This is a genomic window from Polaribacter sp. HA6-7 (genome assembly GCF_055693625.1).
In genome coordinates, this window is sequence record NZ_CM146338.1 from 757,843 (window position 1) to 873,185 (window position 115,343).

109 protein-coding genes and 29 pseudogenes (2 of these 138 only partly in view) are annotated in these 115,343 nt (G+C 29.7%); 83 read left to right on the top strand and 55 right to left on the bottom strand.

The window, feature by feature from the left end:
* Positions 1–1,425: pseudogene (katG, locus tag ACZ1HD_RS04225) on the bottom strand (catalase/peroxidase HPI) (it extends 809 nt beyond the left edge of the window).
* 294 nt (positions 1,426–1,719) lie between these two features.
* Between katG and ACZ1HD_RS04230 the strand changes: the two are divergent.
* The 3 genes and pseudogenes from ACZ1HD_RS04230 (at position 1,720) to ACZ1HD_RS04240 (ending at position 2,994) form a co-directional block, all read left to right on the top strand.
* A pseudogene (locus ACZ1HD_RS04230) lies at positions 1,720–2,360 on the top strand (peroxiredoxin).
* Between the two features lie 65 nt (positions 2,361–2,425).
* A complete protein-coding gene (locus ACZ1HD_RS04235) occupies positions 2,426–2,734 on the top strand; it encodes a thioredoxin family protein (RefSeq protein WP_472688715.1) in 309 nt (102 codons plus the stop codon).
* Between the two features lie 2 nt (positions 2,735–2,736).
* Positions 2,737–2,994, top strand: coding sequence for a DUF6952 family protein (locus ACZ1HD_RS04240; RefSeq protein ID WP_472688716.1), 258 nt, complete (start codon positions 2,737–2,739; stop codon positions 2,992–2,994).
* A 42-nt stretch (positions 2,995–3,036) separates the two neighbouring features.
* Here the strand turns inward: ACZ1HD_RS04240 and ACZ1HD_RS04245 are convergent, their stop codons facing one another.
* From ACZ1HD_RS04245 to ACZ1HD_RS04255, 3 genes are all read right to left on the bottom strand, one after another.
* Positions 3,037–3,321, bottom strand: coding sequence for an SGNH/GDSL hydrolase family protein (locus tag ACZ1HD_RS04245; RefSeq protein WP_472688717.1), 285 nt, complete (start codon positions 3,319–3,321; stop codon positions 3,037–3,039).
* Entirely contained in the window at positions 3,308–3,712 is a 405-nt protein-coding gene (locus tag ACZ1HD_RS04250; RefSeq protein WP_472689278.1) for an SGNH/GDSL hydrolase family protein, read from the bottom strand. The genes ACZ1HD_RS04245 and ACZ1HD_RS04250 overlap by 14 nt, the downstream gene beginning before the upstream one ends.
* 90 nt (positions 3,713–3,802) lie before the next feature.
* Entirely contained in the window at positions 3,803–3,964 is a 162-nt protein-coding gene (locus ACZ1HD_RS04255; RefSeq protein ID WP_340934667.1) for a hypothetical protein, read from the bottom strand.
* Between the two features lie 95 nt (positions 3,965–4,059).
* Between ACZ1HD_RS04255 and ACZ1HD_RS04260 the strand changes: the two are divergent.
* The 5 genes and pseudogenes from ACZ1HD_RS04260 (at position 4,060) to ACZ1HD_RS04280 (ending at position 8,691) form a co-directional block, all read left to right on the top strand.
* Positions 4,060–4,982, top strand: a pseudogene (locus ACZ1HD_RS04260) (polyprenyl-phosphate transporter).
* Positions 4,982–5,986, top strand: a pseudogene (locus ACZ1HD_RS04265) (DUF368 domain-containing protein). The pseudogenes ACZ1HD_RS04260 and ACZ1HD_RS04265 overlap by 1 nt, the downstream one beginning before the upstream one ends.
* Complete coding sequence (locus ACZ1HD_RS04270; RefSeq protein WP_472688718.1) at positions 5,967–6,725, top strand: shikimate dehydrogenase family protein; 759 nt, start codon at positions 5,967–5,969, stop codon at positions 6,723–6,725. The pseudogene ACZ1HD_RS04265 and the gene ACZ1HD_RS04270 overlap by 20 nt, the downstream one beginning before the upstream one ends.
* Before the next feature lie 98 nt (positions 6,726–6,823).
* Positions 6,824–7,867 (top strand): DUF349 domain-containing protein, encoded by a 1,044-nt coding sequence (locus tag ACZ1HD_RS04275; protein ID WP_472688719.1) that lies wholly within the window; start codon positions 6,824–6,826, stop codon positions 7,865–7,867.
* Complete coding sequence (locus tag ACZ1HD_RS04280; RefSeq protein ID WP_472689279.1) at positions 7,864–8,691, top strand: DUF349 domain-containing protein; 828 nt, start codon at positions 7,864–7,866, stop codon at positions 8,689–8,691. Before ACZ1HD_RS04275 ends, ACZ1HD_RS04280 begins: the two co-directional genes overlap by 4 nt.
* An 87-nt stretch (positions 8,692–8,778) precedes the next feature.
* Here the strand turns inward: ACZ1HD_RS04280 and ACZ1HD_RS04285 are convergent.
* Positions 8,779–9,550, bottom strand: a pseudogene (locus tag ACZ1HD_RS04285) (zinc ribbon domain-containing protein).
* 2 nt (positions 9,551–9,552) lie between these two features.
* Entirely contained in the window at positions 9,553–10,647 is a 1,095-nt protein-coding gene (locus ACZ1HD_RS04290; RefSeq protein WP_472688720.1) for a Nif3-like dinuclear metal center hexameric protein, read from the bottom strand.
* Between the two features lie 53 nt (positions 10,648–10,700).
* On the opposite strand from ACZ1HD_RS04290, the gene lpxK reads away from it, so the two are divergent.
* From lpxK to ACZ1HD_RS04310, 4 genes are read left to right on the top strand one after another with little or no spacing between them, the layout of a single operon-like run.
* The gene (gene lpxK, locus ACZ1HD_RS04295) at positions 10,701–11,423 is read left to right on the top strand and encodes a tetraacyldisaccharide 4'-kinase (RefSeq protein ID WP_472688721.1); all 723 of its coding nucleotides are present in this window, start codon (positions 10,701–10,703) and stop codon (positions 11,421–11,423) included.
* Positions 11,369–11,722 (top strand): tetraacyldisaccharide 4'-kinase, encoded by a 354-nt coding sequence (locus ACZ1HD_RS04300; RefSeq protein ID WP_472688722.1) that lies wholly within the window; start codon positions 11,369–11,371, stop codon positions 11,720–11,722. Before lpxK ends, ACZ1HD_RS04300 begins: the two co-directional genes overlap by 55 nt.
* 40 nt (positions 11,723–11,762) lie before the next feature.
* On the top strand, positions 11,763–11,954 hold the full coding sequence (locus ACZ1HD_RS04305) for a hypothetical protein (protein ID WP_472688723.1): 192 nt from the start codon (positions 11,763–11,765) through the stop codon (positions 11,952–11,954).
* Positions 11,954–12,265 (top strand): thioredoxin family protein, encoded by a 312-nt coding sequence (locus ACZ1HD_RS04310; protein WP_472689280.1) that lies wholly within the window; start codon positions 11,954–11,956, stop codon positions 12,263–12,265. Before ACZ1HD_RS04305 ends, ACZ1HD_RS04310 begins: the two co-directional genes overlap by 1 nt.
* Before the next feature lie 515 nt (positions 12,266–12,780).
* On the opposite strand, the gene ACZ1HD_RS04315 is transcribed toward ACZ1HD_RS04310, so the two are convergent.
* The 9 genes and pseudogenes from ACZ1HD_RS04315 to ACZ1HD_RS04355 form a co-directional block, all read right to left on the bottom strand.
* On the bottom strand, positions 12,781–13,299 hold the full coding sequence (locus tag ACZ1HD_RS04315; protein ID WP_472689281.1) for an OmpA family protein: 519 nt from the start codon (positions 13,297–13,299) through the stop codon (positions 12,781–12,783).
* Positions 13,254–13,499: a hypothetical protein gene (locus ACZ1HD_RS04320; RefSeq protein ID WP_472688724.1), complete on the bottom strand. Its 246-nt coding sequence runs from the start codon at positions 13,497–13,499 to the stop codon at positions 13,254–13,256. Before ACZ1HD_RS04320 ends, ACZ1HD_RS04315 begins: the two co-directional genes overlap by 46 nt.
* A gap of 242 nt (positions 13,500–13,741) precedes the next feature.
* The gene (locus tag ACZ1HD_RS04325; RefSeq protein ID WP_472688725.1) at positions 13,742–13,879 is read right to left on the bottom strand and encodes a hypothetical protein; all 138 of its coding nucleotides are present in this window, start codon (positions 13,877–13,879) and stop codon (positions 13,742–13,744) included.
* A gap of 119 nt (positions 13,880–13,998) precedes the next feature.
* Positions 13,999–14,901: a Ppx/GppA phosphatase family protein gene (locus ACZ1HD_RS04330; protein ID WP_079738324.1), complete on the bottom strand. Its 903-nt coding sequence runs from the start codon at positions 14,899–14,901 to the stop codon at positions 13,999–14,001.
* 6 nt (positions 14,902–14,907) lie between these two features.
* Positions 14,908–15,357 (bottom strand): SixA phosphatase family protein, encoded by a 450-nt coding sequence (locus ACZ1HD_RS04335; protein WP_472688726.1) that lies wholly within the window; start codon positions 15,355–15,357, stop codon positions 14,908–14,910.
* A 72-nt stretch (positions 15,358–15,429) separates the two neighbouring features.
* Positions 15,430–16,079: pseudogene (gene pdxH, locus ACZ1HD_RS04340) on the bottom strand (pyridoxamine 5'-phosphate oxidase).
* Positions 16,080–16,351: 272 nt separating this feature from the next.
* The gene (locus ACZ1HD_RS04345; RefSeq protein ID WP_472689282.1) at positions 16,352–16,735 is read right to left on the bottom strand and encodes a hypothetical protein; all 384 of its coding nucleotides are present in this window, start codon (positions 16,733–16,735) and stop codon (positions 16,352–16,354) included.
* A complete protein-coding gene (locus ACZ1HD_RS04350) occupies positions 16,645–17,322 on the bottom strand; it encodes an NAD(P)/FAD-dependent oxidoreductase (protein ID WP_472688727.1) in 678 nt (225 codons plus the stop codon). Before ACZ1HD_RS04350 ends, ACZ1HD_RS04345 begins: the two co-directional genes overlap by 91 nt.
* A 1-nt stretch (position 17,323) precedes the next feature.
* Positions 17,324–18,753 (bottom strand): annotated as a pseudogene (locus ACZ1HD_RS04355) (sodium:solute symporter).
* A gap of 93 nt (positions 18,754–18,846) precedes the next feature.
* Between ACZ1HD_RS04355 and recR the strand changes: the two are divergent.
* Complete coding sequence (gene recR, locus ACZ1HD_RS04360) at positions 18,847–19,464, top strand: recombination mediator RecR (protein ID WP_340934636.1); 618 nt, start codon at positions 18,847–18,849, stop codon at positions 19,462–19,464.
* 1 nt (position 19,465) lies between these two features.
* Here recR and ACZ1HD_RS04365 read toward each other — a convergent pair whose 3' ends face one another.
* Genes ACZ1HD_RS04365 through ACZ1HD_RS04380 form a run of 4 tightly spaced genes read right to left on the bottom strand, consistent with a single transcriptional unit; the run spans position 19,466 to position 22,491 of the window.
* Positions 19,466–20,041, bottom strand: a complete 576-nt coding sequence (locus ACZ1HD_RS04365; RefSeq protein ID WP_472688728.1) for a CopD family protein — start codon at positions 20,039–20,041, stop codon at positions 19,466–19,468.
* Between the two features lie 5 nt (positions 20,042–20,046).
* Positions 20,047–21,063 carry a ferrochelatase gene (hemH, locus tag ACZ1HD_RS04370; RefSeq protein WP_472688729.1) on the bottom strand — a complete coding sequence of 339 codons (1,017 nt, stop codon included), beginning with the start codon at positions 21,061–21,063 and terminating at the stop codon, positions 20,047–20,049.
* A 29-nt stretch (positions 21,064–21,092) separates the two neighbouring features.
* Positions 21,093–21,599, bottom strand: coding sequence for a TrmH family RNA methyltransferase (locus tag ACZ1HD_RS04375; protein ID WP_472688730.1), 507 nt, complete (start codon positions 21,597–21,599; stop codon positions 21,093–21,095).
* A 7-nt stretch (positions 21,600–21,606) separates the two neighbouring features.
* Entirely contained in the window at positions 21,607–22,491 is an 885-nt protein-coding gene (locus ACZ1HD_RS04380; RefSeq protein ID WP_079738330.1) for a helix-turn-helix domain-containing protein, read from the bottom strand.
* Positions 22,492–22,695: 204 nt separating this feature from the next.
* Between ACZ1HD_RS04380 and hemA the strand changes: the two genes are divergently transcribed.
* From hemA to ACZ1HD_RS04455, 15 genes and pseudogenes are all read left to right on the top strand, one after another.
* Positions 22,696–23,931: a glutamyl-tRNA reductase gene (gene hemA / locus ACZ1HD_RS04385; RefSeq protein WP_472688731.1), complete on the top strand. Its 1,236-nt coding sequence runs from the start codon at positions 22,696–22,698 to the stop codon at positions 23,929–23,931.
* Between the two features lie 10 nt (positions 23,932–23,941).
* A complete protein-coding gene (hemC, locus tag ACZ1HD_RS04390) occupies positions 23,942–25,549 on the top strand; it encodes a hydroxymethylbilane synthase (RefSeq protein WP_472688732.1) in 1,608 nt (535 codons plus the stop codon).
* A 69-nt stretch (positions 25,550–25,618) separates the two neighbouring features.
* Positions 25,619–26,587 carry a porphobilinogen synthase gene (gene hemB / locus ACZ1HD_RS04395; RefSeq protein WP_472688733.1) on the top strand — a complete coding sequence of 323 codons (969 nt, stop codon included), beginning with the start codon at positions 25,619–25,621 and terminating at the stop codon, positions 26,585–26,587.
* A gap of 20 nt (positions 26,588–26,607) precedes the next feature.
* A pseudogene (hemL, locus tag ACZ1HD_RS04400) lies at positions 26,608–27,899 on the top strand (glutamate-1-semialdehyde 2,1-aminomutase).
* 90 nt (positions 27,900–27,989) lie between these two features.
* On the top strand, positions 27,990–28,280 hold the full coding sequence (locus tag ACZ1HD_RS04405) for a four helix bundle protein (protein WP_472689283.1): 291 nt from the start codon (positions 27,990–27,992) through the stop codon (positions 28,278–28,280).
* Between the two features lie 110 nt (positions 28,281–28,390).
* Positions 28,391–29,352: pseudogene (gene hemE, locus ACZ1HD_RS04410) on the top strand (uroporphyrinogen decarboxylase).
* A 3-nt stretch (positions 29,353–29,355) separates the two neighbouring features.
* Entirely contained in the window at positions 29,356–29,700 is a 345-nt protein-coding gene (locus ACZ1HD_RS04415; RefSeq protein ID WP_077808698.1) for a 5-carboxymethyl-2-hydroxymuconate Delta-isomerase, read from the top strand.
* A 114-nt stretch (positions 29,701–29,814) separates the two neighbouring features.
* Positions 29,815–30,552 (top strand): EI24 domain-containing protein, encoded by a 738-nt coding sequence (locus tag ACZ1HD_RS04420; RefSeq protein ID WP_472688734.1) that lies wholly within the window; start codon positions 29,815–29,817, stop codon positions 30,550–30,552.
* A gap of 33 nt (positions 30,553–30,585) precedes the next feature.
* Complete coding sequence (locus ACZ1HD_RS04425; RefSeq protein ID WP_472688735.1) at positions 30,586–31,533, top strand: hypothetical protein; 948 nt, start codon at positions 30,586–30,588, stop codon at positions 31,531–31,533.
* A pseudogene (gene hemF, locus ACZ1HD_RS04430) lies at positions 31,533–32,437 on the top strand (oxygen-dependent coproporphyrinogen oxidase). The gene ACZ1HD_RS04425 and the pseudogene hemF overlap by 1 nt, the downstream one beginning before the upstream one ends.
* A 431-nt stretch (positions 32,438–32,868) precedes the next feature.
* Complete coding sequence (locus ACZ1HD_RS04435; protein WP_472688736.1) at positions 32,869–33,114, top strand: hypothetical protein; 246 nt, start codon at positions 32,869–32,871, stop codon at positions 33,112–33,114.
* Between the two features lie 373 nt (positions 33,115–33,487).
* Positions 33,488–34,156 (top strand): S41 family peptidase, encoded by a 669-nt coding sequence (locus tag ACZ1HD_RS04440; RefSeq protein ID WP_472688737.1) that lies wholly within the window; start codon positions 33,488–33,490, stop codon positions 34,154–34,156.
* Between the two features lie 343 nt (positions 34,157–34,499).
* Positions 34,500–35,818: pseudogene (locus ACZ1HD_RS04445) on the top strand (dihydrolipoamide acetyltransferase family protein).
* 106 nt (positions 35,819–35,924) lie between these two features.
* A complete protein-coding gene (locus ACZ1HD_RS04450; protein WP_472688738.1) occupies positions 35,925–36,536 on the top strand; it encodes a hypothetical protein in 612 nt (203 codons plus the stop codon).
* On the top strand, positions 36,518–36,658 hold the full coding sequence (locus ACZ1HD_RS04455) for a hypothetical protein (RefSeq protein ID WP_472688739.1): 141 nt from the start codon (positions 36,518–36,520) through the stop codon (positions 36,656–36,658). The genes ACZ1HD_RS04450 and ACZ1HD_RS04455 overlap by 19 nt, the downstream gene beginning before the upstream one ends.
* A gap of 56 nt (positions 36,659–36,714) precedes the next feature.
* Here ACZ1HD_RS04455 and ACZ1HD_RS04460 read toward each other — a convergent pair whose 3' ends face one another.
* The 11 genes and pseudogenes from ACZ1HD_RS04460 to tsaD form a co-directional block, all read right to left on the bottom strand.
* Positions 36,715–37,401, bottom strand: a complete 687-nt coding sequence (locus tag ACZ1HD_RS04460; protein WP_472688740.1) for a GNAT family N-acetyltransferase — start codon at positions 37,399–37,401, stop codon at positions 36,715–36,717.
* Positions 37,402–37,468: 67 nt separating this feature from the next.
* Positions 37,469–39,128, bottom strand: a pseudogene (locus ACZ1HD_RS04465) (dihydrolipoamide acetyltransferase family protein).
* 3 nt (positions 39,129–39,131) lie between these two features.
* A complete protein-coding gene (gene pdhA / locus ACZ1HD_RS04470; RefSeq protein ID WP_077808707.1) occupies positions 39,132–40,121 on the bottom strand; it encodes a pyruvate dehydrogenase (acetyl-transferring) E1 component subunit alpha in 990 nt (329 codons plus the stop codon).
* A 174-nt stretch (positions 40,122–40,295) separates the two neighbouring features.
* The gene (locus ACZ1HD_RS04475) at positions 40,296–40,490 is read right to left on the bottom strand and encodes a hypothetical protein (protein WP_472688741.1); all 195 of its coding nucleotides are present in this window, start codon (positions 40,488–40,490) and stop codon (positions 40,296–40,298) included.
* 511 nt (positions 40,491–41,001) lie between these two features.
* Positions 41,002–41,670, bottom strand: a complete 669-nt coding sequence (locus ACZ1HD_RS04480; RefSeq protein WP_472688742.1) for a M15 family metallopeptidase — start codon at positions 41,668–41,670, stop codon at positions 41,002–41,004.
* Positions 41,671–41,692: 22 nt separating this feature from the next.
* Positions 41,693–41,905 carry a DUF1206 domain-containing protein gene (locus tag ACZ1HD_RS04485; RefSeq protein WP_472689284.1) on the bottom strand — a complete coding sequence of 71 codons (213 nt, stop codon included), beginning with the start codon at positions 41,903–41,905 and terminating at the stop codon, positions 41,693–41,695.
* Positions 41,824–42,453 carry a DUF1206 domain-containing protein gene (locus ACZ1HD_RS04490; protein ID WP_472688743.1) on the bottom strand — a complete coding sequence of 210 codons (630 nt, stop codon included), beginning with the start codon at positions 42,451–42,453 and terminating at the stop codon, positions 41,824–41,826. Before ACZ1HD_RS04490 ends, ACZ1HD_RS04485 begins: the two co-directional genes overlap by 82 nt.
* Before the next feature lie 69 nt (positions 42,454–42,522).
* Positions 42,523–43,050 (bottom strand): sulfatase-like hydrolase/transferase, encoded by a 528-nt coding sequence (locus ACZ1HD_RS04495; protein WP_472689285.1) that lies wholly within the window; start codon positions 43,048–43,050, stop codon positions 42,523–42,525.
* The gene (locus ACZ1HD_RS04500; protein ID WP_472688744.1) at positions 42,975–43,994 is read right to left on the bottom strand and encodes an LTA synthase family protein; all 1,020 of its coding nucleotides are present in this window, start codon (positions 43,992–43,994) and stop codon (positions 42,975–42,977) included. Before ACZ1HD_RS04500 ends, ACZ1HD_RS04495 begins: the two co-directional genes overlap by 76 nt.
* Positions 43,991–44,377 carry a hypothetical protein gene (locus ACZ1HD_RS04505; protein WP_472688745.1) on the bottom strand — a complete coding sequence of 129 codons (387 nt, stop codon included), beginning with the start codon at positions 44,375–44,377 and terminating at the stop codon, positions 43,991–43,993. The genes ACZ1HD_RS04500 and ACZ1HD_RS04505 overlap by 4 nt, the downstream gene beginning before the upstream one ends.
* Before the next feature lie 4 nt (positions 44,378–44,381).
* Positions 44,382–45,406, bottom strand: a pseudogene (tsaD, locus tag ACZ1HD_RS04510) (tRNA (adenosine(37)-N6)-threonylcarbamoyltransferase complex transferase subunit TsaD).
* A gap of 217 nt (positions 45,407–45,623) precedes the next feature.
* On the opposite strand from tsaD, the gene ACZ1HD_RS04515 reads away from it, so the two are divergent.
* From ACZ1HD_RS04515 to gap, 6 genes are all read left to right on the top strand, one after another.
* The gene (locus ACZ1HD_RS04515; RefSeq protein ID WP_472688746.1) at positions 45,624–47,555 is read left to right on the top strand and encodes an AsmA family protein; all 1,932 of its coding nucleotides are present in this window, start codon (positions 45,624–45,626) and stop codon (positions 47,553–47,555) included.
* A 209-nt stretch (positions 47,556–47,764) separates the two neighbouring features.
* Entirely contained in the window at positions 47,765–48,460 is a 696-nt protein-coding gene (locus ACZ1HD_RS04520; RefSeq protein WP_472688747.1) for a hypothetical protein, read from the top strand.
* Between the two features lie 23 nt (positions 48,461–48,483).
* Positions 48,484–49,080 (top strand): translocation/assembly module TamB domain-containing protein, encoded by a 597-nt coding sequence (locus ACZ1HD_RS04525; RefSeq protein ID WP_472688748.1) that lies wholly within the window; start codon positions 48,484–48,486, stop codon positions 49,078–49,080.
* A gap of 26 nt (positions 49,081–49,106) precedes the next feature.
* Entirely contained in the window at positions 49,107–50,033 is a 927-nt protein-coding gene (locus ACZ1HD_RS04530; RefSeq protein WP_472688749.1) for a translocation/assembly module TamB domain-containing protein, read from the top strand.
* A 229-nt stretch (positions 50,034–50,262) separates the two neighbouring features.
* On the top strand, positions 50,263–51,246 hold the full coding sequence (pfkA, locus tag ACZ1HD_RS04535; protein ID WP_472688750.1) for a 6-phosphofructokinase: 984 nt from the start codon (positions 50,263–50,265) through the stop codon (positions 51,244–51,246).
* A gap of 27 nt (positions 51,247–51,273) precedes the next feature.
* Positions 51,274–52,275 carry a type I glyceraldehyde-3-phosphate dehydrogenase gene (gap, locus tag ACZ1HD_RS04540; RefSeq protein WP_472688751.1) on the top strand — a complete coding sequence of 334 codons (1,002 nt, stop codon included), beginning with the start codon at positions 51,274–51,276 and terminating at the stop codon, positions 52,273–52,275.
* 68 nt (positions 52,276–52,343) lie between these two features.
* Here gap and ACZ1HD_RS04545 read toward each other — a convergent pair.
* Both ACZ1HD_RS04545 and ACZ1HD_RS04550 read right to left on the bottom strand, forming a co-directional pair.
* A pseudogene (locus ACZ1HD_RS04545) lies at positions 52,344–52,723 on the bottom strand (Rid family detoxifying hydrolase).
* Between the two features lie 281 nt (positions 52,724–53,004).
* Positions 53,005–55,560, bottom strand: coding sequence for a putative LPS assembly protein LptD (locus tag ACZ1HD_RS04550; protein WP_472688752.1), 2,556 nt, complete (start codon positions 55,558–55,560; stop codon positions 53,005–53,007).
* Between the two features lie 92 nt (positions 55,561–55,652).
* Between ACZ1HD_RS04550 and ACZ1HD_RS04555 the strand changes: the two are divergent.
* The 15 genes and pseudogenes from ACZ1HD_RS04555 (at position 55,653) to ACZ1HD_RS04625 (ending at position 66,575) form a co-directional block, all read left to right on the top strand.
* A pseudogene (locus tag ACZ1HD_RS04555) lies at positions 55,653–56,736 on the top strand (N-acetylmuramoyl-L-alanine amidase family protein).
* Between the two features lie 54 nt (positions 56,737–56,790).
* Entirely contained in the window at positions 56,791–57,747 is a 957-nt protein-coding gene (locus tag ACZ1HD_RS04560) for an MlaD family protein (RefSeq protein WP_472688753.1), read from the top strand.
* A 17-nt stretch (positions 57,748–57,764) separates the two neighbouring features.
* Positions 57,765–59,082: pseudogene (locus ACZ1HD_RS04565) on the top strand (4Fe-4S dicluster domain-containing protein).
* A gap of 65 nt (positions 59,083–59,147) precedes the next feature.
* Positions 59,148–59,926 (top strand): annotated as a pseudogene (locus ACZ1HD_RS04570) ((Fe-S)-binding protein).
* Between the two features lie 2 nt (positions 59,927–59,928).
* Complete coding sequence (locus tag ACZ1HD_RS04575) at positions 59,929–60,309, top strand: SPOR domain-containing protein (protein ID WP_472688754.1); 381 nt, start codon at positions 59,929–59,931, stop codon at positions 60,307–60,309.
* 4 nt (positions 60,310–60,313) lie between these two features.
* Positions 60,314–60,586: a hypothetical protein gene (locus tag ACZ1HD_RS04580; protein WP_472688755.1), complete on the top strand. Its 273-nt coding sequence runs from the start codon at positions 60,314–60,316 to the stop codon at positions 60,584–60,586.
* A 32-nt stretch (positions 60,587–60,618) separates the two neighbouring features.
* Positions 60,619–60,822, top strand: coding sequence for a PH domain-containing protein (locus tag ACZ1HD_RS04585; RefSeq protein WP_472688756.1), 204 nt, complete (start codon positions 60,619–60,621; stop codon positions 60,820–60,822).
* Positions 60,815–62,098, top strand: coding sequence for a PH domain-containing protein (locus ACZ1HD_RS04590; protein WP_472688757.1), 1,284 nt, complete (start codon positions 60,815–60,817; stop codon positions 62,096–62,098). The genes ACZ1HD_RS04585 and ACZ1HD_RS04590 overlap by 8 nt, the downstream gene beginning before the upstream one ends.
* A complete protein-coding gene (locus ACZ1HD_RS04595; protein ID WP_472688758.1) occupies positions 62,005–62,235 on the top strand; it encodes a PH domain-containing protein in 231 nt (76 codons plus the stop codon). The genes ACZ1HD_RS04590 and ACZ1HD_RS04595 overlap by 94 nt, the downstream gene beginning before the upstream one ends.
* Before the next feature lie 79 nt (positions 62,236–62,314).
* A pseudogene (menA, locus tag ACZ1HD_RS04600) lies at positions 62,315–63,225 on the top strand (1,4-dihydroxy-2-naphthoate octaprenyltransferase).
* Between the two features lie 9 nt (positions 63,226–63,234).
* Positions 63,235–63,456, top strand: a complete 222-nt coding sequence (locus ACZ1HD_RS04605) for a hypothetical protein (protein WP_472688759.1) — start codon at positions 63,235–63,237, stop codon at positions 63,454–63,456.
* A gap of 88 nt (positions 63,457–63,544) precedes the next feature.
* Positions 63,545–63,748: a hypothetical protein gene (locus ACZ1HD_RS04610; protein ID WP_472688760.1), complete on the top strand. Its 204-nt coding sequence runs from the start codon at positions 63,545–63,547 to the stop codon at positions 63,746–63,748.
* 11 nt (positions 63,749–63,759) lie between these two features.
* Positions 63,760–64,792: pseudogene (locus tag ACZ1HD_RS04615) on the top strand (o-succinylbenzoate synthase).
* Between the two features lie 3 nt (positions 64,793–64,795).
* Positions 64,796–65,764 (top strand): CPBP family intramembrane glutamic endopeptidase, encoded by a 969-nt coding sequence (locus ACZ1HD_RS04620; RefSeq protein ID WP_079738358.1) that lies wholly within the window; start codon positions 64,796–64,798, stop codon positions 65,762–65,764.
* On the top strand, positions 65,754–66,575 hold the full coding sequence (locus tag ACZ1HD_RS04625; protein WP_472688761.1) for an AMP-binding protein: 822 nt from the start codon (positions 65,754–65,756) through the stop codon (positions 66,573–66,575). The genes ACZ1HD_RS04620 and ACZ1HD_RS04625 overlap by 11 nt, the downstream gene beginning before the upstream one ends.
* A 263-nt stretch (positions 66,576–66,838) precedes the next feature.
* Here the strand turns inward: ACZ1HD_RS04625 and ACZ1HD_RS04630 are convergent, their stop codons facing one another.
* The 3 genes and pseudogenes from ACZ1HD_RS04630 to ACZ1HD_RS04640 form a co-directional block, all read right to left on the bottom strand.
* A complete protein-coding gene (locus ACZ1HD_RS04630) occupies positions 66,839–67,234 on the bottom strand; it encodes a helix-turn-helix transcriptional regulator (protein ID WP_472688762.1) in 396 nt (131 codons plus the stop codon).
* Between the two features lie 388 nt (positions 67,235–67,622).
* Positions 67,623–68,099 (bottom strand): hypothetical protein, encoded by a 477-nt coding sequence (locus ACZ1HD_RS04635; protein ID WP_472688763.1) that lies wholly within the window; start codon positions 68,097–68,099, stop codon positions 67,623–67,625.
* 242 nt (positions 68,100–68,341) lie between these two features.
* Positions 68,342–69,056: pseudogene (locus tag ACZ1HD_RS04640) on the bottom strand (YebC/PmpR family DNA-binding transcriptional regulator).
* A 160-nt stretch (positions 69,057–69,216) separates the two neighbouring features.
* Between ACZ1HD_RS04640 and ACZ1HD_RS04645 the strand changes: the two are divergent.
* A complete protein-coding gene (locus ACZ1HD_RS04645; RefSeq protein WP_472688764.1) occupies positions 69,217–70,374 on the top strand; it encodes a T9SS type A sorting domain-containing protein in 1,158 nt (385 codons plus the stop codon).
* A gap of 47 nt (positions 70,375–70,421) precedes the next feature.
* Here the strand turns inward: ACZ1HD_RS04645 and ACZ1HD_RS04650 are convergent.
* The 8 genes and pseudogenes from ACZ1HD_RS04650 to ACZ1HD_RS04685 all read right to left on the bottom strand — a co-directional run bounded on the left by ACZ1HD_RS04650 (position 70,422) and on the right by ACZ1HD_RS04685 (position 80,599).
* Positions 70,422–71,610, bottom strand: a pseudogene (locus tag ACZ1HD_RS04650) (acetate/propionate family kinase).
* A gap of 2 nt (positions 71,611–71,612) precedes the next feature.
* Positions 71,613–73,702: pseudogene (gene pta, locus ACZ1HD_RS04655) on the bottom strand (phosphate acetyltransferase).
* Positions 73,703–73,794: 92 nt separating this feature from the next.
* The gene (locus ACZ1HD_RS04660; RefSeq protein WP_472688765.1) at positions 73,795–73,953 is read right to left on the bottom strand and encodes a hypothetical protein; all 159 of its coding nucleotides are present in this window, start codon (positions 73,951–73,953) and stop codon (positions 73,795–73,797) included.
* Entirely contained in the window at positions 73,931–74,365 is a 435-nt protein-coding gene (locus ACZ1HD_RS04665) for a hypothetical protein (RefSeq protein WP_472688766.1), read from the bottom strand. Before ACZ1HD_RS04665 ends, ACZ1HD_RS04660 begins: the two co-directional genes overlap by 23 nt.
* 316 nt (positions 74,366–74,681) lie before the next feature.
* A pseudogene (locus ACZ1HD_RS04670) lies at positions 74,682–76,308 on the bottom strand (acyl-CoA carboxylase subunit beta).
* 116 nt (positions 76,309–76,424) lie between these two features.
* Entirely contained in the window at positions 76,425–76,931 is a 507-nt protein-coding gene (locus tag ACZ1HD_RS04675) for a T9SS type B sorting domain-containing protein (RefSeq protein ID WP_472688767.1), read from the bottom strand.
* The gene (locus ACZ1HD_RS04680) at positions 76,888–78,933 is read right to left on the bottom strand and encodes a hypothetical protein (protein ID WP_472688768.1); all 2,046 of its coding nucleotides are present in this window, start codon (positions 78,931–78,933) and stop codon (positions 76,888–76,890) included. Before ACZ1HD_RS04680 ends, ACZ1HD_RS04675 begins: the two co-directional genes overlap by 44 nt.
* A gap of 34 nt (positions 78,934–78,967) precedes the next feature.
* Entirely contained in the window at positions 78,968–80,599 is a 1,632-nt protein-coding gene (locus tag ACZ1HD_RS04685) for an IgGFc-binding protein (protein WP_472688769.1), read from the bottom strand.
* A 598-nt stretch (positions 80,600–81,197) separates the two neighbouring features.
* On the opposite strand from ACZ1HD_RS04685, the gene ACZ1HD_RS04690 reads away from it, so the two are divergent.
* The 22 genes and pseudogenes from ACZ1HD_RS04690 to ACZ1HD_RS04795 all read left to right on the top strand — a co-directional run bounded on the left by ACZ1HD_RS04690 (position 81,198) and on the right by ACZ1HD_RS04795 (position 95,592).
* Positions 81,198–82,541 (top strand): microtubule-binding protein, encoded by a 1,344-nt coding sequence (locus ACZ1HD_RS04690; protein WP_472688770.1) that lies wholly within the window; start codon positions 81,198–81,200, stop codon positions 82,539–82,541.
* 155 nt (positions 82,542–82,696) lie between these two features.
* Positions 82,697–83,617: a hypothetical protein gene (locus ACZ1HD_RS04695; RefSeq protein WP_472688771.1), complete on the top strand. Its 921-nt coding sequence runs from the start codon at positions 82,697–82,699 to the stop codon at positions 83,615–83,617.
* Positions 83,618–83,795: 178 nt separating this feature from the next.
* Positions 83,796–84,344: a hypothetical protein gene (locus ACZ1HD_RS04700; RefSeq protein WP_472688772.1), complete on the top strand. Its 549-nt coding sequence runs from the start codon at positions 83,796–83,798 to the stop codon at positions 84,342–84,344.
* Positions 84,323–84,589: a hypothetical protein gene (locus tag ACZ1HD_RS04705; RefSeq protein ID WP_472688773.1), complete on the top strand. Its 267-nt coding sequence runs from the start codon at positions 84,323–84,325 to the stop codon at positions 84,587–84,589. Before ACZ1HD_RS04700 ends, ACZ1HD_RS04705 begins: the two co-directional genes overlap by 22 nt.
* Positions 84,552–84,863: a hypothetical protein gene (locus ACZ1HD_RS04710; protein WP_472688774.1), complete on the top strand. Its 312-nt coding sequence runs from the start codon at positions 84,552–84,554 to the stop codon at positions 84,861–84,863. Before ACZ1HD_RS04705 ends, ACZ1HD_RS04710 begins: the two co-directional genes overlap by 38 nt.
* Positions 84,864–84,903: 40 nt before the next feature.
* Positions 84,904–85,308: a hypothetical protein gene (locus tag ACZ1HD_RS04715; protein ID WP_472688775.1), complete on the top strand. Its 405-nt coding sequence runs from the start codon at positions 84,904–84,906 to the stop codon at positions 85,306–85,308.
* Positions 85,292–85,753, top strand: coding sequence for a hypothetical protein (locus ACZ1HD_RS04720; protein ID WP_472688776.1), 462 nt, complete (start codon positions 85,292–85,294; stop codon positions 85,751–85,753). The genes ACZ1HD_RS04715 and ACZ1HD_RS04720 overlap by 17 nt, the downstream gene beginning before the upstream one ends.
* Positions 85,746–86,330, top strand: coding sequence for an NUDIX domain-containing protein (locus ACZ1HD_RS04725; RefSeq protein ID WP_079738368.1), 585 nt, complete (start codon positions 85,746–85,748; stop codon positions 86,328–86,330). Before ACZ1HD_RS04720 ends, ACZ1HD_RS04725 begins: the two co-directional genes overlap by 8 nt.
* Position 86,331: 1 nt before the next feature.
* Positions 86,332–86,526, top strand: a complete 195-nt coding sequence (locus tag ACZ1HD_RS04730; RefSeq protein ID WP_472688777.1) for a hypothetical protein — start codon at positions 86,332–86,334, stop codon at positions 86,524–86,526.
* Positions 86,489–87,340, top strand: a complete 852-nt coding sequence (locus ACZ1HD_RS04735; RefSeq protein ID WP_472689286.1) for a DUF6638 family protein — start codon at positions 86,489–86,491, stop codon at positions 87,338–87,340. Before ACZ1HD_RS04730 ends, ACZ1HD_RS04735 begins: the two co-directional genes overlap by 38 nt.
* 38 nt (positions 87,341–87,378) lie before the next feature.
* Positions 87,379–87,567, top strand: coding sequence for a hypothetical protein (locus ACZ1HD_RS04740; RefSeq protein ID WP_472688778.1), 189 nt, complete (start codon positions 87,379–87,381; stop codon positions 87,565–87,567).
* Between the two features lie 23 nt (positions 87,568–87,590).
* The gene (locus ACZ1HD_RS04745) at positions 87,591–88,112 is read left to right on the top strand and encodes a hypothetical protein (protein WP_340934540.1); all 522 of its coding nucleotides are present in this window, start codon (positions 87,591–87,593) and stop codon (positions 88,110–88,112) included.
* A gap of 81 nt (positions 88,113–88,193) precedes the next feature.
* The gene (locus ACZ1HD_RS04750) at positions 88,194–89,207 is read left to right on the top strand and encodes a hypothetical protein (protein ID WP_472688779.1); all 1,014 of its coding nucleotides are present in this window, start codon (positions 88,194–88,196) and stop codon (positions 89,205–89,207) included.
* 188 nt (positions 89,208–89,395) lie between these two features.
* Positions 89,396–89,833 (top strand): hypothetical protein, encoded by a 438-nt coding sequence (locus ACZ1HD_RS04755; protein WP_472688780.1) that lies wholly within the window; start codon positions 89,396–89,398, stop codon positions 89,831–89,833.
* A 99-nt stretch (positions 89,834–89,932) separates the two neighbouring features.
* Positions 89,933–91,722: pseudogene (locus ACZ1HD_RS04760) on the top strand (sodium:solute symporter family protein).
* A 117-nt stretch (positions 91,723–91,839) separates the two neighbouring features.
* A complete protein-coding gene (locus ACZ1HD_RS04765) occupies positions 91,840–92,187 on the top strand; it encodes a DoxX family protein (protein WP_472688781.1) in 348 nt (115 codons plus the stop codon).
* A 3-nt stretch (positions 92,188–92,190) separates the two neighbouring features.
* Positions 92,191–92,577 carry an OsmC family protein gene (locus tag ACZ1HD_RS04770; RefSeq protein WP_079738374.1) on the top strand — a complete coding sequence of 129 codons (387 nt, stop codon included), beginning with the start codon at positions 92,191–92,193 and terminating at the stop codon, positions 92,575–92,577.
* Between the two features lie 9 nt (positions 92,578–92,586).
* The gene (locus tag ACZ1HD_RS04775) at positions 92,587–93,123 is read left to right on the top strand and encodes an NADPH-dependent FMN reductase (RefSeq protein WP_472688782.1); all 537 of its coding nucleotides are present in this window, start codon (positions 92,587–92,589) and stop codon (positions 93,121–93,123) included.
* Positions 93,113–93,373: a glutaredoxin family protein gene (locus tag ACZ1HD_RS04780; protein ID WP_077808748.1), complete on the top strand. Its 261-nt coding sequence runs from the start codon at positions 93,113–93,115 to the stop codon at positions 93,371–93,373. Before ACZ1HD_RS04775 ends, ACZ1HD_RS04780 begins: the two co-directional genes overlap by 11 nt.
* Positions 93,374–93,402: 29 nt before the next feature.
* Entirely contained in the window at positions 93,403–93,840 is a 438-nt protein-coding gene (locus ACZ1HD_RS04785; RefSeq protein ID WP_079738377.1) for a MarR family winged helix-turn-helix transcriptional regulator, read from the top strand.
* 54 nt (positions 93,841–93,894) lie between these two features.
* Positions 93,895–94,764 carry a pirin family protein gene (locus ACZ1HD_RS04790; protein ID WP_472688783.1) on the top strand — a complete coding sequence of 290 codons (870 nt, stop codon included), beginning with the start codon at positions 93,895–93,897 and terminating at the stop codon, positions 94,762–94,764.
* Between the two features lie 118 nt (positions 94,765–94,882).
* Positions 94,883–95,592, top strand: a pseudogene (locus tag ACZ1HD_RS04795) (pirin family protein).
* Between the two features lie 64 nt (positions 95,593–95,656).
* Here ACZ1HD_RS04795 and ACZ1HD_RS04800 read toward each other — a convergent pair.
* Positions 95,657–97,035, bottom strand: a pseudogene (locus ACZ1HD_RS04800) (NAD-dependent succinate-semialdehyde dehydrogenase).
* A 28-nt stretch (positions 97,036–97,063) separates the two neighbouring features.
* On the bottom strand, positions 97,064–97,804 hold the full coding sequence (locus ACZ1HD_RS04805; RefSeq protein ID WP_472688784.1) for an SDR family oxidoreductase: 741 nt from the start codon (positions 97,802–97,804) through the stop codon (positions 97,064–97,066).
* A gap of 155 nt (positions 97,805–97,959) precedes the next feature.
* Here ACZ1HD_RS04805 and ACZ1HD_RS04810 point away from each other — a divergent pair.
* The 5 genes and pseudogenes from ACZ1HD_RS04810 (at position 97,960) to ACZ1HD_RS04830 (ending at position 102,790) form a co-directional block, all read left to right on the top strand.
* Positions 97,960–99,983 (top strand): annotated as a pseudogene (locus tag ACZ1HD_RS04810) (oxidoreductase).
* A gap of 34 nt (positions 99,984–100,017) precedes the next feature.
* Positions 100,018–100,569: a hypothetical protein gene (locus ACZ1HD_RS04815; RefSeq protein ID WP_472688785.1), complete on the top strand. Its 552-nt coding sequence runs from the start codon at positions 100,018–100,020 to the stop codon at positions 100,567–100,569.
* A 103-nt stretch (positions 100,570–100,672) separates the two neighbouring features.
* Positions 100,673–100,855, top strand: coding sequence for a CAL67264 family membrane protein (locus ACZ1HD_RS04820; protein WP_077808755.1), 183 nt, complete (start codon positions 100,673–100,675; stop codon positions 100,853–100,855).
* Between the two features lie 62 nt (positions 100,856–100,917).
* Positions 100,918–102,607 (top strand): annotated as a pseudogene (gene ettA, locus ACZ1HD_RS04825) (energy-dependent translational throttle protein EttA).
* A 6-nt stretch (positions 102,608–102,613) separates the two neighbouring features.
* Positions 102,614–102,790 (top strand): hypothetical protein, encoded by a 177-nt coding sequence (locus tag ACZ1HD_RS04830; protein ID WP_154066963.1) that lies wholly within the window; start codon positions 102,614–102,616, stop codon positions 102,788–102,790.
* 190 nt (positions 102,791–102,980) lie between these two features.
* On the opposite strand, the gene ACZ1HD_RS04835 is transcribed toward ACZ1HD_RS04830, so the two are convergent.
* Positions 102,981–103,943 (bottom strand): hypothetical protein, encoded by a 963-nt coding sequence (locus ACZ1HD_RS04835; RefSeq protein ID WP_472688786.1) that lies wholly within the window; start codon positions 103,941–103,943, stop codon positions 102,981–102,983.
* Positions 103,944–104,173: 230 nt separating this feature from the next.
* Here ACZ1HD_RS04835 and ACZ1HD_RS04840 point away from each other — a divergent pair, with 230 nt between their 5' ends.
* The 6 genes from ACZ1HD_RS04840 (at position 104,174) to ACZ1HD_RS04865 (ending at position 108,494) form a co-directional block, all read left to right on the top strand.
* Positions 104,174–104,656, top strand: coding sequence for a DinB family protein (locus ACZ1HD_RS04840; protein WP_077808758.1), 483 nt, complete (start codon positions 104,174–104,176; stop codon positions 104,654–104,656).
* Positions 104,657–104,748: 92 nt separating this feature from the next.
* Complete coding sequence (locus ACZ1HD_RS04845; RefSeq protein WP_472688787.1) at positions 104,749–105,306, top strand: serine hydrolase; 558 nt, start codon at positions 104,749–104,751, stop codon at positions 105,304–105,306.
* Entirely contained in the window at positions 105,255–105,671 is a 417-nt protein-coding gene (locus tag ACZ1HD_RS04850) for a serine hydrolase (protein ID WP_472688788.1), read from the top strand. The genes ACZ1HD_RS04845 and ACZ1HD_RS04850 overlap by 52 nt, the downstream gene beginning before the upstream one ends.
* A 3-nt stretch (positions 105,672–105,674) precedes the next feature.
* A complete protein-coding gene (locus tag ACZ1HD_RS04855; RefSeq protein ID WP_472688789.1) occupies positions 105,675–105,950 on the top strand; it encodes a hypothetical protein in 276 nt (91 codons plus the stop codon).
* 58 nt (positions 105,951–106,008) lie between these two features.
* Positions 106,009–106,653: an Npt1/Npt2 family nucleotide transporter gene (locus tag ACZ1HD_RS04860; protein WP_472688790.1), complete on the top strand. Its 645-nt coding sequence runs from the start codon at positions 106,009–106,011 to the stop codon at positions 106,651–106,653.
* A 68-nt stretch (positions 106,654–106,721) separates the two neighbouring features.
* Complete coding sequence (locus ACZ1HD_RS04865; RefSeq protein WP_472688791.1) at positions 106,722–108,494, top strand: hypothetical protein; 1,773 nt, start codon at positions 106,722–106,724, stop codon at positions 108,492–108,494.
* Here the strand turns inward: ACZ1HD_RS04865 and ACZ1HD_RS04870 are convergent.
* The 9 genes and pseudogenes from ACZ1HD_RS04870 to ACZ1HD_RS04910 form a co-directional block, all read right to left on the bottom strand.
* Positions 108,491–108,700 carry a hypothetical protein gene (locus ACZ1HD_RS04870; RefSeq protein WP_472688792.1) on the bottom strand — a complete coding sequence of 70 codons (210 nt, stop codon included), beginning with the start codon at positions 108,698–108,700 and terminating at the stop codon, positions 108,491–108,493. The two genes, ACZ1HD_RS04865 and ACZ1HD_RS04870, sit on opposite strands and share 4 nt — an antisense overlap.
* Positions 108,697–109,515 carry a serine hydrolase gene (locus ACZ1HD_RS04875; RefSeq protein ID WP_472688793.1) on the bottom strand — a complete coding sequence of 273 codons (819 nt, stop codon included), beginning with the start codon at positions 109,513–109,515 and terminating at the stop codon, positions 108,697–108,699. The genes ACZ1HD_RS04870 and ACZ1HD_RS04875 overlap by 4 nt, the downstream gene beginning before the upstream one ends.
* A 71-nt stretch (positions 109,516–109,586) precedes the next feature.
* Positions 109,587–109,808, bottom strand: coding sequence for a hypothetical protein (locus ACZ1HD_RS04880; RefSeq protein WP_472688794.1), 222 nt, complete (start codon positions 109,806–109,808; stop codon positions 109,587–109,589).
* Complete coding sequence (locus ACZ1HD_RS04885; protein ID WP_472688795.1) at positions 109,808–112,714, bottom strand: PEP/pyruvate-binding domain-containing protein; 2,907 nt, start codon at positions 112,712–112,714, stop codon at positions 109,808–109,810. Before ACZ1HD_RS04885 ends, ACZ1HD_RS04880 begins: the two co-directional genes overlap by 1 nt.
* Positions 112,715–112,814: 100 nt before the next feature.
* On the bottom strand, positions 112,815–113,024 hold the full coding sequence (locus ACZ1HD_RS04890) for a DUF6695 family protein (protein WP_472688796.1): 210 nt from the start codon (positions 113,022–113,024) through the stop codon (positions 112,815–112,817).
* On the bottom strand, positions 113,008–113,769 hold the full coding sequence (locus ACZ1HD_RS04895; protein WP_472688797.1) for a DUF6695 family protein: 762 nt from the start codon (positions 113,767–113,769) through the stop codon (positions 113,008–113,010). The genes ACZ1HD_RS04890 and ACZ1HD_RS04895 overlap by 17 nt, the downstream gene beginning before the upstream one ends.
* Before the next feature lie 54 nt (positions 113,770–113,823).
* Positions 113,824–114,069, bottom strand: coding sequence for a DUF6095 family protein (locus ACZ1HD_RS04900; protein WP_077808764.1), 246 nt, complete (start codon positions 114,067–114,069; stop codon positions 113,824–113,826).
* A pseudogene (gene murQ, locus ACZ1HD_RS04905) lies at positions 114,066–114,877 on the bottom strand (N-acetylmuramic acid 6-phosphate etherase). The gene ACZ1HD_RS04900 and the pseudogene murQ overlap by 4 nt, the downstream one beginning before the upstream one ends.
* A 52-nt stretch (positions 114,878–114,929) precedes the next feature.
* Positions 114,930–115,343 carry the 3' end of a DUF4249 family protein gene (locus ACZ1HD_RS04910; RefSeq protein ID WP_472688798.1) on the bottom strand. The gene runs 417 nt beyond the window's last position, so 414 of the gene's 831 nt are visible here — the last part of the coding sequence; the start codon falls outside the window, past its right edge — the gene reads right to left on this strand; it ends in the stop codon at positions 114,930–114,932.

The window sequence follows — 115,343 nt, forward strand, 5'->3', positions numbered from 1 at the left end:
CGCTATCAATTATCATAACCTTTAAATTCGCAATATCAGCATCACTTAATGTATAGTTTACTGCAGGAACTGGATCTTGCCACAACAATTCTTCTTGTGGAACTTCTGGACCTAAGTAACGAGAAGTAGGTCCTAAATCACGATGAGTTAATTTGTACCAAGCACGTGCAAATGCATCTTCGAATGCTTTATGATCTGCATGAAATTTTTTAGAAATTTCTAAATATTTAGGATCTACTTTTAATGCAATATCAGCAGTAGTCATCATTAAATCTTGTCTGCCATTTGCGTCACCAGCTTTTGGTGCCATTTTAGCATTTGAAGCCGCGGTTGGTTTCCATTGATGTGCGCCAGCAGGACTTTTTGTTAATTCCCATTCGTAATTTAATAATACATCAAAATAATCTGCATCCCAACGAGTAGGATTTGGTGTCCAAGCACCTTCAATACCACTTGTAATTGTATCATCTAAAACACCGGTACCAAAACTGTTTTTCCAACCTGTACTCATTTCTTCTATTGAAGCACCATGAGGTTCTTTACCAACATATTTATTAGGATCTGCAGCACCGTGTGCTTTTCCAAAAGTATGTCCACCAGCAACTAAAGCAACAGTTTCTTCATCGTTCATTGCCATTCTACCAAAAGTTTCTCGAACATTTTGAGCAGAACCCATCGGATCTGGATTTCCGTTTGGTCCTTCTGGATTTACATAAATCCAACCCATCATAACTGCCGCTAAAGGATCTTCTAATTCGCCATCATCATATCTTTCCTCATTCGCTCCCCATTCAGTTTCACTTCCCCAATAAATATCTTGCTCAGGTTCCCAAACATCTTCACGACCTCCTGCAAAACCAAAAGTTGGAAATCCCATTGACTCTAAAGCACAGTTTCCTGCTAAAATCATTAAATCTGCCCAAGATATTTTGTTACCATATTTTTGTTTAATTGGCCATAATAACAATCTTGCTTTATCTAAGTTACCATTATCTCGGCCAACTGTTAATTGGTGCAAAACGTTGGTTTCCTGCTCCTGCGCCTCCTCGTCCGTCACCAACTCTATATGTACCAGCACTATGCCACGCCATACGTATCATCAATCCTCCGTAATGTCCATAATCTGCAGGCCACCAATCTTGAGAATCTGTCATAAATTCTTTTAAATCTTTTTTAATGGCATCATAATCTAAACTTTTAAAAGCTTCTGCATAATCAAAATCATCTCCCATTGGGTTCGATTTTGCTGCGTTTTGACGTAAAATATTTAACTTTAATTCGTTTGGCCACCAATCTCGGTTTTTAACACCTTGACCGAGATGTTTGTTTTGTAGTTCCGCTTAAAAAAGGGCAATTAGCTGCACTTTCATTTAAATCGAAATTATCTCCGTGTGGTTGACTATTAGCGTGAGGATTGTTTTTCATTTTTTATAATATTTAATTTGACAATGCAAACCTACAGGTTTTTTATGAATAATTATTATCTATAGTTTTTATTTTAAAATAACTAAAAACTATTTAAAATGTTTTCTCATTAAATTTACAAATTTTTAATTAAAATAATTCGAATAATTTTAGTCTATTTTTTTAATTGATTTTGATAAATTTAATTTATAGTATAATAAAAACTTAACATTAAATTCTAACAAATAATCTATACTCATTTATATCTTTGTGGTCTCAAATAACGAATTAATAATTACTTAAAACTTATAAAAAATGGCAACAGCAGTTGGTAAAAAATTTCCGGATTTAAATGTAGACGCAATGAACGAAATGGGAGATACGTTCAAAATTAATGTTTTAGAAGAAGCAAAAAATAAGAACAAGAAAGTATTATTATTTTGGTATCCTAAAGATTTTACATTTGTTTGTCCTACAGAATTACATGCTTTTCAAGAAGCTTTAGCTGAATTTGAAAAAAGGAATACTATTGTAATTGGTGCGTCTTGTGATACACCGAAGTACATTTTGCATGGTTAAATACTTCTAAAGACAATGGTGGTATCGAAGGGGTAACTTACCCAATTTTAGCAGATAGCAACAGAAACTTATCTTCTATTTTAGGTATTTTAGATATTTCTAATGAAACTTTTGATGAAGCTACTCAAACAATACAAGTAGAAGGAGATAATGTAACTTATAGAGCAACTTATTTAATTGATGAGGAAGGAACAGTTTTTCATGAAGGAATAAACCACATGCCAGTTGGTAGAAATGTAAACGAATTTTTACGTTTAATTGATGCTTACGCTCACGTTCAGAAAAACGGAGAAGTTTGTCCAGCAAACTGGGAAGAAGGTAAAGATGCAATGTCTCCTAATGCAAAAGGAACTGCAGAATATTTAGCTTCTCACTAACAAATAATTGATAATATTCGTGTTTAGAAGTTTTCTAAACACGAATATTTTAAAAAACTACAACTATGTTACAAGAATTAACAGAAGACAATTTACAAGAAATTGTTAATAATAATGATAAGGTAATTGTGCAATATTCTGCTACTTGGTGTGGTAATTGCAGAATAATGAAGCCAAAGTTTAAAAAATTAGCTTCAGAAAATGAAAACGTTGCTTTTGTAATTGCAGATGCAGAAAAATTTCGAGAAAGTAGAAAATTAGCAGATGTTAGTAATTTGCCAACTTTTGCAACTTTTGAAAGTGGAAGTTTTAAAAATCAAGCGCAAACAAATAAGTTTGATGTTTTAAAAGACTTAGCAAGCGAAATTATTTAATTATGAAGTTACCTGTAATTAAACACTTAACAAATTTTATCGAAGAAAACGATCAAGATTATGTTTTAGAAACCATAGAAACTTTAGAAGCTTTAACAGAAGTTCCTTCTTTAAAAGATGAAGAATTAGATGTTATCGGAGAGTTGATTTCTAATATGTACGGAGCTATCGAAGTTGATAAAATGGTAAAAGATGGCGCTCCTAGAAAAGAGGCCTTAAACACTTTTATGAAGCGAGTATTAGGCTCAATAGATAAATAATCTATTTATAAAACAGACCTTAAGTAAAAGCTTGAGGTTTTTTTATGCCTTAAATTTAGAACTTATAAATGTAGCCATTTCTTTAGCCCATATTTTATAAGTTAATTCTGATGGATGAACGCCATCACTAAAATAAAGACTCGAATTTTTATGAGACAAATTGTTTCTTTTACTCCAGTTTTTTAGCGTGATAACTTCATCATAATAAAAAATATTTTCTTTAGATTTAAGGTAATTCTTCAGTTCAGATCCCAAAATCTCAACTAAATTTCCGATTACAAATTTTATTGTTTTTGTAAATGCCGGAAACTCTTTAATAGGTGGCATGTTTGTAAAGTAAATAGGTGTCTCTCGGAAACTTTTTTTGAATAGAATTAATTAAATTTTCAATATCTTTTAACCATTTCTTTGGAGAATTTAAGGTGAAAGCATCATTTCCGCCCATTCCGATAACAATTATATCGACTTTAGTCTCTTCAATTTTAGGTATTATTTTAGTAGTTACTTTTGCTACAGTATATCCGCTTCTTGCATACACACGCCAATGTATATTTTTTTGTAATTTAGTAGAAAGCGTTGTTGCCAAAGCGCCGGTAAATCCGTTTTTATGATAATCTACACCAACACCTGCAATTGTACTTTCTCCGATAGTAAGAATGTGTAAATCCGAAGAGAAATTATTATTTACAAAACCTATAGTTTCTTTTGCTTCGGTAATGTTGGTACATTTTTTCTAATATTTTTTCCTTGAAAATATAGCAAAGGTAAGAGAGGTAAAGAAGTAACTACGCCTAAATTATATTTTAAACTATGCTTCATTATTTTTGGCTTCGTTGGCTTTTTTAATAATTGCTTTTAAACGTTCTTTATGTAACTGTTTTTCTAACTTTACTTTGTTAATTTTTCTATTCATTAACTTAGTATGTTTAGCTTTATTAGCAGTGTTTTTTTCTTTTCCTTTCTTGGCCATTTTTCTATGTCAATAAAAAGTTACAAATAAAATAAAGGTTCTATTTTCTCTTTAAATTCTATTATCTTCGTTTTTTACAAAAATAACAAAATAAAATGGGAAGAGGTATAAAAGACTATTTAGTCATAGCTTTAAAAGGAATGGCAATGGGTGCTGCAGATGTTGTGCCTGGTGTTTTCGGAGGAACAATTGCATTTATTTCGGAATTTATGAAGAGCTTTTAGGCTCTATTGCTAACGTGAATTTAGGCTTGTTAAAAACTTTAAAATCAGACGGAATTAAAGCTGCCTGGAAACAAGTAAACGGCTCTTTTTTATTGGCTCTTTTTATCGGAATTTTTATAAGTATAATTTCTTTAGCCAAAACAATAAAGTGGTTGTTAGAAAATGAACCAGTTTTATTATGGTCTTTTTTCTTCGGATTAGTTTTAGCAAGTATTATTTACATTGGTAAACAAATCACAAAATGGAATTTTATAACCTATACAATTTTAATCGTAGGTGCTTTCGTAGCATATTTTATTACAACCCTTAATCCGTTAGTTACAGAAAGTTCTTCTTTGTTATTTATGTTTTTGGCAGGCGCAATTGCAATTTGCGCAATGATTTTACCAGGTGTTTTCGGTGCGTTTATTTTAGTTTTATTAGGTGCTTATAAACCAATTTTATCTGCCGTAAATGATAGAGATATTAAAACAATAGCGGCAGTTGGTTTGGGTGCAATTGTAGGTTTGTTATCTTTTTCTAAGATTTTAAAATGGATGTTTGCAAATTATAAAAACTACACATTAGCGGTATTAACAGGTTTTATAATTGGTTCTTTAAACAAGATTTGGCCTTGGAAAGAAACTATAACTACACGTATAAATTCTCACGGAATAGAAGTGCCATTAAAACAAGTTAGTATTTCTCCGAATTCTTTTGATGGAGATCCGAAGTTATTAATGGCAGTAGTTTTAGCAATAGTTGGTTTTGTGCTTATTTTATTAATGGAAAAATTAGCGGTTAAAAAAGCATAATGCAGGTCGAAAGAACTTTCTTACAAAAGTTGTATCTTTTTTAAAAGGTTTGGCAATGGGTGCTGCAAATAAAGTACCTGGTGTTTACGGAGGAACAGTTTCTTTTGTGTTTGGGTTTTATGAAGAGTTAATTCAGTCTTTTAGAAAAGTAAACATTACAGCATTTAAATTGTTAATTAGCGGTAGGTTTTCGAGTTTTTATTCATACGTCAACGGTCAGTTTTTATTACTGATAATGGGTGGAAGTATTTTTAGCTACTTTAGTATTTCATTGGTTTTAGATTATTTTTTAGAGCATTACGAGCTTTATGTTTGGAGCTGGTTTTTCGGCATGATAATCGGTTCTATTTATTATATAGGTAAAGACTTTGGAGAATGGAATCGTAAAAATATTATTTCGTTAATAATTGGTGCAAGTATAGGTTTAGGGATAAGTTTTTTAAAACCTGCAGGAGAAAATGACAATTTATGGTTTGTTTTTTTCTGTGGAATTGTTGGTGTTTCGGTATGACTTTACCCGGACTTTCGGGCTCTTTCATCTTAATTTTAATGGGTAATTACGTTTTACTTTTAGTAGATGCTGTTAACGAATTATTTTTTGTAGTCACCAATTTACTAATAGGTAATTTTGATGTTTTATCTGATCCAGAAAAAATAAGATACTTAAAAATAATATCGGTTTTTACTGCAGGTTCTGCTTTTGGATTGGTTTCTATAAGTCATGTTTTAGGATATGTTTTAAAAAGATATAATGCAATAGTTACTGCTGTTATAATAGGTTTTATAACAGGCTCTTTAGGTATTGTTTGGCCGTTTAAAAAAGCTGTTTATTTAGCTGTTGATAATAAGTATTTACTAGATAATAAAGGAAATAGAATCGTAGAAAACTACACTAGATTTATGCCGATTTTTCTTCATCAGAAACATGGTTCGCTATATTTTATATTATTTTAGGTATTGCATTAATTTTAATAATCGATTTTTATGGAAAAACAAAAAAATAAAGTTTTTGGTCTTTTAGGTAAAGATATTTCTTACTCTTTTTCTAGAGGTTATTTTGCTGATAAATTTAAAAAATTAGGTTTGTCTACTTATCATTATAAAAATTTTGATCTTCAAGATATAAAAGAACTGCCAGCAGTTATTAAAAATGAAGAATTTGTAAGTGGTATAAATGTTACAATTCCGTATAAAGAAGAAGTAATTAAATATTTAGATAAGTTAGATAAAACGGCAGAAGAAATAGGGGCAGTTAATACAATTAAATTTACCAAAAGAGGAAATTTAAAAGGTTATAACACAGATGTTGTTGGTTTTGAAAAATCAATTAAGCCTTTTCTTAAAAAGCATCATACCAAAGCTTTAATTTTAGGAACTGGCGGTGCATCAAAAGCAATTGCCTATGCTTTAAAGAAAAATGATATCAAATTTAAATTCGTCTCTAGAAATCCTTCAGGAAAAAAAGAAATTTCTTACAGTGATTTATCCGAAGAAATGATAAAAGATTTTACGGTAATAATTAATTGTACACCACTTGGTACTTCTCCAAATACGCATTTATGTCCAAATATTCCGTATCAATATTTAACTGAAAAACACTTGTTATTCGATTTAATTTATAATCCAGAAATATCTAGTTTTTTAGCAAAAGGAAAAGAGAAAGGTGCTGCAATTAAAAATGGTTATGAAATGCTAGAATTGCAAGCAGAAGAATCTTGGCGCATCCGGAACGAAAACAAATAGTATATTTTAACCGAACATTTTGTATAACTAGTAAGTTGTACTTATATTTATAAACTATAATAATAGTGTATTATTAAACGAACTTAAACATTGTAGATATGTTAGATAACAATAATGATAACGAGGATAAGAAAGTAGAAGTAGTTAATGAGACTTCTAATCTAGAACAAAAAAATACAGAGGCTTCATCAGCAGAAGATGATGCGATTTTAAAAGCTGTAGAAGAAGTAGAGAATTCTGTAGCAGAAAAAGCTGAAGATTCTGAAGAATCTGTAGTTAAAGAAGAAAAAGATTATACGATTCTTTCTTTAGAAGAACTTGTTAAAGAGTTACAAGATACATTATCTAACAATGCTGTAAATAAAATTAAAAACGAAGTTGAAAGTATTAAAACAGCTTTTAATGCAAAATTTGGCGCATTATTAGCAGATAAGAAGAAAGCTTTTTTAGATGAAGGCGGTAATTCTATCGATTTTCAATTTTCGAGTCCTGTAAAAGGAGAGTATAATAGCTTATTGTCTGAATATAAAAAGCAAAGAGACGCACATTATAATGCTTTAGAAAAGCAAATGAATGCTAACTTAGCTAAAAGAGAAGAGGTTATTGAAGGTTTAAAAAATCTTATCGAAAATGCCGACTCTAAAACTATGTATAACGAGTTTAGAGCTTTGCAAGACACTTGGCGTTCTATTGGGCCAGTTTCTAAAAATAGATACAATGATACTTGGAAAACATACCATCATCATGTAGAGCGTTTTTATGATTTATTACATTTAAGTAATGATTTTAGAGATTTAGATTTTAAAAATAATTTAGAAGAAAAATTAAAAATAGTAGCTAAGGCAGAAGAATTAGCTAATTCTAATGATGTTAATACAGCTTTTAAAGAGTTGCAAGAGCTTCATAAAATATGGAAAGAAGACATTGGTCCTGTTGCAAAAGAAGTAAGAGAAGAGGTTTGGCAAAAGTTTAGTGCTGCTACTAAAAAAATTCACGATAAGCGTCATGAATACTTTCGTGATATGAAATCGAAATACCAAGAAATTATTAATCAGAAATTATTAGTAATAGAAAGGTTAGATGCTTATGATACTTCGGTAATAAAACCCATAAAGATTGGCAAAACAGTATTAACGATATAGAAAAGTTAAGACAAGAGTATTTTAATGCTGGTAAATTACCGTATGCTAAGAGTGAAGAAGTTTGGCAAAAGTTTAAAGCAGCTACAAAAAAGTTTAATAGCTCTAAAAATCAATTCTATAAAGAAGAAAAGAAAGAACAACAAGATAATTTAAAGAAAAAATTAGCTTTAATTGAAGTTGCAGAATCTTTAAAAGATAGTGAAGATTGGGCAGTGGCAACAGATACTTTAAAGAAAATTCAGTCTGATTGGAAAAAAATAGGTCATGTGCCTAGAAAGTTTTCTGATGATATTTGGAATAAGTTTAAAACAGCTTGTAACACATATTTTGATAGATTTCATAAGCATAAAAATTCTGTGAGTGAAGAGCAACAAGAGGTTGTAAACGCTAAAAAAGAATTTTTAGAGTCTTTAAAAGAAGACAAAGAACATACTAAAGAAAGTGTTTTAGAGGCCATACAAGCTTGGAAAGATTTAGGTGCTTTGCCAAGAAATGTAAGACATTTAGAAGGTAAGTTTAACAAGCAAATAGATAAATTATTAGAGAGTTTATCTTTAGATAAAAAAGAAGTAGCTATGTTAAAATTTACAAATGTTGTAGATGGTTTTATGGCTAATAATGATTTTAGAAAATTAGATTCTGAACAGTTGTTTGTTAGAAAAAAGATTGATGAAGTAGTAAGAGAAATGCAGCAATTAGAAAATAATTTAGGATTCTTTTCGAATGCGAAAGATGATAATCCTTTAGTAATAAATGTAAAAAATAGAATCGAAGAGTTTAAAGAAGACTTGGCTATCTCGGAAAGAAAAATTAAATTACATTAAAAAGCTAGATTACTAGTACAATGTATTCTGTAAAATAAAAAAACTCGAAGCTTAGCTTCGAGTTTTTTTATGATATTAATTTGATGATTAAGAAAATAATTTATCCATTTTCTCTTTTTCTTCGTTTGCTAATGCAGCATCAACTAAGATACGTCCACTATGCTCATCAATTGTAATTTTCTTTCTGTTTGCAATTTCTAATTGCACTTGTGGTGGTATTGTAAAGTAAGAACCTCCGAAGCACCTCTTTCGATAGCTACAACTGCTAAACCATTTTTTACTTTATTTCTAATTCTTGTGTATGCAGAAAATAAGTGCGCATCTAAAGATTTAGAAAACTCTTCAGATTTTTCACCTAAAAGTTTTTCTTCTTTCTCAGTTTCTTTTAAGATAGCATCTAATTCTGCCTTTTTATGGCTTAAGTGCTTTTCTTGTTTTGCTAACTTTTCTTTGGTAGCGTCGATTACTTCATTTTTCTGAGCAATTTTAGCTTTGTACTCGTTAATTCTTTTTCTGCTAATTGAATTTCTAAATCTTGAAACTCAATTTCTTTAGATAAAGAATCAAACTCTCTGTTATTTCTAACATTTTTTTGCTGCTCTTCATATTTAGACATCAATGCTTTAGAATCTTCTATAGCTTGTTTCTTGTTATTGATTTCTGTTTCTAAATTAGAAGCATCTTCTGCTAAGTTAGAAATACGCTTATTCAATCCGGCAACTTCATCTTCTAAATCTTCAACTTCTAAAGGCAATTCACCTCTTACGTTTCTAATTTCGTCAATTCTAGAGTCTATTAATTGTAAGTCATACAATGCTCTTAATTTTTGCTCTACTGAAATTTCTTTCTTCTTTGCCATGTTTATATGTAATAAATTGGATTTGTACTTTTTTCTGATAAAACGATTGCAAAATTACTAAATTTTTTCGTAAGATAGTCAACCAAAAGGTTTTTTGTAAACTGTTCGCTCTCATAATGACCAATATCTGCCAATAAAATGCTTTTTTCAGCTTTAAAAAACTCATGATATTTAAAATCTGCACTTACATAAGCATCTGCACCAGCTCTTTTGGCATTAGAAATAGCAAAACTACCCGATCCGCCTAGTACTGCAACTGTTTTTATTTTTTTATGAATCAATTCAGAATGTCTAACACATGCTGTTTTCATTTTATCCTTTAAATATACTAAAAATTCTTTTTCATCCATAGCGCTTGGTAATTCGCCAATCATTCCCATTCCTATGTTTTGATGTGTATTCTCTAAAGTAATTATTTCATAAGCAACTTCTTCATATGGGTGCTTATTTTTTAAAGTATTTAAAACAGCATATTCATTTTTACTTTCAAAAAGAATACTTATTTGAGTTTCGTTTTCAGAATGTCTTTTACCTTTTTCTCCAAGAACAGGATTTGAGTTTTCATTGCCCATAAAAGTTCCGATGCCGTTTACGCTAAAAGAACATTCACTATAATTACCAATATTTCCAGCGCCGGCATCAAAAAGGTGTTTTTGCAATTCTTTTGCATCTTTAACAGGTACAAAAGTTGTTAGTTTTTTTATAATTCCTTTTTTCGGAATTAATATTTTCTGATTTTTTAATCCTAATACTTCGCACATTTTTGCAGACACTCCGTTATTAGAATTGTCTAAAGCTGTATGAGTTGCATAAATTGCGATATCATTCTTTATCGCTTTTAAAACAACCTTTTCTACATAAGAATTCCCGTTAAGTTTTTTTAAGCCACCAAAAATTATAGGATGAAAACTAATAATTAAATTACAGTTCTTAGCAATTGCTTCGTCTACAGTATCTTCTAAAGTGTCTAAGGTAACTAAAACACCGCTTACTTCTGTATTGTAATTGCCAACAAGTAAGCCAACATTATCAAAATCTTCAGCATAATTTAAAGGAGCCAATTCTTCTAAATAATTTGTTACTTCTTTTATCTTCATTTGGTGTTTTTTTCTAAAATCAAAGTTAACATTTTTAATGTATTTTTACCACAATGAAAGTACTTAGATTTTTTCTATTTCCGTTTGCTATTTTGTACGATTTTGTAACAAAAATTCGAAATTTATTTTTTGATGTTGGCGTGTTTAAAGAAACAAGTTTTAAAACGCCAATAATTGTTGTTGGTAATTTAAGTGTTGGTGGTACAGGTAAAACTCCGCAGATAGAATATCTTATTAGATTACTCCAAAATCGATACAAAACAGCGGTTTTAAGTAGAGGTTACAAAAGATTAACTAAAGGTTTTGTGTTGGTAAGAGATAATCATAAAGCGATTGATGTTGGTGATGAACCGTTGCAATACTTCAAAAAGTTTAAAGCTATTTCGGTTGCTGTTGATGCAAATAGAGTAGCGGGAGTTGCAAAATTGATAAACGAACAAAATGCAGAAGTTGTTCTGTTAGATGATGCTTTTCAGCATAGAAAAGTAAAAGGAAGTTTTAATATTTTGCTTACAAAGTTTAACGATTTGTTTGTAGATGATTTTTTGCTACCTACAGGAAATTTGCGTGAAAGCAAAACAGGAGCAAACAGAGCAGATGTAATACTGGTTACAAAATGCCCAAACGATTTAGATCAAGCATCAAAAGCGAAAGTTTTAAAAAAACTTAAAAAGTTTGATAAAGAAGTTTTTTTACTAGAATTTCTTACGGAAATAAAGTTTTGGGTTCTAAAGAAATTTCTACTACTGATATTGCAAATTATGAAGTTTTACTGATAACCGGAATTGCAAACCCGAAACCTTTTTTAGAATTTTTATCAAATTTAAATGTCAATTTTAAACATTTAGAGTTTGCAGATCATCATCATTTTAGTGAAAAAGAAATTAATGATATTAAAACTAATTTTGATGGCTTAACAAGTAATAAACTTCTTTTAACTACCGAAAAAGATTACGTGCGATTGCATGATAAATTAAGTGATTTATGTTATTTACCTATTGAAACATTGTTTTTAAATGATTCTAAAAATAAGTTTGATACCTTAATAAACAGTCATTTAAAAGAAAAAGTATAAATTTGGTATTATAATTGATATTTTAAATTAAAACCTTAGAATGAAAAAAATATTTTTATTACCGTTTGTAATATTATTTACAACGATTTTATTTGCTCAAGAAGATATAGACGATTTACCTTTAGAAGATGTTGTAGAAAGTAAAATAGAACAACCATTGCCAACTGCAACTTGGGAGTCTTCTTATAAAGAGGCTTTAAATAAATCTAAAAAAGAAAAAAACCTGTTTTAATTTATTTCACAGGTTCAGATTGGTGTGGACCATGTAAAGTTTTAGATAAAAAATTATTTCATTCAGAAAAATTTAAAAATATAGCTGACAAAGAGCTGATATTATATGAAGCTGATAATCCTAGGAATAAAGATTTGGTGGAAGCAAAAAGATTAAAAGAGACATATGATTTAATCCGTAAATATCACGTTAAATCATATCCTACGTTGGTTTTTGTAAATCACAGAGGTAGAATGATTGGTTATAAAAAAGGTTTAATTCTTACCGAATATTATTATCCTTTTATCAATTCTGTGATAGAGAACTACTAACGTATCTTAAGTAACTTCTTATGAATTTTGCGATTTTGAATTTATAATGATTTCCTTTTTAAAGAATTTAAATAGTAAACCAAGGACTCTATTTATCATTGATGGTTTAGGCGCTTTAGTTTCCGCATTCTTTATAGGTTTTGTATTGGTAAAGTTTCAACCTTTTATAGGTTTATCTAAATCTACTTTATATTTTTTAGCTGTTTTTCCAATAATTTTAATCGTTTATAACGTTTACTGTTATTTTAGAAACCCTATTAAAGTTCTTGTTTGTTTGAAGATAATAGCATTTTTAAATTTATTTTATTGCTTCTTATCAATTGCAATAATTCTTTATAATTACAATTCAATTACGAAGTTAGGTTTGCTTTATTTTGGACTAGAAATACTGGTGTTATTATTGTTAATACGTTTAGAGTCTTCTGTTGTCCATAAAATAAGTAATTAAAAAACGTATAATAACAAAAAAACCGAAGCATATTGCTTCGGTTTTAACATAGTACTAATACTATTAATTATTTTTGATTTACAACTCTAAAAGTTGTTCTTCTGTTTGCTCTGTGTTCTGCTTCTGTACAAGAAACTCCATCAGCACATCTGTTAGTTAATTTAGATTCACCAAGACCGTTACCAGTTAATTGGCTAGGATTAACACCTTTAGATATTAAGTAGTTTGTAACTGCTTGTGCTCTTCTTTCAGATAAGTTTTGGTTGTTAGCTTTAGTTCCTCTAGAATCTGTATGAGACTCAATTGCAACAGCTACACCGTCTTTTAAGATAGGTAATAATCTTGCGTCGATAATTCTTTTAGCTGCACTAGTTAAAGTAGCACTTCCTAAATTCCAGTTAATTGGTAATGGAGTGTTGTTTACTAATTCACATTCAACTTCTTTCCAAGTAGTTAAACCACCTTTGTTAACTAAAACTTCTTTAGTTACAGTCTTGTATTTAGCAGGAACAGTTACTTCTTCTTGGTAAGCGTCTTTTACTAAAACAATTTTCTTGATAGAACCATAAACAGCAGGTACATCGATAGTTTTAGTTGTAGGACCGAAACCATTACTTTTTTAGTATACGTTTTTTCGTAACCAGGTACAACAGTTTTAGTTGTAGAAGCATCTGATTTTAATACAGTTTGAGATACAGTAACAAACTTTGCAGGAATTGGCTTATAACACCAGTATCTACAATCGTTAGGGTCACTAGATTCACAATCTGGTGCTTTTTCGCTCATTTCCCAAACAGCAGAAGCAGCTTTAGTTTCAATTACTTGAGAATCTGGACTAAAAGTAGCTTTTACAACTCTTAAGCTGTTTGCATCTTCTTTACCTGTATAAGTTACTGTTTTAGTTTCCCAAACACTTGGTACAACAACTAAACGTTGATCTGCTTCTTTAATTAAAACTCTTTCTGTAACAGTTTTGTATGTTGCAGGATAAGTAACTATCTTTTTGTAAGCAGGTGCTACCTCAATTGTTACATCTTCGTTTTTCCAAACTTCTGAGTTTTACAACGTACATAACATTTTCCTGGTTCTGGGTTTGTTGGTAAATCTTGACCGAAAGCTACAGCTCCAATCATTAAGAAAAAACCACTAAGTAATACTTTTTTCATTGTAATTGTTTTAATATTAATGTTCTTTAGTTAAGACTCGTTATTTCTATAAAAGTCACAATAAAGATACAAAATATTAACAATTGTTAAAGAAAAGTTAAAGAAAAGTTAATGTTTTTTTAGGTTAAGGTGTTGTTGTGTAGGCTCTTAATTATTCCGTCTGATAGACCTATTTTTGGTACATAAATTTTTCTTGCACCACTCCATTTCATGGCCGATAAATAAATTTTTGTAGCAGGTATAATAACATCAGCTCTATCTGGATTTAAACTAAGCTCAGAAATTCTTTCATCATAACTCATGTTTTTCAAAAACTGATACTGAGCATTTAAGTAGATAAAAGAAATTGGTTTTCCTTCTGTTCTACCGGACATTTTAAATAGTTTGTTGATGTTTCCTCCAGAACCTATTAAAGAAATTCTTTTTAAATCTTTTGTGTTTTTCTTAATCCATTTTTCTACGTTGGCAAACATTTCTTTGTTTACAGATTTTTTATTATTTAATAAACGAACTGTACCCATTTTAAAAGATTTAGAATTTATAATTTTTCCTTTAGAAAAAACTGTAAATTCGGTACTTCCACCACCAACATCTACATATAAATAAGAATTATCTCCTTCGATTAACTCATTTAAATCTGTAGAAGAAATAATTGCGGCTTCTTCTTTACCGCCAATAATGTCAATTTTTACTCCGGTTTTGTTAAAAATTTCTTTCACAACAACTTCTCCGTTAGAAGCTTCTCTCATGGCAGAAGTAGCACAAGCTTTGTACTTTTCTACACCATGAATATTCATCAGTAATTTAAAAGCCTCCATAGCATTAATCATTCTGCTAATATTTGCATCACTAATAATGCCTTCATTAACAAATACATCTGCACCCAATCGAATTGGAACACGTACCAGAGATGATTTTTTAAACTGAGGTTCTTTGTCATCAGAAATTATTACGTTCGAAATTAATAATCTAATTGCGTTGGAACCAATATCTATAGCTGCGAATTTTTTTATTTCTAACAAAGTACTTTATTTAAGATTTTTAGGAAATTCTACTAAAATTGTTTTACCTCTTCTAATATTTTTCCAGTGTTTTTCTTCAAATTGAATACCTATAACACCACATGTTGTTACATGTGCAATAGGTCTATTTCCAAATTCATTAACAAAAGTATTTATACCATGATCGTGGCTAAATATAATTGCAGAATTAAAACCATCGTCTAGTGCGTTAACAGTTTTTACTAAATAACCATCGCTAAAACTGTAAAGTTGTCTTTTTATTTGAAGATTTGCATGCGGAAAACCAAAGTTTTCGCAAAAAATTACAGCAGTGTGTAATGCTCTGTTAGCACTACTTGTAATAAAAGCATCAGGTTTTTCAATTTTTTTCGTTAAAAATTTAGACATTAAATGAGCGTCTTTAATACCACGCTTTTTTAAGGGCCTATCAATATCTTCAATACCGAGTATTCCCAAGAAGATTTTGCGTGTCTTACTATATAAAGTGTTTTCATTTAAATTTTAGTTGGTTATGGTAAATATAAAAATTTATGGAGCTAATCGTTCAATTTTCCAAGAAAAATCTTTTTCTAGACTATATCTTATTCTATCGTGAAGCCTATTTGGTCTACCTTGCCAAAATTCTATAGAGATTGGTTTTACCAAATATCCGCCCCAATGTTTTGGTCTATTTATTTCTTTACCTTCAAATTTCTTTTCAAAAGATTTTAAATTATCTTCTAATGTTTTTCTAGAGTTAACAACACTACTTTGGTTAGATGCCCATGCACCAAGCTTACTGCCGTCTCGGTCTTGATTCGAAATAACCATCAGATAAGTTTTCGATTTGTTTTTCTGCAACTCCTTTAATTATAATTTGTTGTTCTAATGCTGGCCAAAAAAACGATAAACAAATGTTATTATTAGCTTCTATTGCTTTTCCTTTTTCTGATGTGTAATTTGTATAAAAAACAAAACCTTCCCAAGTAAATTTCTTTAATAAGACAATTCTGTTTTTAGGAAAACCATCTTTACCAATCGTAGAAACATTCATGGCATTGGTTTCTTCTACAGTATTTGATTCATCTGCATTTTTAAACCAAGTTTGAAATAATTCCATTGGATTTTCACGGGCAATTATTTTCTAATAACTCTTCCTTTTCGTAGGATTTTCTGTAATTTGATAAGTCTTTAGACATTTAAAAAAAGTTTAATTATGTAAAAATACTGAATAATTTAAGTACAATGTTAAATTAAGAGCTCAATTTATTTAAGTAATTAGCTAAAGAAACTCCATTGCTAACACAACCTTGAATTAAATAACCGCCTGTTGGTGCATCCCAATTTAGCATTTCGCCGATACAAAATTGATTTTTTAAGACGTTTAATTCTCCGTGTTTATTAATAGCGGTTAAACAAATGCCACCAACAGAAGAAATGGCTTTGTCTAAAGAGTTTGTAGCTACTATTTCTAATGGGAATTTTTTAATTTTTTTGAAAGAACATCAGAGTTTAAATAGTCTTCTTTACTTAGGTTGTTTTTTAATAAATCGATTACTGCGCTGTTTAATTTTAATTCTTTTTTTAAAATTTGAGTAGTGTTTTTAGAAAGAGCATTTTTAATTTTAAAGCTTACTTTTTCTAGATCAAAAATCGGTTTAAAATCAATATAAATTATTGCTTTATGGTTAGCGTTTAATTGGTTTCTAATTTGCGGACTTAAGCCATAGATTCCATTTCCTTCTAAGCCAAATTTTGTAATTACTACTTCACCCTTTTGTTTTTTTGAATCACAATAAATCTCAATATTTTTAAGTGGTTTTCCTTCATTTTTTTCAAAAACTCTGATTCCCAGTTAATTTTAAAAGCACAATTTGAAGCTTCAAACGGTACTGTTTTAATTCCTTTGGATTGAAATACATCAAGCCAATTTCCATCCGATCCTGTAACCTTCCAACTCGCGCCACCTAGAGCAAAAACGGTAAAGTCAGATTTTATTTGTTTATCATTAATTATGATGTTGTTTTCAATATCCCAAGTCGAAAAACAATGACTGAACTTCAATTGAACTCCTTTGTTTTCTAAATATTTTAAAATAGTATTTAGAACTTCTATCGGTTTAATACCTTCTTTTGGATACACTCTTTTACTACTTCCAATATAAGTTGGAATTCCTATTTTTAATAAACAATCTCTAAAGTTTTGATTTGTAAAATTTGTAATTGATTCTTTTAGAAAATTGGTTGGTGTATATTTTTCTGTAAATTTTTCTAAGGATTCTGAATGTGTTAAGTTAAAACCGCCTTTACCAGCAACTAAAAACTTTCTGCCAGCTGTTTTATTTTTTTCGTAAATAGTAACATCGTATTTTTCAAGATCTAAAAAAGCAGCTAAAAATATAGCTGATGGTCCGCTACCAATTATCGAAATGGACTTTTTCATGTTATTTTTTCTTAAAAAAGTACAATCCTAAGAAAGTTATAAATCCGTTTAAGATTAATAGAGAAAAATCAAAATCAAAATTAAAATATTCTAAGGATAAATAATTAACCAAATAGGTTAGAAAAGGAGAGGCTAAACAAATAAGTGGCACCATTTTATCTTTTACTTTAATGCTTGTAAAAAGACCAAAGGCATATAAGCCTAATAATGGGCCATAAGTATAGTTTGCAAACGTAAATATTTTAGCAATAACACTTGCATCAGCAATAAAATATTTAAAAACTAAAATGGTTGCTATTAAAATTAAAGAAAAAGTATGTGTATTTTTTTCTGGTTTTTTCTTGTTTTGCTTTGTCTTTTTCTTTGTCAATTTCTAAAATATCAATGCTAAAAGAAGTTGTTAAAGATGTTAGAGCAGAATCTGCGCTAGAGTATGCCGCGGCAATTAAACCTAAAAGGAAAAAGATTGCAGTTGCTAAACCTAAAGAACCTTTAGTTGCAATTATAGGAAAAAGCTCGTCTTTGTGTGCGTCAATTCCGTTAGATTTTGCATAATCTGTAAGTAAAACACCCAATGCTAAAAAGAAAAAGTTAACGATAACAAGTACAATTGTAAACCAAAACATGTTTTTTTGAGCATCTTTTAGGTTTCTGCAGGTTAAGTTTTTTTGCATCATATCTTGGTCTAAACCTGTCATAACTATAGAGATAAATGCACCTGCTAAAAATCGTTTCAGAAATAATTACCTGCATTTACATCTTCAAAAAAGAACGTTTTAGAAAGTTCGTTGTCTGCTACATATGCAAAAAGATTACCAATTTCCATTTCATCAGAAATCGTATAAATACAAACACCAACAGCAATTAACATAAATAAAGTTTGTAATGTATCTGTCCATACAATTGTTTTTATACCTCCTTTAAAGGTGTACAACCATATTAAAAGTATGGTGATTGAAACTGTAACCCAAAACGGAACGCCATAACTATCAAACAACAACAATTGTAAAACATTAGCAACTAAAAAAAGTCTAAAAGCGGCACCAATAGTTCTAGATAACAAAAAAAACTAGCACCGGTTTTGTATGAGCTTTTACCAAATCGATCTTCTAAATAAGTGTAAATAGAGGTTAGGTTTAACTTGTAGTACAATGGTAATAAAACCAAACCAATAACAGCATAACCAACAATATAGCCCAAAACCATTTGAAAATAACTCATGTTTTGACCTTCTACCCAACCCGGAACAGAAATAAATGTAACACCAGAAAGTGATGCGCCTATCATACCAAAAGCGACCAAATACCAAGGTGATGAATTATTTGCTTTAAAAAAGGTTTTATTGTCTGCAGATTTACCTGTGATGTAAGAAATAAGAATTAAAACAGTAAAATATGCAACAATTAATAAGATGATATATTCGGGTTTCATTTTAGTTTTTATTTGATTACGAATATATGTTTTTTAGCAGTCTTTTTTCTTTTTTATTGATTCTTTTCTATTGAAAGAGTTAAATTTGCAGTTATGGATTTTTCTTCGAAATTACTAGAGAATGCGGTAAATGAAGTTTCTAGATTACCAGGAATTGGTAAAAGAACTGCATTGCGTTTAGTGTTACATTTATTAAAGCAACCATCAGAAAATACAAAATATTTATCTGAAGCTCTTTTGCATCTTAGAAATGATGTAAAAACTTGTGAAAAATGCCATAATATTTCTGATACTGTTTTGTGTGATATTTGCCAAAATCCGAAGAGAAACCCGGAGATTGTTTGTGTAGTAGAGGATATAAGAGATGTAATGGCTATTGAAAGTACAGCTCAGTTTAAAGGATTGTACCATGTTTTAGGCGGTAAAATATCTCCTATCGAAGGCATTGGGCCGCAGAATTTACAAATAGAATCTTTAATAAATAAAGTGAGTAGCGGAGAAATTAAAGAATTAATTTTTGCACTAAGTTCTACAATGGAAGGTGATACAACTAACTTTTATATTTTTAAGCAAATAGAACAGTTTGAAATTACAACAAGTACTATTGCACGTGGAATTTCTGTTGGTGACGAATTAGAATATGCAGATGAGGTTACATTAGGAAGATCTATTTTAAATAGAATTCCGTTCGAGCAAAGTATAAGAGGTTAAGTTAATCTTTGTCTAAAACCTCTTTTTCTGCTCTTTCCCAAGATTTTTTCTCTCTAATTTTTTTGTATAATTTAATACCAAGCATCATTAAAATTCCGAAAAGAATAATTCCTATAACTCCCCAAATCCAATTTATTGCACTTTTAACGGTTACTAAAAATACGACTGCAAATAAAATTATAGTTGATATTTCGTTAAATATTCGCAATCTGAAAGCAGAATATTTTACAATATCTTTTTGAAGTTTTTTAAATATTGAATGACAAAAACCATGGTAAAAATACAAAGCAAGAACAAATGCTAGTTTAACCAACATCCAAGGTTCGGATAAATAAGTAGGATTTTCTATAAGCATCCAAAAAGCAAAAGTACTTGCTAAAATTGCAGAAGGCCATGTGATTATATACCACAACCTTTTGGTCATTAATTTGTACTGAGTTTGCAAAATAGATTTTGCAGGTTCTAATTTATTTTCTGCTTCTGTTTGATAAATAAACAATCTCGGAATATAAAATAAACCTGCAAACCAAGTTACTACAAAAATGATATGTAATGCTTTAACGTAAAGAAAATCCATATAAATTATTTGTTTTTCCAATCATTTATCCAAGAAACCATAACATCTACCCAATCATCATTGTCGTTCATACAAGGTATGTGTTTGTAATCTGTACCGCCAGCTTCTAAAAATTCTTCTTTACCTTCCATGGCAATTTCTTCTAAAGTTTCTAAACAATCAGCAACAAAAGCGGGTGTAATTACAGCAAGTTTCTTTTTACCAATTGTTGGAAATTTTTCTAATTCGAAATCTGTGTAAGGTTTTAACCAAGGATCTTTTAATAATCGAGATTGAAATGAATTGCTATGATTTGTTTCGTCCAAACCTAATTCTTTAGCAATTGCTTTTGTAGTTTCAAAACATTGATGTCTATAACAAGTATGATGCGCTACAGAATTTCGTTCGCAACAAGAACCATCTATTTTACAATGACTGTTTGTTGGGTCAGATTTTTTGATGTGACGTTCTCGAATTCCGTGGTACGAAAATAAAACATGATCATAATCGAAACCTTTTAAATGATTTGCAATATTATTGCTCATTGCTTTTATATAATCTGGTTTGTTGTAAAACGGTGGTAAAGTATCTAATTTTACCTGCGGATATTTCTCTGCAATAATTTCTTCTGCTAAAACAACAACAGTTTCGTAAGAAGACATTGCGTAATGCGGATATAAAGGAACCAACATAATTTCTGTTACACCTTTATCAACCAGGTTTTTAATCCCTTTTTCCATAGACATAGAACCATAGCGCATTGCTAATTCTACAGGAATATCTACTTTTTTGGCAACTTTTTTAGTAAACCTTTCAGAAATTACAACTAATGGAGAACCTTCTTTCCACCAAATTTTTTTGTAAGCTGCACCTGATTTTTTTGGTCTAATTTTTAAGATAATTCCTTTAATAAGAATCCAGCGTTTCCAAAAAGGAATATCAATTACACGCTCGTCCATTAAAAATTCTCCTAAATATTTTTTTACATCTTTTGTATCCGTAGAATCTGGTGACCCTAAATTGTTTAATAAAATACCTTTCATTTATATATGCTTCAAAAGTGGTTGTTTACTTATTTTTTTGATATTTGATTGGTAACTTCATATAAAGTTATCGCTAAACTATGTATTACATTCATGCTAGAGTTTCTGCCAAACATTGGTATTGCAACAGTTTTATCTACTAAGTTTATATTTTCGATACCGTTTCTTTCGCTACCCAAAAGTAATACGATTTTTTCGTGATTTTTAAAATTAAAATCTTGAATATCGATACTTTTATCAGTAATTTCTATACCAATAATTGTGTTACCAGCTGCTTTTAATTCAGAAATTAATGTTTCGAAATTTGTGTAAGCTTCGTGTTGTATTTGGTTAAGAGTATTTCTAGCAGTTTTTTTTACGATTCTATTTTCTGTAGTTGGTGAGTTTTCATGAAAATATATTTTCTCTACACCAAAACTTTCAGAAATACGAAAACACATTCCAATATTTTCTCGAGTTCTAATGGCATCACATACAATTGTTATAGGAAATTGTTGTTGCTTGTTCTCGATGTCGTAATGTGTAAGTTGTTCCAAATTATAATTATTTATTTAAACTCATTACATATTTTTTTGGTGTTGTACCAAATTTCTTTTTAAAAGCGGCAATAAAATGGCTTGCGGTACTGTAACCAACCTGCGAGCCAACTTCATTTACATTATACTTATTAGATTCTAATAATTTTCTTGCGTGTTCCATTTTATAGTCGAATAAAAAACTATACACTGTATCGCCATAAATTTGTTTAAAGCCTTCTTTTAATTTTTTTAAATTCAAACCAATTTCAGTTGCTAGTTCTTGCAAGCTTGGTGGTTCAGACATTCTAGAAATTATAATATCTTTTGCTTTTCTAATTTTAATAACATTTTGTTCGTCAACTAAAAACGGGCAATATTCTGCATCTGTACTTTCTTCTTTTTGAAAATGAAGACTTAGTAACTCGTAAATTTTTCCTTTTACGTATAATTGCCTAATAGAACTATTTATGTTCGAGTTGATGATTTGTTGCAAAACAATAGAAACTGTTGGTTTGATTTCTGTATCGTCGTAAAATTTTCGATTGCTGTTTTCGTCACTTAAAAAAGGAATATAACCTGATTCTTTAGAGAATAAAGAGTGAAATTTTTCAATAGAAATTAATAAAGAAACCAATGTTGTTTTTGGTTGAATTTCTAAATTAATAGGTAGTGTTCTCTGCGGATTGTATAAAAGTATAGATCGATTGTCTAAAACATCAAAAGTATAATCGCCAGAATTAAATAGAAATTTAGAATTACCGCGTAAACAGAAGTGCATTTGTATAAATGTACTATCAATATCTCTTTCAAAATTGATTGCATTTTTGCTTTCGTTCTGAAAATGAAGAACATAAAACCCTTTTTCTAGGTTTATTTCATCAAAAGAACTTTCTCCGACATTTTTAAACATAATTTTCTTAAATATTGAAACTCCTTTTATTTAGAATCATTCTATATAAAAAATGTTTAATTACTTGTTAACACTACAAAAATAAGGATTTTAGAATGTTTTTTAATAATAAAAGCATTAAAAAACACAGAACGTTATTAAAAGTTCTTTAAGCGATACTTTTTTTGATTGCTCTTTTTATTTTTGCATCATCTTTTACAATTTATGAAGGAATTAGGACAAGTACATTTTTACAATATTGGTGTAAGTTATAAAAAGGCAGATGCAGAAATGCGTGGTAAATTTTCTGTATCCAAAGAAAATCAAGCCGCACTTTTAAATGCAGCTAAAGAAAGAGGTATAAAATCTATCTTTATAATTTCTACATGCAATAGAACAGAAATTTTTGGTTTTGCCAATAGACCTTGTCTTCTTATAGAATTGCTTTGTGATTTTTCTGAAGGTACTGTTAAAGAATTTAATGCTATTTGTAATATCAATAAAGATCAAGAGGCAATTAGCCACTTATTTAGGATTGGTACAGGTTTAGAAAGTCAGATTTTAGGAGATTATGAAATTGTTGGTCAATTAAGACAATCTTTTAAATTGGCAAAACAATTAAAAACTACAGATGCTTATATAGAGAGACTTGTAAATTCTGTTTTGCAAGCAAGTAAACGTGTAAAAAACGATACAAAGTTAAGTTCCGGTACAACATCAGTTTCTTATGCTGCAGTGCAATACATTATTAAGAATTTACCAGATTACAATTCTAAAAATATTTTAGTTTTCGGTTTGGGTAAAATGGGAAAACATACTTGTAAAAACTTAGCAGAATATACGCAGAATAAACAGGTTAGTTTAATTAATAGAACCGAAGAAAAAACAGATGCTTTTGTAAAAGAGCATGCTTCTATTCGTAAATCTATTATCGAAAACTTAACAGAAGAGGTTGCAAATGCAGATGTAATTATTGTATCTACAGGTGCAGATAAGCCAACAATTACAAAAGAACATATTGTAAATAAAAAAGAAACTTTAATCTTAGATTTATCGATGCCAGAAAATGTGGCAAAAGATGTTTTAGAGGTTAAAGGTGTTTCTTTAGTGAATGTAGATGAACTTTCTAAAATTACTGATGAAACTTTAGCTGTTCGTCAACAAGAAATTCCGTTTGCAAAAGAAATTATAGAAACTCACAAGGCAGAATTTAATAGTTGGTTAAACCATAGAAGGTTTACCCCAGCAATTGCTGCGTTAAAAGAATCTTTAGAAGTTATTAAGAAAGATGAAATTAATTTTCAGAAAAAGAAAATTATAAATTTTGATGAAAATCAGGCAGAAATCTTAACTTCGAGATTTATACAAAAAATTACTACACAGTTTGTTAAGCATTTAAAAGATGAAGAAACTTCTGTTTCAGAAAGTATAGAAGTTATTCAAAAAGTGTTTCAATCATAATTAAAACTCCATGCAAAAAATAATAAGAATAGGTACTCGCGATAGCCAATTAGCGCTTTGGCAAGCAAATAAAGTACGCAAAGAATTAGAGGAATTAGGTTATGAAGCTGTTTTGGTTCCAATAAAATCTACAGGAGATATTGTTTTAGATAAGCCTCTGTACGAATTGGGAATTACAGGTATTTTTACTAAAAATTTAGATATTGCTATGTTAAATGGCGATATTGATATTGCAGTACATTCTTTAAAAGATGTACCTACAGCATTGCCAGAAGGTATTGTGCAAGCCGCAGTTTTAAAGCGTGCAAACTATACAGATATTTTGGTTTTAAAAGATACTGAAGAGTTTTTTGGTCAACCAAACGGAGTAATTGCAACTGGAAGTTTACGTAGAAAAGCACAATGGTTAAATCGTTACCCTACACATTCGGTAGAAGATTTAAGAGGAAATGTAAATACGCGTTTAGAAAAACTTAGAACTAGCGAGACTTGGAACGGAGCTGTTTTTGCAGCTGCTGGTTTAGAGCGATTAGGTTTAAGAGATAAAGGTGCAATACCATTAACTTGGATGATTCCTGCACCAGCTCAAGGTGCAATTATGATTGCTGCTTTAGAAAACGATACATATGTAATAGATGCTTGCGAGCAACTAAATCATCATGAAACTAAGGTTTGTGTTGGTATAGAGCGTGAGTTTTTAAGATTGCTAGAAGGTGGTTGTACAGCGCCAATAGGTGCTTTAGCGTATGTTGATGATAAAACGGGCGAAATTAATTTTAAAGGAATTTTATTAAAAAGAGACGGTTCTAAAAAAATTACAGTAACCAAAACTGCAAAAATTGGAAGTCATAAATTTTTAGCAAAAGATTGCGCCGATTATGTAATAAATAGAGGTGGTAAAGAATTAATGCAAGAAGATGAAGGTAAAGACGATTCGATTGCGAAAGTTTATTCAACTAAAAAATTATCGGAATTACAAAAAGAAAATCTTTCTTCTGCGATAGGTATAGAAGATAGTGATTTCATAAAAATAAGATTTAATAGAATTTCACCAAAAGTAGTTAAGCATTCGCATGAAAACGTTGCAATTACTAGTCAAAATGGTGTAGAAGCTATTTTAAACTCTTTTACCAAAGAAGAATTAGATTTTAAAAATATCTATTGTGTTGGTAGAAGAACAAAGAAGTTAATAGAAAAAAGAATAGGAAAAGTAACGCACGTTGCTAAAAATGCTTTAAAACTTGCAGAATATATCTCTAAAGAAACAGAGGTAAAAGAAATTACTTATTTCTGTAGCGACGTAAGATTAGATGTTTTTCCTACCTATTTGCAAGCACATGAAATTGTTGTGAACGAAGTAGAAGCTTACAAGACAATGTTAAGTCCGGTTAAGATTTCTGATGAATTTTCTGGGGTTTTGTTTTATAGTCCTTCAGGAATAAACAGTTATTTAGAAGTAAATTCTAAAGACAAAACAGCATTTTGTATTGGAGAAACTACTGCAGTAGAAGCTAGAAAGCATTTCGAAAATGTACAAGTTGCTAATTTGCCAAGTGTAGATAGCGTTTTAGAATTGGTAAATAGCCATTATGCCGGAGAAGAAACTTCTTCAAATTAATTAATGACAAATAGCATTCAATAATAATTATTTCGTCAGTTTTCTTCGAAATAACTAAAGTTAGTATACATGTTTAGAACGAGAAGATTAAGAAAAACAGAAGGTATTAGAAGATTAGTTAGAGAAACTAAACTCTCTGTAGACGATTTTATTTATCCACTTTTTATAGAAGAAGGAGAAAACATAGAAACAGAAATTGTTTCTATGCCCGGAATCAAGCGTTTTTCTTTAGATAGAATTTCAAAAGAATTAGATGAGGTAGTTTCTTTAAATATACCTGCGGTTCTTTTGTTTGGAATTCCATCAGAAAAAGATGATGAAGGTACAGAAACATGGAATGATGACGGAATTATGCAAAAAGCAATTCGTTTTATCAAGAAAAATTACCCAAGTTTATATGTAATTACAGATGTTTGTTTTTGTGAATATACTTCTCATGGTCACTGCGGAATTATACATGACAATGATGTAGATAATGATGCAACTTTGGTAAACCTTGCTAAACAAGTAATTTCTCATGCAAAAGCAGGTGTAGATATGGTTGCGCCTTCCGGTATGATGGATGGAACAATAGATATGATTCGACAGTCTTTAGATAATGCCGGTTTTACTAATTTACCAATTATGGGATATTCTGTAAAATATGCGTCAGCTTTTTATGGTCCTTTTAGAGATGCGGCAGATTCTGCACCTACATTTGGTGATAGAAGAACGTATCAAATGGATCCTTCTAACAGAGATGAAGGAATGCGAGAAGCTACTTTTGATGATCAAGAAGGAGCCGATATTTTAATGGTAAAACCCGCACTTTCTTATTTAGATATTATTAGAGATTTAAAAAACAATTTCGATAGACCAATTGCATGTTATAATGTAAGCGGAGAATATGCAATGGTTAAAGCTGCTGCAGAAAAAGGTTGGATTGACGGAGAAAAAGTGATGATGGAAAGTCTGTTGTCTATGAAAAGGGCAGGTGCAGATATAATTATTACTTATTTTGCTAAAGAAGCGGCAAGAATATTAAAGACTAACAACTAAAGACTAATAACTGGTAAAGTATGAGCTTTAAAAAATCACAAAAATTATATAAAAAGGGTTTAAAAAACCTTGTAGGTGCAGTAAATTCTCCTGTAAGAGCATTTTCTTCTGTTGGCGGAAATCCGTTGTTTATTAAAAAAGCAAAAGGAACTAGAATTACAGATGTTGACGGAAATGAATATGTAGATTTAGTACTTTCTTACGGGCCAATGATATTAGGTCACAGACATAAAAAAGTGCAAAAAGGTGTTGATAAAGCTTTAAAGAACGGTTATTCTTTTGGTGCATCAACAGAGGCAGAAATAAAATTAGCAAAAATTGTTTGTGATGCTTTTCCGGAAATGGACAAAGTTCGTTTTGTAAACTCCGGTACAGAAGCTGTTTTAAGCGGAATTCGTTTAGCAAGAGCATTTACAGGAAAAGATAAAATTATTAAGTTTTCTGGTTGTTATCATGGGCATCAAGATGCATTATTAGTTGCAGCAGGTTCTGGTTTGGCAACGTTAAGTTTACCAGGTTCTAAAGGTGTGCCGAAGGTGCGGTAAAAAATACATTAATAGCAGAATATAATAATTTAGAAAGTGTAAAAAAACACTTTGAAGAGCACGATGATATTGCCGGTGTAATCATAGAACCAATCGGTGGTAATATGGGAGTTGTAATTCCGCAAAATAATTTCTTAAAAGAATTAAAAGAATTTTTAGAAACCAAAGGAGCGTTGCTAATTGCTGATGAAGTAATGACCGGTTTTCGTTCTAAATTTGGTGGCGCACAAGAATTATTAGGTGTTACAGCAGATATTACGTGTTTAGGTAAAGTAATTGGCGGAGGTTTTCCTGTTGGTGCTTATGGTGCAAGAAACGAAATCATGGAAAATGTTGCGCCGTTAGGAGGAATGTATCAAGCAGGTACTTTATCCGGAAATCCGATAGCTATGGCTGGTGGAATAGCAACTTTAACAGAGTTGAAAAAACAAAATCCGTATGAAAAGTTCGAAGAAGTTGGTGCGATAATAGAAGTGATTTTATTGGAAACAGCTAAGAAATACAACGTAGATTTAACTGTAAATAGATTTGGTTCTATGTTAAATCCGTTCTTTACAAAAACGAAAGTTACAAATTTTGAAGAAGCTCAAACTTCTGATACAGAAAAGTTTGGTGTTTTCTTTTGGGAAATGATAAAAAATGGAGTGTTTTTACCTCCAAGTCAATTTGAAGCTTGGTTTTTATCATCAGCATTAAAAGACAAGGATATAAAAATAATAGCAAATGCAACTGACAAGGCTATGAAAAAAGTAGCCGATAGCTTTTAGCTATTTGCTTTTAGTAGAGAATTTATGAGAAATTTTAGAAAATTAAAGATTTAGGAACAAGGAATTGTTATTGTCAAAGAAATTTATAAAATAGCTCAAAAATTACCTTCTGATGAAAAGTTTGGATTGAAAAGTCAAATTACAAGGGCTGCCGTTTCAATTCCATCAAATATAGCCGAAGGATCTAGTAGAAATAGTGTAGTTGAATTTAAACGATTTTTAGAAATTGCGATAGGTTCGCTTTTTGAGGTTGAAACTCAACTTATAATAATTCAAGAATTAGAATTAATAGAATCAGAAGAATTAAAGATCATTTTTGAACTTATAGAAAAAGAAGGCAAGATGATTAACGGATTAATAAATACAATAAAGAATAGCTAAAAGCCAAAGCCAAAAGCTAAAAGCTAATAGCCAAAAGCTATAAAATGATAAAAAACGATTTATTTTTAAGAGCATTAAAAGGAGAAACTGTAGATAGACCACCAGTTTGGATGATGCGTCAAGCAGGAAGATATTTGCCAGAGTTTATGGAAATTAAACACAAATACGATTTCTTTACACGTTGTCAAACTCCGAATTAGCATCAGAAATTACTGTACAACCAATCCGTAGATACGGTATGGATGCTGCAATTTTATTTTCTGATATTTTGGTAATTCCACAAGCAATGAACATTCATGTAGAGATGAAACCAAATTTTGGACCTTATTTACCAAATCCTATTCGTACTCAAAAAGATTTAGACGCTGTTATTATTCCAGATATTCAAGATTCTTTAGGTTATGTAATGGATGCAATTAAAGCAACTAAAGAAAAGTTGAATGATGAAATTCCGTTAATAGGTTTTGCAGGTTCGCCTTGGACAATTCTTTGCTATTGTGTACAAGGTCAAGGTTCTAAAAACTTTGATAAAGCAAAAGAATTATGTTTTACAAACCCAGTTGTAGCACATTCTTTATTACAAAAAATTACAGATACAACTATTGCGTATTTAAAGGCAAAAGTAGAGGCTGGTGTAGATGCTGTTCAAGTATTTGATTCTTGGGGTGGAATGTTATCACCAGTAGATTATCAAGAGTTTTCATGGCAATATATGCAGCAAATAATCGATGCTTTAAAAGATATTACTCCGGTAATTGCATTTGGTAAAGGTTGTTGGTTTGCGTTAAACGAAATGTCTAAATCTGGTGCTTCTGCATTAGGTGTAGATTGGACTTGTTCTGCAAGAAATGCACGATATTTATCTGGTGGAAATATTACTTTACAAGGTAATTTCGATCCAACAAGATTGTTCTCTCCACCATCAGAAATTAAGAAAATGGTTACTCAAATGATTAACGAGTTTGGTAAAGACAAGTATATCGTGAATTTAGGACACGGTATTTTACCAAACATTCCGTTAGATCATGCAAAAGCATTTGTAGATGCAGTTAAAGAATATAAAGCAAATTAAAAAATGCCTCATTTTATTTTAGACTGTTCAGAAAATATTTTAAAGCTTCAAGAACCTAGAAAGGTGCTTGAAGCTGTTTTTGAAACAGCATTTTCTACCGGATTATTTGATAGAGATGATATAAAAGTACGTTTAAATCCATTTAAACATTCTTTAGTGCAAAGTGCCGAAGCAGATTTTATACATGTTTTTGGTAACATTATGGAAGGAAGAACAGAAGAACAAAAATCTGATCTTTCTTATGCTATTGTAGCTACACTAACAACGCTTTTTCCTAATGTGCCTATCATTTCTATGAATATTAGAAATTTTGAACAAGCTACTTATTGTAATAAATCTATGATTTAAATAAGTAATTTGGGCGTTACTTTGTTAAAAAAACAAAGTCGCGCTTTCCATTATATCTTTTTGCAGAAAAAGCAAAAAGGATGCCATTTCAATCGCTAACGCAAACCAAGGTTAATGATAAAAAATATACTTTCTGCAATAAAAGCATATTTAGGAGCTGTCAATTTAATTTCAAAATTAAAACTTTGGAAATATTTTATAATTCCTATAATTATTAGCATTGTTACTGCAACTATTATTGGTTTTACAGCTTACGGATTGTCAGATAATGTAGGTCAATTTTTATCAAAAATTTGGATTTGGGATTGGGGAAAACAAGCCTTTTCATCTTTTGCTTCTTTTGTTGGCGGAATTTTTGTGCTGGTAATGGGTTTAATTTTATACAAACATATTGTTTTAGCTTTTTCCGCTCCGTTTATGAGTCCGGTTTCAGAAAAAATAGAAATCTATATCAACGGAAGTTTAAAACATCAATATAGAAAAACAAGTTTTAACGAACAATTAATTAGAGGAATTCGAATTAATATCAGAAATTTATCAAAAGAATTGTTAATTACAATTCCTATTTTATTATTAAAATTTATTCCTGTAGTTAATATTTTTTCGACAATTTTACTGTTTTTAGTACAGTCTTATTATGCAGGTTTTGGTAATATAGATTACACATTAGAGCGTCATTTTAATTATAAAGAAAGCATTTATTTTGTTCGTAAAAACAAAGGTATAGCTATAGGAAACGGAATTGTGTTTATGCTTTGTCTGTTAATTCCCTTTATAGGAATTATTATTGTTTTGCCTTTATCTGTAACTGCTGCAACTACAAAAACAGTAGGTTTACTAAAAGACCAATAAGTATTTATTTATAAACGCTATTTGAAAATAAAAATGAAAGCAAGAAATCTATTCTTTATTTTGAGTTTATTAGCTTTTTTAACTTCATGCTCTAAGAGAGAATCTTATTGGATTGATTTTAATTGGGTTTCAATTGATATGAGCGGGCAAAAATTTGAAAAAGCTGCAATTTTTCTCAATTTTAAAATAGACAGTTTTCCAAACCGTTTTTCTGCACAATTTGATACAGGAGCAGAAAGTTTTTTTAAAGAAAAGACTATTTCCTCTTTTTTAGAAAATAATACAAAACTGTCAAAAAAACTTGATAGTTTACCATCTAACAAAAACTTAAATAATTTACCGGTAAAATTAGCTCTAACTAATTTAAATTTAAAATTTAAGGACACTGTAGTACTTCAAAAAAGAGTATTTTTTTATCCAAACACGGGAAAAGCATTTACTGAAGAAGAGTTTGATTCCAGTAGAATTCATTTAGGAACTTTAGGGGTAGATTTATTAAAAAATAAAATTCTTATCGTAGATTATCCTTCAGAAAAATTGGCTTTTTTAGAAAAAATTCCATCTAGTTTTAGAGTTGTTCAAAGCATACCTTTTGTTTTAGATGATATAAATAGAGTTCATATACCTATTAAAATAAAAGAGCGTTCTTTTTATGTTATGTTAGACACAGGTTCAAGTATGTTTTCTTTAATCACAAGCGATAGAGATGTATGGAATAAAATAAGAAAAAGTGATAATATTGATACTTTAAGTGTTTCTTCTTTTGGTAAATATTATGATGTTTTTGGCTCTAAAATTGAAGAAGATATCTATCTTATGGATATGAATTTAAAAAAGCATAAAATACATTACAGCACAAGACCTATGGATGATACTTGTCTTAATGGAACAAAAGTTATTGGTACAACTGGAAATAAATTATTTTTAGATAAAGTAATCGCTATAAATTATAAAAATAACACGTTGAATATTTTAGAATAATGAAAGATCAGTTTTATAAATACATAGAAAATTTACAAGACACAATTACTTCTAAATTAGAAGAAATTGATGGAGGAACTAAGTTTAAAGAAGACATTTGGGAAAGGCCGAAGGCGGAGGAGGAAGAACACGTGTTATAGAAAATGGAAATGTTTTTGAAAAAGGAGGCGTAAATATATCTGCTGTTCACGGTGATTTGCCAGAGGTTTTAAGAAATCAATTTAAAGTAAAAGAAGGTAATTTTTTTGCTTGCGGCTTAAGTTTGGTTTTGCATCCTATAAATCCTTTTGTGCCAACGGTTCATGCTAATTGGCGCTATTTTGAAATGTACGATGATGCTGGTAATATAGTAACGCAATGGTTTGGTGGCGGACAAGATTTAACGCCTTATTATTTGTTTGAAGAAGATGCAATACACTTTCATTCTGTTTGCAAAACTGCTTGCGATGCTCATAATTCAGAGTTTTATCCGAAGTTTAAAAAAGTATGTGATGAGTATTTTTGGAATGCTCACAGAAACGAAGCCCGCGGAATTGGTGGTTTGTTTTTTGATTACTTAAAAGAAACAGAAGCATTCTCTATAAAAGATCGATTTGATTTTGTTACTCAAGTAGGAGATAGTTTTCTAGAAAGTTATGTACCTATCGTAAATAGAAGAAAAGAGGTTGAATTTGATAAAAGTCATAAAGATTGGCAAGAAGTAAGGCGTGGACGTTACGTAGAGTTTAATTTAGTACACGACAGAGGAACTTTATTTGGACTAAAAACAAACGGAAGAATTGAAAGTATTCTAATGAGTTTGCCGCCAATTGTTCAATGGAAATATAATCATCAACCGGAAGAAAATTCCAACGAAGCAAAATTGCTAGACGTTTTAGCTAAACCTAGAAATTGGGTCGAATAAGATTAAGCTTTATTGTAATATATCTTTTAAAGGGTTTTGTTTTTTTGCTAAAAAAATAAAACCTTTTTTTATGACTAATTTGTAAATTGTTAATAACCTTGGTCTTCAGGAGGTTTTAGTGAATGATGTATTGGTTCTTTATTCGTTATTAACTTTTAAAATAGTTTCTGTTTTTCTTAAGGAGAATGGTTTTTAATGTATTGATATTCAGTTGTTAATATGTTAATTAGTTTTGCGGGTTTTTCTCTTCTTCTTGAGGTTGTATTTTGTTTTTTAGTTATTAACATCAATTAGTCAAACTTATTAACATTTTGTTAATAAGTTTGATGCTGCTTTGCTTTTTGTAGAGATGAAAATTTTAACTTTAAAAAAGTAGATTCGCGTTTATAGTGATTTTTACGAGTTATGATAATTCGCACAAAAAAGAAAAAATGAAAAATTTGCTATCCCTTTTATTATTAATAACTTTTCAATTAACTTTTTCTCAAAAAAATAATTATGTTGATAATTATGAAATTAGTCAAGATTTTGGAAAGATTATTCAAGATTTGTCTAACGATTACATTTATTTAAAAGATAAAAAAACTGATTTTAGTTGTGTTAAAGAAAAATACGCTGAAATTGTATCAAAAGTAAAGACAAATCAAGAAAAAATACTTTTTTTGAATATTTATTAAATGAGTTTTATGACAGTAACTTACAATTAAACGCTAAAACTAAATCTTCTTTTCGTTTACATTCGCCCCTACACATTGTTCTTAAAGAAGATAAGTTTTACGTTCAAAACATTTGGTTTTCACAAATTAAAGATTTTGGAAAAAATATTATTGGGGCAGAAGTTTTAAATTTTAATAGCAAAGAATTTAATAAAGTTATAGATGATTTTCCTGTACAATGCGTTAATAAAAAGATACTGAAGTAAGAGAGTGGATTGCAAATAAAATTATTTCAGGTAGATTAAATGAGTCTAGGGTTTTAACTTTAAAATTAGTTGATGATAGAAAAATAAGTTTAAACGTAGATAATATTAAAATTAGAGAAGAAAGAAAATTGCTTTCTGTTCTTAAAAAAGATGATTTTACTGTTATTAAAATTAATAATTCGCTAAATCACGCAAACTTTATCAGATATTTCGATAATCAGTTAAATGCAAATATAAATGCTAAAGGTTTAATTTTAGATTTAAGAAATACCACAGACGGTAAAAATTCATACGTTGCAAATGCAATTTTAAGCAGGTTTATAGATTCTGAAGTACCTTTTAAAAAGAATGTTACAAAAGATAAATTTGGAAACAATCCTGCTATTATAAAAAGTAGGTTAGAATTTGTTAATCCTAGAGGAATTCAATTTAAACAACCAGTTATTGTTTTGGTTGGAAAATGGACAGGTAGTGTTGGGCAAGATGTAGCCATTGGTTTAGATGGTATAAATAGAGGAAAAATTTTGGGTACTAAAATGATGAAATTGGCTGGAGAAACCAAAGATTATTCTTTTACTAAAGATAAATACGGTTATAGAATTCCTACAGATAAAGTTTATACTGCCAATGGTGTTATAAGAGAAAATTTTATACCCAAATATCACATTTTACAACAAAGTACGTTAAAAGATGATGTTCTTAATAAAGCCTATAGTTTGCTAGAAGCTGAAGCTAATGATAGTTTTGCATCAAAAATTAAAAACAAAAGTAATATAGTTGCTAAAAATGATAAATAATTATTTTATCGATTAGTTTTTCAATTTTTTTAAAAGAATAAAATAACTGCATACATAATTTTTCAATCTACTAATAATTAATATGCGAGATAAAGAGTGATTTTTTTACTTTGTCAATAAACGTGTACAATTAAAATGATGATTGAATTAAGTAGATTTATTTATTGTGATATATTTAAAATTTAGGCTAAAAAATAAAAATTATATAAAATTATTGGCTTTATTATTTTAAAATTATGAATAATGTAAATGAGACTTCGTTGTAAAATTAATTTTGGACTAATTTTTTTGATGTAAAATGAATGAAATTTAGTACTTTTGCAATCTCTAAAATCAGATAGAAATGGCAAGATTTGAATTGAAATTACCTAAAATGGGGGAAAGTGTTGCAGAAGCAACAATAACTTCTTGGTTAAAAGAAGTAGGAGATACAGTAGAATTAGACGAAGCAGTTGTAGAAATTGCTACGGATAAAGTAGATTCTGAAGTACCTAGTGAAGTTGAAGGAACTTTAATCGAAATTTTATTTCAAAAAGATGACGTAGTTGCTGTAGGTGATGTTATTGCTGTTATAGAAACAGAAGGTGAAGATGCAAGAGAAGTAAAAACAGAAGCAATTAAAGAAGTTTCTGAAGAAAAAACGACCGAAGTAGCTGCTGTTGAGCAAACAATAGAGAAGGCTGCAGAAATTAAGGCTACACCTATTTCTAAAAATTCAGAATCTGGTAAATTTTATTCTCCGTTAGTTAGAAATATTGCTCAGAAAGAAAATGTTTCTATGGAAGAATTAGAAAGTATTTCCGGTTCGGAAAAGATGGACGAGTTACCAAAGAGGACATTTTATCGTTTTTAGAAAACAGAAGCAATTCACCTAAAACAACAAGTAAAGCTGTTCAGCCTGCTAAGAATGTTGAAAAAACTGTTGCAAAAGCAGCACCAGTTTCTGTAAACGGAGAAGATGAGGTGATAGAGATGAGCAGAATGGGTAAATTGATTGCTAAACATATGGTAGATTCTGTACAGACATCTGCACACGTGCAATCTTTTATCGAAATCGATGTTACAAATATTGTAAAATGGAGATCTAAAGTTAAAGATGCCTTCTTTAAACGTGAAGGAGAAAAGTTAACTTTTACCCCTATTTTGATGCATGCTGTAGCTTCTACAATAAAAAAATATCCTTTAATAAATATTGCTTTAAACGGCGATACTATCATCAAAAAGAAAAATATTAATTTAGGTATGGCTGCTGCTTTACCAGATGGTAATTTAATTGTTCCTGTTATTAAAAATGCAGATCAACTAAATTTAGTTGGTATGACAAAGTCGGTAAACGATTTAGCTGTTAGAGCAAGAAATAATCAATTAAAACCAGACGAAATTCAGGGCGGAACTTATACAGTTACTAATGTTGGTAGTTTTGGTTCTGTTATGGGGACTCCAATTATCAATCAGCCACAAGTTGCAATTTTAGCTTTAGGTGCTATTAGAAAAGTGCCTGCAGTAATAGAAACTCCAGAAGGTGATTTTATTGGAATCAGACAAAAAATGTTTGTTTCTCATTCTTATGATCACAGAGTAGTAAATGGTGCTTTAGGAGGAATGTTTATTAAAACTTTAAAAGAAACATTAGAAGCTTGGGATGTAAATCAAGATGTTTAAGCTACTTATATATTTAATTTAAAAAACGTTCGAAATTTTCGAGCGTTTTTTTATTTTAAAACAGTATTTTCGTGACAATATAAAACTAAAATTTAAAAAGATAAAAATGAAAAAATTGTTATTATTATTTGTGTTGTCTATTGCTTTTAATTCAGTTGCTCAAGAATCTGTGTTGTTAAGAGCTAATTATAAAAAAGGAGATACTTATTTAGTAAATTTAGACCAGTCTCAAAGTATGGGCGCTCAAGGTGGTGTTGATATGAAAATGACCATGTCTATGGAAGTTACAGAGGCTTCTGATGAAAAAATTACAACTTCATCTAACATTAAGTCTATTAACATGAATATGTTACAAGGTGGTAATGTGATGACTTATGATTCTTCTACAAAAGAAGAAGATTTAGATGAAATGGGTAAGATGATGAGTCAACAGTTTAAGCCAATGATGCAGGCAAAAATTATCTCTACTTTAACATTAAGAGGTAAAATTTTAGAAACAAAAGTTGATCCTTCTAATCCTATGATGGATCAGTTTACAAAACAAACTAAAGGAGTTACTTATCCGGAAGAAAAAGTATCTGTGGGTTCTTCTTGGGAAGATGAAGTAAACGAACAAGGAATGACTGTAAAAACTGTTTATAAAGTATCTAAAATCGCTGCAGGCAAGGTTTATATTGATGTTTCGGAACCGTTTCTGGTATGGGTACTGGAGATGTAAAGGGAAATTTAATTGTAAATGCTGATTCTGGTGTTCAAGAAACTTTAGACTTAATTATGAACATGAATGCAGGCGGAATGGAAATGAAAATTACAACAAAAAGTACTACAACAAAACAATAAGCTTATAAATACTAAATTTAAAGAGCCCTAAGATATATCTTAGGGCTCTTTTTGTGCTATAGCTTTTTGTAAAGCCACCAATTCATATCTCTAGTATATTTAAAACCTAGCTTTTCATATAAGGGTATTGCCGCATTGCCTTTGTTTGTATGCAAAATAGGGAGTTTTTTATCGTTTAAAATATCTTTGGTTGTGTGGTAAATTAATTGTTTTGCTAAACCACGTCTTGTAAAATCTGGATGTGTTACAACAGAACTAATTTCTATAAAATCATTAGTTTGCATTCTTTGGCCAGTAATTGCTACTAATTTTCCTTCCTTAAAAATTCCGAAAAATTTACCCATTTCAAAACCTCTCTTTTGGTAAAAACCAGGCATCACTAACCATATAAGGTCATATACTTCTTCTATGTGTTTTTCGGTTAAAGGTGTAATCTCATCAATAAGATCAACTTCTATTAATTGATCTAAAATCATTTGACAACCATTAATTTTTTTCTTTAGTTTAATTTTATCAGTATGAACAGCGGGAGTATCTTTTTCGGAAACGAAGAAAAAAGTATCTGTTATTTTAGAATATTTGTCTGCTGCATCTAATGTTTTATTTGCTTGAAAAAAAGAACCAAAATTATTTATTTCAGGATTGTAAAATTGAACGCCATCGTATTCTATAAGAAATTTATTGTGTGTTTCTTGTAATGCGTACCAAACAGGGTTTTTTAATCTATCTTCTAGTGTAGTCATAAATGCATTAAAAAATAAAAAAGCCCGCTTAAAAGCGGGCTTTTCAAATTAAAAATTTTTCAAAAACCTAAGCTAACATTGTAACAGGGTTTTCTATATATGTTTTTAAAGTTTGTAAAAACTGAGCACCAACAGCACCATCGACAGTTCTGTGGTCACAAGTTAACGTTAATTTCATTGTGTTACCAACTACTATTTGTCCGTCTTTTACAACTGGTTTTTCAACAATTGCACCAACAGATAAAATTGCAGAGTTTGGTTGGTTAATTATTGATGTAAAATTATCAATACCAAACATACCTAAGTTAGAAACAGTAAAAGTACTTCCTTGCATTTCTGCAGGAGTAATCTTTTTATTTCTTGCTTTACCTGCTAAATCTCTAACACCAGCACCAATTTGAGTTAAACTTAATTGATCTGTGTGTTTGATTACAGGTACAAGTAATCCGTCTGCAACAGCAACTGCAACACCAACATGAATATGATCGTGATAAATTGTATTTGCATCTGACCAAGATGTATTTACTTGTGGATGTTTCTTTAATGCCATTGCACAAGCTTTAACAACCATGTCATTAAAAGATACTTTTGTATCTGGTATTGCATTAATTGTTTTTCTTGAAGCCATTGCATTATCCATGCTTACTTCAATATTTAGACTAAAGTCCGGAGAAGTAAATTTAGAATTACCTAAAGACTTAGCAATTGCTTTTCTCATTTGAGAGTTTTTAACTTCTCTAGAGTTTTCTACACCTGCTGCAACTGTAGTTTCTGCTTGTGTATTAGTTGCAGATGCTTTTTCTTCAGTTTTAGCAGAAGGTGTGTAATTTTCAACATCCTTTTTTATAATTCTACCATTTTCACCAGTACCTTTTACGTCTACTAAATTGATGCCCTTATCAGAAGCTATTTTTTTAGCCAATGGTGAAGCAAAAATTCTACCACCATTAGAGTTTGTAGAATTGTTATTAGTTGTTTCTGTAGATTTAGAATCTTCAGGTTTACTTTCTTCTTTGCTAGTCTCTTTTTTAGCTTCTGGCTTTTTAGTTTCTGCATCATTTGAATTAGAAACAGCACCTCCGTTTTCTACAATTGCAGAAACATCTGTACCTTCTCGGTCCAATAATAGTTAACAAACTATCAACTGGTGCAGTTTCACCTTCTTGCACACCAATGTAAAGAATAGTTCCTTCGTAGAAACATTCAAATTCCATTGTTGCTTTGTCGGTTTCAATTTCTGCAAGCATATCACCCTCTTCAACTGCGTCACCAACGTTTTTTAACCAAGTTGCTACAGTACCATCTGTCATTGTATCACTTAAACGAGGCATAGTAATTATCTGCACTCCTTCAGGAATAGTAACAGAACTACTAGAAGTATTTTCTTCAGATTTTTCTGTTTTTGGTTCTTCGGATTTTTCTTCTTTATTAGATTCAGAAGCTTTATCGTTAGAAGAATTTCCATTTAAAATATCAGAAATATCTTCACCCTCTTCACCGATAACAGCTAACAATACATCAACTGGAGAGGTTTCACCTTCCTGAATACCAATATGTAATAATGTTCCTTCATAAAACGACTCAAACTCCATTGTAGCTTTGTCTGTTTCAATTTCGGCTAAAATGTCTCCTTCTTCAATTTTATCTCCAACATTTTTTAACCATTTTGCCACAACACCTTCTTCCATGGTGTCACTTAATCGGGGCATGTTTATTACTGTAGCCATATTTTATTTTATAAAAGGATAATCTTCTTGTTCATAAACCATGTCGAACATTTGCTGAGTTTCTGGATAAGGAGAATCTTCTGCAAATTGTTCACATTCTTTTACTTTAGCCTTCACTTCTTTGTCTATTGCAGCAATTTCTTCTGCAGTAGCATATTCTTTTTCTTTAATTACATCTAAAATTTGAGTAATAGGATCAATTTTTTTGTACTCCTCAACTTCGTCTTTAGTTCTATAATGTTGTGCATCAGACATAGAGTGACCTCTGTATCTGTAAGTTTTCATTTCTAAAAATGTTGGTCCGTCTCCTCGTCTTGCTCTTTGAATAGCTTCATCTACAGCTTCAGCAACTTTAATAGGATTCATTGCATCTACAGGTCCACAAGGCATTTCATATCCTAAACCTAATTTCCAAATATCAGTATGATTTGCTGTTCTTTCTACAGAAGTACCCATTGCGTATCCATTGTTTTCAACAATAAATATTACTGGTAATTTCCATAACATTGCCATGTTAAAAGCTTCGTGTAAAGAACCTTGTCTTGCAGCACCGTCTCCAAAACATGTTAAAGTTACAGCATCGCTACCTTTATATTTATCACCAAATGCGATACCAGCACCTAAAGGAATTTGACCACCAACAATACCATGACCACCGTAAAAACCAAATTCTTTAGAAAAAATATGCATAGAACCACCCATACCTTTAGAAGTACCAGTTGCTTTACCATATAATTCTGCCATCACTTTTTTAGGATCTTCTCCCATACCAATTGGCTGTACGTGATTTCTGTATGCAGTAATCATTTTATCTTTAGACAAGTCCATTGCGTGTAATGCTCCTGCTAAAATTGCTTCTTGTCCATTATATAAATGCAAGAAACCTCTAACTTTTTGTTGAATGTAAACTGAAGCTAGTTTGTCTTCGAACTTACGCCAAAAAAGCATGTCTTTGTACCAGTCTAAATACGTTTGTTTAGTGATTTTTTTCATTCTAGTGATAAATTGTTTGTTGTGAGATTATTTTATTAAATATGAATAATCGAAATACAAAAATAACTGTTTTAAATAGAATAAAAAAACTTGATTTTATACATTTAACTACAACGATTTCGTTGGGTATTTATTTGTCTTTTGCGATCACTAACGTTGCTTTGGCATCTGTTGCTAAATTCCATTCATTAGAAGAAAGTAAATCACCTGCATCGTTATAAACTTTAAAAGCTGCTGTGTTTGGTCCGAAGTACCTTGATTTAATGCAACAAAAGAAATCTTATTAATACCAACTTCTAGCGGTATTGTAAAGCTTTGATATCTTTGTTTTAAAGTAATGTTTGTAACTACAGGAATGTTGTTAACCATTATGGTAACTCGGTCACCGTCTCGGATATTGAAAATCTCTACAAATTATATTTACACTATTAGAGTTGGTTCTAAAGCTACCGAGATCTTGATCTATAACAGGATAAATGTATTGACCGTTAATTTTTTTGAATGCTTTTAAAAATCGAGCTTCATTAATCCTTTTTTGAGAAATGACGCCTTTATTATTGATTTTATCTTCCTCTTGTTTTTTCTTTAATTTTTTTTGCTCATTATCATACGCTTGTTTAAAACCATTATTGCCTTTTAACTCAATAGATTTAGGTTTTTTTAATGTTTTTGCGTTATTTAAAACTACAGCTTTAATTTTGCTTTTATTGCTAGCTCCATTGCTTTTATCTAATTGAGCAACAGCGTTTGATATCGATAAAATACAGGTGAATAAAGTAAATAAAATAAGTTTTTTTTCATGTAGAATAATTTTCTAACCGTGTATATACAAATATAATGCCTAAATAAATTGAACTTGTTTAGTTTTTGTTAAACTTAATTAGTTTACTTCAAAATTAAAATAAGTTTTAGGAAAAGGTTCGTTTCTTATTGTAAAATGCCACCATTCATTTTTATACGGATTAAAGCCGTGTTTTATCATAATATTACGTAGTAACATTCTGTTTTCTTGTTGGTCTTTTGTGATACCAGTATAAGATGGATGTGATTCTGAACCGAAAAAATCATAAATACTACCCATGTCTAATTTTTTGTTTGTCTCTAAATTCACAATTGTTAGATCAACAGAACTTCCTCTAGAATGACCAGAGCGAGAGGCGATATAACCTTGCTTAAAAAGCTTAGATTTTTTAACTTTTGGATAATATGTTTGCTTCATTAAAGTATCATCTAAAATTTTAGCCCATTTTACAAAATGATTTACTGCTTTTTGTGGTCTGTAAGCATCAAAGATTTTAAGACCTAAGTTTTTATCCGCTAGTTCTTCTTGAACCTTTTTTAATGCTTTTGCGGTTGTTGTAGTTGTGATGATACAATTACTTCGGTAACCATCAATTGGTTTACCTATAAAGTTATTATTCGAAAAATATCTTAACTCAACTTTTACTGTCGGAATTATATTATCAAGATAAACAAAGCCTTTAGGCAATTCTTGTGCTTTTAAACTTATCGAAAAAAGAAAAACCAATAAAAAAGAAATACTTTTCATAAACAATGTGTTTTTTTAGATTTTAAGAATTACTATATCTTCCATAAAAATATTGAAAAACCCCGTAGCACACAAAACCTAGTGCCATTACGCCCATTAAAATATTACCAAAAGTTAAAGAATTTAGAAAGCGAAACATTTCTTGAGTACCTTTTATTTTTTCTGGATTATTATTAAAACCTGCAGAAAAAATAAACCAAGAAAAAATGAGAAAAGAAATTCCTCTAGCAAAGATTCCAAATGCTCCAGTTTTTTTAAAACATTAAATGAAGTAATATTTTCATTTTTTTCAATATCCTCTAAATAACTATTAGTTATTACTTTGTAAAATTGATAGATTGCAGATCCTGAGAAAATAATACCAATAAGAATTAAAATTACATTACCATTTTCTATTTGTAAGATTCTTGAAACTAAAGTTTCTTTAGTAACATCGTTTGATGTTTGATTAAAAATTTTTAAAAATATTGAAATAGCAAAAGTCCCATAAAAAAAGGTTCTAAAAAGGTAACTTATAGCATTAAAATATTTTTTATTTGAATCTTCGTTTTTAAGAACATCGTAAAACTTATATGCTCTCCACAAAGCAAAAGACATTAAGCCTAAACTAACAATTAATAAGAGTACTTTACCAAAAATCTGATTTTCTAAAAATGAAATCACACCATTTTTGTCAGAAATTTTACCGCCAATATTTAAGGCGGTTAAAAAGGTTAAAATACCAATAATAATGTAAACGAATCCTTTTGTAAGAAAACCAAACTTTCTAAGTTTTAAAATCACAAATAAATATTTTTAGCTAAGTTACTCTTATTCTTTTAACTTATAATTATTTGAATAGTTGAAGTTAAATTATTTTCTTTCTAAAAAATCTTGATAAGAGTCTTGCGTTAATGCTTTACCTAAAGAATCTAAATTAGCGCTTGTTTTACCATATTTGGTAATAGGTTTTTTGCTTACATAATCAAAAAGATAAAAACCATCTTTATTTATTGTACCAAAACCTTTGTTAAACACATAATGCGCATATTGCTTGTCTGAATTGTTGAATAGATTTTTACCAAACTTAAATTCAGAATTATTTCCTTTTAATAAATCTAAAAGCGTGTAAGAAAAATCTACTTGACTTGTTATATTATCAATATTTATTCCTTTTTGGTGCAGCGCGCCACCTAACCAAAGCATGGGAATTTGAAATTTTTTTGGTGAAAAGTATTCACCTTCATGTTTAGGAGAACTATGCCCGTGATCTGCCATAATAACAATTAGTGTTTCTTTATACCAATCTTGTTTTTTTGCAAAATCTATAAATTTACCAATGTATTTATCTGTGTAAGCATGAGAGCTTCTAAATAAATCATCTTGATTTTTTTGCCAAATTTATAAGTGTCGTTTAATTCAAAAGGTTCGTGACTAGTAGATGTTAAGGCAATAGCAAAGAATGGTTTTTCTTGTTTTTTAACTAAATCGTTACCAAAACGTTCTAAAAATACGTTATCGAAAGCTCCCCATTTAGAGTTCCAATCTTTCTTATCAAACTCGCTACCATCAACAATTTTATCTATTTCTGCAATTCTTAAATAGGTGTTTAAGTTCCCGAAGTTTAAATCGCCACCATAATAAAAAGACGTATTGTAACCCAAAGCACTCATTTCTTTAGGCAACATTGGTAAACTTCTAGATTTGTTGGGCATTCTCATTATTTTTTTAATCGGCTGCGGATAATAGCCGCTTAAAATTGCAGGAATTCCTTTGTCAGTTCTATCTCCATTTCCGTAGAAATTTGTAAACCAAATACCTTCTTTAGATAACCTGTTTAAGTTTTCGGTAACAGTAGGTTCGCCATTTAATGCGCCAACAACTTTAGCGGTTAAACTCTCCCAAATAATTAAAATAACATTTGGTTTTTTTATGTTTAAAATTGAATCTCTATCGCTTTTTAAAAGTTGGTTTTTAGTTTTATTGATGATGTTTACAGTTACTTTTTCATCAAACTGTTTATAAATATTGATGTTACTGGTTTTATGAGTTACTGTGTTAGAAAAGTTCCAAATAAAATTGATGGCAGCATGATTTGCAAACATTTTTTTAGAAAAGTAAACATTACTTTGATTTACAGGAATCTCTTGTAAACCGCCTCTTAAAGGTATAATTAAAGAAGCTGTAAGTAAAAGAAATAAAGGTATTTGTATTCGATTTTCGGTATTAAAAGTTTTAAAAGTTTTGTTTATTGTTTTCTGAAAAAGTTTAATAAAAGCAAAAGAAATTAAGAACCATAAAATTAATCCGGAAATAATTTGAAAATTAGACGCAGAAGCAATCATGACTTCAGGGTATTAAGGTAACTTAAAAAAGTTGTGTCTAAACGAACGCCCCAAGCAGCATAAAGGCTTGCATCAATAATTAAAAATAAAGTTATAATTGTAATAGTGAAATAAGAATACAATTTAATAATATTTCTGATTTGTAAAGGACTTGTTAAAATAGAAATTACGACAAGAAAAAACGGGATAATGCTTAAATATGAAGTAAAAGAAGCGTCTAGTCGTAAACCATAACCAAAGGTTTTTAAGACGGTAATGAAATCTAGTTTTGAAGTTTCAGAAACATAAAAAAGTAAAAAGAATAAACGAGCAAAGACAAAATATGCAATCCAAATTAAAAAATAGGATATTAGAAATGAAAGTCTATATGCAAGGTTTTTCATAATGTTAATCTGTTACTTTTAAGCGAGCCTTTGCGGTAACAGAAACATCAGAATATGCATTGTTTAAATATTTTAAATAACCTGTTATCGCAATCATTGCAGCGTTGTCTGTAGTAAACTCGAATTTTGGAATGTAAGTTGTCCAACCAAAATGTTTTTCTGCTAATTCTAATCGGTTTCTAATTTCTGAATTAGCAGATACACCACCGGCAATTGCTATGTGTTTTATGTTTGTTTGTTTAACCGCATTTTTTAATTTGGTCATTAAAATTTCTACAATTGTATATTGTATAGAAGCACAGATATCGTTAAGATTTTCTTCAATAAAATTAGGATTTATTCTTTGTTGCTTCTGAATAAAATATAAAATTCCGGTTTTTAAACCACTAAAGCTAAAATCTAAATCGCCTACTTTTGGTTTTGTAAAAGGATATGCTTTCGGATTTCCTAATCTCGCATATTTATCTATTAAAGGTCCACCAGGATAAGGCAATCCTAAAATTTTTGCAGATTTATCAAAAGCTTCTCCAACAGCATCATCAATTGTTTCGCCTAAAACTTCCATTTTAAAATGATCCGAAACTTTTACAATTTGGGTGTGACCACCACTAATTGTTAAGCAAATAAAAGGAAATGGTGGAATTTTACTGTCTTCATCTTCTATAAAATGAGCTAAAATATGAGCTTGCATATGATTTACATCAATTAAAGGAATTTGTAAACCAAGTGCCAAAGATTTAGCAAAAGAAGTACCAACCAAAAGTGAGCCCATTAAACCAGGACCGCGTGTAAATGCAATTGCAGATAATTTTTCTTTATCAATATTAGCTTGTTCTAGGGCTTGTTGCACAACGGGTACAATGTTTTGTTGATGCGCTCTAGAAGCTAATTCAGCACAACACCACCATATTTAGAATGTACTTCTTGGTTTGCAACGACATTGCTTAGTACTTTACCGTTACAAATTACAGATGCACTTGTATCATCACAAGAAGATTCTATACCTAAAATATAAATGGGTGTTTTCATAAAAAATTAAAAAGCTATATAAATTGCAAAATTAAGTATAATTTTAAGTTGATTTTCCTTTTTTAATAATAGAAATTTAATTCTTTGTTAAATTTGCACGTTCTTTGTAATACGTGGCAATATTTTTGATTACTTTTCTTTAAATATTCTATAAAAACTAAAACACACTATCATTAAAAACTTTAGTAAAAAAATATTAAAATGGTTAGGGTACTTTGTGCTCTTTCTGCTATTAATAAGCATCTTACTTTCTACATCTTTTGTACAAACAAAGTTAGGAGTATATGCAACTAAAAAAATTAATGAAAGTTACAATACAAATTTAAGCATTGGCAAGGTAAATCTTTCTTTTTTAGGAAGTGTGGCTTTTAAAGATGTGGAAATTAGAGATCATCATAAAGATACTTTAATTTTTGTTTCAGCATTAAACACTTCGTTATTAAGTGCTAAAAAAGTTTTAAATAATCAATTGTTATTCGGCGATATTACATTACAAGATGCGCATTATTACATGAAAACTTATAAAGGAGAAACAGAAGATAATATGGCTGTTTTTCTAAACTCATTTAATAGCAATAAGAAAAAAGATTCCTTAGCTCCAAAATTTATTTTAAAAGCTGCCAACGTATATGTGCAAAACTTAGATTTTAAATTAATAAATGAAAACAATAAAAAACCGCTAAGCTTTGCAGCTTATAAGATTGGCGGAAATGTGCAAGACTTATCTATTGAAGGAGCCAATGTGTCTATAAATGCAAGAGGATTACATTTTGAAACGAATCAAGGTTTAGAAATTACCAATTTTACAACAGATTATAAGTTTACTAAAACGGATATGAAGTTTTACGACACACAATTACAAACGGAAAATTCGAATGTTTTTGGTGATATCGATTTTACATACAAGCGAGAAGATTTAAAAGAGTTTAATGATAAAGTAGATATAAGGGCAAAATTTGATAAAAGCAGTATTAAAATTCAGGATTTAAAAAAGTTTTACAAAGAATTAAACGGAAATGACGTAGTTAGTTTTTCTGGAGATATGAATGGGAAACTAAACGATTTTAAATTAACCAACTTAAATTTATCATCAGAAAAAGGAATTAAGTTAAAAGGAAATTTAGCTTTTAAAAATGTGGTTAATACAGAAAGAGGCTTTGTTTTTAATGGAGATTTAAATAATTTAACTGCAACTTATAACGATCTAAAAAGTATTCTACCTAATTTGTTAGGTAAAAATTTACCTACAGAATTTAACAAGTTAGGTTTATTTAGAATAGCCGGAAATGTAAATGTAACACCAACTAGAATGAGAGCTTCTTTAAAGATGAATTCTCAAATTGGTAGTGTGGTTTCAGATTTAGAAATTGATAATATAGATGAAATTGATACGGCTTCTTATGTTGGTGATATCGAGTTAATCAATTTTAATATTGGTACTTTTTTTAATGATCCTTTGTTTGGTACCGTTTCTTTAATTGGTGATGTTAATGGTAGCGGATTTAAATTAGAAAACATCAATACAAAGTTTGTTGGTAATATTTCTGAATTAAATTTTAACCAATATTCGTACAAAAATATTGTGGCAAATGGCCAGTATCAAAATAATAAATTCGATGGAGATTTAGTTATTGATGATGCGAATTTTAAAATGAAGTTTAATGGATTGGCAGATTTATCAGCAAAAATTCATAAGTTCGATTTTAAGTCTGATATCGAATACTTAAATCTAAAAGAAACTAATTTATTTGTTAGAGATTCTACGGCAGTTGTAAAAGGAAATATAGAATTAGATATAGAAGGAAATACTTTTGATGATATTCTTGGGAAAGCAGTTTTTAAAAATGTATTGTATACTAATCAGAAAAAAGAATACACATTTAAAGAATTTGCAGTTACATCATCAATAAAAGATAGTGTTAAAACCATAGATGTTGCATCTAAAGATATTGCGCAAGGGTATATTACAGGTAAGTTTTCGTTTTCTGAGTTGCCAAAAGTTGCGCAAAATGCGTTAGGAAGTATTTATACCAATTACAACCCATATGATGTTGCTCCAAATCAGTTTTTAGATTTTAATTTTACTGTTTACAATCAAATTGTAAATGTTTTTTTCCTGAAATTTCAATTGATGATAAAACTAAAATAAAAGGAAGAATAATTTCTGATGAAAATTTCTTTAGGCTTACATTTAATTCGCCCAAAATAGATGCTTATGGCACAGAGGTTAAAACAATTTCTTTAAGAACCGATAATAAGAATCCACTTTATAATACTTCTTTAACTGCAGAAGAAATTAATACAGATTATTATAATATTTCTAAGTTAAACTTATTAAACAGAACAGAGAACGATACGTTGTATTTTAAATCTGTTTTTAAAGGAGGAAAAAAGAAAAATGAAGATTTTAATTTAGATTTCTTTTACACTTTTAATCCGGAAGGAAAATCTGTTTTAGGTTTCGAGAAATCGTCTTTTGTTTTTAAAGAAAACACATGGAATATTAATCCTGATAAAAAAAATACAGATAAAATAACATTCGATTTAAATACAAACGAATTTAATTTTAGTCAATTTAAATTTGTTTCCGGAGAACAAAAAATAGAATTTACAGGTAATTTAAAAGGTACTGAACAAAAAATACTTTTGGCAGATTTTACCAAAGTTAAATTGCAAAGTTTTTTACCCAAAATAGATAGTTTAGATTTAAAAGGTGTGTTGTCCGGGCATTTAGATTTTGTTCAAAGCGAAGGTAACTATACGCCAGAAGGTTCTTTAACGGTAAAAGATTTTCAAGTAAACGATTTTAAACAAGGTAATTTGTTTGTAAATGTTAAAGGAGAGAATTCTTATAAAAAATACCGCGTAGATTTATCCATAGAAAATAAAGACGTTAAAAGTATTGCAGCAACAGGTGCTTTAGATTTTTCTGCACAAAGACCAATAATAGATTTAAATGTTTTTTTAGAAGAATTTAAATTAGATGCATTTAGTCCGTTAGGGCAAGATGTATTATCCTCTTTAAGAGGAACAGCTTCGGAGATTTTACGTTAAGAGGATTTTTAAGTAATCCGGATATGGAAGGAACTTTACGTCTTAAAAATGCAGGATTAAAATTTCCTTATTTAAATGTAGATTATGATTTTGAAGGCGAATCTGAAATTACTTTATTGCAGCAATCATTTATTCTAGAAGACTTTAAATTATTAGACACAAAAAATAAAACTAGAGGTATTCTAAAAGGAGATATCTCTCATTTTAATTTTAAACAATGGTTTTTAAGATTAAAAATTGAAAGTGATAATTTAATGGTTTTAGATACCGAAAATGAAGAAGAAGCTTTGTATTATGGTACAGCATATATTGATGGTTCTGCAGATATTTTTGGGTTAACAGATAGATTAACGATAGATGTAAATGCTAAAACAATGCCCGGAACAATTTTTGTAGTTCCGTTAAAAGATGTAGAAACCGTAGATAGTTTTAGCTTAATTCATTTTAAGTCCGATGAAACAGTTGTAAAAGAAAGGCAAAACGAAATTGCTTTAGAAGCATTAAAAGGTTTGACTTTAAACATCGATTTAGAAGTAACAAAAGATGCAATAGCACAAGTTGTTATTGATGAGGTTTACGGAAGTCAGTTATCCAGTAAAGGTTACGTAATCTTCAAATAGAAATTAACACACGTGGTAAGTTTAATATGTTTGGCGATTATGTAGTAGATAGCGGAGTGTACGATTTTAAGTATGGTGGTTTTGTAAATAAGCCATTTGTAATTCAAAAAGGAGGAACTGTTTCTTGGAACGGGAATCCGGCAAACGCAAATTTAGATGTAACTGCGGTTTATAAGGCAAAAGCAAATCCCGGAGTTTTATTAGAAAACTTTAATTCGAACAGAAATATAGAAGTAGATTTAGTAACAAGAATTACTGGCGGTTTGTTTAATTCGAAGCAAGAATTAGATATTCAGCTTACCAACGTAGACCCAACAATTGCAAACGAATTAGAATTTATATTAAATGATAATAATGTAAACGAAAAAACTACACAGTTTATATCATTATTAGCGTTTGGTAATTTTGTAAATCCTGATAAAGTAAATTTTGATGCCAATGCAACTATTACAAGTACGGCTTCTAGTGCAATAGCAGCAGCTTTTTCTAGTTTATTTAATAGTCCGGATAGTAAATTTCAGTTGGGTGTAGATTATCAGCAAGGACAAAGCAATAACGATCTAGATCGATTAAATACAGATAATCAAGTAGATTTGTCTGTTAGTACGCAAGTAAGTGAAAGAGTTATTATAAACGGTAAAGTTGGGGTTCCTATTGGTACTCAAACACAATCTAGTGTTGTTGGTGAAGTTAAAGTAGAGGTTCTTTTAAATAAAGAAGGTAACTTTAGAGGTGTTATTTTTAATAGGCAAAACGAAATTCAATACACAATAGAAGACCAAGGTTATACGCAGGGTGTAGGTTTGTCTTATCAAGTTAATTTTAATACACTTTTCGGGCTCTTAAAAAAGTTAGGTTTTAAGAAAAAAACCAAATTAGAAAAGAGTAAACTACAAAATAAAGACACCACAAAAACAAAGGTAGTTTTACCTGACAATTTTGAAGGAAATTAATCCGAAGTATTAATTAATATAATTTTTAAATTAAAATTTTAACGATTTTAGTTTGATAACTTATAGTTTAAATAGACTTCAAAATTATTTATTATTTTTACTAAAAACATTAAGTTTTAATCATTTTTTAAATTAAGATTCCTTTATAATAAAGGGGAAATAGGCTAAAACGATTTCGTAGATTTATTTATTTAAGTGCTTAAAAAGCAGTAATTTTACAATATAGAATATGAAGAAAATTAAAAAAATAGCAGTCATGACTTCTGGAGGAGATTCTCCAGGAATGAATGCAGCAATAAGATCTGTAGTTAGAGCATGTGCATATTACAGAGTTAGTTGTGTGGGTATATATAGAGGTTATGAAGGACTTATTGAAGGTGACTTTATAGAGCTTACAGCTAGAAGCGTAAATAACATCATTAATAAAGGTGGTACCGTTTTAAAATCTGCAAGATCGCAAGAATTTAGAACTAAAGAAGGAAGAGCAAAAGCTTTTGAACACTTACAAGAAAATGAAATTGAAGCCATGGTTGTAATTGGTGGAGATGGTTCTTTTACCGGAGCTGTAATTTTTAATGAAGAATACAACTTTCCGATTATAGGAATTCCTGGTACTATAGATAACGATATTTTTGGTACATCACATACATTAGGATATGATACCGCTTTAAATACAGCAGTAGAAGCAATTGATAAAATTAGAGATACCGCATCTTCTCATAACAGATTATTCTTTGTAGAGGTAATGGGTAGAGATGCTGGTTTTATAGCTTTAAATGCAGGTGTTGGTGCAGGAGCAGAAGAAATTTTAATTCGAGAAGAAGATTTAGGATTAGATAGAATGTTAGAGTCTCTTAAAAAGAGTAGAAGAACAGGTAAATCTTCTAGTATTGTTGTAGTTGCAGAAGGTGATAAATCGGGTAAAAACGTGTACGAATTAGCGCAATATGTAGAAGAAAACTTACCAGAATATGATGTAAGAGTATCTGTTCTTGGGCATATGCAAAGAGGTGGTTCTCCTTCTTGTTTTGATAGAGTTTTAGCAAGTAGACTAGGTGTTAAGTCTGTAGAATTGTTATTAGACGGACAAACAAACCTTATGGTAGGTTTAAAAGACAACGAAGTAATAAGTACAAGTATTGCAGAAGCAATAAAAGGTGGTCATTCTATAAATCAAGAACTTTTAAGAGTTTCTGATATAATGACAACATAATATTAACTAGTAATTAAAGTAAAAAAAATGATAAAAGTAGGAATTAACGGATTTGGAAGAATTGGAAGATTAGCATTCAGATCTACAGTAGAAAGAGATAATGTACAAGTAGTAGCAATTAATGATTTATTAGATGTAGATTATTTAGCTTACATGTTAAAATACGATTCTGTTCATGGTGCTTTTGATGGTACTGTTGATGTTAAAGATGGTAAGTTAGTTGTTAACGGTAACGAAATTAGAATTACTGCCGAAAGAGATCCTGCAAATTTAAAGTGGAACGAAGTTGATGTAGATTACGTAATAGAATCTACAGGATTTTTCTTAACAGAAGAAACTGCTGGTAAACACTTAGAAGCTGGTGCTAAAAAAGTAGTATTATCTGCACCTTCTAAAGATCATACGCCTATGTTTGTAATGGGTGTTAATAACACAGAATTAAAAGCAGACCAAAAAATATTTTCTAACGCATCTTGTACAACTAACTGTTTAGCGCCAATTACAAAAGTTTTAAACGATAACTTTGGTATTGTAGAAGGTTTAATGACAACTGTACACGCTGCAACAGCAACACAAAAAACTGTTGATGGTCCTTCTATGAAAGACTGGAGAGGTGGACGTTCTGCAATTGGTAACGTAATTCCTTCTTCTACAGGAGCTGCAAAAGCAGTAGGAAAAGTAATTCCTGCAATGAACGGAAAATTAACTGGTATGGCATTTAGAATTCCTACAATGGATGTTTCTGTAGTTGATTTAACTGTTAAATTAGAAAAATCTGCTTCTTATGATGATATTTGTGCTGCAATGAAAGCTGCATCAGAAAGCGGACCAATGAAAGGTATTTTAGGTTATACTGAAGATATGGTTGTTTCTCAAGATTTCGTAGGAGATACTAGAACTTCTATTTTTGACGCCAAAGCAGGTATTGCTTTAAACGATAACTTTGTAAAAGTTGTTTCTTGGTATGATAATGAAATAGGATATTCTACTAAAATTGTAGATTTAATTGAATATGCTGCAACTTTGTAGTCTATAAAATAAGTTTAAAAAAATCCTGATAGAAAATTCTATCAGGATTTTTTTGATTTTTCTACTCTTTATTTAACAGCAATCATGCTAATTTCTACATTCACAAATTTAGGCAAGTTTGCAACTTCTACAGTTTCTCTAGCAGGTGCCGTTTCTTCATTAAAATAAGTGCCATAAACCGCGTTTATTTCAGAGAAGTTATGCATATCAGAAATAAAAATTGATGATTTAATTACGTTTTCAAAAGTCATTTCTGCAGCTAATAAAACTTGCTTCATATTCTCCATTACTTGTTTTGTTTCATTTGTAATAGAATCTAAAACCAATTCTCCGGTTTGTGGATTAATAGCAATTTGCCCGAAGTGTATAATGTGTTACCTGTTAAAACAGCTTGATTGTATGGCCCAATAGGTGCAGGTGCATTTTTAGTTGTAATTATTTTTTTCATCGTAGTAAGTTGTTTAGAAAGTTAAATATAGTATCAATTTCACCATTATAATTATATGCCGCACAAAAAATGAGTACCAAGCCAATAATTAATTAAAAATAAAATCCAAAAGCTGTTAAACTTAAAAAGGATATTATATTCATTTTAAAAAAGTCTTCTATCTGGTGGTTTATTTTTATCCCATTTTAAATCTGATAATACAGAAGATTTTACACCGATAAAAAATGTGTAAGAAGAGTTGGTTCCAAAAGGAACCCAATTAAAGTTAAAATTCCAGCTATCTAAATCTCTTGTAAAATTAAATCTAGAAAATGTAAATGCACCATTCTTAAAGTCATATCCGAAGAATATCCTAATTTCCATTTAGGTGACAATTCTACATTTCCGTTAAAAATAACGCTATGAATACCAATATTTCCTCCGTCGATTCCGTTATTTACATAACTTGTAGAATACGCCAAACTTAAAGTCCATGGTATGTCTGCGTGGTATAGTTTTGCTGATTTGTTTTTATCTTCTTCTGTGTTATTTACTGCATTGTTAACTTGTCCGAATCTATTTGTCGGATCAATATTTGCGCCTATAACATCTGGTGTATTATTGGGGTCTCTGTTGTTGTCTTTTTTGCCTTCTTTATCTTTTTTTAAGTCAGAACTAGAAATAGAGTAATTTGCAGTTAAACTGGCGTTAGACAATCTTCCTAAAAAGTTAGAGTTAAATTCATTAATTCTAATTGGCGATCCAGATTCTGAAGCCACTACTTTATAAGGATCTATAGAACCACTAAAGTTTATTGATAATTTGTCTTTTAAAAGCCTAGTACCTGCAGAAAAATTAACATTAGACCAACGCAAACTATCTGCAGCAATATTATAAGAACTACTAAAATTTAAATTATTTAAAATTGATATTTTTTCATCTTCGGCATCACTGTCTGGATCTTTAGGTGCAACTTTAGCTTCTAAAACGTTGTTTAAGGTAATTCCGATTGAATTACTAATTCCGGAAGAAGGAGAGCCATAAATTCCCTGATCAAAAATTGTAAATTCTTCTAAGTCATTAGGATCTGTACTTGCTTGCACCTTACGGATGTATTGTTCTTCGAAATCCGGTCTGTAAGAATAAGAGATCGACGGTCTAATTGTATGTCTTATAGCTTTTAATCGTCCTCTGTTTATATTAAAAGTACCATAAATATTAGTAGATAAACTTAAACCGGCATTATATTCTCTAAATGTTTTAAATCCGCTAATTGTATCTGTAACAACAGTTTCATTAACAGCATCGTATTTTTTATCAATATAATCGAATTGCCAAGTTTCTGTATAATTTACACTTGGTGAAACCGTAAAATATTTAAATGCTTTAAAATTGGTATTTGTTCCAGTTCTGTGTTGCATACCAGCTCTTGCAGTTTCAAACATTTTAGCCGTTAAAAAATCATCATCTGTAGTATTAATAAGGTATTTACTATCTAAAATATAGTTAAAACCCATTTTTTGAATTGCGTTCTTTTTTACGCCGTTTTTACCTGCAAAAGGATAAATTCTGCTCATATTTAATGTTAAAGCAGGCAACGTCATGGTAATTTTTTCTGTATTTGTATTTTGTTGATGTTGCGCAGTAACATTTAAATTAAAAGGTGTGCCAACAAATGTTTTGCTATAATTTATAGAAGAATTAAACGTGTTAGTTTGTGTTTGTGCAATGTTAAATTGATTTTGAGATTCTCTAAAAAACTTACTACTTCCTAAGTTAACAGAAGCTGTAAATCGAGAATTAGGGCTCGCTTTTGTGTCTTGATTATGCGACCATCTTAAATTAAAATTGTTACTCTTGCTAAAATCATCAAAACCTCTAATACCATTTATATTGTTTTCGAAACTAAAATTAAAAGATCCGTTAAAGCGATAACGAACTTTATAGTTAGAGTTTGCTCTAAATCCCCAACTACCGTTAGAATAAGCATCACCCGTAATACCAAGATCTACATAATCATTAATAGCAAAGTAATAACCTCCATTTTGAAATCCGATTCCTCGATCGCTACTTCCAGTATCAAAAGCCGGAATTAAAAAACCGGAAATACTATTTTGTGTGATAGGAAAATATGCAAAAGGTAAGTAAATTGGTGTTGGAATATCTGCAATGTATAATTGACTACCACCAACAATAATCTTTTTACCAGGAATAATTTTAGCTTTATTGGTACCAATAAAATAATCTAATTTTTCTGAAGTTGTAAACTTTATATCTCTAACATAAATTGTTGAATCGTTTACACGTTTTGTCTTATTACCAAACGTAAACATTTCGCCTTGTTTGGTTTTTAAACCGTAAATTATTGCCTTTTTAGATTTAAAATTATAGATTATAGAATCTTGTTCTGATTCTTCGTTACCTTGTTTAAAAATAGGTCTTTGTGTGTAGCCTGTACTGTCTATAATTCCTTTTGCAAAAAGAGTGTTTTTAGTATAATCAATTTTTATAATACCTGCTTTTAAATCGATATCTGTATACGTAATATTAGCTTCGTTATATAAGGTTACAGATTTGTCTTTGGCATTTTGAATAGTATAATCTTTGGCAATGTGGGTAATAAGATCTTCTATAGTTTCTTTAGGTTTTATAGAATCTATAGAAACAGAATCTTTTTGTTTGATAGCTAAAGAGTCTTTTTTTATTGAAAAAATACTATCTCTTTTTGTATTCGGAATAGTATCTTTCTTTTTTATTGGAACTACTATTTTTTTAGTAGGTTTAATATCTTGAGAAAAACCTAACTTTGTAAAAAAGAAGCAGCAAAATAAAAGTATATATGATAGGTTTGTTTGCAATGCTTTTAATACTATTTTTGTAAATGAATAAAAATATGGCGTAATATTTGAAACACCAAATTTAAGAATTCAAAATTAGTTAAATTTTATTGATGCAATCCCAACAAAAACACAAAAATATCATTAAAAGTAAAATTCTTTTTCTACTACTCTTCATATTTGTAGGAAACAGTATTGCAATACATGCTCAAAAAGAGTACGTAGTGGTTTTAGATGCTGGTCACGGAGGAAAAGATCCTGGTAATTTAGGTAACGGATACAAAGAGAAAAATATTGCTTTAAAAGTAGCATTAAAAGTAGGTGCTAACTTAAAGAAATATAAAGATGTTAAAGTTATTTTTACTAGGAAGTCTGATGTTTTTATAGATTTATGGAAAAGAGGTGATATCGCAAATCATGCGAAGGCAGATTTATTTGTATCAATACATTGCGATTCGCACACATCAAATGCATACGGAGCAGGAACTTTTGTTTTAGGTTTAAGAGGAAATAAAAAAACTTAGAAATTGCAAAAAGAGAAAATGCTGCAATTTTATTAGAAGATAATTATCAAAACAGATATGAAGGTTTCGATTCTAATTCTGCAGAATCTGTAATTGGATTGTCTTTATTGCAAGAAGAAAACTTAGATAAAAGTTTAGCCATTGCAAGCCTTATTCAAAATAATTTTACATTCAAATTAAAGAGGAATAATAGAAAGGTTAAGCAAGATAACTTTCAGGTTTTAAGAGAAACGATTATGCCAAGTGTTTTGGTAGAGTTGGGCTTTTTAACGAATAAAAAAGAAGGTAGGTTTTTAAACTCTAGTAGCGGTCAAACAAAAATGGCAAATGAAATTGCAGATGCTATTTATAATTACATTAAAAATCAAAAATTAAACACGGTTTTAGAAGATGTAACTAGTAAAAATTATTTTGATGAAGTAGAATTTAAAGTGCAAGTAGCTTCGGTAAAAATAAAATTGCTACAAAATCTTATAATTTTAAAGGTTTAAAAAATATAGAGCGCATTAAAGTAGGTGGTTATTATAAGTATTATTACGGTAACTCAACTTCATATAATTTAGTAAAAAAGGCTTTATCTCTTGCAAAATCAAAAGGTTACAAAAGTGCATTTATTGTTGCGGTTAAAAACGGAGAGAAAATTTCTGTTAAAGAAGCTTTAAAAATGCAGTAAAATAAACAGATTCTAACAAAAATTATCACTAATTTTGTTGTAAAACGTCTATACATGTCTAAAGAATTAAAAACAGGAATAATTGCATTAATCATTATTGTAATATTTGTTTGGGGATTTAATTTCCTAAAAGGACAAAATATATTAGATCCTGGGTCACGTGTTTTTAAAGTAGAATACGCAAAAATTGGAGGGCTTTCTAGATCTAGTGCAGTAACAATAAATGGTTTAAAAGTAGGTAAGGTAGATAAGATAGAGTTTGATACGAGTGTAGAAAAAAGAGGACATTTAATTGTTACTTTTATTGTAGATAATGATTTTCAGTTTTCTAAAAAAAGTATTGTAAAAATTTATTCACCCAATCCTTTAAGTGGTTCTAATTTAGCAATTGTGCCCAATTACGAAGGTGAAATGGCTGTTTCTGGAGATATTTTAGAAGGTGAAATGGAAGAAAGTCTTTTTACGTCTATTGGAGAAAGATTAAATCCGTTACAACAAAAAATAGAAAGAGTAATTGTTAGAGCAGATACATTATTTAGTGGTGTTAATAAGATTTTAAATGACAAAACAATTAACGGTATAAATAGTTCTGTTTCTAATTTATCCGGAACCATACAAGATATTAGAAGCACAATACAAGCAGTAAATGCCATGGTTGTAGATAATCAAGAGAACTTAAAAGTTACTTTTGAAAACACTAAAAATATTACTGAAAACTTTAGTAAAGTTTCTGATAGTTTAAACACTGTAGACTTTAATAAAATTATTAGAAAAGCAGAAGAAGCAGTTAGTAATTTTAATGCAATGTCTAAAAAAATAAATTCAGGAGACGGTACAATAGGTAAACTAATTAACGACAAAAGAATGTACGATAATTTAGAAGCAGCCACAAAAGAATTAGAAGAATTGCTAAGAGATATTAAACTTAATCCAAAAAGATATATACATTTTTCTATCTTTGGTAAAAGTCCGGAACCTTACGACGAAGAAATAAAACCTAATTTTAACTAATAATTAGCCCCATTTACATGCAGTACTTACCAAATATCCTTTTTGCCATCGCATTAATTGCTGGTATCAGCTTTTTTGTGATGAATATCCGTAAATTATATAGAAATATTAATTTAGGTAAAAAAATAGATAGAACAGACAACAAGCAAGAACGTTGGAAAAATATGATAAAGATTGCTTTAGGGCAATCTAAAATGGTGAAAAGACCAATTTACGGATTTCTACACATTGTTGTATATGTTGGTTTTATCATTATAAATATAGAAGTTTTAGAAATTATTATTGATGGTCTTTTCGGAACCCATAGAATCTTTCTAGGTTTCTTAGGAGAAGCTTTCTACGGATTTTTAATAGGAACATTCGAAATTTTAGCATTCTTAGTATTTGTAGCAGTAATTATTTTACTGGACAAGAAGAAACGTTGCCAATATTAAACGTTTTTTAAGTTCTGAAATGAAAGGTTGGCCAAAAGCAGATGGAAATATGATTCTATATTTCGAAATGGTTTTAATGACACTTTTTATAGTGATGAATGCAACAGATACAAGTTTTCAGCAAGCCGGAATTGGAAACCCGATAAGTCAATTTGTTGCGCCATTATTTGATGGTTTTACAGCAGAAACTTTACACCTTATTGAAAGAGCATCTTGGTGGATACATATTTTAGGAATCTTAGTATTCTTAAATTATTTATACTATTCAAAACATTTACATATTTTATTAGCTTTTCCGAATACATTCTTTGCAAACTTAAATCCGAAAGGACAATTTACAAACTTAGAATCTGTAACTAATGAAGTAAAATTGATGATGGATCCGGATGCAGATCCTTATGCTGCACCTGCCGAAGGAGCAGAAGAAGAGGTTCCAGAAAAGTTTGGAGCATCAGATGTTTTAGATCTTAATAAAGTACAGCTTTTAAACGCTTACACGTGTACAGAATGTGGTAGATGTACTTCTTCTTGTCCTGCTAATTTAACAGGTAAAAAGTTGTCTCCGCGTAAAATTATGATGGATACAAGAGATCGTTTAGAAGAAGTTGGTAGAAATATAGATGCCAACGGTGGTGCTTTTAAAGAAGACGGCAAACAATTATTAAACGATTATATTACTCCGGAAGAATTATGGGCATGTACAAGTTGTAATGCTTGTGTAGAAGAATGTCCTGTAAATATCGATCCACTTTCTATTATTATGGATATGAGAAGATATTTAGTTATGGAAGAAAGTGCTGCGCCACAAGAATTAAATTCTATGATGACAAACATAGAAAACAACGGTGCACCTTGGCCATACAACCAACAAGATAGATTAAATTGGGCTAACGAAGAATAGAATTAATTTTTTTGATTTTAATTTTCTTGTATAGAAATTAAAATGAAACACTAAAATCTTAAAAGATGAACGTACCAACAATGGCAGATATGATGGCTCAAGGAAAACAACCGAAGTGTTGTTTTGGGTTGGAGCAGCAGGAAGTTATGACGATAGAGCTAAAAAAATATCTAGAGCTTTTGTAAAAATTTTACACAAAGCAAATGTAGATTTTGCAATTTTAGGAACTGAAGAATCTTCTACAGGAGATGCAGCAAAAAGAGCAGGAAACGAGTTTCTTTTTCAAATGCAAGCAATGATGAATATTGAAGTTTTAAACGGATATGAAGTAAAGAAAATTGTTACTTGCGATCCGCATTCATTTAATACACTTAAAAATGAATATCCCAATTTAGGTGGTAAATATGAAGTACTTCATCATACACAATTCATACAAAACCTTATATCAGAAGGTCGCTTAAATATTGATGAAACCACTTTACAAGGAAAAAAAGTAACTTTTCATGATCCTTGCTATTTAGGTAGAGCAAACGAGGTTTATGAATCTCCAAGAGATTTAATTAGAAGATTAGGTGTTAATTTAACAGAAATGAAACGTAACAAATCTACAGCTTTATGTTGTGGTGCTGGTGGTGCGCAAATGTTTAAAGATGCCGAAAAAGGAGATAAAGAAATTAATATTCTAAGAACAGAAGATGCTTTAGAAACAAAACCGGATATTATAGCAACAGGATGTCCTTACTGTAACACTATGATGACAGATGGTATAAAATTTAAAGAAAAAGAAGCCGAAGTTGTTGTAAAAGATATTGCAGAGTTAATTGCTGAAGCCAATAATTTATAAAGATGAAAAAAGTATTTTTTTTATGTTTTACTTTCCTTTTTCTTTTTTGTACTAAAACAGAAAAGAAACAAGAATCTCCTGTTGAAGTAATTCAGCAAATTGATACGGTAGCTCCTGTATCAGACGTAGAAGTACAAGAAGATACTTTAATATTTACTGTACAAATTGCAGCTTTAAAAAATACAAATGAATCTTTAGAAAACTTAGAAGGAGTTTCGCTATACTATGAAAATTCATTAACAAAATATAGATTAGGTTCATTTAGTACGTATCTAGAAGCAAAAGAATTTTGCAGATCTCTAAGAAACAAGTATCAAGATGCTTTTGTACAAGCTCTGTTAAATGATAAGGCCATAGCGATTTCAGAAGCATTACAAAATTAATTTAATGACAGATTCTTTTCAAAATACTGAGGTTTTTTCTTTTCCGGAAATAGAAAGTATAGATTTTAAAAAGATAGAAAAGAATTATTTTAAAGTTATATTATTTAACGTTCTTATACTATTCTTAATCTTGTTTATTGGTGCATCTTTTATAGTCTATAAAGATTGGTTAGAATTAGGACAACATTATATATGGATATTTTCTGCGCTTATATTACTTTTAATTGTTACAGTTGTTTTCGAAATTTTAGGTTTTAAAAAAGAAAATATGCAGTAAGAGAAAAAGATATCTCTTACAAAAAAGGACTTTTGTACAAGAGTTTAACTACGGTTCCTTTCAACAGAATACAGCATGTAGAAATAGATCAGGGACCAATTTCTCGTTTTTTCGGATTAGCAACTTTAAGTGTTTTTACAGCAGGTGATAGTAGCGACGATTTAAAAATTAAAGGCCTTTTAAAAGAGCAATCTTTACATATTAAAGAATTCATCACTAATAAAATAGATGGATAAAATAAACGATTTTAGCCAATTTAGAAGACAATCTAAAAAAGGAATTATTGTAATTTATCTTAACTTAATTTACAAGTTTTTAAAAGCTTTTTGGATTTTACTTTTTTTATTTATTCAAAAGTTTTCTAAAATTACTCAAGAAACGCTTTTATATATTTATTTAGGCGTTGCAGTTCTATTGATCTTCTTGTTAGTTCGTGCTTATTTAATTTTTAAAAACTTTAAGTTTAAAGTAGAAAACAAACATTTTGTTCTACAAAAAGGAATTATAAAAAAAACAAATACCTCTATTCCTTTTGATAGAATTCAGAATATAAATTTCAAGCAGAATATTATTCAGCAAATTATAAATGTACATGAAGTTAATGTAGAAACTGCAGGGTCTAGTAAAGCAGAAATTTCTATAAAAGCACTTTCTTTTAAAGATGCAAAAGACTTAAAAAATATTGTTACGGTAGTTAGTGATAAGGAAAGTTTAAAAGTAGAACAGGTAGAAAAAGAACAAGATAAACCACTTTTAAAAATAGGTTTCTTATCGTTGTTAAAAGTCAGTCTTACAGAGAATCATTTGCAAAGTTTATTGTTGTTGTTTGCCCTTTTAGTTGGTTTTTTTCAACAAGTAGACGATTTATTTAAAGGTTTAGGAAAAAAAGAAGAATTAAGTAATTTTATATCAAACAATGCTTCAGCACTAAAAACAAGTGTGTTTTTAATTGTAGGTTTGTTAGTATTTTTATCTATTGTTGCTGTTTTAAGTTCTATTGTACGTGTTGTTTTTAAACATTTTAACTTAACTGTTTTTATAAAAAATGATGCATTAGAAGTTTATCAAGGTTTAACTACTAAAAAATCGGTAATTTTAAAGAAAAGTAAAATTCAGCACATAACTATTTCTACCAATCCCATTAAAAGAAAGTTAGGAATCTCTTTTATTACTTTTAAACAAGCAATAAGTGGCAAGGTAAATAAAAAGCAAAAAGATAAAATTATAAGAATTGTTGGCTGTAAAGAAAAACAAGTAACCGAGGTTAAAAGCTTGTTGTCTTTTAATAAAGAACTACAAGATATTAGCTTTCAAAATTCTAATATTTACTTAAAATACAGAAATTATATCAGGTCTTTATTTTTCTTTATTCCTTTAAATGTATTGTTCTTTTTTGAAATCGAGGAATACAATGCTTTTTGGATAAATCTAATAATTATTCCTATTTATCCGGTTGCTGTTCATTTTTTTATAAAAAGAGAATTTTTAAATTTTCTAAGGATGTTCTATTAATTGGTACAGGAATTTTAGAAACTCATAAAACATATTTGCCTTTTTTTAAAGTACAAAATATTAAGATGAAGCAAACCATTTTTCAAGAAAGAAAAAACGTGGCAGATTTGGTTTTTCAAACAGCTTCGGTAAAGTAAAACTACCATGTGTAGATTTTGATAAAGCATTACATATTTATAATTATACCTTGTTTAAAGTAGAAAGTAGTACAAAATCATGGATGTAAAAAGTTATATAAAAGCGGCACGCTTAAGAACACTTCCTTTATCTATTTCTGGAATTATTATTGGTAGTGCTTTAGGATTTAATGAATTAAATACAGAAGGTTCAGTTTTAAAATCGCCTATTTTTTGGTTGGCTATTTTAACAACAATCGGGTTTCAAGTATTGTCTAATTTTGCAAACGATTATGGCGATGGTGTAAAAGGAAGTGATAAAAACAGAACAGGCGAAGCAAGAATGGTTTCTTCGGAGCGATTACTCCGAAACTAATGAAAAACGCAATGATTGTTACTGCAATAATTACGATTTTAATTGCATTGGCATTAATTTATGTTGCTTTTGGTAGCGAAAATTTCGTGTATTCAATCTTATTTTTTGGTTTAGGAATTGCTTCTATTGTTGCAGCAATAAAATATACAGTTGGTAATTCTGCTTATGGTTACAGCGGATTTGGCGATTTGTTTGTGTTTTTGTTTTTTGGTTTACTAAGTGTAGTTGGTAGTTACTTTCTGTTTATAAATCAACTGAATTTAACTATTTTTTTACCTGCTATTTCTGTTGGTTTGCTAAGTACAGCTGTTCTTAACTTAAACAATTTAAGAGATAGAGAAGAAGATAAAGTAAATAATAAGAACACATTGGTTGTAAAACTAGGATCTAAAAAAGCTAAGAAATATCATTACTTTTTAATTATTTCTGCACTGGTTTTTGCATTGATATATATTTTTATAGATTTTACTTCTATATATCAACTAGTTTTTTTGATGGCATTTTTACCTCTAATTAAAAATATCAATACAGTTTCTAAAAATAAAATACCTTCAGAATTAGATGGAGAATTAAAAAAAGTTGCTTTAAGTACTTTTTTGTTTGCTATATTATTTTCTGTTGGTCAACTTTTTTAAAATATTAAAATGAAAACAATAAAAATTATTCTAATCATTATTTCGGTTTTATTCTTGGCCTTTTTAGCTACAGGTCTTATTGTTAAAGAAACCAAATACAGTGCTAAAGTAGAAATTGACAAGCCTATTACAGAGGTTTTTAATAATTTCTCTAAAATCGATAGCATAAAAAACTGGATACCGAGTACAATCTGTAGAGGTTGTAAAAAACAATCCAGGAATTACAGGTAGTATTTATAATGTTGTAGTTATCAATCAAGAACAAGAAATCAATTTAACAGAAAAAATTGTAGCATATGTTCCGAATGAAAAACTAACTTTGTTTTACGATGCAGAAAATATGTTGAAAAAGGATGATTACTTTTTTACAGAAAATAACGGAAAAACAACCATTACGTTAAATGCAAATTGCCAAAGTGATTCTTTTATAATGGCATGCATGTTCCCTTATTTTAAAAGTACTTTTAGAGAACAAGACCAAACGTATCTTAATAATTTTAAAGATTTTATTGAAAATAAATAAGTTTTAAGTTGATAAAAGCAGATTATAAAAAATATATTTTAAATTTTAAAAACCCTAGCGGAACATCGCGTGGAGTTTTAAGAACTAAAGAAACTTGGTTTATTATTCTTAGTAAAGATGGTAAAAAAGGATTCGGTGAAACAGGATTGTTTAGAGGGTTGAGTATAGATGATGTTGCAGATTACGAAGAAAGACTTAACTGGGTTTGTAAAAATATTCATTTAGGATTAGAGGTTTTATTGACCAAATTATCAACTTATCCATCAATTCAATTTGGTTTAGAACAAGCTTTTTTATCCTTAGAAAGTAGTAATGGTTTTAATTTGTTTCCGTCAGAATTTACAAAAGGAAGTAAATCGATATCGATTAATGGTTTGGTTTGGATGGGCGATAAAGCCTTTATGAAAACTCAAATAGAAGAGAAACTTAAAACAGGTTTTACTTGTATTAAAATGAAAATTGGTGCGATAGATTTTAAAACCGAATTGAATCTCTTAAAATCTATCAGAAAAGAGTTCTCTTCTAAAGAAATAGAATTAAGAGTTGATGCAAATGGGGCTTTTAGTTCCGGTGAAGCTTTAGAAAAGCTAAAGCAATTATCAGAATTAGATTTACACTCGATAGAGCAACCAATAAAACAAGGCCAACTAGAAGAAATGGCTAAATTATGTGATGTAACACCATTACCTATCGCTTTAGATGAAGAGTTAATTGGTGTTTTTTCAACAGAAGAAAAGAAAAAAGTTCTAGATATAGTGAATCCGCAGTATATTATTTTAAAACCAAGTTTAATTGGCGGATTTAAGGGAAGTGATACTTGGATTGAATTAGCAGAAAAAAGATATAAATTGGTGGATTACATCGGCTTTAGAAAGTAATATTGGTTTAAATGCAATTGCGCAATACACGTTTAGTTTGCAAAATAATTTACCGCAAGGTTTAGGAACTGGTGGTTTGTTTACTAATAATTTTGAAAGTCCGTTAGAGGTTGTCAATGGATCTTTAAGGTATAATAATTCTGTAAAATGGAATTTTAAATTATAAATAATGAATTTTATACAACAAGCATATAAAGGTAAAAATGAATGGTATCATTGGGTTTTTACAATTATTTTAGTTTTCTTAGGATGGCAAATATTAGGTATAATTCCTTTAGCCATGGCCGTTGCGGCACAATCAAAAGATATAAATGAATTTGTAGAATTTGCAGAAAGCAATTTTATGACTTCCGGCTTAGACAAGAATTTACTATTGTTTTTAATGATTTTAACCTTTTTTATAGGGTTGATGTTTTTGTTTATCAGTATTAAATTTATTCATAAAAGAACAATTAAATCATTAATTACAAGTAGAGATAAAGTCGATTGGAAACGTTTTTTCTACGGATTTTTTGTTTGGGGAATTTTAGCAATTGTACTTTCTTATATCGGTATTTTATTAGCTCCAGAAAATTTTACTTGGAATTTTAATCCGAAACCATTTTTTATATTATTGGCAATTTCTTTTTTGTTTCTGCCTTTTCAAACTACTTTAGAAGAGTTGTTGTTTAGAGGTTATTTAATGCAAGGTTTGGGTATTTTAGCAAAAAATAGATGGTTACCATTACTTTTTACCTCGGTTGTTTTTGGTCTTTTACATGGCGCAAATCCAGAAGTTGCTAAACTTGGGCAAATATCTATGGTGTTTTACATTGGTACAGGTTTGTTTTATGGTATTGTAACTTTAATGGATGAAGGAACTGAAATTGCATTAGGTTTACATGCAATCAACAACATAACTGCTGCTTTTTTTATAACTACAGATTGGACTGTTTTTCAAACAGATGCTTTGTATATTGATACCTCAGAACCATCTGTAACTTGGGAGATGTTTCTACCTGTTTTTGTTTTATATCCTTTAATGCTTTTATTATTTTCAAAAAAATATGGTTGGTCTAATTGGAAAGAAAAGTTGACTGGTCGAATAACAAAACCAGTTAATTTAAAAGAAAATTATAGGGTTTTAGATGAATTATAGTAAGAATTACATTCATAATAGCTTTCAATTAAACGGATACTCATTTAGCAATTCTGCAGAGTTATTAAATTATACGTCTAAAATTTCTAAAGATGTTTTTCTATTTCTAGAAGAATGGTTTTCCGATAGTAATTCAGTAATCATACAAACCTCTGGTTCTACAGGAAAACCGAAAAACATAGAGCTTCAAAAAGAGAGAATGTTTAATTCTGCTATAGCTACAGGTAATTATTTTAATTTAAAAGCAGAAACAACTGCTTTGTTATGTTTGCCCGCAAGTTATGTAGCTGGTAAGATGATGTTAATTAGAGCACTTACTTTAGGTTGGTCTTTAGACATTGTTACACCAAATTCAAATCCTTTACAAAATGTTCCTAAAATTTACGATTTTTCTGCGATGGTTCCTTTACAAGTAGAAAATTCTATCAATTATTTAGATAAAATACGTAAACTTATTGTTGGTGGTGGTGTAGTTTCAAACCCATTATTAGCAAAACTGCAAAATGTTTCTACGGATGTTTTTGCTACCTACGGAATGACGGAAACGATAACACATATTGCTGTTAAAATGTTAAATAATTTTTCGACATTAAAAACCAATTTTAATCGATCAAACTTTTACAAAACCTTGCCAAATGTTACTATTTATGTTGATGAAAGAAACTGTTTGGTAATTAATGCAGTAAAAGTTAGCGAAAAAGTATTATTTACAAATGATGTGGTTCGTTTAATTTCTGATACTCAATTTGAATGGTTAGGTAGATTTGATAACGTAATTAATTCTGGCGGAGTGAAATTACAGCCGAAGTAATAGAAAGTAAGCTAGTTAAAGTATTACAAAAACCTTTTTTTGTGGCAGGAATTTTAGATGATTTATTGGGTAGTAAATTAATTTTGATTATTGAAGATACTGATGATAATACTTCAGAAAAAAAGAAGGTATAATCAATAAAATAAAATCTTTAAATCTATTTACTAAATTTGAAATACCAAAAGAAATTTATTTCCTGCGAAATTTATGTACACAGAATCTAGTAAAATTCAAAGAAATAAAACGTTAAATTTATTAAAACTCTAATCTAAATTTAAAAGATAGTCTCTTAAATTTTCACTTTCTTCTAAGTTTAATTTCTTTTTTATTCTGTAACGAGCAGTTTGCACAGATCTAGGGTCTATCATAAAAATTCTTGCAATTTCTTTTGTTTGCATATGAAGTTTTATAAACATGCAGTGCCTTAGTTCTGTCTCTGTAATATTAGGATGCTTTTCAATTAATTTATCATAAAAATTGTTGTGTAATGCATTAAAATGTTCTGTTAATGTTTTCCAATCTTCATCTCTTTCTAAAACACTATCTATTTGATTGATAATTGTTTTTACTGTTTTTTTGTCTTCGGTTTTAAGACCTTTTATGTCAGCTTTTATCTCTTTAAAGTATTGCTTATTATGAAGTAAATTTGTGGTTAACATCACAATTTTTTTATCTCTATTATTGTTTTTATTCTTTAAAGAGGCTATTTTTTATTTTTCTCTTTATTTGTTTTCTTAAAACTTAATAAGGTAAAATAATAACCAAAAATTCCTAAAATAAAAATTACTATTATTAAGAGCACTATAATTTTAAGGTTATAATTGGTACTTTCTAAACTCTCTTTTTGAATGGCAATTTTATCATGTTCTAATTTAGAATTTAGAATTTCAATTTTATTTGATAATTCATTGTTGGTTCTATCTTTGTTTTCAAGTACAAAAGACAGAATTTCCGGGTTTTTATGCCCAATTAACTCTAAACTGAAAATACAATCGCTAGAATATTCATAAGCTTGATGTATAGAGATGCTTATTGTATTTTTACCTTTTACAAAAATATTGTTTTCAAAAAATGTTGATAATATTTCTTTTCTTCTGCACCTTTGGTGGTACTGCTAGCTAAAGTAGTTTTTCCAATAGTAATGTTTGGCATATTATCTCTAAAGAGTTCTTTGCCATTTACATATACTACTGCACCATCATCTCTTTTTAACTTAAATTCATAAGCAATATAGTCATCATCAATAACTATATTTTTTAAAATATTTAGTGATATGTTTTTTTCTTTATCACCTCCGTAGCTAATTGTAGTAGTTAATTTTTTATCTCCGTAACCTATTGGTGTCAGCCCTTTCTGCCAATTAGTTAGATTTTTTAGATTTGTCCAATCACTTTCTAGGTAACCTTTATCATAATAAAACCAATAATCTTGATCTTTTATTAAAGTCTCTTGAGAGAATATTAGAATAATATTAAATAATAATAAAAATACAGTTAATTTCTTCCTACATCTTAATGTATTCATTTAAAGTGGTTTAGGTTTTTATGTAATGCAAATATAGTAGTTAAATTGCTATTATTTTAATTTTGTAGTAGATAAGTTGGTGTTAAAATTTAACATTTTAAAAAAAGTATATTATATTTGTGCTAATAGTGAATAAGCTATGTAATAATAAGATTGGGGGATTGAACTTATTGCATAAGACATTCAAAAAAAGTCGTGATTTAATTATCACGACTTTTATTATTTTGTCTTATGCCGAAATTTTAGATTTCCATTGAGTGGTAAACATTTTGAACATCATCATCTTCTTCTAACTTTTCAAGTAGCTTTTCTACATCAGCTTGCTGATCTTCTGTTAATTTAGTTGTTGTAGTTGGTATTCTTTCAAAACCGGAAGATAAAATTTCTACATTATTTTCTTCAAAGAAAGATTGTATTGCTCCAAACTGCTCAAAAGGAGCGTAGATAATAACACCTTCTTCATCATCAAAAACTTCTTCAACTTCAAAATCTATCAATTCTAATTCTAATTCTTCCATATCCATTGTAATATCTTCTTTTTTCAAAGTGAAGTTACAGGTATGGTCAAACATAAAAACAACAGAACCGGAAGTACCTAGGTTTCCATCACATTTATTAAATGCTGCTCTAACATTTGCAACAGTTCTATTATTGTTATCTGTTGCCGTTTCTAAAAGAACTGCAATACCGTGTGGTGCATAGCCTTCAAATAAAACTTCTTTATAATTTGCAGTATCTTTATCTGTTGCTTTTTTAATGGCACGTTCTACATTATCTTTTGGCATATTCGCCGCTTTGGCGTTTTGAATAACTGCACGTAAACGAGAATTTGTTTCGGGTTTGGGCCACCTTCTTTAACAGCCATTACAATGTCTTTACCAATTCGGTAAATGTTTTTGCCATTGCAGACCAACGTTTCATCTTCCTTGCTTTCCTAAACTCAAATGCTCTACCCATTTCTTTGTTTCTTTAAAATTATAGCTACAAATGTAAAAATTTGAAGTCTGTTTTACAATTATTTTAAACTTCAATTACGATTAAAATATACCTATAATTAGGTATTGTTTTGGTGAACTTTTTAAGATAGCTTTATGTCTATTCTAAAACACCATCAATTATGAAAAAAATTACTCTTATACTTTTTGTTTTCTGTGGATTAATAATGTCTGCTCAAAACAAATTAACTTCTAGTTTAAGTGAATCTTATAACGGAACTGCTTGGGCAAATAATAATAAAAGCATATTTAGTTACGACTCAAACAATAACCTTATTTTAGAAACTGGTTTTTATTGGAATTCAACTTCACAAGAGTGGGAAAAAAGTTATGAAGAGTCTTATAGCTACAATGCTAATAATAAGGCAACAAATTATTTATACGTTTCATACACAACAGGTACAACACAAATTTCTTATCAATATAGAACGAAATACACTTATAATAATGATGTAAATGTTATACAAATTCTAGATGAAGAATATGATAACAATTCTTGGGTTAACGATTATAAAATTGATTTAACCTATTCTAACGGAAAAGTTACAGGTGGTCTAAGTTATGAATGGAATGGAACTGCTTGGGTTTTTGATGAAGACTCATCTGAAACTACAATTAATTATAATTCTGATGGAACTATTAGTGCTTTTATAAACAAAGCTTGGAATGGTAGTGCTTGGGTAGACGATAGTAGAACTTTATATACTTACGATGCTAATAAAAGAGTTATTTTAGAAGATTCACAAACTTGGGACGGTTCTGTTTGGGCTTCTGATTATAAATTAGAAAATACTTTTGATGCTAACGGTAATATAGTTGTTGAAAAAGAATCATACTTAGAAAATGGAGCTTTTGTAGTAGCTTCTAATGAAGCAATAGCTTTTGACTTAAACGAACAAATGTCTGCATATGCACATCCTTTTAAAGATAAATCTGGTCTAGATTTTCTAGCTAATTCTAATGGTGTCGTTAATAAAATATTATCAAGAACAAGTGATAATTATAGAACTACATATCTTTATAATGGCGCTACAGCAAGCGTAAAAGATGTTTTACTTGCAGATTTTAAAACATATCCAAATCCTGTAAAAGATATTTTAACTATTGATAATTCTAATTTTAGAATTAAGAATTTAAACGTGTATAATATTTTAGGAAAAAGAGTTCTTTCTACTACACAAAATCAATTGGATTTTAAAAACCTAAATAAAGGAGTTTATGTTTTAAAAATAGAAACAGAAAAAGGAAAAATAGGAACTACAAAAATTGTAAAAAAATAAAAATATTAATATTACCACGATTTTTTCTATTGAAAAAATCGTGGCTTTTATTGAATTAATAATTGATACGATTGCTTTGCAATTTCTAATTCTTCGTTTGTAGGTATAATTAATACTTTAACTTTAGATTTTTTAGCTTGTATTTCTCTAATTTCTTTAGATCGAATACTATTTTTATCATGATCTAATTGTATACTTAGAGCTTCTAAATTGTCGCATGCTAATTTTCTCATTAAAGCAGAATTTTCTCCAATACCAGCTGTAAAAATAATAGCATCTAATCCGTTTAAAGCAGCATTATAAGAGCCTATATATTTTTTTATTCTATAAGCAGCTAGGTTTAAAGCGTTTTCACAATCTTGATTTCCGTTCATCGCTTTTTCAGAAATTTCTCTTAAATCAGAAAAACCTGTAAGCCCTTTCATACCGAATTTTTGTTTAATAAATTTGATATTTCCTCTAAAGACAGATTTAATTTTTTCATTAGAAACAATAGTACAGAATGATCGATGTCTCCGGAGCGAGTACCCATAATCAATCCATTAGATGGTGCAAAACCCATTGAAGTATCAATACATTTACCATTTTTTATTGCAGCCATACTACAACCATTACCAAGATGAATACTTATAATATTTTTAGAATGTTCTTTTCCTAAATATTCTATTGCTTTCTCTGAAACGTATTTATGACTAGTACCATGAAAACCATATGCTCTAACATGATTTTCTTCTAAAAAGAATTTTTAATTGCATATTGATACGCCTCTTTTGGCATTGTTTGATGAAAAGCGGTATCAAAAATTGCAATTTGTTTTGCAGAAGTAAAAATAGTTTCTGCAATTTCTATTCCGGTTAAATTTGCAGGATTGTGCAATGGAGCCAGATCATATAAATCTCTAATACTGTTTTTAACTTCTTGGTTAACAATTGTTGTTTTGTTAAATTTATTACCACCATGAACAACTCGATGACCAACTGCATTAATTTCAGAAACATTATTAATTACACCTATTTTAGAATCTAACAAGGTATTTGCAACTTTATGTAAACCCTCTTTATGATTTAAAATTGGTAAAGTTTCTGTAGTTTTTTGATGATTGTTTTCGTGTGTGAAAATAGCATCTTCCATACCAATTCTTTCTACCAAACCAACACATTTAACGGTTTCGTTTGGCATTTCAATAACTTGATATTTTAAAGAAGAAGAACCTGCATTTAAAACTAAAATATTCATAATTAATTTTGATTTGCTTGAATTGCTGTTAATAAAACCGTGTTAAAAATATCATCAATAGTGCAACCTCTACTTAAATCGTTTACAGGTTTATTTAAGCCTTGTAACATTGGGCCAATTGCCAATGCGCCAGTTTCTCTTTGTATTGCTTTGTAGGTGTTGTTTCCGGTATTTAAATCAGGAAAAATTAAAACAGATGCTTGTCCTGCAACCTCAGAATTTGGCATTTTAGTTCTTGCCACAGACATATCTACCGCTGCATCATACTGTATTGGTCCTTCAATTTTTAATTTAGGATTTTTTGTCTTAACAAGTTCTGTAGCTTTTCTAACTTTTTCGACTTCTTCACCTTTACCGGAGCTACCGGAAGAATAAGATAGCATTGCTATTTTACCTTTTATACCAAAAGCTTCTGCAGATTGAGCAGAGGAAATTGCAATTTCAGACAATTGTTCTGCATTTGGATTTGGGTTTACAGCGCAATCTCCCATTACAGAAACTCTATCTGATAAACACATAAAAAATACAGAAGAAACAACAGAAACTCCGGGTTTTGTTTTTATTAATTGCAATGCAGGTTTTATGGTGTGCATTGTTGTGTGTACTGCACCGTAAACCATGCCATCTGCTAAACCTTCCATAATCATTAAAGTACCATAATAAGAAACGTCTCTAGTTAAATCTAGTGCAGTAGTTTCTGTCATTCCTTTGTGTTTTCTTGATTGATATAAAGTGTTGGCAAAACTTTTATTATGAATTGAATCTTCGGATTTAAAATATTGATTTCATCTAAATTAATTTGTAATCCTATTTGATCACATTTTAACTGAATAGTATTTCTATCTCCAAGTAAAGTTAAGTCTACAATATTTAACAACTGTAATCTAGCTGCAGCGGCCAAAATACGCTCGTCATCACCTTCGGTAAAACGATATGTTTTTTTCTACTCTAGCTTTTTGTAATAAGTTATATTGAAACATGCTAGGTGTTAACTTGTCAGACTTATGTGAAGTTAAGATATTTGTTAAACCCTCTGCATTTACATACTTATCAAAGGTATCTAATGATAAAAGAATCTTTTTATTATGTGTTGCGTATATTTTAGACTTTACACTTCCAATTTTATTAGAAATACCAAAAGTACCTCCATCAACAGAAATAATAGGCACAGTAGATTGCACACCTTCTATCAATTTTATAATAGATTCTTCTGGAATTAATGTTCCTGTTAAGATAATTCCTGCAATTTTAGGATAATTCTTAGAAGCATTTGCTTGTAAAGCGCCTAAAATAATATCTGCTCTATCGCCTGGTGTTATAACCAAAGCGTTTTCTTTAATTCTTGTTAAATAATTTCTTAGTTGCATTGCGCCAGTACTATAACTGCCAATTGCATTTTCTAAAAATTGTTCACCAAAAAGTACACGACCATTTAAAGCCTTTAAAACTTCTTTTACAGTTGGAAAAGAAAGAAAATCTACCTTAGGAATAATATCTATTTGTAGTTTTTTAGGGAAACTATTTGTTAGTTCTGTTCTAATATAATCAACTTCATCTACTTCAATTTTATTTGCAACAATACCAATAACATCTACTTCTTTATTTATGAAAGAATTGTAAGATAATTGCATTGTGTTAATAAAGTCTTTTTCTTTTTACCGTTACCGAGCCCACAATAAGCGCAGGAATGTTAAGGTTTTTGGCTATCATTAAGTTTACGTCTAGTTCTGTAAAACCTCCATCGCCGAGAAAAATCGGTACCTTCTACCAATACATAATCATAATTAGCTTCTAGCTTTTTGTATTTTTTTATAACATGATGTATAACTTCATCTTCTTTTCCTTCACTTAAAAGTTCTACAACTTCACTTTGCGTGTAGGCAAAACAATCTTTATAATCTATTTCTAAGTTGAAAAAATTTATCGCTGTATTTGTGTGTTCGTCATAACCATTTTCATCAATTTCATTTATAATAGGTCTAAAGTAACCAACCTTAGCAGATTTGGTTAACATCATTCTTAATAAACCTAAAGAAATTAAAGATTTACCACTATCAGACTCTACAGTAGCAATATATATAGCTTTACTCATGTTTTTATTGTATTGTTTTGCAAAAATAAGGCATAAAAAAATGACTAATTGTGATATTAGTCATTTATTATTTATTTTGATATAATTACAAGTTATTCTAAATGCATAAATATCATTTTTTCACCTTTACTAATTCTATCTTTTGCAATTTTATGATTCTCCTCGAAATCTTCTAAATTTGTGAATTTACAAATTCCGTAAGAATATTGATATTTGATGACTTCAAAATCAAAATCTGTTAATTTTTTCATTTGAATTGCAAGTTGAAAAGACACTCTCGCAGGAAACTTTTGATGTATTGTGGAATTGACCTAAAGTTTTATAAAAGTTTACAAGTAAGAAATTGGCATTTACATCTCTACTAACATTTTTGTACTTATTAAGGTTAAGTTCTAATCTTGCATCATAAATTCTAGAACGATTCCATTTAATATAGTAATTAACATAATTGTTGTTAATTATATCTTCTGAATATTTTTTAGAGTTATTTTCATCTAGTTGATATATAATGTAATTTGATGCGTTAATGTTGTTGACAAACTTAATATCTAAAGAATCTATATTTTGAGATAGATTATTAGCTGCATCCTCTATTTTATTTCTATAAAATTGATTTAAAGATGGAGCAAAATAAATTTTTAAAGACTCTTTCCATAATTTCATATACTGATTTTTATTACCGAGAGACTTGATATTTTTGATATACAATATCTTTATAAACCTCTAAAAATAAAGAATCTTTAGGTTCATATTCTACTGATTTTGCATTCAAATATCTTTTATCATTGTCTTCGACTAAAGTATCATTATTATGAATTCTGTAAAAATGAGTATCTAAGTTTATTTTTTTATTTGGATATTTTTTTGTAATCTTCTAATTTTATTAATCTAATTTGTCTATTCTGTTGGGCGAAAATAGCTAGCGAAATAAACAATAGTAGATATAAAATGTTTTTCTTTTTCATAGCTTTTATATTATTTAAACCTGTAAAACTCCCATATTAAATTGTTTTTCAATAGGAGCGTGGTTTGCTGCTTCAATTCCCATAGAAATCCAAGTTCCGGTATCTAACGGATTAATAACAGCATCTGTCCAAATTCTTGCGGCCGCATAATATGGTGAAATTTGTTTATCGTAACGAGATTTTATCTTGTCAAATAATTCGGCTTCTTTTTCGGAGTAATTTCTTCACCTCGTTTCTTTAAAGAGGCAGTTTCTATTTGTAATAAAACTTTTGCAGCAGAACTACCACTCATAACAGCTAACTCAGCACTAGGCCACGCAGCAATTAATCTTGGGTCGTAGGCTTTACCGCACATGGCGTAATTACCAGCGCCGTATGAGTTACCAATAACAATAGTAAATTTTGGTACAACAGAATTACTAACGGCATTTACCATTTTTGCTCCATCTTTTATGATTCCGCCATGTTCAGATTTAGAACCTACCATAAAACCTGTTACATCTTGTAAGAAAACCAATGGTATTTTCTTCTGATTACAATTGGCAATAAAACGAGTAGCTTTATCTGCAGAATCATTATAAATTACGCCACCAAACTGCATTTCTCCTTTTTTAGTTTTTACTAATTTACGTTGATTGGCAACAATACCAACTGCCCAACCATCAATTCTAGCATAACCAGTAATTATGGTTTGCCCATAACCTTCTTTATATTGTTCAAATTCAGATTTATCTACCAAACGCTTAATAATTTCTAACATGTCATATTGCGCATTTCTTTCTCTTGGTAAAATCCCGAAAATATCATCTTCATTTTCTTTTGGCGGAAAAGCTTCAGTTTTACTAAATCCGGCTTTGTCGTAATCGCCAATTTTATCAACTATAAATTTTATTTTGTCTAAAGCATCTTTATCGTCTTTGGCTTTATAATCTGTTACACCGAAATTTCGCAATGTGTGGTAGCACCACCTAAAGTTTCGTTGTCTATAGATTCGCCAATTGCAGCTTTTACCAAATAACTTCCTGCTAAAAATATACTAGCAGTTTTATCAACAATTAAAGCCTCGTCACTCATAATTGGTAAGTAAGCGCCACCAGCAACACAACTGCCCATTACAGCAGAAATTTGTGTAATTCCCATACTGCTCATTATGGCGTTATTTCTAAAAATTCTACCAAAATGTTCTTTGTCCGGAAAAATTTCATCTTGCATTGGTAAATAAACACCAGCAGAATCTACCAAGTAAATAATTGGTAATTTATTTTCGATAGAAATTTCTTGAGCACGTAAATTCTTTTTTCCTGTAATAGGAAACCAAGCACCAGCTTTAACTGTAGCATCGTTAGCAACAACAATACATTGTTTACCTTTAATGTATCCTATTTTTACAACAACACCACCGTAAGGGCAACCGCCATGTTCTTCATACATCTCATCACCTGCAAAAGCTCCTATTTCTATAGATTTAGCATTTTTGTCTAACAAATAATCGATTCTTTCCCGAGCAGTCATTTTACCTTTTTCGTGATGTTTATCAATTCTTTTTTGTCCGCCACCTAAATTTACTTTTACTAATTTTTTGCGTAAGTCTGAAGCTAAAAGCTTGTTATAATCTTCGTTTTTATTGAAGTTAATATCCATAGGAAATCTTTTCTTAGTTTTTGCTAAATTAATAAATATACTTGTGAAATTCTTCTTAAAACCTCTAGTTTTTAAGTAAATGTTTAATGATTTTTGCTAAATATGTAATTTAATTGCTATTTTCTTAGCAAAGAGAAATTTCCTTTCTTAGAAATAATGGGTTTACTGCTATCTACAGGAATTAATTTTACCGAATACCAATAACTGCCGGAAGGAAGTATTTTACCATTACTTGTACCATTCCAGCCGTTGCTATCTAGAGGAATTTCGGCTAAAAGTTTTCCGTATCTATCAAAAATTCTTAAAGAAGTAGCTTTATAAAAAGTATCATTAACACCTTTTATTTGCCACGTATCATTAACTCCATCTTCATTTGGGGTAAAAAATTTTGGATACTCTATTAAAGAAACTAAAAGTTTAGCAGTACCACAACCATCTTTATTTTCGACAACAACATTGTAAATTCCTCCCTTAAGATTAGAAAAAATATTATTTTCTTGAAAAGAACGGATTATGTTGCCATTTTCATCTTCTAGAGCATATTCAAAAGTTTCGTTTATGGTCGGGTTTTTCGGAATATCAATTTCGATACTTAAACCGAGAACTAGAATTTGTAGTATCATCTATAACTTTTACAAAGGCTTCATCTAATTGGTCGAAACCAGATTTTTGAACTACAATCGTTTTAGAATTTTCGCAAATTGTATTGTCTTTACTAAACGCAGTTACTGTATACTTACCTCCGTCAGAAATTTGTATGGATGTTGAATTTCCACCTATTGGTGTTCCATTCTCATTTCTCCAAACGTAATTGTAATCATCTGCAGGATTCTTCACTTCTAAATTATAAGGAATATTTTTAGCGCAAATAATTATAGGGTCGTTTGGTGCTTCACCTTCAACTTCAAACACAGGAATAGTGTTCGTTTTTAAAAAGAGTTTGCCAATTCCTTCACAATTATTATTGTTATTATTTTTAATTTTGATAAAAATAGTTTGATTGTAAGCGTAAGCCGGATCTGAGTTGTTTCTATAGTTTGATATATCAATTATTGGGTTTACAGCTGCGTTTCTGTCGTCTGCATTTTTGTAAAATGATACAGTTATATCCGATTGAATTGCAGTTGGAAATTTGTTTATTATTTCTTGTCTTGCGGCGTTAAAATTGAAATTTGTAATTCCGTCTATGTCAGAATTATCAACATTATCATTGCCGTTTATGTCTAAAAAATCATCACATGATTCAAATGTTTTGTCATAATCTACATCAGTAACATAAGCTGCATTAATTTCTATTTTAGAAATTGTATAACAATCAAATTCAGAAATTGTACGAACCCAAGCTTCTGCATAACCAGCAGTTACCGGGTAATGTTCTTTGTCTGTTATTTCTGCTGTATCATTAATAGCGTCTGTTTCTGTTTTGTAATATTTAAAACTATTAGTTGAGTTGTTGCTTATATTTATTTCAGCTTCGGTAAGGTTTACTATAGTGTTTTGGCTCGGATCATCGGCACATTGTAAAATTGTTGCAACCGGATTTAAAATTTCGGGCTTAAGATTAACTGTAATTTTTACTGCATTAGAAGTTACATTACATGCGTTACCGGCTCTAGATAAAATAACTCTAAATTGATGATTATTATAACTTTGTAAAACATTATTAATTTGAAGGTCTTTAGTTTGTGTACCGCTATAAATTGTATTGTTACTTAATGTGGTAAAACTATTACCATTGTCTGTAGATAATTGCCATTCATAAGCATCTGCAGTTGCATCGATTGTTAAAATACCGACGGTTTCTTCACATAGAGTAAAATCTTCAAAAGGTGTATTGATATTTATTGGAGCAGAGGTTATGTAGTCTAAATCCGGAGATGTATATCCATCAGAATTATTAATTACTTTACCATTATTATTTACATCAAAAGTTGATGTATCTAGAATTCCGTTATTGTCATTGTCATTAAAACCAGCTTCAAAAACATCAAGACACGCATCATTATCTGCGTCTAATTCAGTAAAATTAAAGATAGAATCTGCATCTGAATCTAAAATTGTATAATTTATAAGTGTACTAGAACCTTCTAAGGAGTCCTCTAATCCGTTATTATTAATGTCTGTAAATGTAATTAGAACTCCGTTAGAACTTATGTTTTTATCATGATTGGCTTCAGTAGCATCAAAAATTCCGTCATTATCAGCATCTACATCCAAATAGTTTTTTATGCCATCGTTATCGGTATCTAAATTGGTTGTTATTGAGTTGAAAACATCATCAATACCATCAGAATTTGTATCAGTATTTAATAAGGTTATTTCTTTACCATAAGCATCAAAAAGATCTGGAATTCCATCGTTATCAGAATCAAGATCAAATAGATCTTCTACACCATCATTATCTGAGTCTTTAGAAAAGCATGTAATCGTATAATTACCATTAAAAGTCGAAGCATCTGTATTTGTTGCTGAATGATAAAAATGAATTTCATTGATTTGATTTGCTACAAATTGAAATGTACTTGCTGTACCAGCGATTGATGTGTTGTATTTAAACTTTATTTCGGAAGCAGAAAATTGTGTAATTCCAGATTCATAAATATTATCATTATTTGTATCTACCAATAATTGATTGTGCAGGTTTAAGAGTGTGATATTTTTATTTTACTGGTTTGATTTTTATAATAAAATATTCATCTTCTTTAACTTGATGAGTTGCCGAAATTGTTTGTTTTAAACTAAAATTTATATTTTGAGAAAAACTTAATTTAAATTCATTTACCGCATTTATATCATTTATTAATGTGCTTGTAAAATCGCCATTATTAGCACCTGAAAAAGAATTATTAGTATCGCTTTGCATAAGAAAAGACGTTGTAATTATGTCTTTAACTGTGCCGTCTTCTAAAATTACGTTAGGCGTATCTAGGTTAGAAAGGTTTATGTTGGCGTTGCCAAGAGATTCATCACAATTTAAAATTCCGTCGTTGTCGATGTCTAAATCAATATTATCTATAATTCCGTCATTATCGTAATCATCAGGGCAAATACTTACCAAAATTTCATTAGAAATATATTCGTTGTTAGAACAAGTTATTTTTCCTATTAACCTGTATTTACCAGGTTCTGAAATTAAAGGTTTGTATGACGCGGCCTTACTTTTAAAACCCCAATCATTTATTAGTTCGTTAAAATATTGCCATTCAATTCCACCATCAAAAACAGTTGTATTTGCTGCATTTAAAGTAAGATCGTTTCCTAAGCAATTTCCAAGTGAAGAGATGTTAACATCAAAATTTATTTCTGGATTAGACGGAAAACCTGAATAAAAACTACCGGAAGAAGCGGCGCCATTTTGATTAAAATAAGCACAATAAAGTTCTTCGCTACTTTCTATGGATATATTTCCGGTTAAATCGGAGACTTGATAAGTTACATAATCTGTATTTCCATCAACATTAAATGGGCCGGTTGTGTTAAAATTAGATATTACTTGAGAGTTTATTTTTAAAGTTGCATTTTTATTAGTTACGATTGTTACACCGCCTGCAAAATCTACATTACCAATACTTTCTATATTTGGTATATTATCTACCTTACCTCTGTTTTCGCAATTTAAAGGAGGTACAAAAAATAAACCTTGATTTGCTTCACTGTTATTTGCGCCAACACCTTGGTAAGCAAAAGCAGGTTTAGAAGTTTCTACAAACATATTACCAAACGTATTGTATTCATCTCCTTCTATAAGAGTATAATCTCCTTTATCAAGAGTCGTAAATAGACCTTCACCATTTATTCTTACCTCTGTATTATCTTCGTGAGCAACAATTAGAACATTTTCCCAATTATTATTTCCGTCACCTTTTACAAAAATATATTCACTACCAGTTTTACCGGGAATCATTAATTTTTCGATACCAACAATTTGATCAAAACCATAATCTCTTCCGCCACCGTCATGAAAACTTCCATTCGTAGAACCCGAGTTAACAACTATTGGTTTATCAGATTCTATCAGAGCACCAATTAATCCATCTCTATTTATGGTGTTTTCAAAACTATTTGCGGTAACAATATAGCTTTCGCCTTCATTTAAATTTATAGTAATTGGTAATGTACCGCTATAATTTTTTATTGAAATTCCGGTTGGTATATCAGAAAAAACAACTTCTGTATTATTTTCTGTAGCCATAACAGATATAAAACTTAGATAGTTGTCTTGAGGATTTTGATTCGTAAACATACCGGCTCTAAAGGTTTTTCCTAAAGCAGCATTTCCTTTACTTACCAATGCGCCCGCTTGCGCGCCACCGCCAGCTAAAACTCTTACAGATACGTAAATTGCATCATTTGCCTCTATAATGTAACCTTTATTGTTTGTAATTTGACTAGTTGAGGGTGATGCTACAAATAACTGAGTATTACCTGTGCCAATAGGTATTTCTTTTGGATCTGAATTTGAAACTACGCCTTGTAGAATAGAAGTATTCGGTTGACCAACGGGTATAATCTTATAAGTAACATTTGCGTTACTTGGTGTAGAAATGTATAAATATTGGTTTTTCGGATTAGCGTTGCCAAACTCGGCACTAGTTAATGGCGGAATAAAGTGCTTTTTACTTAATTGCGCATAGCTATTTTCTACAAGAGTAAAACAGATTGAAAAAAAAGATTATTAAGGTTGTTTTTTTAAACATGTAGAAAAATTATTTGAGTTAAAAATAATAAGAAATTAAGAAATATTTTATAAACTTTTAAAAACTTTATTTTTTTGTAACAAAAAAGAATTTAAGGCAACATATATGTAAAGTAAATATTCTTTTTTTGAAAAAAAATAACGAAATTGCTACACTTAAAAAAATTGTTCAACTTAAAAAATACAATGCAATATGTCTGATGATTTTGATTTATTAGAAACCAATTCAACACAAAAAACAGAAAAAGTAGATGTAAACTGGGGGAAAGCTATTGATACCATGAAATCGAAACTTTCTCAAGAAGAAGATCCAGAAAAACGTCAAAAGATCTTAAATGCAACCTTAGATGATGTTGTAGATATGGCAAAAGAAGACAGAACTTCTTTACTAGATGCTATTAAAGATTTAACAGATTATCAAGACGAAGTAGGTATTAAGTTCGAAGGCTTTTCGGCATTAAACGAAGCAGAACAAAAAGTAATAGACGATGCCCAAAAAGCATTAGAAAGAGCAAGAGTAGAGTTAGAAGATGCACAAAATAAACCAGATACTTGGTGGAATAATTTATGGGGAAGAAAATCTAAAATTAAAAAAGAAGAAATGGAATTTGCAGCAGCAGAAAAAATACGTGCTGGTGCAGACAATAAAGCAAAAGCACTATTTCAGCAACGTATAGAAAGTGCAGATATACAAACACTTTTAGGAGAACTTTCTTTTAAATCTCAAGCAGCGGTTACACGTTTAAAAAATAGAGAAGTAGAAATAAAAGAAGTAGAAGAAAAGCTAAAAACTGCCATTGTAGAAGCTTCTAAAAACCATACCAAAGCTTTAGAAAAAAAGAAAGAGGTAGAAGACAAGTTAGAAGAACAATATGCATTGTTAAAACAAGCAAGACAAGAATTAGATGAAATTGCAGACAAACAATCTACAGCATACTCAGAAGCAATAGGTAAAGTAACAGCAATAGAGCAAAAAGTAGAAGAGTTAGAAGGTCTTAAAAATGCTTATACAACACTTGCAGCATCTAAAGATAGTTTTGTGCACAAACACAATTTAACAATTAAAGTTTTAACTTCTTTACGTTCTAACTTACAAACGCATAGAGCAAAATTAAAAAGTGATACCGAAGAAAGATTAAAATATTACGACGGTTATATTGTAGCATTAAAAGCAAGAACAGATCAAGAATTTGCAGCAATTTTAGAGCATTTAGGTGTAAAAACAGATGAACATATTGGTGAAACTTTAGCATCAATGCACTCGGCAAGTGCAAGAGCTCGTCAAGATATGATGGATAATATTCCGGTTCACGAAAAAGTAATGAAAGGTGTTTATAGCACATATGCAGAGGCATTGCATGAAATTAGAGAGAAAGATGTAGACATTCAAAAAAACTTTGCAGATAGATACGGTATCGATATGAAAGAAATTTTCGAAGATTACTACAAAGCAGATGCAAATGCACCAACAGGAGACGATGCAACACCAGCAGAAACTCCAAAACCAACAAGTTCTAACGACGATATGTTGTCTTAAAATAATAAGGGCGTTTCCCCGATGAAAAATCGGGGTCAGGCTTTTCATTATATCTTTTTATCGTACCTCAAAAAAGGATGCCATTACAATCCTTAACGCAGGCTTGTTTGTCAAAACAAATCAATTTATAAGCTATAAGAATATCAAGTTAAAACATGATTACAACACCTTTAGATTCTGCAGTATTAGACTCAAAAGAACAATATGTTTTTTATCATAAAATGGTAGATTTTGTTTTAAAAGAACTTATTGTAAGTGTGCAGCAAGAAAAACTTTGCACACAACAAGAGCTGCTAATTTTTAAACAATACTCAGATTTACTTTTATATTCTATAGAAGCGATGCGTATAAAGTATATGTACGACGAAGAAGACAATATGAAAGTAGATTTAACAGATTCTGGTTTTCCTAATTATTTAGAATTTCGATTTTTATACAACGATCTAGAATTAAGAAATGAGTATTTAGATAAATTTACAAGTGTAGACACTTTAAAAGAATCTTTTTTAAATACGCTTTTAGTTAAAAAAGAACCCATTAGAAGGTTAGATTTATTTAAAGCATCCTCTTTAGTTTACTATTCATCCGTAGATAAAAAATATATATTTAACAGATTTGTACAAGGTAAAATTTTAGAAGCACCAAAAGATGCAAATCATCAGTACTTAACAAGTTGGAGTTTTTATGATGTTAGCCAAAACAGGCCTTTTATTTGTTATATGTACTTTAATTACAAAGGTAATAATGCTTTAAAAGACAGAGATAAAATCTATCAGACTTTAAAAGAAACAGCAGACAGAGAAATGTCTTTAGATACAATGGCGTATAATATCGACAGAAAATTAGTCGACTTAGAACCAAAACATATCAAAAGAATAGATTTAGGACCATTGCATAATGTTTTTGCAAAAGATGAAAATAAAATTACACATGCAATTTTAAGCGCAATTGCAAGAAAAGAAATTCCGTTAGAATCGTATGCTTTATCTTTAAAAATCGATGAGGTTTTTTCGGAGAAACCTTTACAGAAGGCGGATTTTTCTCAAAACAAACCATGCAAAAATGGAGCGAAGTAATTCAGCAAAAATATGTTTTTGCACCGCATAGAATTATTCAGCTTTTACACAATACTGCGCCGAAGTATTGCACAAACTAGCTAGAAATCCAATAGAATTAGCTAGTTTAAAAATGCAATAGAAATTTAAAAAAACAAATTGCCAACTGTTATAGAATCATAGTAAAATTAGAAAAAGAATGCAGCACAACTCAACATTTCCTATAAAACAAAACGAATTAGATATGCTTCGCGATGAAGCTTACGGTTATTTAAAAAGTATACAATGGGAACAAAGTAATAGAGCAAAAAATAAAGATAAAGACGCAAAAGACAGCTCTATTTTATTGTATTTATCAAGAGCAAATTCCGGTAGTAATATAGAAATTACATCAGTTTCTAAAACAATTTTAGGTTTAAAGAAAAGGCTTTTGCCGGATTCTATTGCAATTCCGGTTTATTTAAATCAAACATTATATGCTGTACAAGAAGGTTTAACATTAGGAATTTGGATAAAAGACAGTTATTACGATTCTTACGGATTATCATCTTTAAACGAAAGAAAAGCGGCATTAGATTCAACAGGTAAAAGAGCCTACGAAAGTAAAATGCAAACTGCAACTGCGTTTCAGTTATATGCAACTTCATATAAAATTTTACACGATTTAAAACCACATGCTTCTGATGATTTATCTGTAATGAAGCAAAAATTTGCTGGGATTCCGAAGTGTCATTTTTATCACCATTAAAAGGAATTGCATGTGCTTTATTTTATTTTGATAAATATCTTGGGCACTCAGAAATTGTAAAAACAGATAAAGATGTTATCGATTTTACAGTTGTGTTTTTTGAAGCCTTAATAGATGAAATTCAGTTAAGAAAAAGTACTTTAGAGTACACAGAAACAATTGTAGATAGAACTTATAAATTAGAAAAAACAGATTTTGCCGTTTCGGTTGGGAGAATGTTTTTTCGGAACCGCAAAAAGTGTTGAGTTTAATAAAATTAAATTCGAACAAATTGTTGGTAATAAAGATGCAAAGCATTTTGCACGTAGGTTAACAGAAAGAATGTTAAGTTACGATTTTGATGCAAAGAAAAATCCGTTTCAAGAATTGGGTGGTTTTATGCCCGTTTTTATGGGTTACGGAATACCTGGAACAGGTAAAAGTATGTTAATTGCTGCCATTGCAACTCGATTAAAAGAGCATGCAGACAATTTAGATATTCCGTTTTTATTTCATCCCATGCCGAGATACTTTAATTAGTACATTTCAAGGTGGTTCTGCAGAAAAAATGGTAGAATGGATGAAACCTATGCAAGACCCAACTAAATTAATTTTTGCGCCAATTGATGACGCCGAAAATAACTTGCAAGAAAGAACTGCACAAGGAGTTTCTGCTGGTGTTAAAGAAGTAATTGGTGTTTTCTTACGTTATACAGAAGGTGCTTATGCTGTAAATTATGGGAATTCGTCTATCGGACTTTTTACCAATTTACCAGAAATGTTAGACAAAGCCGTAATTTCTAGAGTACAAGGTAGGTTTAAAATTGATGGTGCAAGAACAGAAAATGACTTTTTAGATCAAGATTATATTTGGTGGAAAAAATTTGAAAAAACAATTCGAGATTTTGTGAATATGCAAAATCCGAGAAAATTATCAATATTTAAAAGATCAAGGTCTTACAAAAAATATGGGCGAAATTCTTAGATCTGTAGAAAAACCATCCGAAGAAAGAGTTTTAGAAGCTTATGACAAAGCTGTGCAAAAGCACAGTACTAATCAGCATCTGTTTTTTGCAAGTTTGTATAAAGAAATTCAGCAAATATTTCCATTTTTCTCCTCTAGAGATGTTAGAAACATTCAATCTGCAATTTCTTTGCGTTTAACAGATTTTGATTTGGAAGAAGATTGGTTCGAAAATCCGGAAATTTATTTCAAAAAGAATTACGAAACCAAATTTGGCATGTTGCAAGAATTAATGAAAAGCAATATGAAAGGTTTAGATTTTTCTGAAATTAGAAGACAAGAAGTTGTAAGATATTTAGACAATGTGGCAACGATTGCAGACACCGATTTTAAACGAAAAGTTGATGCTCGTGTGAATCAATTAAACATAGATTTACAAGCAAGAAAATCTTTTGGTAATGAGTAGTTTAAGAGTAAAAAATATAGAAAAAACTGTTTTATCAGACAATTATTACACGCTTTTTAAATTTAATTTTGATTATCAAAAATCTGATGGTAGTTGGGTAAAACCAATGAGAGAAGTTTATGAACGTGGTCATGGTGCAGGAATTTTATTGTATAACACAAAAAAACAGACCGTAATTTTAATCAAACAATTTCGTTTTCCAACGTTTGTACATGATAATGAAGATGGTTTTTTAGTTGAAATTCCGGCAGGATTATTAGATCAAGATAATCCTGAACAATGTATTATACGAGAAACCGAAGAAGAAGTTGGTATTCGATTAAAGTCTGTTAAAAAAGTTTACGAAGGGTATTCATCTCCAGGGGTTTTAACAGAGAAAATGCACTTTTTTGTGGCAGAATATTCTGATGATATGAAAGTAAGCGAAGGTGGCGGCATAGCATCAGAAAACGAAGATATAGAAGTTTTAGAAATACCGTTTACAGAAGCTATTGATATGCTAAACAGCGGTAAAATAGAAGATACAAGAACAATTGTATTGCTACAATATGCTCAAATTCATAATTTGTTAAATTAAAATGCAAAAACTAAAAGACGCAAAATTATTTAGAAACGAACTAATTTCTGTTAACGGAAAATTAGTAGAGCGCTACAATAAATGTTTAGAAAAATTAGGTTTTTCTAAAACAGCGTTAACCTCTTTTTCTATTGATGGTTTAGGTTGGAGTCCGAGAGATTGCAGAAGAAAAGAAAGAGCAATTTTATTTAAATAATGGCGAGGCAAATACGCACGCAATTATTATTTCGCCTTTGCAAAAAGGTTTACCAATTTACAATCCTTTTCATTCTTTTGACAAAGAATTAATGAAGGTTGTTTTTAAAAAACATGGCGACTTTATTAAAGATATTACTAGAGATTCTGCTATATGTTTAGATTTTGATCAAAAAATAGATGTTTTTTACGAACCTTTAGATGTTTTAAAATATAAAGATATTGTAATAAAATTTCATTTAATAAATAATTTAAATAAAGCTAAAGAGAACCAATTAAAATTAATTCATACTTTTAATTTAGACAATAATTTTATAGACGAAAATATTCATAAACAGTTATTAGCATCTGCTAAAAAATATGGCGATTTACGTGAAAGAAATCTTATTTTAGAAGAAATTAAATACACTACAGATTCTTTTTATACGAAAGCATTTGGCGGAATTTTTGTGTTGAAAGATTTTGTAAAACCAATTTTAATTTTTCAAGAAAAAGAAACATACAACCAAGCGATAAACGATACTGTGCATGATATTTTAATGTATCATATTTCTCATGATGAGTTAATCGATAAGCTTTTAAGTTATGACGTTATAGAAGCAAATCTAGAAGAAGAATTGCATCAAAAGAAATACGAAAGAATTAAGAAATATACGCTTTCGAAACATTTGATGTCGCCAACACATTTGGTAAAAGATATTTTACAAAACGATATTCTTTTTAAGAGTTATTTAAATAAAATTGATATTTCTGCGAGAAAAAAAGTAATGGGTTTAGAGTTGTTTTTAGAAAAAAGAAAACTTCTAAAACCATAAAAGCAAAAGATTTTTTAGACAAAGATTTGTTTGTTTCGTTGCACAAACCGCATTCTTCGTTAAAACCAAATCACCAAGATTTAATTTGGTATTTATTGGTAAATATTGCGCCAAAAGATGTGTTATTTTTATATTGGTATGACAAAGAACAATTTTATAGCACATTCAAAACATTAGAAAGCTCAACTCAAGATTGGGTAATAGAAACTATTTTAAATAATTTTTAAACAAAACATCTAACACAAATAATATGACACTAGAACTTTTAATATTTATTGCAGCTATTTTATTTGGTATTATTTTATTTTGGAGAGAATCTCAAGGAAATAAGTTGTATCGTTTTTTTAATAAAATGATGAATTCTAAAGAACTACAGATGTCTATTACGAACAAAAAAGGCTTTATCTATCAACAAAACTTTCTTTTAAGACTTGTATATATAAGCACGTTTTTCTTAGTTTTAGTTTTAATTGCACGTTTTATAATTCCGATAGATATTACAACCGTTTCGTTATTTACTTCGATGATTTTTGGTACGTTATTAGGAACTTATATTGCTGGGTTTATTTTTAAATCTTCTGCAATTATAGAAGAACAATCAGAAAATTTAGGAGATACTTTTAATGATGTTTTAGAAAAAGGAAAAGGTTTTGTGAAAGATTTAAAAACAGAAGAACCTGTTGCTATTAAAAAAGCACAAGAAGAAGTTAAAGATAGTAAAGTAGAAGAAAAAAGTGCTAGAGAAAGATTGAAAGACAAAGGTTTGTTATAGGTTTTGTAAAAATTCATAAAATAAAAATTTAAAAAATGATTAAGAATTATTGGAGTAAAGGCCCAAGGCAAAAAAATAGTTGTGATTTTAGGTATCATAACTCTTGCTTTGTTGTTTTTTTTAAGAGATGATTATCAGCCAGCATTATTGTTTGTTAGAAAGTTTATTTTTATCATATTGTTGTGTTTTACAATCTTATTTTTTAGTCTTAGAACATTTAGAAAATCTGCTAGTACAGGTAAAAGAATTGGTATTTTAGTTTTTTTAACTGTTTTTTTCGCAGTTGTTTATTATGTAGGTTGGAATTTAAAATTCTACGATTACATGAAAACCTATAATGTTTATAATAGTTTACAAAGAATCGAAATTGTAGAGCTTCCTTTAACCCAAAATGAAAGAATTCAGCCTTTAAGAAATATATTTTCGATGGCAAATGAATCCGTAGGAGAAACCAAAGATGTTTCTTTACCACATCCGGTTAGAGTTGATGGTCATAACCAATGGACAATGGCAATTCAACCAACCGAAAAGTATGTTTGGCAAGGAATTAAAGACAATACAGAAGAGGTTTTTTCTGTTTCGAGTACAACACCTTTTCCTCGTTTTTCATCAGAAAATAGAATTCCTGTAACTTTTTCAATTGGCGAATCTTTAAAATTTAGTAGAAATACTTACAATGCTGTTGTGCAAAGATTAAATCCGTGGATGCTTTTTAATTACGAACCAAGCGATACTTATTACATGAAAAATGACAAAGGCGCATGGGTACAAGTTGTAAGTTTAATTAAGTGGAAAGGTTTTTTCTTTCCGTATCCTACATTTGGTGGCGTAATGGTTGTAGAAAATGGTGAACACGATTTTAATGATTATCTAGAAAGAATTACAATTGGTAAAGGAATTTTTATTTCGCCGGATGAAATGAAAAATTACGAATACTTAACAAAGCAAAATACGCTGTCAGAAAAAGTATCTCGTTTACAAGCAGAAAGTTTAAAGTTTTTAGGAGGATTTAGAGATCCTTTGCCGTGGAATATGAAAACGGCAGTTAAAATTCCGAGACTTACCGAGACGATCAAAATCAGCAACCATTTGTAACAGATTTCGATTTTTCTGATACAAAAACGGGTGCTTTTAGTGGTTTATATCATTGGTTTGGGCTAGAACCTGTTGGAGACGAAAGAACAAGTTTAACATTTAGTGTTTTTATTCCTGCGGATGGAACCGATAAATTATATTATTACGATCATGCTTCAAAAAAACAAGGTTATGCGGGTGTTTCTGCAATGCCTTTAAAGGTAATAGAATCTAGAAAAGAGTATGATTGGTCTGCAAATAAACCAGTAGAATTTAGACCTTATATTAAAAATATTGCAGGTAAAAAGAGAATGTTTTTTCTAAGTACCATTTCGGCGATTAAAAAAGAAAATGCACAGTTTGATGGTTCTGCAACACCCGATTTAGCATTAATTGATAGTGAATATAGGGATGTTATTTGGATTGATGCAAAAAAACCAAGTACATGGAATGAAGAGGTTTATATTCAATTAAACGAAGCTTGGAGAGCTAGTGAAAACGGAAATATTTACTTCGAAAAAGAACAAACAATTTTAGAAAAAAATAAATCTATTTTAGACTCGATAAAGCTAATTTCAAAAAAAGAATTAGATTCTAAAAGAATTAAAGCACTACAAAAGAAGATAGATTCAATAAAAATGAATTAATATTTACAGCTTTTTAGGATTGCATTTTTGCTAAAACTAGCATAAAATTTATTTACCTATTTTTGAATAAATTATTTTATTAAAAAGTAAATTAAATAAATGATAGCACTATCTGCATTAGATTATTTTATAATCGTTCTTTTCTTTTCAGTTATTTTATTAATTGGTTTTATAGTATCAAAAAAATCAGGAAAAAGTTCTTCAGAATTTTTTCTTTTCGGCAGATCTATGCCTTGGTGGTTACTTGGTTTTTCTATGGTTGCAACTACATTTGCTGCAGATACACCGTTATTAGTAACAGATATTGTTAGAGGAGATGGTGTTGCAGGTAATTGGGTTTGGTGGACGTTTTTAATTACAGGTTTGCTAACCGTTTTTGTCTATGCAAAACTTTGGCGAAAATCGGTGTAACTACAGATTTAGAGTTCTACGAATTAAGATACAGTGGTAAAGCAGCAAGTTTTTTAAGAGGTTTTAGGTCTATTTATTTAGGTGTTATTTTTAATATTTTGGTAATGTCTGTAGTAACATTGGCAGCTATTAAAATTGGCGGAATAATGTTGGGGATTCAACCTTGGGAAGTTGTTTTGTATGCTGGTTCTGTTACAGTAATTTTTTCTGCTTTCGGTGGTTTTAGAGGTGTTGTTTATACCGACTTTTTACTTTTTATAATTGCCATGTTTGGGGCAATAGCAGCAGCTTATTATGCTGTAAATTTACCGAAGTTGGTGGTTTAGAAAGTTTGTTTCAAAATAAACTCGTGGCAACCAAAACTAATATGTTGCCGATTTTAATGATACAAATACGGTAATTACAATTTTAATTATTCCTTTAGCATTACAATGGTGGAGTTCTTGGTATCCTGGTGCAGAACCAGGAGGTGGAGGTTATATTGCACAAAGAATGTTAGCTGCTAAAGATGAAAATCACGCAATAGGTGCAACGTTTTTTAATTTTGTACATTATGCTTTAAGACCTTGGCCTTGGATTTTAGTAGCCTTGGCGTCTTTGGTGATATATCCGGATATTGCAAGTTTGCAAAGTGCTTTTCCTAATATTCCTGCGGATAAATTAGGGAATGATTTGGCATATCCAGCAATGTTAAACTTTTTACCAAAAGGGATTTTAGGAATTGTTCTAGCATCTTTAATTGCAGCATATATGAGTACAATTTCTACACATTTAAATTGGGGTTCTTCTTATGTAGTAAATGACTTTTATAAACGTTTTATTAAAAAAGAAGCTACAGAAAAACAATTGGTAAATGTAGGTAGAATAAGTACAATATTAATGATGGTTATAAGCGGTTTATTAGCTTTAACTTTAACAAATGTGAAACAAGTATTTGATATTATTATAATGTTTGGTGCAGGTACTGGTTTAATATTTATTTTGAGATGGTTTTGGTGGAGAATAAATGCTTGGAGCGAAATTTCTGCTATGTTTTCATCAGGAATAATTTCGATACTTTTAAATTTTACGTCTTTAAAAACTATTTTATTCGGTGTAGAAGATGGTCTTTTTCCTAGTTGGTTTCAATTTCCGTTTGTGGTGTTAGTAACAACTATAATTTGGTTGGTAGTTACTTTTTTAACTCCGCCAGAAAAAGATGAAACACTTCAATTATTTTATAAGAATATTCTACCTAGTGGCGCCGGTTGGCGTAAAGTTGTTGCAAAAGCAAATTTGGCAGGAATTAATTTTGATCAAAAAGAAAAAACTGGAGTTTGCCTAATGCAATATTAGCAATGTTACTCAGTTGCGTGTTAATTTATAGTTGTTTGTTTGCAACGGGTTTTTGGATTTATGGCGATTACAAACAAGCATTAATTTTAACTTCATTAGTTATTATAGCTTCTATTTTTTTAATAAAACTTTTAAAAAAATAAAAAATACAATCTTGTAAGTTCTTAAATTATTGAAAGGTAAATATTTCCATGTATTTATTTTCCTTGGTAAATAAAATTTTATTTTGTAAATTTGTACTCTAATTCATTCATTAAAGTATGAAAACAGCAAAAATTTTATATTATATTTCTACAGGATTGTTAACATTATTAATGCTTTTTTCTGCAGGAATGTACTTTTTTAATCATGAAGAAGTAGCCAACATGTTTACCAACTTCGGATATCCAACTTATATTATTTATCCGTATGCTATTGCTAAAATTTTAGGTTTAATTGCAATATGGTTTTTTACAAAAAGTGTAATTAAAGAGTGGGCATATGCTAGTTTTTTCTTTGCTTTTATTTTAGCCTTTTTTGCACATGTAATGATTAATGATGGCGAGCAAACGGGTGCAATTGTAGCTATAATTCTATTAATTACTTCTTACATCACTTCAAAAAAATAAATCATGACAAACTCTAAAGTTACTTTATCAAATAAAAATTATTTAGCAGAAGCAAAAGCTAGAAATCATTTTTTAACTCTAGATGAACCTGTTGTTGATGGAGGAGATGATAACGGACCAACACCCGTAGAATATTTACTAACTGCAATTGGTGGTTGTGTAGCCATGACTTTAAGAATGTATTCTGAAAGAAAAGGTTGGGATGTAGGTGAGATTGATGTAAAAGTTACGCAGGTAATAGAAAATAATGAGAAATTTTTAACAGAAGAAATCTCTTTTGAAAAAGAAATTACAGATGATCAAAAAAAGAGATTACTAGTAATTGCAGGAAAATGTCCGGTAGCAAAAATGGTTAAAGGAGAAACAAGAATAGATTCAAAAATTATTTAAAAAATAAGTATGAAAAAAATATTAGCATTTGCAGGTAGTACAAGTTCTACATCAATAAATAAACAGTTAGTTACTTTTGCAGCAGAAAATTTAGAAAACTCTACTTTTGATGTAATCGATTTAGCAACTTTTAAAGTACCTGTTTATAGTGAAGACGAAGAAAAAAATGGTTTTCGAGAAGATATTAAAAGCTTTACAACTAGCTTAGATAGTTATGATGGATTTATAGTTTCTTTAGCAGAGCATAATGGTTCTTACGCCGCTGCTTTTAAAAATATTTTCGATTGGAGTTCTAGAATAAATGTAAAAGTATTTAGAGATAAACCATTATTATTAATGGCAACGTCACCAGGCGGAATGGGCGGTCAATTTGTGTTAAGTGCCGGTGAACAAAGATTTTCTAGACACGGTGCTAGTGATATTGTTACTTTTTCTTTACCAAGTTTTTACGATAATTTTAAAGATGGTAAAATTACAGGAGAAGATCTTCTAATCGCATTAAAAGAACAAGTAAACACTTTTGAAAAATTAGTTAATGAGCAATAAATTAAACATCGTTTTATACGGTAAACAAGGGCATGCATATACTGTAGCATTTAAAAACTTTTTAAATTCTACAGACGTACCTTATACATACAAAGATATTTCTAAAGATGTAGAGGCAAGAGAACACAGTAAAGAACTGTACAATGGTGTTGCTAAATTTCCGACTTTATTTGTAGACGATAAAGTGTATTTAACACCAACTACAGAAGAATTTAATAAGATAATGCAAGATTTAAAGTTAAGAGCTTAAACTCTAACTTAAAATAAAAAAAGTAGCAGATGGGTGACATTTCGAAAGATATCAATTCTAAGTTTACAAGCAATAAAGTAAAAGCTTTAATAAACATAAAATATACTTCTAACTGGTTAAGCAGTAAAGAAAACGAGTTTTTTAAGCCTCACGGAATCTCGCCGCAACAATACAACATATTAAGGATATTACGAGGTGCAAAAGCTAAAATTAAGGTGCAAATTGTAAAAGATAGAATGATAGAAAGAGCACCAAATGCAACTCGTTTAATGGATAAGTTGTGTGACAAAAACTTAATTGAAAGAGAGCGTTGCGAGCATGACAGAAGAGTAGTTTATGTACAGATTACCCAGCAAGGTTTGCATTTATTATCTAATATAGACGATTTTAAAAATGTATCTTTTTTAGATAAACTCTCAGAAGAAGAAGCATTAACATTAAGTAACCTTTTAGATAAAATTAGATAAAAAAATTTGCAAATATATTTTCCTTGGAAAATATATAGTAAAGAGCAATAAAGCATGAAAAAATATAAAAGTATTCAAACAGTTGTAGAGAGTCCATTGGTTAACATGGGCCCTATAAAGCTTCGTCAACCTTTACCATCAAAAGGTTTAGAAAATGTAGATCCTTTTTTATTATTACATCACTATGGTCCTTATGCTATTTCAGAATTCAACAATCCGTTTGATTTAGGTCCGCATCCTCACAGAGGTTTTGAGCCGATAACATTACTTTTTAAAGGCGAACAATTGCACAGAGACTCTTTGGGAAACGAAATGATTGTGAAAGCTGGTGGAGTGCAATGGACAACTGCTGGTCGCGGTATTATTCATGCAGAAGCACCAACCAAAGCGTTTGTTAAAAAAGGTGGCGATTTAGAAGGAATTCAGTTATGGTTAAACTTACCCGCAAAATCTAAAATGATAACTCCAAATTATCAACATTTAGAAAAAGAGCAAATACCACAAATTACATCAAAAGATAAAAAAGTAGCAATTAATGTTGTTGCCGGCAATTTAGATGAAATTTTTGGGTTAATTCAAACACAAACAGAGGTAAATGTTTATACAGTAAATGCCAAAGAAAATGGCTGTACAGAAATTGAAATTCCCAAAACGCATCAATCTTTAATTTACCTGTTAGATGGCGAGATTTTGGTAAATAACTCACAAGTGTTATGTAAAGGTAAAAATCAAATGGTAACCTTTAATCAAGACGGTTCTTTAATTAATTTTTCAGCGAAAAAAGAAAGCAATTTATTAATTCTTTCCGGTGTACCAATTAAAGAAAAAGTAACCCAATACGGACCTTATGTTATGAATACTCAAACAGAAATTTTAGAAGCAATGAGAGATTATCAGCAAGGTAAAATGGGGTATTTGTATTAGGGCGTTCCCCGAAAAGGGTCGTGCTTTCCACTATATCTTTTTGCAGAAAAAGCAAAAAGGATGCCGTTGCAATCACTAACGCATCCGCACTTTTAAAAGAAATTATACAAGTTTATAAATGAAAAAAATAATTCACAAATCAGAAACAAGAGGTTTAGCCAATCACGGTTGGTTAAAATCATATCATACTTTTAGTTTTGCAAACTATCAAAATTTAGAAAGAATGAATTTTGGTGCTTTAAGAGTTTTAAATGACGATATAGTTCAGCCTAAAATGGGCTTTGGTACGCATCCTCATAAAAATATGGAAATAATTTCGATACCAATATCCGGTTCTTTATCACATAAAGATAGCATGCAAAATAAACGTGCGATAGAAGTTGGAGAGGTACAAGTTATGAGTGCCGGAACTGGTGTAACGCATTCGGAATTTAATGATAGTTCATCCGAAGAAGTTAATTTTCTTCAGCTTTGGATACTTCCGAATTAGAAAATGTAACACCTTATTATGACCAAAAGTATTTTGAAAAAGAAGGAAGAAAAAATAAATTTCAAACATTGGTCTCACCAAAAGATAAATTAGTTGATGGTTCTTTGCCTATAAATCAGCAAGGATATTTGTCTATGATAGATTTAGATAAAGATTTTAAAACTGAATATCATCTAAAAAACGGAGCTTATTTTTTCTTGATTGACGGCGCGATTGAGATAGAAGATATTGTTTTAAATAAAAGAGATGCGGTAGGTATTTACGAAACTAATTTGGTTAAAATTAAAGCTAAAGAAGATAGTAAATTATTAATTATAGATGTTCCGATGCATTTTTAAAATGTAGTAAAAAAACAAAACCCTATTCAATTAAGAATAGGGTTTTTTTATAATTTGAAATCTATTATCCTAAAACAATAGATTTTATGTTTACAAATTCTTTAATACCAAAACCACCGTGTTCTCTACCAAAACCAGAATCTTTTACACCACCAAATGGCATAGAAGGATCTGCGATACCAAAAGTATTTATAAATACCATACCAGTATCAAAATGATTGGTTGCAATTTCTTTGGCTTTTTCAATGTCTTTTGTGAAAATTCCACCACCTAAACCAAACTTACTATCGTTAGCAATTTTGATAGCTTCTTGCTCGTCTTTAACTTTAATTAAAGAAGCAACAGGGCCAAAAAGTTCATCGCTATAAGCAGGTTGTCCTGGTTTTACATTTCCTAAAACAGTAACCGGATAAAAGTACCCTTTACCATTTGGTATTTTACCACCACATAAAATTTCGGCACCATTTTTAACACTTTTTTCAACTTGGTTATGTAAAGTTTCTCTTAAATCTTCTCTTGCAATTGGTCCCATATCTACACCGTCTTCTAAAGGATTACCAACTTTAATGTTTTCCATTGCTTTTACAAATCCCTTTTTAAAGTCTTCGTACACTTTTTCTACAACAATAAACCTTTTTGCAGCAATACAAGTTTCTCCGTTATTATAAATTCTACCTTTTACACATTCTTCTATTGCAGTTTCTAAATCGGCATCTTCTAAGACTAAATAAGCATCGTTACTACCAAGTTCTAAAACAACCTTTTTTAGTTCTGCAGTTGCTTTTTCTCCGATATTTCTACCAGCATCAGAACTACCTGTTAAAGTAACACCTCTAACATATTTATTTTTGATGATTGTATCCGACTGGTCATGAGATATTTTTAAAGCCTGAAATAATCCTTTAGGTAAACCTGCATCAACAAACACTTTTTCTAAAAATTGTCCTGTTCCTGTTACGTTAGATGCGTGTTTTAATAAAACTCCGTTACCAGCCATTAAATTAACAATTGCGTATCTAATTACTTGGTAAGATGGGTAGTTCCAAGGTTGAATACCGTAAACAATTCCGATAGGAGAATACGCTACCAAACCATCTTTACCATTGCTTAAAGTTCTTTTTTCTGTCGCTAAATTTTCGGACCATTTTTAGCTGTATAACTACAAATACCTGCACATAAATCTATTTCATGCTTACTTTGACTAATAATTTTTCCCATTTCATTAGTCATTAGTTTTGCTAATTCGGTTTTATTTTTAGTCAATTCTTTTCCGATTGCTTCAATAATTTTAGCTCTTTCTTCTACAGGTTTTAATTTCCAATCTAAAAAAGCAGTATTACAGGCTTCTATATTATCTTTTAATTCTTTATCAGTTAAATATTTATATTCGTTTAACTTTTCTTCTGTTGCTGGGTTTATTGTTACTATGTGTTCTTTGCTCATAATGAGTATATTCTTTTTTGATTAATAATTATTTTTGTTCACTTGGTAAAATGTGAACATCGTTTACGTTAACTCTTTCTGGTTGCGTTAACGTGTAAAAAATGGCATCAGCAATATCTTCTGCTTCTAAACTTGTCATTTCTTTCATTTGTTTCAATTCTTCTTTAATATCTTCATCTGTAATAGTGCTTAAAAGATCTGTGTTTACAGCACCTGGCTCTATTGAAGTAACATTAATTCCGTATTTAGGCGTAATTTCTTTTCTTAAACCTTCAGAAAACATTTTTACCGCAGATTTGGTAGCACAATAAACAGCACCACCAGGAAAATAATTATAGGCAGCAGTAGAAGATATGTTGATGATGTTACCACCTTTGTTTTTTATTAAAGTTGGTAAAACAGCTGCAATTCCATTTAAAACACCTTTAATATTTACATCTACCATTGTTTCCCATTCATCAGTTTTAAATTTTTCGATGTAAGACAAAGGCATTAATCCTGCATTATTAATAATTGCATTTACGGTACCAAATTCTTGGATGGTTTTTTCTACTAATTTCGAAAAATCATCTTTACTAGTAACATCACAAGTTACTACAAGTGCTTTACCATTATTTTTTTCGATTGTTTCTTTTATTTCTTCTAGTTTGTCTTCGCTTCTAGAAGTTAACACTACAGATGCTCCGTTTTTAGCGAGTTTAATGGCAGTTGCTTTACCAATTCCACTAGATGCACCTGTTACTATTATTACTTTATTATTAAGTTTCATATCTTTAAGTTTTACTATTTCTACAAAACTACTTAGAAGGTAAGGTTCATTTTAGTTCATTTAAATTTGTATTTAGCTCTTTTACTTTTTAAGTTGAAAAAATAAACATATCTTGCAAAGTATTATGCATGCATAGTAAATTTAAAAAGACAATTATGAAATATAAGCACATTTTTGAACCCTTAGATTTAGGATTTACAACTTTAAAAAATAGAATTTTAATGGGTTCTATGCACACAGGTTTAGAAGAAGAAAAAAATGGTTTAGAAAGAATAGCTTCTTATTATGCAGAAAGAGCAAAAGGAGGAGTCGGATTAATTGTTACTGGTGGAATTTCGCCAAATATACAAGGCTGGACAGGTCCTTTCTCTTCTAGAATGTCAACAAAAAAACATGCCAAACATCATAAAAAGATAACAGAAGCAGTACACAAAGAAGGAGGTAAGATTTGTATGCAAATTTTACATGCTGGTCGTTATGGTTACCATCCTTTTAATGTAGCACCGTCTAAAATTAAATCGCCAATAACACCTTTTACGCCTTTTAAACTAACACAATCTGGTATTAAAAGAACAATTAGAGATTTTGTAAACTCTGCAAAATTATCTAAAGTAGCTGGTTATGATGGTGTAGAAATAATGGGTTCAGAAGGTTATTTAATCAATCAGTTTATAGCAAAAAGAACAAATAAAAGAACAGATTCTTGGGGTGGAGATTATGAAAATAGAATGCGTTTACCAATAGAATTGGTTAAGCAAACTAGAGAAGCTGTTGGAGAAAATTTTATAATAATTTATAGACTTTCGATGTTAGATTTGGTAGAAAATGGATCTACATGGGAGGAAGTTGTACAATTAGGTAAAGAAATTGAAAAAGCTGGTGCAACAATTATTAATACAGGTATTGGTTGGCACGAAGCTAGAATTCCTACAATTGCTACTTCAGTACCAAGAGCAGCATTTACTTGGGTGACAAAAAAATGAAAGAAGAATTATCGATTCCGTTAATTACTTCGAACCGAATTAACATGCCCGAAACTGCAGAAAAAGTACTTGCAGAAGGAGATGCAGATATGATTTCTATGGCAAGACCATTTTTAGCAGATCCGGAATGGGTAAATAAGGCGAAAGCAGAAAAAGATGATGAAATTAATACGTGTATTGGTTGTAATCAAGCATGTTTAGATCATGTTTTTCAACAAAAGGTTGCAAGTTGTTTGGTGAATCCGAGAGCTTGTCACGAAACAGAATTAAATTACTTAAAAGTAGCAGTCGCTAAAAAAATAGTTGTTGTAGGTGCAGGTCCTGCAGGTTTAGCTGCAGCAACTGTCGCAGCGCAAAGAGGACACGATGTTACTTTATTTGATGCAGCAACTGAAATTGGTGGCCAATTTAACGTTGCTAAACAAATACCCGGTAAAGAAGAGTTTTACGAAACCTTGCGTTACTTTGGTAAACAAATAGAATTGCATAATGTTACTTTAAAATTAAACACCAAAGTTTCTTTAGAAGATTTAAAGACTTCTAATTATGATGAAATTGTATTAGCAACAGGTATAAAACCTAGAGAACTTAAGATAGAAGGAGCAGACAATAAAAAAGTATTAAGTTATTTAGATGTTTTAAAGTACAAGAAACCTGTAGGAAAAAGAGTGGCAGTTATAGGAGCAGGAGGAATAGGTTTTGATGTGTCTGAGTACTTATCACACGAAGGTGAAGCTACATCTCAAAATATTGATGCTTGGTTAAAAGAGTGGGGAATAGATAAAACTTTAGAAGCACGTTACGGTATAGAAGGTGTTAAGGCAGAATATCATCCTTCGCCAAGAGAAATCTTTATGTTTAAGAGAAGTAAAGGTAAATTTGGTGGTAATTTGGGTAAAACTACTGGTTGGATTCATAGATCTACACTTAAAAAGAAAAAAGTACAATTTATTGGTGAAGTAAATTACATTAAAATTGATGATGTAGGTTTACACTACACGCAAAATAACGAAAACAAGGTTTTAGAAGTAGATAATATTGTAGTTTGTGCGGGTCAAACTCCATTTAAAGAATTATATCAACCTTTATTAGATGCCAATAAAAATGTACATGTAATTGGTGGTGCAGATTTTGCATCAGAATTAGATGCCAAAAGAGCGATAAATCAAGGTAGTAGATTAGCCGCAAAATTATAATTCTTTTTATATTTTTGCTATTAAATTAAAAAACATGAAGAAAGCGTTATTATTTTTAGCATTATTTACAACCTATTTTTCTTTTGCACAACAAGAGATGGAATTTCCTAAATACAATGCAAAAAATTCTGCAAATATATTTTACTATAATTTTGCTGAAGTTCCTCCAAAAATCAAAGTGAAAGATGATGAAACTAAGAATAAAACAATAAAAGTTCTTAGACAGTATAATGATAAAATTAAAAAAATATCTTTTTTAAATTCTGCAAAGCTTCAACAATTAGAACTTACTATAAATTCTCTTGGTAAACAATTGTATTCTAACAGAGATTTGGCAGAGAAAGTTGGTAAACAAGTTAGAGAAACCATAAGACCAATAAGAGATAGTATAGATGTGCATGAAAAAGTGTTAAATGATGCGTTAAAAAGTTTTTTAAATAAAAAACAATTTAAAAAATGGACTAAATACCAAAAGGCACAAAAAAGAGAATTACTTCCAAAAGCACCAAAAAACCAAAATAATAATGGTTCGCAAGGTATGATGGGCAGAAGAAATGGTCCAGGAATGGGAGGCAGAAGATATTAATTACTTCTATTAATACAATTTGTCTTAATTTATACATTTTTAACAAGTTTTAGAAACGAAATAAATTAACGATATTTGCGCCATAAATAACGATTTACAAATTATGGGAATGAATAAGAATACAGTGCTTGCGTGGGCAACATTTATAATGATACTTGTAGGCTTGGGTTTAATTGCATTAGGTGCTTTTAGATATGATGATGTTGCAGGTTATGGTTTTGCCTCTGTAGGTGTAGGTTTTTTTGCGATTGCTTGGGTTTTTAATGCCCTAAAAGGAAGAGTATAGTTTTTAAGTCTACTAAGTTTAGTAGCAAATTTTTCAAAAATAAATTTTATAAAATAATAAAAATGAGCGACGATAAGAAAGTTATCTTTTCGATGAATAAGGTTTCTAAAACCTATCAATCTACAGGAAAGCAAGTTTTAAAAGATATATATTTAAGTTTTTTCTATGGTGCCAAAATTGGTATTCTTGGTTTAAACGGTTCTGGTAAATCTACTTTGTTAAAAATTATTGCAGGTGTAGAAAAAAACTTTCAAGGTGATGTTACTTTTTCGCCAGGTTATAAAGTAGGTTATTTAGAGCAAGAACCACAATTAGATCCAGAAAAAACTGTTTTAGAAGTTGTAAAAGAAGGTGTTGCAGAAACTGTTGCCATTTTAGATGAGTACAACAAAATTAACGACATGTTTGGCTTAGAAGAAGTATATTCTGATGCCGATAAGATGGAAAAGTTAATGGCGCAACAAGCCGAGTTACAAGATAAAATTGATGCGGCCAATGCTTGGGAATTAGATACCAAGTTAGAAATTGCTATGGATGCATTAAGAACGCCTGATTCTGATAAGAAAATAGGTGTACTTTCCGGTGGAGAAAAAGAAGAGTTGCTTTATGTAGACTTTTATTACAAGAACCAGAAATTTTATTATTAGATGAGCCAACAAACCATTTAGATGCAGAATCTGTACATTGGTTAGAGCATCATTTAGCACAATATAAAGGAACCGTAATTGCTGTAACACACGATAGATATTTCTTAGATAATGTTGCCGGTTGGATTTTAGAATTGGATAGAGGAGAAGGAATTCCTTGGAAAGGAAATTACTCTTCTTGGTTAGATCAAAAATCTAATAGAATGGCACAAGAAAGCAAAACAGCTTCTAAACGTCAAAAAACATTAGAACGAGAGTTAGAATGGGTAAAACAAGGTGCTAAAGGTAGACAAACAAAGCAGAAAGCTCGTTTGAAAAATTACGACAAGTTAATGAGTCAAGATCAAAAACAAGTTGATGAAAAACTTGAGATCTTTATACCAAACGGACCAAGATTAGGTACCAATGTTATTGAAGCTACTGGAGTTTCTAAAGCTTTTGATGATAAAATTTTATATGAAAATCTAGAGTTTAACCTTCCGCAAGCAGGTATTGTTGGTATTATTGGGCCAAACGGTGCTGGTAAAACAACTATCTTTAAAATGATTATGGGAGAAGAAAACCCAGATAACGGTAGTTTTAAAGTAGGTGAAACAGCTAAAATTGCATATGTAGATCAAGCACATTCAGATATTAATCCTGATAAAACAATTTGGGAAAACTTTTCTGATGGACAAGATTTAGTAATGATGGGTGGTAAGCAAGTGAATTCTCGTGCTTATTTAAGTCGTTTTAATTTCTCTGAAGCGAGCAAAACAAAAAAGTTTCTACACTTTCCGGTGGAGAAAGAAACAGATTGCATTTGGCCATGACACTTAAAGAAGAAGGAAATGTTTTACTTTTAGATGAGCCAACAAACGATTTAGATGTAAATACTTTAAGAGCTTTAGAAGAAGGTTTAGAAAACTTTGCTGGTTGTGCGGTTGTAATTAGTCACGATAGATGGTTTTTAGATAGAATTTGTACACATATTTTAGCTTTTGAAGGTAACAGTGAAGTATATTTCTTTGAAGGTTCTTTCTCTGATTACGAAGAGAATAAGAAGAAGCGTTTGGGTGGAGATTTAATGCCAAAACGTATTAAATACAAAAAGTTAATACGATAATAAGTTATGAAAAAATATATCTTTAAAATAACTGTATTATTGTTATTGGTATCTTTTTATTCTTGTGAAGAAGAAAGTGATTGTGAGACTCGAGAAAGATGTTATAGTGATGGTAACGGAGGGCAAACGTGTATAGATGAGCCTGTACCAGGTACCTGTTTTGATAGTGGTTTTGGTTTTTAGAAACAAAATCTCAATATCATAAATAATATAAATACAATTAAAAAGTCCCATTTTTTATTAAAAAATGGGACTTTTAACTTCTACTTCTCCTATCACAATTCATCAATCATTAAGCATTTTTGAAATCATAAATTGATTTTACAAATGTAAAATAATCTCTGTTTTTGTAAACAGGTATAAACACCTGTTTTTAATTATTTCTTCTTCTAGAAGTTACTTTATTTTCCTTTTTATTTTTAGTTGTTCTTTTTCTTACAACTGGTTTTTTAGTAACTACTTTTTTTGTTCTAGTAACAGTTCTTTTAGAATTGTCTTTTTTAGTTTCAACTTTTCTTCTTGTATCAACTGTATTATTTCTACGAGTTGTTATAGAATTGTTTCTATTAGATTTTGTATTTCTAGTTGTTCTAGTATTTTCATTTCTATTAGTATTGCTATTTCTAGAATTGTTATTGTTTCTAGTAGTATTTGCCTTTCTATAAGTTATATGACGTCTATTGGTATTTGTCGCTTTTTTAGTAACAGGTTTTCTACGTCTTATAATATTGTTTCTTTTTCCTTTACTATTTTTGTTAGATCTATAGTAATAATATCTACTATCTTCTCTAAACTTTGTAAAGTTTCTTCTAAAGTCTCTCTTAAAGAAATAGGCATCATTATAATTATAAATGCTTCCTATATTTAGATTTATTCGAACTCCGTTATCAAAATAATAGTTGTCTTTTACCTCACCGTAAAAAATTGGTTCTCCGAATCTATTATATTTTACAGTAAGGTTACCAACATTGGTAAGTCTGTTTCTATAATACCTCATAAAGACATTACCAACTCTAGATACGTTTCCTCTATAATCATAATTAATAAAAACATTACCTACACGTCTAATTCGTCCTCTAAAATCTCTTTTAATTGTAACGCCTGTAGTTCTTGTCCTAACGCCATTATAATCGTAATATGTGTTGTTATAATTTGTATCAAAATCGAAATCTCCGTTTGTGAAAATAAAAAAATCAATTCCTCTTTCTGTAAAGTTTACAGCGTCATTATAAGAGTAATTAACCCTAATGTTGTTTGGTAAATAGTTGCCGTTTTTGGCTTCAACAGTAGAAACCATCATGAACAATCCTAATAAAATAAGTACACCTTTTTTCATAATATATGGTTTTAAGGGTTTTGTCTACTCTAATTGCTTTTCGACATCCGCATTTGGTTTAGTTATTTTCAAAGAGCGTGCCAAAAAATTATAGATATGATTGTAAAATGGTTATTTTGTATAAAATAATTTATCTAATATGTTGTTTTGTAGTTTATTATGAATTTTAAAAAGTCGTAAATATCTTGTAAATTAGAAAAACTTTTTACGACTGTTAACAAAAATTATTTATGATTGAAGCCATCGAGCAGAATTTACAAAGAGGAGTACAATTATTAAAAAATATTTCTGATGATCAATACAGAAATAAGTCCGTAGGACCGTATCACTCAAGTATTGGTTGTCATATGAGACATATTTTAGACGTTTACTCTTGTATTTTTAATGGCTTAGAAGATGGTTATATAGACCTTTCTGTAAGAGAAAGAAATGAGTGTGCAGAGAATGAAACTAGCGTTGGGCTAGAGTATTTTAATACTGTTATAAAAAGATTGAATGAGATTTCTACAGAAGATTTTAATAAAAGCGTTAAAATTTGTGATAATGTAGGTTTAGGAAATGAAACGGCTAATTATACAGTTGCAGCTGCGTTAATGCAAGCACAAAGTCATACCACACATCATTATGCAAGTATAGGTTATCTTATTTATCAATTAGGTATCGAATTACCTGTTGCAGATTTTGGTTTTAACCCTAGTACAGTAAAGCGTTAATTTTGTATTTTTAGATAACATTAACATCTATAGCTTGTAAGATGGTATATATGTTGTATAATATAGATAGTTATTAATAAAATAATTAAAATATGTATTTACAGAAAATTAAGAATCATTTATTAACACTTACAATATTATTATCTACTATTGTTTACGGACAAAGCTTACCGATAAGCCATGTTGCAGAAATCGATCCTATTGCTCAAATAGAAGATCCGCAGTTAAAAACAATTTTGGTTAATGAGATTAATTCCAATAAAAAATGGAAACGATTAATTGCAGGTAAACAAATGTCTATTGGTATTGTAGATCTTAGTGATGCAACAAATTATAGATATGCTGGTATGAATGATAATTTTATGATGTATGCCGCAAGTTTACCAAAAATAGCCATTCTTTTAGCGGCTATGGATGCTATTGAAAATAAAGAATTAGAGTATACTGATGAAATTAAAAAAGATTTACGATTAATGATTAGTAAATCGAATAATCAGGCTTCTACAAGAATGATTGATAGACTTGGTTATAAAAAAATTGAACAGGTATTAAGAGCTCCTAAAAATAAATTATACGACGAAAAAGTTGGTGGAGGTTTATGGGTAGGAAAAAGATATGCAGCTTCGGTAAAAGAAATCCAGATCCTTTAAAAGGTTTAAGTCATGCAGCAACTACAAGACAAGTTTGTAGCTTTTATTATCAATTAGCTTTAGGTAATTTAATTAGTACAGAACGTTCTACAGAAATGTTAGAAATTATGAAAGACCCAAAGTTGCATCATAAATTTGTAAACACTTTAGATAAAATTGCACCACAAGCAACTATTTATAGAAAATCGGGTTCTTGGAGAAATTACCATTCTGATTCTGCCTTAGTTTGGGGTCCGGAAAGAAAATATATTATTGTTGCTTTAATTGATAACGATTATGGTGAACAAATAATTAGAAACTTAGTAAGACCATTAGAAAAAGTATTAAAAAAACACGTTCTTTATAGTCTATTAAAAGGCAATTAAATCGTGAAAAAAATTATATCAAAAACATTTGGATTAAGAGATGACGAAATAAGCATCTCTTTTTTTATGTTCTTATATATTTTTATCATAATAACTACTTTATTAATAGTTAAACCAACAGTAAATGCACTTTTTGTTTCTAAATTAGGTGCAGATAGTCTGCCTTTAGGATATCTTTTAGTGGCAAGTGTGGCAGTTTTAACTTCCTATTTTTACAACAGAGCCATTAGATATTTTTCTCTCGGTAAAAGTAACCGTAATCTCATTAATAATATTTAGTATTGCCTTTATAGCTTTAGGTTTAATAATTAAGTTTACAGTTATTAGCAATTGGTTATTGTACTTTTATTATACATTTATTTCTTTGTTTGCTGTAGTTGCTACTTCTCAGTTTTGGTTATTTGCAAATATGGTTTTTAATGCAAGAGAAGCAAAAAGAAACTTTGGGTTTATAGGGGCAGGTGCAATTTACGGAGGTATATTCGGCGGATATTTAACAAGTATTATTGCAACTAGTTTTGGTAATGAAGTTGCTATTTCTATGGCGGCTGCTTTAATTTTATTGTGTATTCCTATTTTAAAGAAAGTTTACAATTTAAAAATTAAGTTTCTAAATACGTTTAAAAGAAAACAAGTAATTGCAGATCAAGAAAACTTAGAAAGTTCTTCTTTAAAGCTGATTAAAAATTCAAAGCACTTAACATATATTGCTTTAATTACAGGTATTGGAGTAGTAGTAGCAAAATTAGTAGATTTTCAATTTAGTGATTTTGCTCAAAAAGCATTACCAGATTCTGATGATTTGGCTGCATTTTTTGGTTTTTGGTTTTCAACATTTAATGTAATTGCATTGGTAATTCAGTTATTTTTAACCAATAAAGTCTTAACAAGATTGGGGGTTTCTACAACCTTGTTAATTTTACCATTAACTATTGCATTTGGTAGTTTATTGTTTTTAACCTTTCCGAATTATGGGTTTTAATCATCATAAAAGGTATTGATGGTAGCGCGAAACAATCTGTTAATAAAGCTGCAGTAGAATTGTCTATTATGCCAATTCCTATTCAAATTAAAAATCAAGCAAAGTCTTATATCGATGTTGTAATCGATAGTATAGCAACTGGTTTTGCTGGGTTTTTATTAATTTTTCTAATTAAAAGATTAAACTTAGATACAACATATATCACTGTAATTATTCTCTTTTTTACATTTGTGTGGATCTTGTTTATCTACAAGCTAAGAGAAGCTTATTTTACGTCTTTTAAAGAGAATATTCAGAAAACGCTTACGTTAGAAAATGTAAAAAGTAAAAAGCGTACAAATACAATTGCCGATTTTAAGCAAATTCTTTCTAGCGGAAATGAAGAAGCTATTTTAAGTGCTTTAAATCGATTAAAAGATTATAAGCAAACCAATTTTAATCAGGCAATAATTAGGCTTTTAGAACATCCTTCAAATAAAATAAAAACAAAAGCGATAGAATATTTAGATGCTTTTGATAGTGTTAATATTCTAGATAAAGTAGAAGTTCTTGTTTATGAAAAAGATGATTTATTGGTGTACATTGGTTTGGATTATATTTTAGCTCATTCGCCAATTTCTGATACATCATTTTTTAATAAATATTTAAATCATTCTAATGAGTATATCGCAAACGGAGCATTACATTCTTTAGCAAAACAAAGCTATAACAATGCAAAACTAGGCTTAAAATACAATGTTTTAGGTAGGTTAGATGAAAAAGTAGTTGCTTTAAATAATGGTAATTTATCTGATAGACAAGAAGTTTTAGCTGGTTTATTAATGAGTATTGCGTATGCAAGAATGACGAGTAATTATCATTTAATTAGCAAGCACTTAAAAAACAGTAATCCTTATATTGCTAAGTTTGCAACCATTTCTGCAGGTATAACTTCGGATGAAATTTTTATTGACGATTTATTAAATCTTTTACTAAAAAAGAAATATCGTAAAAGGGCTGTAAAAGCGCTTAAAAACTACGGACCTAAAATTATCGATTACCTTTTTAAACTCGATAAAAAAGGAATTTTAAAACCCTCTATAAAAAAACATTTACCTAGAATTGTAGAGTCTTTTAAAAATGAAAAATCTGTAAAAATCTTATTGCGTTTATTAAGAAGTCGAAATGCAGTAACAAGATTATACGCCTCTAATTCTTTGGTTAAAATTCTAAAGAAAAATAAAAACTTATCTGTAAGTAACCGTGTTGTAAAAAATCAAATTTTAAGAGAAAGTAATTATTATAAAAATACATTAGAAATTATTACTTCAATAGAAAATTTAATAAACTTAGAGAGCTCTTTATCCGAAGAAGGAATAACAGAATTAAATGTAGTTAGAAATAATTTAATTTCAGAATTAGAAATACTATTAGATAACAACTTAAAAGCAATATTTAATCTTTTAAGTTTGTTGTATAATGCAGAAGATATAAAGATGACTTATGTCGGAATTCAGAGTGAAATAAAAGAAGCCAAAATTAATTCGTTAGAGTTTTTAGACAATATTTTACAAAGTAAAATTAAAACGATGGTCTTGCCAATTATAGAGTATTATGTAGTTGATGATGCTAATTACAAAGCTACTATTATAAATTTAAACCCAATAAAAGAAAGAAAAGCTCTTCGAAGAATTATTAGAATGGGGAATTTTAAATTAAAAATTCTTGTTATTAAATATGTTCAAATATCTAACAACAAGAACTTAATTTCTGTTTTGCTTCCCTTAAAACAATTTAAAAATGTAGATGTTAAAGCTTTGGCAACTAAAACATATCATCTTTTTATCTCAAATAATAATTAATTATTTTCTTCTTCTTCAGAATCAGTTTTATACTCTTCTTCTTTAATAATTGGTTTTACCGTTGGGTTTGCTTCATCTATAATATCATCAATTTTACTAGCAAGATACATGTGTGCTCCGGCAGAGTTTTTGTTTAAAACATTAGACATCAAACAAACAATGTATTTTATTCCGTTAGGATGCTCAACAATAATCACAGAGTTCATATAATTAAAAACATTACCGGCATAACTTTTACAATCAGGATTTTTTTCTCTGTCGCATTTATAATAACTACCGATTTAAAATACACAGCAGCACTATCTAATCGTGGTGATTTTGCGTATCTAATTCTTCTATCCGTTAAGTATAAAAGTCTTTTCATTTCTAAACTAGAAGCCTCATCAACAACATTACCTTGTTCTAATTGTAATAAAAATTTCATTAATCCTTTTGGCGTACCAATACTTCCGCCTTTTCGACCAACATATTTTCCGGCAGGCCTTGTAAACATTCCGCCTAATTTCCATTCATTCTCGGTAATTCCTAATTTTCTTAAAGGTTGATTTACTACTGAATGCGCCAAGTTTGTTAAAGAATCTCTAGGAGTTTCTTTAAAATAGTTTTCTGCTTTTTCAGCATCTAAAAAGAAATAATCTTGACCAAATGCAGCCATTAACATTGCCTCTCTATACATAACACTTGCTGCACCATTATTACTTACAGAAACCATATGATCTAACCATTCATAAAGAGAAAACTCATCACTAGCAATTACGCGTCTTTTTGTTAATTTGTCTTTTTCGATATCATAAATTGGTATGGTATGATGATCTCCTGTTCCCCAATATCTAGCAGTAACTTTTATGTTTTTTAAGTAATTTGCTCTATCGTTAAAAGAATCTGGACAAAGTTTTTGTAGTTGATCAAAAACAGCCAATAAAACAGCAATTTTACCTACACTACCTGGTTGATAACCTACTTTTTCTCTATGTTCTGCATATTTTAAATTATCAGGATTACTCATGTCTAAAGCAGTCATAGAGTAAGCGCCGTAAGGAATAATTCTCTTTAATTTTCTTTCAAAATCTTTATCAGAAATTAATAAATCATTTACACTATCTTTTTTCTTTTGGTTAAATTTAGTTTTATATCTGCTAATTTTTTATAAGCTCCTGCAGGTATTCTTGTATACCTTACGCTATCTAATTGAAATTTTCTAAGTTGATATAATCTTGCAATTCCTGTGCTTTCAAAACCATCAATCGGGTATTTGATAAAACCAAATGATGCAAAAACTAAAATGGCTATTAATAAGTGTTTTCCTTTAATCATTATATTTTTTCTTTTAATTTAATTTCCTTGTTACTGTCAGTTTTTGGTGAAATTGCGTTTAAATAGTCAGAACTTTTTGCCTGTTTATTTTCTACAAATGGTCTTATTTGAAACAACCAAAGTTTATCATCTTTAAAACCAAATTCTACATCGTAAGCATGATTATCGTCATTTTGCTTCCCTATTTTCTCTCTTATTTCTGATGCTAATTCTCTTATTTCGTTAATGTTATTGTAATTTAAAATAGGTTTGTTAAAAGTGGTATAATACTTTTTAGTGTTTCCGGTTGCAGGAAGTCTAATATAATCCGGTTGTCTTGCCGGACTTAATAAAAAACTGCTATTATCTGTAATTAATCTTGTTTCTGCAGATTGCCCATCTACAGCACCACCAGCGCCTCTGCTAAAAGCAACCGTTAAATCATTTTCAGCACCTTCATTTATCCCTTTGGTAATCATTACACCAGAATAATCTACATCTACGCTTGGTATAATTAATATTGATGGATACACATTTTCTGGATTTAATAAGTATTTCTGACGCCATTTAAAACTTCTTTCAGAATATGCAGAAGCCCAAACTTGCTTTATTCCATTTATAATTTTCTCTTCCTTTAAAATATTGAACAACGTTAGGTTTAAACCAGCTCCTGTAAATTCTTTTAAATCTTCCATATTAGTATCACTTCTTAAAAAAACAGGAACATTACCTAAATTATCTCCAAAAACTGATGAAAAATTACTTTTTAAATCTTTTATAAAAGAAGCGTCTAAATCTATATTTAAAATAGCTGTATGTAATTCTTTTAAAGATGCTATTACAATTTTTTCGATTTCATCTTCAGTAACATTTCCTTTTTTTAATTGAGTAGCCTTATTAAAAGTTTCATTTAAAAATTGCCAGTAAGTTTTATTTTTTGATGGCATTTCTTTATTCATATGCGATTTAAAAACTCCGAAAGGAATAATAATTCCGTCAACCACTTTATTTGGAAATAGGTTTTTTAATTCACCCAAATTTGCAGCTTTCGGACCGCAAAGAATACCAGAATCAGATGCTTTAACATCTTTCATGTTTATAATTTTAGATACATCTAACCTTAATTTATCGGTTGGTACCGTAATCATATTTTTAGTTCTTTCTTTTTTGTTGAATAATTTTTGCTCTTCATCCGACATGTCATTCTCTAATTTTAGAATAACATTCCCTTTATTAGAAACAGCGTAAAAAACATTTTTATTCGCATATTTTTCTAATGATTTTAAATTATCACTAGACAAAGCGGCATTTGGTATCCCTAAATTTCTTGCTAATAATTGTACGTGAGAAACTAAGTTCCCTTCAGAAACCGTCATAATACCAGCAACAGGTTTTAAATCTGAAGGTGGTTTTTGAAAAATATAAATATTGTTTGTGTTCACTTCTATATTTTCCGGATTACCATCAACAACAATTAACTTACCAAACGCATAACCAGGATTTAAACCTCTAATTGCACCTTGGTTGCTAATATTCATTACGTTATTGTTAACGTTAGAAATATCTGAAGCAAAAGTATTTAGTTTACTTACCGTTTCCCCTAGATTAAGAGTAACCGAATTTCGAATTCTATCATCAATAAAACCGTAAGCAAAAGATTCAAAATCTGCATATTTATTTACCGTTTCTTGATAATTTGCTTTTACTAAAGATGTACTCCATTCTACAACTCTTCTAGCACTAGTTACCAAAGAATTTAAGTCTTTTAGGGTTATCTTATCTTTTAGTAGTGTTGTTGCATATATTGGTTTTATCAAATCGAATTCCCAGGCTTCAACTAAACCTGTAGCGTAAGAAGCGCATGTTAAAATTTGTGTTTTTAAGATAGTTTCTTCTAAAGTATCGGGTTGCCACTTTTGAGTTTCGATTAATAAAATTTTTTCTAATTGATTGGTTAAATCTAAAAGAGCCAAACGATCTTTACTATTATTAAATAGCGTAATATTATATCTTAAAAAGTCTAAATTTTCTGTGATTTTAATAACAATATCTTTTGCACTTAAATTAGATTTGTCTTCATTTAAAAAATCATTTAAACTACTTAAAACGTTATTTTTATCCTTTATTTTAGAAATTTCGTTAGCAATAGTTTTATAATTTAAAGGAGCATAAAACTCTTGCATTGTTTGTAAAAGTTTGTCAAAAATTTTCTTCTCTTTTGAATTTATTTTAGAAGCATTTTTTTTGATATAACTTTCAACCAAATAAATATCTGTTTTTTCTGGATTGCCATGAATTTTAATTCTGATATCCATAAATTCCGGTATTTCTTCTGCCAGAACTTTAGATTCGCTGCGCATTTGTTGTGCAATATTAGAATCGCCATTGTGTGGTATATCTTTTAAAGCTTGTCTTACCAAATAGTAATTATTGTTAACAAAACTATCGTCTTTTAAAACAGTTTCAAAAAACTGTTTTCCCCAAGCTTCTTCATCCTCAGATTGTACAGAACCTCTGTAGTATTGTCCTTTTTTAAGAACCCAACCATCATCTATACTTGCAAGATATTTACCTAATTGATATTGTTTTAATCTACTATAATTATTTTCTGAATCTAAAAAATCTTGATTGTTTAAGCTAGCTAAGATTTCTCCAAAGAATAAGTGATTTGTTTTTCTTAAATCTAATGCAGATTCTTTAAAAGACGCATGCTGAATACCACCACCAATAGAGTCCGGACAAGGATCTTTAGAATCTCTAACAGATCCGTCTTTACAATACCATTTTATGCGGTAATAAGGTCCGCGAATATCCTTTTTGTAAGAAGATATTAGTTTTTTTATATCATTATTAGATTTTTGTTGTGCATAATTTGTAGTTCCAAATAATAATGCAAAAGCAAAAGAGAGTAGTAGTTTTGTTTTCATGATTTGTTGTTTGATATAACAAATCTAGATTTTTAAAATGTAATAAAATATTTTAAAACTTGAATAGAGTAACAAAAAAATTGATTGAGTTAAAAATCGTTTAATTTGCTTTTAAAACAGTCTTTTTGAAAGTGAATTTGATGTTATTTTGTTGAATATAAACTTCTTTACAATTTGTTGGGTGAATAAAGGTATAATTTTCTAGATGATTAAAATTAGGCTCATTTAATAAAAAGAAGTTTTCAAAATCTTTGTTTCCTTTAGCATCATATCCGGCTATTTTATAAGTTTGATCATCTTTTTTCTTCAATTCTAAACCAAGCACCACTTCCTATTCCGCCTAACCAAGTTCCGTTTTGTAGGTTAAAAATCTCTAAATTTGGTTTTTCAGTTCCTTTTAAATTAGGTTCACCGTTAAATTTTTTAAAAAAAGAAGCTTTGTATTCTTTTAAAATAGATCTATTTAAATAAGTTTTAATTTCTTGTTTATAGATGCAGTAAATAGTATTGTTTGTATTGGCTTTAATAACATTGCCTATTGGGCTAGGAGTAAGTAAATTAGATTTTTTTAACTGCTTACCAATCTTTTTATTATTTGTAGAAGCTATAATAGTATCGGTTACAAACCTTGCGCAATTTGTACCGTTTTTTAAAAAAGCACCGTAAGGAATTTCTCTAGCATTAAGTAAACTTTTTATAAAGCTGTGTGCTTTATAAAAGTCTATTTCATCATGAACGCTAGCAACCAATCTGCCATCTCCATGGGTTTTTTCAGGATTATTTTCTATCCAAAGTAAAATTTCTTCTAGGTTTGTTAATTTGTCATTTTTAAACTCAGCATTTATTGTAACTTTTAACTCCGGATCTGTTTCTTCAGATCGAACACGACCATTACCATACGTTGTAATGTATCTGCCAAAATCGAAATATTTTATGGTTTTATTTCCTTTTTCTAATAACAATAAAGCCGCATGACCAGCTTGTACAGCGTGTTTGCTACCAATGCCAATTTTGGGCCAAAAATTACTTAAAGTTTCCCAATAAGCAGGTCTCACAACCGTATCTCGGATACGAAAGAATAATGATTATTCCGTCTGAATGCTGCATTGTTAAGAATTATTAAATATTGCTTTTAATAATATTTGAAACGTTTTAAAAGCAAAGTACAATGTAAATACTATTAAAATAACTGCAACAACAATTAAGATATACGAAAGGTATTCTTGTGAAGTATCTTCAAACTTTTTTAAAGCTTTAAAAGCCATTGTTAAGACAATAGGAGAAACAATAAAAAGTAAAATTAAGATTCCGATATGTTTTAAACCCTTGCCTAATAAGTTTACATCTGTGCTCATTTCTTATAATTTTTTATTGCATTTCTAACATTACCAAATTCTTCTAATAATGCAGCTGCTTTTTGTAAGTCGATATTTAATTCTGATGCTAACATTTTTTGACCTCTTTCTACCAATTTGTTATTAGAAAGTTGCATGTCTACCATTTTATTTCCCTTGACTTTTCCTAACTGAATCATGGTAGTTGTAGATAGCATATTTAAAACTAATTTTTGTGCAGTTCCAGCTTTCATTCTAGAACTTCCGGTTACAAATTCAGAACCTACAACAACTTCCACAGGAAAGTTTGAAACCATCGCTAACGGACTATTTTTATTACATGTTATACAACCTGTAGCAATATTATTCTCGTTACATTTTTCTAAGGCAGCAATAACATAAGGTGTTGTGCCGGATGCAGCAATACCAACAACAATATCTTTATTTGTGATATTGTATTCTTGTAAATCTTGCCAACCTTGTAATTTAGAATCTTCTGCAAATTCTACTGCTTTTCTAATGGCAACATCTCCGCCAGCTATAATGCCAACCACTAAATCATAAGAAACACCAAAAGTTGGCGGACATTCAGAGGCATCTACAACACCCAATCTACCGAAGTACCAGCTCCTAAATAAAATAATCTTCCACCATTTTTTAAACTAGTAACAATATTATTTGTTAAGCTTTCTATTTGAGGTAAAGATTTTTCTACAGCTAATGGTACTGTTTTATCTTCTTTATTGATATTTTTTAATACTTCTTTTACAGACATCTTTTCTAGATGATTGTAATTAGAGTCTTGTTCTGTAGTCTTTATAAATGTCATCATTCAAAAATACAGATTTTTTGTATTCTTGAATGATGATTTAATTGAAGTTTTAGTTTTTTTCTACCAAACTAATTTCAAAAGTATCAGTTTCAGAAATATGAAAATAACCTAAAGGATAATTATCATCATTAGTAGTATTGATAATATTGCCTAATAAAGCTGTTGGTGCTGTTTGAAAAGGGCCACCATCATTACCACCTGCTTGACTTGTTAAAATTTCGAAATATGTATAATAACTTTTTGAAATACCAGATAATTTGATGGTTACAGTTGCAGGTAATTCTATTTCATCTTCTTGATAAAAAGAAGAAAAATTATAAACCGCTCCGTTAAAAAATCTGTCATCTAGCGTTAAAAATATATTGTTTGTATAATCTAAAACATAAAAATTTTCGGTATTTCCGTCGTCTTCAAAAGAAACTTTTAATTCAGTTTCGTTCCCAGTAAATAAAGTTTCATCACC

Excerpts from the sequence above, each read along its gene's own strand:
- ACZ1HD_RS04665 (WP_472688766.1), bottom strand. The coding sequence starts at position 74,365 with ATGAAATTATGGAAAGAGTCTTTAAAAATTTATTTTGCTCCATCTTTA.
- ACZ1HD_RS04770 (WP_079738374.1), top strand. The coding sequence starts at position 92,191 with ATGACAAACTCTAAAGTTACTTTATCAAATAAAAATTATTTAGCAGAA.
- ACZ1HD_RS04530 (WP_472688749.1), top strand. The coding sequence starts at position 49,107 with ATGTTTGGCGATTATGTAGTAGATAGCGGAGTGTACGATTTTAAGTAT.
- ACZ1HD_RS04245 (WP_472688717.1), bottom strand. The coding sequence starts at position 3,321 with ATGCCACCTATTAAAGAGTTTCCGGCATTTACAAAAACAATAAAATTT.
- ACZ1HD_RS04270 (WP_472688718.1), top strand. The coding sequence starts at position 5,967 with ATGGAAAAACAAAAAAATAAAGTTTTTGGTCTTTTAGGTAAAGATATT.
- ACZ1HD_RS04845 (WP_472688787.1), top strand. The coding sequence starts at position 104,749 with ATGTATTTACAGAAAATTAAGAATCATTTATTAACACTTACAATATTA.
- ACZ1HD_RS04305 (WP_472688723.1), top strand. The coding sequence starts at position 11,763 with ATGAAAAAAATATTTTTATTACCGTTTGTAATATTATTTACAACGATT.
- ACZ1HD_RS04790 (WP_472688783.1), top strand. The coding sequence starts at position 93,895 with ATGAAAAAATATAAAAGTATTCAAACAGTTGTAGAGAGTCCATTGGTT.
- ACZ1HD_RS04320 (WP_472688724.1), bottom strand. The coding sequence starts at position 13,499 with ATGAGCGAAAAAGCACCAGATTGTGAATCTAGTGACCCTAACGATTGT.
- ACZ1HD_RS04255 (WP_340934667.1), bottom strand. The coding sequence starts at position 3,964 with ATGGCCAAGAAAGGAAAAGAAAAAAACACTGCTAATAAAGCTAAACAT.
- ACZ1HD_RS04590 (WP_472688757.1), top strand. The coding sequence starts at position 60,815 with ATGGATAAAATAAACGATTTTAGCCAATTTAGAAGACAATCTAAAAAA.
- ACZ1HD_RS04505 (WP_472688745.1), bottom strand. The coding sequence starts at position 44,377 with ATGAAAAACCTTGCATATAGACTTTCATTTCTAATATCCTATTTTTTA.
- gap (WP_472688751.1), top strand. The coding sequence starts at position 51,274 with ATGATAAAAGTAGGAATTAACGGATTTGGAAGAATTGGAAGATTAGCA.
- ACZ1HD_RS04820 (WP_077808755.1), top strand. The coding sequence starts at position 100,673 with ATGGGAATGAATAAGAATACAGTGCTTGCGTGGGCAACATTTATAATG.
- ACZ1HD_RS04560 (WP_472688753.1), top strand. The coding sequence starts at position 56,791 with ATGTCTAAAGAATTAAAAACAGGAATAATTGCATTAATCATTATTGTA.
- ACZ1HD_RS04620 (WP_079738358.1), top strand. The coding sequence starts at position 64,796 with ATGAATTTTATACAACAAGCATATAAAGGTAAAAATGAATGGTATCAT.
- ACZ1HD_RS04660 (WP_472688765.1), bottom strand. The coding sequence starts at position 73,953 with ATGAAAAAATTAACAGATTTTGATTTTGAAGTCATCAAATATCAATAT.
- ACZ1HD_RS04755 (WP_472688780.1), top strand. The coding sequence starts at position 89,396 with ATGCCTTTAAAGGTAATAGAATCTAGAAAAGAGTATGATTGGTCTGCA.
- hemB (WP_472688733.1), top strand. The coding sequence starts at position 25,619 with ATGTTTAGAACGAGAAGATTAAGAAAAACAGAAGGTATTAGAAGATTA.
- hemH (WP_472688729.1), bottom strand. The coding sequence starts at position 21,063 with ATGAAAGGTATTTTATTAAACAATTTAGGGTCACCAGATTCTACGGAT.
- ACZ1HD_RS04450 (WP_472688738.1), top strand. The coding sequence starts at position 35,925 with ATGAAAAAATTGTTATTATTATTTGTGTTGTCTATTGCTTTTAATTCA.
- ACZ1HD_RS04240 (WP_472688716.1), top strand. The coding sequence starts at position 2,737 with ATGAAGTTACCTGTAATTAAACACTTAACAAATTTTATCGAAGAAAAC.
- ACZ1HD_RS04415 (WP_077808698.1), top strand. The coding sequence starts at position 29,356 with ATGCCTCATTTTATTTTAGACTGTTCAGAAAATATTTTAAAGCTTCAA.
- ACZ1HD_RS04850 (WP_472688788.1), top strand. The coding sequence starts at position 105,255 with ATGGGTAGGAAAAAGATATGCAGCTTCGGTAAAAGAAATCCAGATCCT.
- ACZ1HD_RS04500 (WP_472688744.1), bottom strand. The coding sequence starts at position 43,994 with ATGATTGCTTCTGCGTCTAATTTTCAAATTATTTCCGGATTAATTTTA.
- ACZ1HD_RS04830 (WP_154066963.1), top strand. The coding sequence starts at position 102,614 with ATGAAAAAATATATCTTTAAAATAACTGTATTATTGTTATTGGTATCT.
- pfkA (WP_472688750.1), top strand. The coding sequence starts at position 50,263 with ATGAAGAAAATTAAAAAAATAGCAGTCATGACTTCTGGAGGAGATTCT.
- pdhA (WP_077808707.1), bottom strand. The coding sequence starts at position 40,121 with ATGAAAAAAATCACTAAACAAACGTATTTAGACTGGTACAAAGACATG.
- ACZ1HD_RS04835 (WP_472688786.1), bottom strand. The coding sequence starts at position 103,943 with ATGAAAAAAGGTGTACTTATTTTATTAGGATTGTTCATGATGGTTTCT.
- ACZ1HD_RS04840 (WP_077808758.1), top strand. The coding sequence starts at position 104,174 with ATGATTGAAGCCATCGAGCAGAATTTACAAAGAGGAGTACAATTATTA.
- ACZ1HD_RS04380 (WP_079738330.1), bottom strand. The coding sequence starts at position 22,491 with ATGTTTAAAAATGTCGGAGAAAGTTCTTTTGATGAAATAAACCTAGAA.
- hemC (WP_472688732.1), top strand. The coding sequence starts at position 23,942 with ATGCAAAAAATAATAAGAATAGGTACTCGCGATAGCCAATTAGCGCTT.
- ACZ1HD_RS04575 (WP_472688754.1), top strand. The coding sequence starts at position 59,929 with ATGAAAAAAGTATTTTTTTTATGTTTTACTTTCCTTTTTCTTTTTTGT.
- ACZ1HD_RS04480 (WP_472688742.1), bottom strand. The coding sequence starts at position 41,670 with ATGAAAAGTATTTCTTTTTTATTGGTTTTTCTTTTTTCGATAAGTTTA.
- ACZ1HD_RS04645 (WP_472688764.1), top strand. The coding sequence starts at position 69,217 with ATGAAAAAAATTACTCTTATACTTTTTGTTTTCTGTGGATTAATAATG.
- ACZ1HD_RS04765 (WP_472688781.1), top strand. The coding sequence starts at position 91,840 with ATGAAAACAGCAAAAATTTTATATTATATTTCTACAGGATTGTTAACA.
- ACZ1HD_RS04880 (WP_472688794.1), bottom strand. The coding sequence starts at position 109,808 with ATGATTAAAGGAAAACACTTATTAATAGCCATTTTAGTTTTTGCATCA.
- ACZ1HD_RS04325 (WP_472688725.1), bottom strand. The coding sequence starts at position 13,879 with ATGAAAAAAGTATTACTTAGTGGTTTTTTCTTAATGATTGGAGCTGTA.
- ACZ1HD_RS04720 (WP_472688776.1), top strand. The coding sequence starts at position 85,292 with ATGGGCGAAATTCTTAGATCTGTAGAAAAACCATCCGAAGAAAGAGTT.
- ACZ1HD_RS04675 (WP_472688767.1), bottom strand. The coding sequence starts at position 76,931 with ATGATACTACAAATTCTAGTTCTCGGTTTAAGTATCGAAATTGATATT.
- ACZ1HD_RS04630 (WP_472688762.1), bottom strand. The coding sequence starts at position 67,234 with ATGTTAACCACAAATTTACTTCATAATAAGCAATACTTTAAAGAGATA.
- recR (WP_340934636.1), top strand. The coding sequence starts at position 18,847 with ATGGATTTTTCTTCGAAATTACTAGAGAATGCGGTAAATGAAGTTTCT.
- ACZ1HD_RS04725 (WP_079738368.1), top strand. The coding sequence starts at position 85,746 with ATGAGTAGTTTAAGAGTAAAAAATATAGAAAAAACTGTTTTATCAGAC.
- ACZ1HD_RS04420 (WP_472688734.1), top strand. The coding sequence starts at position 29,815 with ATGATAAAAAATATACTTTCTGCAATAAAAGCATATTTAGGAGCTGTC.
- ACZ1HD_RS04605 (WP_472688759.1), top strand. The coding sequence starts at position 63,235 with ATGAAAACAATAAAAATTATTCTAATCATTATTTCGGTTTTATTCTTG.
- ACZ1HD_RS04700 (WP_472688772.1), top strand. The coding sequence starts at position 83,796 with ATGCAGCACAACTCAACATTTCCTATAAAACAAAACGAATTAGATATG.
- ACZ1HD_RS04580 (WP_472688755.1), top strand. The coding sequence starts at position 60,314 with ATGACAGATTCTTTTCAAAATACTGAGGTTTTTTCTTTTCCGGAAATA.
- hemA (WP_472688731.1), top strand. The coding sequence starts at position 22,696 with ATGAAGGAATTAGGACAAGTACATTTTTACAATATTGGTGTAAGTTAT.
- ACZ1HD_RS04745 (WP_340934540.1), top strand. The coding sequence starts at position 87,591 with ATGACACTAGAACTTTTAATATTTATTGCAGCTATTTTATTTGGTATT.
- ACZ1HD_RS04730 (WP_472688777.1), top strand. The coding sequence starts at position 86,332 with ATGCAAAAACTAAAAGACGCAAAATTATTTAGAAACGAACTAATTTCT.
- ACZ1HD_RS04885 (WP_472688795.1), bottom strand. The coding sequence starts at position 112,714 with ATGAAAACAAAACTACTACTCTCTTTTGCTTTTGCATTATTATTTGGA.
- ACZ1HD_RS04805 (WP_472688784.1), bottom strand. The coding sequence starts at position 97,804 with ATGAAACTTAATAATAAAGTAATAATAGTAACAGGTGCATCTAGTGGA.
- ACZ1HD_RS04775 (WP_472688782.1), top strand. The coding sequence starts at position 92,587 with ATGAAAAAAATATTAGCATTTGCAGGTAGTACAAGTTCTACATCAATA.
- ACZ1HD_RS04435 (WP_472688736.1), top strand. The coding sequence starts at position 32,869 with ATGAAAAATTTGCTATCCCTTTTATTATTAATAACTTTTCAATTAACT.
- ACZ1HD_RS04460 (WP_472688740.1), bottom strand. The coding sequence starts at position 37,401 with ATGACTACACTAGAAGATAGATTAAAAAACCCTGTTTGGTACGCATTA.
- ACZ1HD_RS04815 (WP_472688785.1), top strand. The coding sequence starts at position 100,018 with ATGAAGAAAGCGTTATTATTTTTAGCATTATTTACAACCTATTTTTCT.
- ACZ1HD_RS04695 (WP_472688771.1), top strand. The coding sequence starts at position 82,697 with ATGATTACAACACCTTTAGATTCTGCAGTATTAGACTCAAAAGAACAA.
- ACZ1HD_RS04875 (WP_472688793.1), bottom strand. The coding sequence starts at position 109,515 with ATGACTGCTTTAGACATGAGTAATCCTGATAATTTAAAATATGCAGAA.
- ACZ1HD_RS04625 (WP_472688761.1), top strand. The coding sequence starts at position 65,754 with ATGAATTATAGTAAGAATTACATTCATAATAGCTTTCAATTAAACGGA.
- ACZ1HD_RS04365 (WP_472688728.1), bottom strand. The coding sequence starts at position 20,041 with ATGGATTTTCTTTACGTTAAAGCATTACATATCATTTTTGTAGTAACT.
- ACZ1HD_RS04715 (WP_472688775.1), top strand. The coding sequence starts at position 84,904 with ATGAAACCTATGCAAGACCCAACTAAATTAATTTTTGCGCCAATTGAT.
- lpxK (WP_472688721.1), top strand. The coding sequence starts at position 10,701 with ATGAAAGTACTTAGATTTTTTCTATTTCCGTTTGCTATTTTGTACGAT.
- ACZ1HD_RS04425 (WP_472688735.1), top strand. The coding sequence starts at position 30,586 with ATGAAAGCAAGAAATCTATTCTTTATTTTGAGTTTATTAGCTTTTTTA.
- ACZ1HD_RS04690 (WP_472688770.1), top strand. The coding sequence starts at position 81,198 with ATGTCTGATGATTTTGATTTATTAGAAACCAATTCAACACAAAAAACA.
- ACZ1HD_RS04900 (WP_077808764.1), bottom strand. The coding sequence starts at position 114,069 with ATGAGCACAGATGTAAACTTATTAGGCAAGGGTTTAAAACATATCGGA.
- ACZ1HD_RS04870 (WP_472688792.1), bottom strand. The coding sequence starts at position 108,700 with ATGAACTCTGTGATTATTGTTGAGCATCCTAACGGAATAAAATACATT.
- ACZ1HD_RS04865 (WP_472688791.1), top strand. The coding sequence starts at position 106,722 with ATGCCAATTCCTATTCAAATTAAAAATCAAGCAAAGTCTTATATCGAT.
- ACZ1HD_RS04290 (WP_472688720.1), bottom strand. The coding sequence starts at position 10,647 with ATGAAGATAAAAGAAGTAACAAATTATTTAGAAGAATTGGCTCCTTTA.
- ACZ1HD_RS04235 (WP_472688715.1), top strand. The coding sequence starts at position 2,426 with ATGTTACAAGAATTAACAGAAGACAATTTACAAGAAATTGTTAATAAT.
- ACZ1HD_RS04350 (WP_472688727.1), bottom strand. The coding sequence starts at position 17,322 with ATGAAAAAGTCCATTTCGATAATTGGTAGCGGACCATCAGCTATATTT.
- ACZ1HD_RS04475 (WP_472688741.1), bottom strand. The coding sequence starts at position 40,490 with ATGGTTAACAACATTCCTGTAGTTACAAACATTACTTTAAAACAAAGA.
- ACZ1HD_RS04525 (WP_472688748.1), top strand. The coding sequence starts at position 48,484 with ATGGAAGGAACTTTACGTCTTAAAAATGCAGGATTAAAATTTCCTTAT.
- ACZ1HD_RS04275 (WP_472688719.1), top strand. The coding sequence starts at position 6,824 with ATGTTAGATAACAATAATGATAACGAGGATAAGAAAGTAGAAGTAGTT.
- ACZ1HD_RS04455 (WP_472688739.1), top strand. The coding sequence starts at position 36,518 with ATGGGTACTGGAGATGTAAAGGGAAATTTAATTGTAAATGCTGATTCT.
- ACZ1HD_RS04785 (WP_079738377.1), top strand. The coding sequence starts at position 93,403 with ATGGGTGACATTTCGAAAGATATCAATTCTAAGTTTACAAGCAATAAA.
- ACZ1HD_RS04635 (WP_472688763.1), bottom strand. The coding sequence starts at position 68,099 with ATGAATACATTAAGATGTAGGAAGAAATTAACTGTATTTTTATTATTA.
- ACZ1HD_RS04780 (WP_077808748.1), top strand. The coding sequence starts at position 93,113 with ATGAGCAATAAATTAAACATCGTTTTATACGGTAAACAAGGGCATGCA.